Annotated in this window: 76 protein-coding genes and 1 pseudogene; 50 read left to right on the top strand and 27 right to left on the bottom strand. The window is 45.1% G+C overall.

The features are described from left to right. Nucleotides 1–95: 95 nt before the first annotated feature. From hemG to AACR11_RS08040, 3 genes are read right to left on the bottom strand one after another with little or no spacing between them, the layout of a single operon-like run. Nucleotides 96–623: a menaquinone-dependent protoporphyrinogen IX dehydrogenase gene (gene hemG, locus AACR11_RS08050; RefSeq protein ID WP_029790012.1), complete on the bottom strand. Its 528-nt coding sequence runs from the start codon at nt 621–623 to the stop codon at nt 96–98. Between the two features lie 9 nt (nt 624–632). Next, nucleotides 633–2,090, bottom strand: coding sequence for a TrkH family potassium uptake protein (locus AACR11_RS08045; protein WP_005451087.1), 1,458 nt, complete (start codon nt 2,088–2,090; stop codon nt 633–635). 46 nt (nt 2,091–2,136) lie between these two features. Next, nucleotides 2,137–2,760 (bottom strand): YigZ family protein, encoded by a 624-nt coding sequence (locus AACR11_RS08040; RefSeq protein WP_029790011.1) that lies wholly within the window; start codon nt 2,758–2,760, stop codon nt 2,137–2,139. Between the two features lie 268 nt (nt 2,761–3,028). On the opposite strand from AACR11_RS08040, the gene fadB reads away from it, so the two are divergent. The 3 genes from fadB (at nt 3,029) to acuI (ending at nt 7,637) form a co-directional block, all read left to right on the top strand. Continuing rightward, nucleotides 3,029–5,200 (top strand): fatty acid oxidation complex subunit alpha FadB, encoded by a 2,172-nt coding sequence (fadB, locus tag AACR11_RS08035; protein WP_079324654.1) that lies wholly within the window; start codon nt 3,029–3,031, stop codon nt 5,198–5,200. A gap of 14 nt (nt 5,201–5,214) precedes the next feature. After that, entirely contained in the window at nt 5,215–6,390 is a 1,176-nt protein-coding gene (fadA, locus tag AACR11_RS08030) for an acetyl-CoA C-acyltransferase FadA (RefSeq protein WP_005426042.1), read from the top strand. 266 nt (nt 6,391–6,656) lie between these two features. Further along, entirely contained in the window at nt 6,657–7,637 is a 981-nt protein-coding gene (gene acuI, locus AACR11_RS08025) for an acrylyl-CoA reductase (NADPH) (protein WP_005451082.1), read from the top strand. Between the two features lie 73 nt (nt 7,638–7,710). Here the strand turns inward: acuI and AACR11_RS08020 are convergent, their stop codons facing one another. Both AACR11_RS08020 and AACR11_RS08015 read right to left on the bottom strand, forming a co-directional pair. Further along, the gene (locus tag AACR11_RS08020) at nt 7,711–8,652 is read right to left on the bottom strand and encodes a LysR family transcriptional regulator (RefSeq protein WP_009699107.1); all 942 of its coding nucleotides are present in this window, start codon (nt 8,650–8,652) and stop codon (nt 7,711–7,713) included. A gap of 167 nt (nt 8,653–8,819) precedes the next feature. Next, nucleotides 8,820–9,002 carry a hypothetical protein gene (locus AACR11_RS08015; RefSeq protein WP_005426049.1) on the bottom strand — a complete coding sequence of 61 codons (183 nt, stop codon included), beginning with the start codon at nt 9,000–9,002 and terminating at the stop codon, nt 8,820–8,822. 132 nt (nt 9,003–9,134) lie between these two features. Here AACR11_RS08015 and tusA point away from each other — a divergent pair, with 132 nt between their 5' ends. Next, nucleotides 9,135–9,383 carry a sulfurtransferase TusA gene (gene tusA / locus AACR11_RS08010; RefSeq protein ID WP_005426051.1) on the top strand — a complete coding sequence of 83 codons (249 nt, stop codon included), beginning with the start codon at nt 9,135–9,137 and terminating at the stop codon, nt 9,381–9,383. A 44-nt stretch (nt 9,384–9,427) separates the two neighbouring features. On the opposite strand, the gene AACR11_RS08005 is transcribed toward tusA, so the two are convergent. Continuing rightward, entirely contained in the window at nt 9,428–9,688 is a 261-nt protein-coding gene (locus AACR11_RS08005) for a hypothetical protein (protein WP_005451077.1), read from the bottom strand. Between the two features lie 160 nt (nt 9,689–9,848). Further along, nucleotides 9,849–10,403, bottom strand: a complete 555-nt coding sequence (locus tag AACR11_RS08000; protein WP_005451076.1) for a TMEM165/GDT1 family protein — start codon at nt 10,401–10,403, stop codon at nt 9,849–9,851. A 483-nt stretch (nt 10,404–10,886) separates the two neighbouring features. Here AACR11_RS08000 and glyQ point away from each other — a divergent pair, with 483 nt between their 5' ends. The 4 genes from glyQ to AACR11_RS07980 all read left to right on the top strand — a co-directional run bounded on the left by glyQ (nt 10,887) and on the right by AACR11_RS07980 (nt 17,669). Then, complete coding sequence (glyQ, locus tag AACR11_RS07995; protein WP_005451074.1) at nt 10,887–11,804, top strand: glycine--tRNA ligase subunit alpha; 918 nt, start codon at nt 10,887–10,889, stop codon at nt 11,802–11,804. A gap of 13 nt (nt 11,805–11,817) precedes the next feature. After that, the gene (gene glyS, locus AACR11_RS07990) at nt 11,818–13,884 is read left to right on the top strand and encodes a glycine--tRNA ligase subunit beta (RefSeq protein WP_005378875.1); all 2,067 of its coding nucleotides are present in this window, start codon (nt 11,818–11,820) and stop codon (nt 13,882–13,884) included. 217 nt (nt 13,885–14,101) lie between these two features. Continuing rightward, complete coding sequence (locus AACR11_RS07985; RefSeq protein ID WP_029790008.1) at nt 14,102–16,186, top strand: alpha-amylase; 2,085 nt, start codon at nt 14,102–14,104, stop codon at nt 16,184–16,186. A 229-nt stretch (nt 16,187–16,415) separates the two neighbouring features. Further along, a complete protein-coding gene (locus AACR11_RS07980; RefSeq protein ID WP_009699313.1) occupies nt 16,416–17,669 on the top strand; it encodes a valine--pyruvate transaminase in 1,254 nt (417 codons plus the stop codon). Nucleotides 17,670–17,810: 141 nt separating this feature from the next. Here AACR11_RS07980 and AACR11_RS07975 read toward each other — a convergent pair whose 3' ends face one another. From AACR11_RS07975 to dnaA, 5 genes are all read right to left on the bottom strand, one after another. Further along, nucleotides 17,811–18,248, bottom strand: coding sequence for an Hsp20 family protein (locus tag AACR11_RS07975; protein WP_005426066.1), 438 nt, complete (start codon nt 18,246–18,248; stop codon nt 17,811–17,813). A gap of 657 nt (nt 18,249–18,905) precedes the next feature. Beyond that, nucleotides 18,906–21,323 (bottom strand): DNA topoisomerase (ATP-hydrolyzing) subunit B, encoded by a 2,418-nt coding sequence (gene gyrB / locus AACR11_RS07970; RefSeq protein WP_017818155.1) that lies wholly within the window; start codon nt 21,321–21,323, stop codon nt 18,906–18,908. Between the two features lie 19 nt (nt 21,324–21,342). Continuing rightward, on the bottom strand, nt 21,343–22,416 hold the full coding sequence (gene recF, locus AACR11_RS07965) for a DNA replication/repair protein RecF (RefSeq protein WP_005426070.1): 1,074 nt from the start codon (nt 22,414–22,416) through the stop codon (nt 21,343–21,345). A 9-nt stretch (nt 22,417–22,425) separates the two neighbouring features. Next, nucleotides 22,426–23,526: a DNA polymerase III subunit beta gene (gene dnaN / locus AACR11_RS07960; protein ID WP_005451063.1), complete on the bottom strand. Its 1,101-nt coding sequence runs from the start codon at nt 23,524–23,526 to the stop codon at nt 22,426–22,428. A 63-nt stretch (nt 23,527–23,589) separates the two neighbouring features. Continuing rightward, on the bottom strand, nt 23,590–24,996 hold the full coding sequence (gene dnaA, locus AACR11_RS07955; RefSeq protein WP_005451061.1) for a chromosomal replication initiator protein DnaA: 1,407 nt from the start codon (nt 24,994–24,996) through the stop codon (nt 23,590–23,592). A 430-nt stretch (nt 24,997–25,426) separates the two neighbouring features. Here dnaA and AACR11_RS07950 point away from each other — a divergent pair, with 430 nt between their 5' ends. The 9 genes from AACR11_RS07950 (at nt 25,427) to AACR11_RS07910 (ending at nt 33,133) form a co-directional block, all read left to right on the top strand. Continuing rightward, complete coding sequence (locus AACR11_RS07950; RefSeq protein WP_005451059.1) at nt 25,427–26,173, top strand: amino acid ABC transporter substrate-binding protein; 747 nt, start codon at nt 25,427–25,429, stop codon at nt 26,171–26,173. Between the two features lie 105 nt (nt 26,174–26,278). Further along, nucleotides 26,279–26,950 carry an amino acid ABC transporter permease gene (locus tag AACR11_RS07945; RefSeq protein WP_005451049.1) on the top strand — a complete coding sequence of 224 codons (672 nt, stop codon included), beginning with the start codon at nt 26,279–26,281 and terminating at the stop codon, nt 26,948–26,950. Then, entirely contained in the window at nt 26,947–27,684 is a 738-nt protein-coding gene (locus AACR11_RS07940) for an amino acid ABC transporter ATP-binding protein (protein WP_005451048.1), read from the top strand. Before AACR11_RS07945 ends, AACR11_RS07940 begins: the two co-directional genes overlap by 4 nt. 242 nt (nt 27,685–27,926) lie before the next feature. Continuing rightward, a complete protein-coding gene (rpmH, locus tag AACR11_RS07935) occupies nt 27,927–28,061 on the top strand; it encodes a 50S ribosomal protein L34 (RefSeq protein WP_005378825.1) in 135 nt (44 codons plus the stop codon). A gap of 46 nt (nt 28,062–28,107) precedes the next feature. After that, a complete protein-coding gene (gene rnpA / locus AACR11_RS07930) occupies nt 28,108–28,431 on the top strand; it encodes a ribonuclease P protein component (protein ID WP_009699098.1) in 324 nt (107 codons plus the stop codon). Continuing rightward, nucleotides 28,398–28,655, top strand: a complete 258-nt coding sequence (yidD, locus tag AACR11_RS07925) for a membrane protein insertion efficiency factor YidD (RefSeq protein WP_005451046.1) — start codon at nt 28,398–28,400, stop codon at nt 28,653–28,655. Before rnpA ends, yidD begins: the two co-directional genes overlap by 34 nt. Nucleotides 28,656–28,657: 2 nt before the next feature. Beyond that, complete coding sequence (yidC, locus tag AACR11_RS07920; protein WP_005451045.1) at nt 28,658–30,280, top strand: membrane protein insertase YidC; 1,623 nt, start codon at nt 28,658–28,660, stop codon at nt 30,278–30,280. A 135-nt stretch (nt 30,281–30,415) separates the two neighbouring features. After that, a complete protein-coding gene (gene mnmE / locus AACR11_RS07915) occupies nt 30,416–31,777 on the top strand; it encodes a tRNA uridine-5-carboxymethylaminomethyl(34) synthesis GTPase MnmE (protein WP_029790007.1) in 1,362 nt (453 codons plus the stop codon). 171 nt (nt 31,778–31,948) lie between these two features. Further along, complete coding sequence (locus AACR11_RS07910) at nt 31,949–33,133, top strand: site-specific integrase (RefSeq protein WP_079324652.1); 1,185 nt, start codon at nt 31,949–31,951, stop codon at nt 33,131–33,133. A 22-nt stretch (nt 33,134–33,155) separates the two neighbouring features. Here the strand turns inward: AACR11_RS07910 and AACR11_RS07905 are convergent, their stop codons facing one another. Genes AACR11_RS07905 through AACR11_RS07895 form a run of 3 tightly spaced genes read right to left on the bottom strand, consistent with a single transcriptional unit; the run spans nt 33,156 to nt 35,429 of the window. Beyond that, nucleotides 33,156–33,491: a helix-turn-helix domain-containing protein gene (locus AACR11_RS07905; protein WP_069538400.1), complete on the bottom strand. Its 336-nt coding sequence runs from the start codon at nt 33,489–33,491 to the stop codon at nt 33,156–33,158. Between the two features lie 60 nt (nt 33,492–33,551). Beyond that, on the bottom strand, nt 33,552–35,225 hold the full coding sequence (locus AACR11_RS07900) for a DUF927 domain-containing protein (protein WP_079324650.1): 1,674 nt from the start codon (nt 35,223–35,225) through the stop codon (nt 33,552–33,554). Nucleotides 35,226–35,237: 12 nt separating this feature from the next. Beyond that, complete coding sequence (locus AACR11_RS07895) at nt 35,238–35,429, bottom strand: helix-turn-helix transcriptional regulator (RefSeq protein ID WP_023584707.1); 192 nt, start codon at nt 35,427–35,429, stop codon at nt 35,238–35,240. Nucleotides 35,430–35,862: 433 nt separating this feature from the next. On the opposite strand from AACR11_RS07895, the gene AACR11_RS07890 reads away from it, so the two are divergent. The 9 genes from AACR11_RS07890 to AACR11_RS07850 all read left to right on the top strand — a co-directional run bounded on the left by AACR11_RS07890 (nt 35,863) and on the right by AACR11_RS07850 (nt 46,043). Continuing rightward, a complete protein-coding gene (locus tag AACR11_RS07890) occupies nt 35,863–36,075 on the top strand; it encodes a helix-turn-helix domain-containing protein (RefSeq protein ID WP_000588506.1) in 213 nt (70 codons plus the stop codon). Nucleotides 36,076–36,096: 21 nt separating this feature from the next. After that, nucleotides 36,097–39,147, top strand: coding sequence for a type I restriction endonuclease subunit R (locus AACR11_RS07885; RefSeq protein ID WP_079324648.1), 3,051 nt, complete (start codon nt 36,097–36,099; stop codon nt 39,145–39,147). A gap of 28 nt (nt 39,148–39,175) precedes the next feature. Then, entirely contained in the window at nt 39,176–40,807 is a 1,632-nt protein-coding gene (locus tag AACR11_RS07880) for an HsdM family class I SAM-dependent methyltransferase (protein WP_079324646.1), read from the top strand. Continuing rightward, nucleotides 40,800–42,008, top strand: a complete 1,209-nt coding sequence (locus AACR11_RS07875; protein ID WP_069538392.1) for a restriction endonuclease subunit S — start codon at nt 40,800–40,802, stop codon at nt 42,006–42,008. Before AACR11_RS07880 ends, AACR11_RS07875 begins: the two co-directional genes overlap by 8 nt. Further along, the gene (locus tag AACR11_RS07870; RefSeq protein WP_079324644.1) at nt 42,001–43,014 is read left to right on the top strand and encodes a DNA-binding protein; all 1,014 of its coding nucleotides are present in this window, start codon (nt 42,001–42,003) and stop codon (nt 43,012–43,014) included. Before AACR11_RS07875 ends, AACR11_RS07870 begins: the two co-directional genes overlap by 8 nt. A gap of 1 nt (nt 43,015) precedes the next feature. Further along, complete coding sequence (locus AACR11_RS07865; RefSeq protein WP_023584702.1) at nt 43,016–43,486, top strand: type II toxin-antitoxin system death-on-curing family toxin; 471 nt, start codon at nt 43,016–43,018, stop codon at nt 43,484–43,486. 671 nt (nt 43,487–44,157) lie between these two features. Then, the gene (mobI, locus tag AACR11_RS07860) at nt 44,158–44,736 is read left to right on the top strand and encodes a conjugative transfer protein MobI(A/C) (RefSeq protein ID WP_114145634.1); all 579 of its coding nucleotides are present in this window, start codon (nt 44,158–44,160) and stop codon (nt 44,734–44,736) included. A gap of 87 nt (nt 44,737–44,823) precedes the next feature. Beyond that, a complete protein-coding gene (locus AACR11_RS07855) occupies nt 44,824–45,237 on the top strand; it encodes a hypothetical protein (RefSeq protein ID WP_223295729.1) in 414 nt (137 codons plus the stop codon). A 107-nt stretch (nt 45,238–45,344) separates the two neighbouring features. After that, entirely contained in the window at nt 45,345–46,043 is a 699-nt protein-coding gene (locus AACR11_RS07850; protein ID WP_069538384.1) for a hypothetical protein, read from the top strand. Between the two features lie 141 nt (nt 46,044–46,184). Here AACR11_RS07850 and AACR11_RS07845 read toward each other — a convergent pair whose 3' ends face one another. Continuing rightward, nucleotides 46,185–46,505, bottom strand: a complete 321-nt coding sequence (locus tag AACR11_RS07845) for a helix-turn-helix domain-containing protein (RefSeq protein ID WP_079324642.1) — start codon at nt 46,503–46,505, stop codon at nt 46,185–46,187. A 93-nt stretch (nt 46,506–46,598) separates the two neighbouring features. On the opposite strand from AACR11_RS07845, the gene AACR11_RS07840 reads away from it, so the two are divergent. The 17 genes from AACR11_RS07840 to glmU all read left to right on the top strand — a co-directional run bounded on the left by AACR11_RS07840 (nt 46,599) and on the right by glmU (nt 62,078). Next, nucleotides 46,599–46,982 carry a hypothetical protein gene (locus AACR11_RS07840; RefSeq protein WP_079324640.1) on the top strand — a complete coding sequence of 128 codons (384 nt, stop codon included), beginning with the start codon at nt 46,599–46,601 and terminating at the stop codon, nt 46,980–46,982. Between the two features lie 202 nt (nt 46,983–47,184). Then, entirely contained in the window at nt 47,185–48,015 is an 831-nt protein-coding gene (locus AACR11_RS07835) for a hypothetical protein (protein ID WP_079324638.1), read from the top strand. A 276-nt stretch (nt 48,016–48,291) separates the two neighbouring features. Further along, nucleotides 48,292–48,732: an FMN-binding protein MioC gene (gene mioC, locus AACR11_RS07830; RefSeq protein ID WP_005451042.1), complete on the top strand. Its 441-nt coding sequence runs from the start codon at nt 48,292–48,294 to the stop codon at nt 48,730–48,732. A 469-nt stretch (nt 48,733–49,201) separates the two neighbouring features. Continuing rightward, a complete protein-coding gene (mnmG, locus tag AACR11_RS07825) occupies nt 49,202–51,097 on the top strand; it encodes a tRNA uridine-5-carboxymethylaminomethyl(34) synthesis enzyme MnmG (protein WP_005451040.1) in 1,896 nt (631 codons plus the stop codon). Continuing rightward, complete coding sequence (gene rsmG / locus AACR11_RS07820; RefSeq protein ID WP_005451038.1) at nt 51,097–51,732, top strand: 16S rRNA (guanine(527)-N(7))-methyltransferase RsmG; 636 nt, start codon at nt 51,097–51,099, stop codon at nt 51,730–51,732. The genes mnmG and rsmG overlap by 1 nt, the downstream gene beginning before the upstream one ends. 10 nt (nt 51,733–51,742) lie before the next feature. Beyond that, complete coding sequence (locus tag AACR11_RS07815; protein ID WP_005451036.1) at nt 51,743–52,516, top strand: ParA family protein; 774 nt, start codon at nt 51,743–51,745, stop codon at nt 52,514–52,516. 23 nt (nt 52,517–52,539) lie between these two features. After that, nucleotides 52,540–53,421: a ParB/RepB/Spo0J family partition protein gene (locus AACR11_RS07810; RefSeq protein ID WP_029790006.1), complete on the top strand. Its 882-nt coding sequence runs from the start codon at nt 52,540–52,542 to the stop codon at nt 53,419–53,421. Nucleotides 53,422–53,610: 189 nt separating this feature from the next. After that, on the top strand, nt 53,611–54,000 hold the full coding sequence (locus AACR11_RS07805; protein WP_005440813.1) for a F0F1 ATP synthase subunit I: 390 nt from the start codon (nt 53,611–53,613) through the stop codon (nt 53,998–54,000). Between the two features lie 8 nt (nt 54,001–54,008). Further along, nucleotides 54,009–54,821: a F0F1 ATP synthase subunit A gene (gene atpB / locus AACR11_RS07800; RefSeq protein ID WP_005451034.1), complete on the top strand. Its 813-nt coding sequence runs from the start codon at nt 54,009–54,011 to the stop codon at nt 54,819–54,821. Nucleotides 54,822–54,876: 55 nt separating this feature from the next. Further along, nucleotides 54,877–55,131: a F0F1 ATP synthase subunit C gene (gene atpE / locus AACR11_RS07795; protein ID WP_002540812.1), complete on the top strand. Its 255-nt coding sequence runs from the start codon at nt 54,877–54,879 to the stop codon at nt 55,129–55,131. Nucleotides 55,132–55,202: 71 nt separating this feature from the next. Further along, nucleotides 55,203–55,673, top strand: coding sequence for a F0F1 ATP synthase subunit B (gene atpF / locus AACR11_RS07790; protein WP_005451032.1), 471 nt, complete (start codon nt 55,203–55,205; stop codon nt 55,671–55,673). A 14-nt stretch (nt 55,674–55,687) separates the two neighbouring features. Continuing rightward, a complete protein-coding gene (gene atpH, locus AACR11_RS07785) occupies nt 55,688–56,221 on the top strand; it encodes a F0F1 ATP synthase subunit delta (RefSeq protein WP_029790005.1) in 534 nt (177 codons plus the stop codon). Between the two features lie 13 nt (nt 56,222–56,234). Continuing rightward, nucleotides 56,235–57,776, top strand: a complete 1,542-nt coding sequence (gene atpA / locus AACR11_RS07780) for a F0F1 ATP synthase subunit alpha (protein WP_005451027.1) — start codon at nt 56,235–56,237, stop codon at nt 57,774–57,776. A gap of 44 nt (nt 57,777–57,820) precedes the next feature. After that, nucleotides 57,821–58,687, top strand: a complete 867-nt coding sequence (gene atpG, locus AACR11_RS07775; protein WP_005440806.1) for a F0F1 ATP synthase subunit gamma — start codon at nt 57,821–57,823, stop codon at nt 58,685–58,687. Between the two features lie 35 nt (nt 58,688–58,722). Beyond that, nucleotides 58,723–60,126 carry a F0F1 ATP synthase subunit beta gene (gene atpD / locus AACR11_RS07770; protein WP_005451025.1) on the top strand — a complete coding sequence of 468 codons (1,404 nt, stop codon included), beginning with the start codon at nt 58,723–58,725 and terminating at the stop codon, nt 60,124–60,126. An 18-nt stretch (nt 60,127–60,144) separates the two neighbouring features. Next, nucleotides 60,145–60,567 carry a F0F1 ATP synthase subunit epsilon gene (locus AACR11_RS07765; RefSeq protein ID WP_005429758.1) on the top strand — a complete coding sequence of 141 codons (423 nt, stop codon included), beginning with the start codon at nt 60,145–60,147 and terminating at the stop codon, nt 60,565–60,567. 149 nt (nt 60,568–60,716) lie between these two features. Next, complete coding sequence (glmU, locus tag AACR11_RS07760; protein ID WP_017191013.1) at nt 60,717–62,078, top strand: bifunctional UDP-N-acetylglucosamine diphosphorylase/glucosamine-1-phosphate N-acetyltransferase GlmU; 1,362 nt, start codon at nt 60,717–60,719, stop codon at nt 62,076–62,078. A gap of 85 nt (nt 62,079–62,163) precedes the next feature. Here the strand turns inward: glmU and AACR11_RS07755 are convergent, their stop codons facing one another. Continuing rightward, a complete protein-coding gene (locus tag AACR11_RS07755) occupies nt 62,164–62,904 on the bottom strand; it encodes an amino acid ABC transporter permease (protein WP_005451021.1) in 741 nt (246 codons plus the stop codon). 122 nt (nt 62,905–63,026) lie between these two features. Between AACR11_RS07755 and AACR11_RS07750 the strand changes: the two genes are divergently transcribed. Beyond that, nucleotides 63,027–63,803 (top strand): transporter substrate-binding domain-containing protein, encoded by a 777-nt coding sequence (locus tag AACR11_RS07750; protein WP_009699091.1) that lies wholly within the window; start codon nt 63,027–63,029, stop codon nt 63,801–63,803. A 76-nt stretch (nt 63,804–63,879) separates the two neighbouring features. Here AACR11_RS07750 and punC read toward each other — a convergent pair whose 3' ends face one another. Further along, nucleotides 63,880–65,085 carry a purine nucleoside transporter PunC gene (punC, locus tag AACR11_RS07745; RefSeq protein ID WP_005451019.1) on the bottom strand — a complete coding sequence of 402 codons (1,206 nt, stop codon included), beginning with the start codon at nt 65,083–65,085 and terminating at the stop codon, nt 63,880–63,882. A 153-nt stretch (nt 65,086–65,238) separates the two neighbouring features. Here punC and punR point away from each other — a divergent pair, with 153 nt between their 5' ends. After that, nucleotides 65,239–66,141, top strand: a complete 903-nt coding sequence (punR, locus tag AACR11_RS07740) for a DNA-binding transcriptional activator PunR (RefSeq protein ID WP_005451018.1) — start codon at nt 65,239–65,241, stop codon at nt 66,139–66,141. 37 nt (nt 66,142–66,178) lie between these two features. Here punR and ilvA read toward each other — a convergent pair whose 3' ends face one another. The 5 genes from ilvA to ilvG are packed head-to-tail and all read right to left on the bottom strand — an operon-like array spanning nt 66,179 to nt 72,479. Continuing rightward, the gene (gene ilvA, locus AACR11_RS07735; RefSeq protein ID WP_005429804.1) at nt 66,179–67,726 is read right to left on the bottom strand and encodes a threonine ammonia-lyase, biosynthetic; all 1,548 of its coding nucleotides are present in this window, start codon (nt 67,724–67,726) and stop codon (nt 66,179–66,181) included. 4 nt (nt 67,727–67,730) lie between these two features. Continuing rightward, a complete protein-coding gene (gene ilvD / locus AACR11_RS07730) occupies nt 67,731–69,572 on the bottom strand; it encodes a dihydroxy-acid dehydratase (RefSeq protein ID WP_029790004.1) in 1,842 nt (613 codons plus the stop codon). A 13-nt stretch (nt 69,573–69,585) separates the two neighbouring features. Beyond that, a complete protein-coding gene (ilvE, locus tag AACR11_RS07725) occupies nt 69,586–70,524 on the bottom strand; it encodes a branched-chain-amino-acid transaminase (RefSeq protein ID WP_029790003.1) in 939 nt (312 codons plus the stop codon). A gap of 12 nt (nt 70,525–70,536) precedes the next feature. Further along, nucleotides 70,537–70,821, bottom strand: a complete 285-nt coding sequence (gene ilvM / locus AACR11_RS07720; RefSeq protein ID WP_005440786.1) for an acetolactate synthase 2 small subunit — start codon at nt 70,819–70,821, stop codon at nt 70,537–70,539. An 11-nt stretch (nt 70,822–70,832) separates the two neighbouring features. Further along, a complete protein-coding gene (gene ilvG, locus AACR11_RS07715) occupies nt 70,833–72,479 on the bottom strand; it encodes an acetolactate synthase 2 catalytic subunit (protein WP_009699088.1) in 1,647 nt (548 codons plus the stop codon). A gap of 463 nt (nt 72,480–72,942) precedes the next feature. Between ilvG and AACR11_RS07710 the strand changes: the two are divergent. From AACR11_RS07710 to AACR11_RS07690, 5 genes and pseudogenes are all read left to right on the top strand, one after another. Continuing rightward, a pseudogene (locus AACR11_RS07710) lies at nt 72,943–73,854 on the top strand (YifB family Mg chelatase-like AAA ATPase); the annotation flags it as partial. A gap of 150 nt (nt 73,855–74,004) precedes the next feature. Next, nucleotides 74,005–76,344: a hypothetical protein gene (locus tag AACR11_RS07705; RefSeq protein ID WP_079324634.1), complete on the top strand. Its 2,340-nt coding sequence runs from the start codon at nt 74,005–74,007 to the stop codon at nt 76,342–76,344. Next, nucleotides 76,338–78,749, top strand: a complete 2,412-nt coding sequence (locus AACR11_RS07700; RefSeq protein WP_079324632.1) for an integrase — start codon at nt 76,338–76,340, stop codon at nt 78,747–78,749. The genes AACR11_RS07705 and AACR11_RS07700 overlap by 7 nt, the downstream gene beginning before the upstream one ends. Before the next feature lie 10 nt (nt 78,750–78,759). Continuing rightward, the gene (locus AACR11_RS07695) at nt 78,760–79,290 is read left to right on the top strand and encodes a hypothetical protein (protein WP_079324630.1); all 531 of its coding nucleotides are present in this window, start codon (nt 78,760–78,762) and stop codon (nt 79,288–79,290) included. Next, nucleotides 79,290–80,651, top strand: a complete 1,362-nt coding sequence (locus AACR11_RS07690; protein WP_079324628.1) for a tyrosine-type recombinase/integrase — start codon at nt 79,290–79,292, stop codon at nt 80,649–80,651. The genes AACR11_RS07695 and AACR11_RS07690 overlap by 1 nt, the downstream gene beginning before the upstream one ends. 110 nt (nt 80,652–80,761) lie before the next feature. Here the strand turns inward: AACR11_RS07690 and AACR11_RS07685 are convergent, their stop codons facing one another. The 4 genes from AACR11_RS07685 to AACR11_RS07670 form a co-directional block, all read right to left on the bottom strand. After that, a complete protein-coding gene (locus tag AACR11_RS07685; protein ID WP_001279479.1) occupies nt 80,762–80,932 on the bottom strand; it encodes a hypothetical protein in 171 nt (56 codons plus the stop codon). Between the two features lie 10 nt (nt 80,933–80,942). After that, complete coding sequence (locus AACR11_RS07680; protein ID WP_079324626.1) at nt 80,943–81,530, bottom strand: DUF6338 family protein; 588 nt, start codon at nt 81,528–81,530, stop codon at nt 80,943–80,945. A gap of 144 nt (nt 81,531–81,674) precedes the next feature. Beyond that, complete coding sequence (locus tag AACR11_RS07675; RefSeq protein ID WP_079324624.1) at nt 81,675–82,622, bottom strand: caspase family protein; 948 nt, start codon at nt 82,620–82,622, stop codon at nt 81,675–81,677. 9 nt (nt 82,623–82,631) lie between these two features. Next, a complete protein-coding gene (locus AACR11_RS07670) occupies nt 82,632–83,042 on the bottom strand; it encodes a TIR domain-containing protein (RefSeq protein WP_079324622.1) in 411 nt (136 codons plus the stop codon). Nucleotides 83,043–83,745 lie beyond the last annotated feature (703 nt).

The following is an 83,745-nucleotide window of genomic DNA, read 5'->3' as shown; positions in this document are numbered from 1 at the left end:
GCGATCACATTGGCAAGCCCTTTTTCTCGTTTTTTTTGATTTTTTTATCGTTCGGATAAATTTGCATCAAAAGCGTTCAAAAGAGCACGTTATTTCTACAGTTCTTTGAATTTATCTGCGAAAAGAGCCACTTTTTCCCAATTGGTGTATTCCACTTCTTTGGTCGTATCGGTTTCGCCCCCAGTCATCGACATAATGAACTTAATCATAGTTTTGTCGAACCAACCATAACGAGGATAATAAAGAGCACCAGCAAAAACACCAATTAAGATTGGTTTCCAAGGCGACTTGGTCAGGAACTTACGAATGTAAGCGCTACCCTCTGGCGTATCTTTTCCTTGGTCTTCTTTGCGAGCAGTTAGGTTTACGCAGAAAAATGCCACTTTACTTTGTTCAAGTTGATTGAGGTTTCGCTCAATAAACTGGTACAGCTTCTTATTAAGATGACCATAACGAATAGAGGCTCCAATCAATACTCTGTCGTATTGGCTGAAATCAATCGTCTTTACACTATGTAGATCCACCAGCTCGCAATCGAACTCTAATAGCTGCTCATCTATATATTGGAGAATTTTTTTAGTCTGCCCTTCTCGGGAAGAATATAGAAATAATGCTTTTGCCACGATTTCCCCTTAACTGCGCCAAAACGTCGGCGTAAGTAAAATAAGTAAGGTAAAGATTTCCAAACGACCAAACAGCATAGAAACAATCAATACCCATTTTGCTTTGTCATTAACATCACCAAAGTGAAGTGCTACTTCCCCTAAGCCAGGACCGAGGTTGTTCAGAGTCGCAGCTACCGCCGAGAACGCGCTTAGCTCATCCATGCCAGTCGCAATTAACCCCAGCATACAAACCACAAATACGAGCGCGTACGCAGAAAAGAATCCCCAAACCGCATCAACAACACGCTGCGGTAGCGCACTGCCACCCACTTTGATGGTGTACACCGCACGAGGGTGCACCAAACGCTTCAGCTCACGAGCACCTTGTAAGGTCAGTAGCAGAATACGGATCACTTTCATGCCACCACCAGTCGAACCAGCACAACCACCGATGAAAGAAGAGAACAATAACAACACTGGCAAGAACAACGGCCAATCAGCAAAGCCGGTTGTAGTAAAACCTGCAGTAGTAGAGATTGACACAGTTTGGAACAAGGCTTGGTCGAAGGCATCATAAGGAGAGTCATACGAGTGATGATTCAATAATAATAAGAAGCAAACCAAGAACAGAACCACTTGAATAAAGATAAACGCGCGAAACTCTGGGTCTTTCCAATAGTATTTAGGATGCACGCCACCAGACGCAAACGCGGCAAAGTGCAAAGAATAGTTACATGCCGAGATTAACAAGAAGACAACGGTAATCATGTTAATGGCATAACTATCGAAATAGCCCATGCTGGCATCGTGCGTAGAGAAACCACCGATGGCAATAGTGGAGAAGCTATGACTAATGGCATCAAACGGCGTCATGCCTGCTAGCCAAAATGCTACGGCACATGCGATAGTCAAACTCAAGTAGATGTACCACAGTGCTTTTGCTGTCTCAGCAATACGTGGGGTCATCTTAGTATCTTTTACTGGTCCTGGTATTTCAGCTCTATACAGCTGCATACCACCGATACCAAGAACAGGAAGAATGGCTACCGCCAATACGATGATACCCATACCGCCAAACCACTGTAGAAGTTGGCGATAAAAGAGAATCGCTTTTGGCAACTCGTCAAGCCCGACGATCACTGTCGCACCTGTTGTCGTTAAAGCAGAGAAGGACTCAAAAAAAGCGTCAGTCACAGATACATTGGGGTTATCTGAGATTAGAAAAGGAATAGAGCCAGCACTGCCAAGTACAGTCCAGAAAAGAACAACAATAAGGAAGCCATCACGCGCTTTAAGCTCGTGTTTGTGCCTGCGGTTTGGGAACCAACAGATCCCACCGCATACAAGAAGTACGAAGAAAGTCGTGACAAAAGGTACACCCGCACCATCTCGATAGATAAGCGCAACTAGCGCAGGCGCGAGCATTGTGACACTAAAAAGTGCGAGCAATAGCCCGACGATTCGAATAATTGAACGAAATTGCATGGATTGATTGACTAGCGAAGCTGTCCCTGTGGCTTCCTATTTTTCATTATTGTCCGTCTAGTGGGGTGACAATTGCCTTTGCACCACTTTTGTTGATGATAGCTTGGGTAAACGCGCTCACTTCACGTAGCTCAATTTCCACCACTAATACCACCTGATCGCTGTATTCAGCATCCACTTCAACCGCACCAAACTGGGGCATAAGCGACTGTGCGATAGGCATAAACCCATAGTCTAACTCTAGTCGAAGTTTTGTGGTTATTTTTTTCTCAATTGTTTGAAGCAGCTTGAGCGCTTGTTGCACGCCGCCACCATAGGCTTTGACCAAACCACCTGTACCAAGCTTAATGCCGCCAGAATATCGAGTCACTACAGCGGTAATCTCTCCAACTCCAGAGCCAGACAGCTGAGCAAGGATTGGTTTACCTGCTGTCCCTGAAGGTTCTCCATCATCACTAAAGCCCCACTTCATCGAATCTTCTGGTCGACCAGCAACAAATCCCCAGCAGTTGTGTCTTGCATCAGCATTCTTGGTTTTGATCTGCTCAACGAATGCTTTCGCCGCTTCCACGCTTGGCGTATGTGCTAAGTAAGTAATAAAGACACTCTTTTTGATCTCTTCTTCAAATTGAGCAGGCTGAGCAGGAATCAGATAAGGCAGGTCATTCATAGGATTAAGTCACTTTTCTCTTTGTCTAAAGTCTATCACGAGAGGTAATTGTGAGTCGCATAAGATCTGCCTTAGCGCACAATGTTAAACACTTGTTTAAAAAATGTATTGAAATTAACCAGTCCGAAGTCCAAACTAACTTCACTGGTCTAACCAGAACAATAAATAAAACGACTTTCCTCTATATCGATTTGCTGCCCTACAGGCGCTCAGCCCGCATCAAATTGGTATACAGACAATCCAAGATTGTATGTCATGGAGATAGACAATGATTTACCAAGCCGAAACCCTACAGGTAAAGGAAGTACAAGATGGTATTGCAGAACTAAGCTTCTGCTCTCCAAAATCCGTTAACAAGCTCGACCTAGCGACACTAGAGTCACTCGACAAAGCCCTTGATGCACTAAAAGCGCACCAAGGACTGAAGGGCTTGATGCTCACCTCAGATAAAGACGCGTTCATTGTTGGCGCTGATATCACCGAATTCTTAGGTCTTTTCGCTAAGACAGACGCTGAACTCGATCAGTGGCTACAATTTGCTAACAGCATCTTCAATAAGCTGGAAGACTTGCCTGTCCCAACTATCTCGGTACTAAAAGGCCACACGTTAGGCGGCGGCTGTGAGTGTGTGCTTGCAACTGATATGCGAATTGGTGACAAGACCACCAGCATCGGTCTACCAGAAACAAAACTGGGCATCATGCCGGGCTTTGGTGGTTGTGTACGTCTGCCACGTGTTATTGGCGCCGACAGCGCAATGGAAGTGATCACTCAAGGTAAAGCGTGTCGTGCGGATGAAGCGTTAAAGATTGGTCTTCTGGATGCGGTTGTTGATAACGACGCACTTTACGAGTCAGCACTCAAGACACTGACCTCAGCAATCAACGAGAAGTTGGACTGGCAAGCTCGTCGCAAGCAAAAGACATCACCTCTAACGCTAAGTAAGCTTGAATCAATGATGAGCTTTACCATGGCGAAGGGTCTGGTGGCACAAAAAGCGGGTCCTCACTACCCCGCTCCAATGACAGCCGTTATTACTATTGAAGAAGGCGCTCGTTTCGCTCGTAACGAAGCACTCGACATTGAACGTAAGCACTTCGTAAAACTGGCTAAGTCTGAAGAAGCAAAATCACTGGTTGGCTTGTTCCTCAACGACCAATACATCAAAGGGCTTGCTAAAAAATCAGCGAAGTCAGCGAGTAAAGACACGCAACGTGCGGCTGTGCTTGGTGCGGGCATTATGGGCGGCGGCATCGCCTACCAATCTGCATTAAAAGGCGTACCGGTGTTAATGAAAGATATCGCGCAACCTTCACTCGATTTAGGTATGACTGAAGCATCTAAGCTGCTAAATAAACGCTTATCTCGTGGTCGCATTGATGGCTTTAAGATGGCTGGTATTTTAGCGTCTATCACACCAAGCCTACATTACGCAGGCATCGAAGAATCAGACGTGATTGTTGAAGCCGTAGTAGAAAACCCGAAAGTAAAAGCAGCAGTTTTGAGTGAAGTCGAATCGCATGTCGGTGACGATACCGTTATTACCTCAAACACCTCGACAATTCCTATCAACCTGTTGGCAAAATCGCTAAAACGCCCAGAAAACTTCTGTGGCATGCACTTTTTCAACCCAGTGCACCGCATGCCTCTTGTTGAGATCATCCGTGGTGAACATACCTCTGATGAAACCATAAATCGCGTTGTTGCGTACGCAGCGAAAATGGGCAAATCACCAATTGTCGTTAATGACTGCCCTGGGTTCTTTGTAAACCGCGTATTGTTCCCATACTTTGGTGGCTTCAGCATGCTACTTCGCGATGGCGCTGACTTTACGAAAATCGACAAAATCATGGAACGTAAGTTTGGCTGGCCGATGGGACCTGCATACTTGCTCGATGTTGTTGGTATTGATACTGCTCACCACGCACAAGCCGTTATGGCACAAGGATTCCCTGAGCGTATGGGCAAACAAGGTCGTGACGCAATAGATGCGCTGTTCGAAGCAGATAAATACGGCCAGAAGAATGGCAATGGCTTCTACAGCTACACCATTGATAGAAAAGGTAAGCCTAAGAAAACCTTCTCTGAAGAAATCTTGCCGGTACTCGCTGACGTTTGTGCCGATAAACAGGACTTTGACGAACAGACCATCATTCAACGTATGATGATTCCAATGATCAACGAAGTGGTACTGTGTCTACAAGAAGGCATCATTGCCACTCCACAAGAAGCGGATATGGCACTGGTTTACGGTCTTGGCTTCCCTCCATTCCGCGGTGGCGTATTCCGCTACCTAGATAGCGTAGGTATTGCTGAGTTTGTTGCAATGGCAAAACAATACTCAGAGCTCGGTGCAATGTACCAAGTACCACAGATGCTGATTGATATGGCGGCGAAAGGTGAAAGCTTTTACGGTGCACAACAGCAAGGTTCTATCTAAGGAGGGATTCTAAAATGACTAATCAAACAAGAAATGTTGTCGTAGTCGATTGTCTACGTACTCCAATGGGTCGCTCTAAAGGTGGTGCTTTCCGTCATACGCGAGCAGAAGATCTATCTGCGCGCCTAATGAAAGGTATTCTTGCACGTAACCCACAAGTAAACCCAAGCGAGATTGAAGATATCTACTGGGGCTGTGTACAACAAACCTTAGAACAAGGCTTTAACGTGGCACGTAATGCGGCGCTACTTGCTGGTCTACCAATTGAGATTGGCGCCGTGACGGTTAACCGCTTGTGTGGTTCATCAATGCAAGCGCTTCACGATGGTACACGTGCCATCATGACAGGTGACGCTGAAATCTGCCTAATTGGTGGTGTTGAGCATATGGGACATGTACCAATGAACCACGGCGTGGACTTCCACCCAGGTATGTCCAAGACAGTTGCAAAAGCAGCAGGCATGATGGGCTTAACCGCTGAAATGCTTGGTAAGCTGCATGGCATTAGCCGTGAGCAACAAGACGAGTTTGCTGCGCGTTCCCATGCTCGTGCACATGCTGCAACCGTAGAGGGTCGTTTTAAAAACGAAATCCTACCAATTGAAGGTCATGCGGCTGACGGCACGCTGTTCACTCTAGATTACGATGAAGTCATTCGCCCTGAAACATCCGTTGAAGGTCTATCTCAACTTCGTCCTGTTTTCGACCCAGCAAACGGCACAGTAACAGCCGGTACATCATCGGCGCTGTCTGATGGTGCATCAGCGATGTTGATCATGAGTGAAGAGAAAGCTAATGAACTTGGCTTGAAGATTCGAGCACGCATTAAAGGTATGGCCATTGCGGGCTGCGATCCTTCAATCATGGGTTACGGTCCAGTACCTGCGACGCAAAAAGCGCTCAAGCGTGCAGGTCTTTCAATTGAAGATATGGATGTGGTTGAGCTAAACGAAGCATTTGCAGCGCAATCTCTACCATGTGCTAAAGACTTAGGTCTGCTTGATGTTATGGATGAGAAGGTCAACCTTAACGGTGGTGCAATTGCATTGGGTCACCCGCTTGGTTGTTCTGGCTCACGTATCTCAACGACGTTAATCAACCTAATGGAAGCGAAAGATGCGAAATACGGTCTCGCAACCATGTGCATTGGTTTAGGTCAGGGTATTGCGACTGTATTTGAACGACCATAGTCTGTTTAAGAAACGCTAGGTTGTAGTGATCAATTCAACAGTCACGAGCAAATGAACCAATACTGAAATTTTTTAGTATTACACTTAAGGGCGACATCTGATGTCGCCCTTTGTTTTACGCTAAACATTGCTTACATGCACAAAAAGCATACATTAAATGCTCAAGTTTCATTTTATTCATAGACAAAGAAGACATACACTTAGCAGCAGTTGATATCTTGCTGCATGTGACCCAGAGTCACGCTACCGCACAATCGGAGAACCTTATGTTTAATGCACTAGTTCTAAATCAAGAAGACAAACGTACTATCGCTAGCATCGAGCAAATCGATGAAACACAACTGCCTGAAGGCGACGTTCTGATTGACGTTGATTACTCATCGTTGAACTACAAAGACGGTCTTGCAATTACAGGTAAAGGTAAAATCATCCGTAACTTCCCGATGGTGCCGGGTATTGACCTAGCAGGTACGGTAGTAAGCTCAGAAGACGACCGCTACCAAGCAGGCGACAAAGTTGTTCTTACTGGTTGGGGTGTGGGTGAAAACCATTGGGGCGGTATGTCTCAACGTGCTCGTCTAAAAGCGGATTGGCTAGTACCACTACCAAAAGGTCTGGACAGCAAGAAAGCCATGATGGTTGGTACTGCTGGTTTCACTGGCATGTTGTGTGTTCAAGCACTGCTTGATGCAGGCATCAAACCTGAAAATGGTGAAATCCTAGTAACTGGCGCAAGTGGCGGTGTAGGCTCAGTAGCTGTGACGCTTCTAGCACAGCTTGGCTACAAAGTGGCAGCCGTGACAGGTCGTGTTGAACAAAATGGTCCGCTACTAGAAAAGCTAGGAGCTAGCCGCATCATCGACCGTGTTGAGTTTGAAGAACCAGCACGTCCGCTTGAAAAGCAAGTATGGGCAGGTGCGGTTGATACCGTAGGCAGCAAAGTGCTAGCAAAAGTATTGGCGCAAATGGATTACAACAGTGCAGTCGCAGCTTGTGGTCTTGCAGGTGGCTTCGATCTACCGACGACAGTGATGCCATTCATTCTACGTAACGTTCGTCTACAAGGTGTGGATTCTGTTTCATGCCCATTTGAAAAACGTACTGCAGCATGGGAAAAATTGGTAGAACTACTACCAGACAGCTACTTCGAGCAAGCTTGTACTGAAGTAGAGCTAGCAGAAGCACCAAAATACGCTGAAGACATCACAAACGGTCAAGTAACTGGTCGTGTGGTTATCAAGTTATAAGCGTTAACTCTTCGATAGAATAAACAAAGCCGGGTCATTGCCCGGCTTTTTGCTATTTCGATTTTTGGAAAAATCAGTCCAACCCCATATCTTCAATTCGTTTAGCAATAAGACGACTACATTCTTCACGAACTACTGCACGCAACCATTCTTGAGCGGGAGAGTGTTCGCAACGTGCGTGCCAAATCATCGAATATTCAAACGGCGTGAATTGGAATGGTAATGGCTTCACTACTAAGTCATAGCGATCAGCAACCAAGTACGCTAAATCGGCAGGCACGGTAATAATAATTGGCAGAGTATCAACGATCGCCAGCGCCGCTTCCAAGTGATAAGCGCGTAATACCATCTGACGTTGCGGCTTCTCCACGAGCGCTTGTTCAATCAGCGCTTTAACCCCATCACTAATGGCAATCATGGCATGCGGATGACTGAGATAATCATCCAGACTCATCTCTTTCTCAGCTAGCGGATGCTGCTTAGATAGCATACACAACACACCAACTCGCCCTAACACTTCACTGCGTAATGGCTCCACAGGACCTGTTGGACGACAAATCGCTAAGTCCGCGCCTTCATATGTTAATTGATCAGATAAGCGGTCATGTTGCAGCGGCAAGAAGTTAAACGACACATTCGGTGCTTCTTGATAGATACGCGGCAACGCGAAGGGCAGAATGGTTTGCATCGCGTAATCAGTAGTCGCGATATTAAACGTCTGATCGCAACTGCGTGGATCAAACTCACGTGGAGAAAGCAATTGGCGTAGTGACTCCAAAGGCTCACCCAAAGAACGATCAATTTCTAACGCTTTTTGAGTTGGGATCAAGTGCTGACCTTGACGAGTAAACAGTGGGTCACCAAGCAGATCACGTAAACGCCCTAGCACACGACTCATTGCCGATTGGCTTAAATTGAGGCGAGTTGCTGCTTTACTGACACTGCTCTCTTCAATCAGCACACGTAATGCGACCAATAAATTCAGGTCTCGACGATAGATGTCTTCTAATTCCACGATTTGCCACTTAACATGTAGGGGATTTAGGTAAATTGTACTCTTCAGGCAAAAAAAATCCCGCCTTTCAGCGGGGAAGCCCAAGAAAAATGGGGATAGTGTCGGAATGAAGTGTCGTTAAACTTGGTGAGCGGTATATCAGTAGGTTCCGATTACAGCAAGAAGCGCTAATTTTCTTGCTCTGATGCACCTGACCATTTGTGCATCTCAATCCAAATCCCAATAATCGTTGCACTCATGCCTACAAGAGGCATCAATGAGGTTTCACCTGGCGTCCTAAGTACCAATGCACAGAACGAGATAAAACATAAAACCGAATAGATGGTTAGTCTGTCTAACGCTGTTAACATCGTCTCTCCTTGCCAGTTGTTACCAAATTGTTAATTTAAGGTAAATCAAAAAATTCGGTTTGCCAAGTGGTTATTGAATATTTTTTCAACGAAAGTAAAATTCAACGCTCAGTTAGTTACGAGAATCACACTATGAGCTTTAATCCTGAACTGGCGACCAAGACATTAGAGGCGGAAGGATTACGCTGCCCAGAGCCAGTGATGATGGTCAGGAAGACAATTCGAAACATGCAAGATGGTGAGGTATTGCTAGTTAAAGCAGACGACCCATCCACAACTCGAGATATCCCGAGTTTCTGTCGATTTATGGATCACCAGCTGATTGCGGCACAAACGGAACAGCTTCCATACCAGTACCTGATCAAGAAAGGTTTGGAATAATCTCAGCAAGATCAAAAACGGCAGCCCAATTGGCTGCCGTTTGTTTATTCATCGTATTCTAGTGTGCGAACTTCAGATTGTAGCTTGTTCAGTTGCTTTCTCATTGCACGCATCTCTTCATGCATCGGAATAATATGCGCGACCCGAATCCAAGCCTCTACTGTTAGACCAGTAAGGATGAAGGTCCCTGCAACAATCGGCAACCACATATCGGTCAACACCATTGCCAATAAGCACAGCGCTAAACCAAAGGTGAATAAATAACTCTGACTCTTTGGGGTCATCCCCATGTAACGTGTAAGCATAACCTTGCCCTCTCGCTATCATTCACACCATTAAAGTACCATGACAAGTATGACACTAATATGTCATCCGTCACGGTCCTGAATGATTTTGAACCAGAGTTTGAACTCATGCATAATTTCACTAGTTATTGATAATTAACACGATTTATCTTTAAGATGATCAGAAAAATGCTGCACCAATAGCAAGGGCAATAAATAGGAAAGCGGTCACCTTACGAATCAATCCTAAAGGCATCTTATCCGCCGATAGCTTGCCGATTAAAACCACGGGAACATTGGCAAGCAACATGCCGATCGTGGTACCAAGAATCACCCAACTCAATGCATCTGCGTATTGCGCACCCAAGATAGAAGTTGCAATCTGAGTCTTGTCGCCAATCTCCGCAACGAAGAAAGCAATAAAACTCGCAATGAATGGACCACGGTTGGAGATCTGTTCGTCATCATCCAGTTTATCTGGGATCAGCACCCAAGCCGCCATGGCGACAAAACTAACCACCAGCACCCATTTTAAAACCTCAGGCGAAAGGTAATCTGCCACAACCACACCTAACCATGCAGCCAAAGCGTGGTTGGCAATGGTTGCCAAAAAGATTGCGGCAATAATAGGGATTGGCTTGCGGTAACGACTGGCAAGTAATAGAGATAGCAATTGGGTCTTATCGCCAATTTCTGCTAACGCTACAGTAGTAATTGAAATAGCTAAAACGCTCACGACATGCTCATTGGGGCGGGATAATTATTTTTAACCTAAGACAAATCTCACGCCCCACCCCGGTTCATGATGATTTGTCTAAGGTCTTGCTAAACTCATCGGGTTGATGAGTCTCGAACGCCATGGTGATTTTGCACCAATTATGTTGACGAACGAACCAGATGAAATAGGCATTTCATCGAGTAAGCTACTCCCCAAAGACAGGCGCAATTCTAGCCACCTTTGCTCATCACCTCAAGAGTGAAAGCCAGTGAAAACTCCCTTTTAGGAAAAATTCAGCAGATAAAGCGGTAAAAATCCATTAAAGGAGAAAATTGCCCACGAATTAATCAAGATTAGCTCTACTCCCATGCTCAATATCTGGGTATACTTGATTGTTATTTTATTCAACCGTAATTACTTTGAATCGCTATTGTTGAGGCTATAAAACCCAGCAAAAGAGACGAATTCACAAGTAATAAGAGAATCGCGCGAACCTGACTTATGCAAAAATACGATATCAAAACCTTCCAGGGAATGATCCTCGCGCTGCAGGATTATTGGGCTCAAAATGGTTGTACCATTGTTCAACCGCTAGATATGGAAGTGGGTGCGGGTACCTCTCATCCAATGACATGTCTACGAGCACTTGGCCCAGAACCAATGTCTACAGCTTACGTACAACCTTCACGTCGTCCTACCGATGGTCGTTACGGTGAAAACCCTAACCGTCTACAGCACTACTACCAATTCCAAGTAGCGCTAAAACCATCACCAGACAATATCCAAGAGTTGTACCTAGGTTCTCTAGAAGTTCTTGGTATTGACCCACTTGTTCACGATATCCGTTTCGTAGAAGACAACTGGGAAAACCCAACACTAGGCGCATGGGGTCTAGGCTGGGAAGTTTGGCTAAACGGCATGGAAGTGACTCAGTTTACTTACTTCCAACAAGTTGGCGGTCTTGAGTGTAAGCCAGTCACTGGTGAGATCACTTACGGTATCGAACGTCTAGCAATGTACATCCAAGAAGTCGACTCTGTTTACGACCTAGTTTGGAACATCGCACCAGACGGCAGCAAAGTGACTTACGGTGACATCTTCCACCAAAACGAAGTAGAGCAATCGACTTACAACTTCGAGCACGCAGACGTTGATTTCCTATTTGGTTTCTTCGAACAGTGCGAAAAAGAGTGTAAAGAGCTGCTTGAGCTTGAAAAGCCACTGCCACTACCTGCTTATGAGCGTATCCTAAAAGCTGGTCACGCATTCAACCTACTAGACGCACGTAAAGCGATCTCAGTAACTGAACGCCAACGTTACATCCTACGCATCCGCAACCTGACGAAAGCAGTTGCAGAAGCATACTACGCATCGCGTGAAGCTCTTGGCTTCCCAATGTGTAAGAAAGAACAAGCGTAAGGGGTAGAGTAACATGGCAAAAGAATTTCTAATCGAGCTAGGTACAGAAGAGCTACCACCAACGCAACTTCGCACTCTAGCTGAAGCATTCGCAGCAAACTTCGAAGCAGAACTAAAAGGCGCTGAGCTTGCTCATGAAGGCGTGAAATGGTTCGCGGCACCTCGTCGTCTTGCACTTAAAGTCGCAGCACTAGCAGACAGCCAGTCTGACAAAGTTGTTGAAAAACGTGGTCCTGCGGTTTCTGCAGCGTTTGACGCGGAAGGCAACCCAACAAAAGCGGCTCAAGGCTGGGCACGCGGTTGTGGCATCACGGTTGACCAAGCAGAGCGCATGGTAACAGACAAAGGTGAATGGCTACTGTTCAAACAAGAAGTGAAAGGTCAGCCAACGTCTGAGATCGTAGTTGAACTTGCAGCGAAAGCACTAGCAAACCTACCTATCGCAAAACCAATGCGCTGGGGTAACAAAACGACTCAATTTATCCGTCCAGTTAAGACGCTAACCATGCTAATGGGCAGCGACCTAATCGAAGGCGAGATCCTTGGTGTCGCTTCAGACCGCACTATCCGTGGTCACCGCTTCATGGGTGAGCAAGAGTTCACTATCGATTCTGCTGAACAATACCCTGCGATCTTAGAAGAGCGCGGTAAAGTAATGGCGGATTACGAAGCGCGTAAAGCAATCATCCTAGCTGACGCACAAAAAGCAGCAGCAGCGGTTGGCGGTATCGCTGACCTAGAAGATGACCTAGTAGAAGAAGTAACGTCTCTGGTTGAATGGCCAGTAGTACTAACAGCGAAGTTCGAAGAAGAGTTCCTAAAAGTACCTTCTGAAGCGTTGGTTTACACCATGAAAGGTGACCAGAAGTACTTCCCTGTTTATGACGAAAACAAGAAGCTACTACCTAACTTCATCTTCGTATCGAACATCGAATCAAAAGAGCCTCGTTACGTAATCGAAGGTAACGAGAAAGTAGTTCGCCCTCGTCTTGCTGACGCAGAGTTCTTCTTCAACACAGACCGTAAGCGTCCGCTTATCGACCGTCTGCCGGAACTAGAGCAAGCGATCTTCCAAAAGCAACTGGGTACGATCAAAGACAAAACAGACCGCATCACAGAACTTGCTGGCTACATTGCTGAGCAAATCGGTGCTGACGTTGAGAAATCAAAGCGTGCTGGTCTACTAGCAAAATGTGACCTAATGACCTCAATGGTATTCGAATTCACGGATACTCAAGGTGTTATGGGCATGCACTATGCTCGCCACGACGGTGAAGCAGAAGAAGTTGCAGTAGCACTGAACGAGCAATACATGCCTCGTTTCGCAGGTGATGAACTGCCATCAAACGGCGTTTCAACAGCAGTTGCAATGGCAGACAAGCTAGACACTATCGTAGGTATCTTCGGTATTGGTCAAGCACCTAAAGGCAGCGACCCATTCGCACTACGCCGCGCATCTCTAGGTGTACTACGTATCATCGTTGAATACGGCTACAACCTAGATCTTGTTGACCTAGTAGCGAAAGCTAAGTCACTATTTGGCGACCGCCTAACCAACGACAACGTTGAACAAGACGTTATCGAGTTCATGCTTGGTCGTTTCCGCGCTTGGTACCAAGACGAAGGCTTCAGCGTAGACATCATTCAAGCGGTTCTAGCGCGTCGTCCGACGAAACCAGCAGACTTCGACCAACGTGTTAAAGCGGTTTCTCACTTCCGTGAACTAGAAGCAGCAGAGTCTCTAGCAGCAGCGAACAAACGTGTAGGTAACATTCTAGCGAAATTCGACGGCGAACTAGCAGCAGACATCGACCTAGCACTTCTACAAGAAGACGCAGAGAAAGCACTAGCAGAAAGCGTTGAAGTAATGACGGAAGCGCTAGAGCCAGCATTTGCTACTGGTAACTACCAAGAAGCCCTAAGCAAGCTAGCTGACCTACGTGAACCAGTTGATGCGTTCTTCGATAACGTAATGGTAATGGCAGACGACGAAGCACTTAAGAAGAACCGTCTAACACTACTGAACAACCTGCGTAACCTGTTCCTACAGATCGCAGACATTTCTTTGCTTCAAAAGTAATTCATTACTCTTAGAAGTGATTAAGAAATAAGTAAAAGGGAAGCAGATGCTTCCCTTTTTTGTTGCCTTCAAACCGATGAAGGTGACGCTTATTATTCATTTTGTGAACAAGACTAAAATTTGTAGGGTGAGACGCGTTTAACTTGTTGGTGTAGAGCTCGGATTGTAGAGGCACAGTTTTGCTATAACTGGACTGTTTATTCGGGGGAAGGACACAATGAAAAAAACAATTCTCGCACTCTCTATCGGTCTACTGAGCGCCTGCAGCCAGATTCCAGAAAATGCCATCGTATTAAGCGTTGGTGATGACACCGCTGTTTTTGAGGAAAACTCACAGGGCTTACTTGTCGCCGAGCAAAAACTCGAAAAAGGCAGTTATAGCTTTACCATTGCTGACAGCAAGCAAAGCTGTGGCAGTAGCTTTGCCCTAGCAGAAGAAGATCGCATCAAATTCAATCGTCCATTAAAAATGGATAACTGCGCCACTGATGCACAAATGCCGCTGCGCATTTTCAAAGCCAATACCTATCAATTTACGCTCAATCCAACCACCAACGAGCTGACGGTCAAAATCAAACCAAAGCAGAGTCAGGACATCACCTACTCTTGCCCTGTCGCAACTGACACGCCAAAAACCATCAATGTTGCTCAAACCTTTAATGATGGCACTGTCGTTCGCGATGCCTTAACCGGACAAGAAACCACAGTCGCCAATGGCAGCGTCACCATGCAGCCGGGTCCTATGAGCCAAGGTCTATTGCTGCTAGAAGAAGTTGAACAGCAAGCCGACAAACCGTTCAGCTGGGATAACGCAACAGTGTACTTCGTCATGACTGACCGCTTCTACAATGGCAACCCAGACAATGACAACAGCTACGGTCGCAGCAAAGATGGAAAATACGAGATTGGTACCTTCCACGGTGGTGACTTGGCGGGTCTGACGAAAAAACTCGATTACATCGAATCACTTGGTGTGAATGCTATCTGGATAACCTCGCCACTGGAACAAATCCACGGCTGGGTTGGCGGCGGCGATAAAGGCGACTTTAAGCACTACGGCTACCACGGCTACTACCACCAAGATTGGACCAAGCTTGATGCCAACATGGGTACCGAAGATGAACTCAGAACCTTCGTTGATACCGCCCACAAGAAAGGCATCCGCGTGATTTGGGATGTAGTCATGAACCACACAGGCTACGCAACATTAGCAGACATGCAGGAATTCGGCTTTGGTCAGCTTTACCTAGATGACCAAGAAGCTAAAGAAGTCCTTGGTGAAAAATGGACCGACTGGCAGCCAAAATCAGGACAAAGCTGGCACAGCTTCAACGACTACATCAAATACGGTGATAGCGAAGCGTGGGATAAATGGTGGGGCAAAGATTGGATCCGCACCGATATTGGCGACTACGATGCTCCGGGCTACAACGACATCACCATGTCTTTGAACTACCTACCGGATCTCAAAACCGAATCGACTCAGAAAACCGGATTACCAAACTTCTTCCGCAATAAAGACACCAATGCGCAAGATGAGCTGCAAACCCCACGTGAACACCTGATTACCTGGTTATCCGATTGGGTGCGCGACTACGGCATTGACGGCTTCCGTGTCGACACAGCAAAACACGTTGAAATGGAAGCGTGGGCAGAGCTGAAAGCCAGCACCACCCAAGCGCTTGCTCAATGGAAGAAAAACAACCCGGACAAAGCTTTGGATGATCTACCTTTCTGGATGACGGGTGAAGTGTGGGCACACAGCGTGGTGAAGAGCCCGTATTTCGATAACGGCTTCGATTCCATCATCAACTTCGAGTTCCAATCTGACGTAGCGCCAAAAGCGCTGAAGTGTTTCGCTCAACTTGATAATGATTACCGCCGCTATGCAGAGCGTATCAATACCGATCCTGAGTTCAACGTATTGAGCTACCTATCTTCACACGATACACAGCTGTTTTGGTCAGCACGCAGCCGCAGCTTTGATGACCAAGCTCGTGCCGCAAATGCACTGATGCTGGCTCCAGGTGCAGTACAGATCTATTACGGTGATGAGATAGCTCGTGATTTTGGCATTACTGGTTCAGATGCTCACCAAGGCACACGCTCAGATATGCCATGGGATAAGATTCATGGCGAGCGTGAAGATCTACTGCAACATTGGCAAAAGTTGGGTGAATTCCGTAAACGCCACCCAGCGGTTGCTCAAGGTAAGCACATCACTCGCAATCAAGAAGGTTACTACGCGTTCGAACGCCAATACCAAGACGATAAGGTGCTGATTGTTTACACCGGAGAGTAAGTCATACTCTCTCCACCAGCAAGGGAAGCATAAGCTTCCCTTTTTTATTGCTCTTTTTGCCTTTTTATCTCGTACCTCTGGTCTGATGACACACTTTTTTCTTTTTCGGCTTAATTCACACTTTGCGTTAATTACGCATTGAGGTAAGGTCAAGGATTACTCGATAAGCCGATAAAACATCGGCACAAACATACACAAAGCAATCACAATGAATTAGGTATAACGACAAATGCAGTTCTCTAAGTTTGGTGAAAAATTTAATCAGTATTCAGGTATCACGCAGTTAATGGACGATTTGAATGATGGTCTGCGCACACCAGGTGCCATCATGCTCGGTGGAGGTAACCCAGCCGCCATTCCTGCCATGCTCGATTACTTTCGCCAAGCCAGTGAGGAAATGCTCGCCAGTGGAGAGCTCGTCGCCGCCCTCGCCAACTATGATGGTCCGCAAGGCAAAGACGCGTTCGTTAAAGCGTTGGCTCAGTTATTCCGTGAAACTTATGGCTGGGATATTTCTGAGAAAAACATCAGCCTAACTAACGGTAGCCAAAGTGGCTTCTTCTACTTGTTCAACTTGTTGGCAGGTAAACAGCCAGACGGTTCGCACAAGAAGGTGCTACTGCCTATCGCGCCTGAGTACATCGGTTATGGTGATGCAGGCATTGATGAAGATATCTTTGTCTCATACCACCCAGAGATCGAGCTGTTAGATAACGGTCTGTTTAAATACCACGTCGATTTTGAGCAGCTCACCGTCGATGACTCTGTTGCGGCAATCTGCGCGTCTCGCCCAACCAATCCAACGGGTAACGTACTGACAGACGAAGAAGTACGTAAGCTGGACAAGCTGGCACGTGAGAACAACATCCCACTGATTATCGATAACGCCTACGGTCTACCTTTCCCGAACATCATCTTTGAAGATGTCGAGCCGTTCTGGAATGAAAACACCATCCTGTGCATGAGCCTATCTAAACTTGGCTTGCCGGGCGTGCGTTGTGGGATTGTGATTGCGAGTGAAGAAATCACTCAAGCATTAACCAATATGAACGGCATCATCAGCCTAGCTCCAGGCAGTGTTGGTCCTGCGTTGGCAAACCACATTATTGGTAAAGGCGATCTGCTAAAACTGAGCTCAGAGGTGATTAAGCCGTTCTACAAACAGAAGTCGCAACGTGCGGTTGAACTGCTCCAAGAAGCGATTACCGATGAACGCTTCCGTATTCACAAACCAGAAGGCGCTATCTTCTTGTGGCTATGGTTTGATGAACTGCCAATTACGACAATGGAACTGTACCAACGCTTGAAAGCGCGTGGGGTCTTGATTGTTCCGGGTGAATACTTCTTTATTGGTCAGAAAGACGAGTGGGATCATGCACACCAATGCTTGCGTATGAACTACGTTCAAGACGATGAGATGATGCAAAAAGGCATTGCGATTATCGCAGAAGAAGTGGAAAAGGCTTACCGCGAAGGTAAATAGACCGATTAAACTCAGCCGTTCTTCTCTTTGAAATTACTGCTTTGAAATAGCGGATTTGAAAACCCCAAACTAAAAAGAGCGCCCATATGGCGCTCTTTCTCATTCTATAACCGTGTGGTTAACTGAAGTGTCTTTAGCTGATTAGCTGTTTTCAATCAGGTTGTTGCCACCGATAGCAATCTTACGTGGTTGCATCGCTTCTGGAATTTCACGAACTAAATCGATATGAAGTAGACCGTTTTCCATTGATGCACCAACGACTTTTACGTAATCCGCAAGTTGGAATTTACGTTCAAAATCGCGTTCTGCGATGCCTTGGTAAACGTAGTTTTTACCTTCTTCTGCTTTACGCTCGCCCTTCACAATCAACATGTTTTCGTTTTGAGTCAAATCGAGCTGATCTTCAGCAAAACCTGCGACTGCCATAGTAATACGGTAGTTGTGCTCGTCTTTTTGCTCAATGTTGTATGGAGGGTAGCCGCCAGAAGTGTTTTTCGCAGAGCTTGCTTCCATCAGGTTAAACAGACGGTCGAAGCCAATTGCATTACGGTATAGTGGTGAGAAATCTACATTACGCATAATCTATCCTCTTTTAAGCAATAGTCTTAGCCCAGATGAGGGTCATCCACATGGCGCATTTATGCAAGAAAACGCCGAGCTAAGGGATCCGATGATTCATTCCTCTGACCTACTTTTTAGGTGCGGGGACATGATGTCGAATCTAGGGTCAAGTTGTGTGCTAATACTGAGTATCCTCTCTTGAGCGATCTCGTTTAGCGATTCCAGAGGCGCTGTTCTTCTCTTGTTGAGCAAGTTAGCCATCCCTCTTCATAACTAGATATAAGGTCGAAAAATGGGCTTTCAAGGGCTACGGTGAAAATATTTTAGATCCCCGACTCGATCGTTCCTCCCTCTCGAAGATGACGTCCTAACATACTAATAATGAAAAGCGCCACTTACATCCACTCTTTCCTTAAATGTAGAGTTTCAAAGCCAAGCTTCCCCGCCTCCATAGAGTGCAGCCCATTCTTGTGTCTCGTTTCTTTTATCTGGTTTCTCTCCACTCAATAAAAAAGCACCACCCGAAGGCAGTGCTTTTAAAATTCTATCAAAAGAAATTTAGATTCGTTTTTCCGCAGGGGGATATGCTTAGTTCTAGGAGAAGGCGCGCAGCATACAAGTGTATGTGAGCATCTTCGACAACGAAATCAGCATATCCAGCAAAGGAAAAATAGTCTAAACGTCTAGGTTTGCTACTTTCAGCGCGTTCTCTTCAATGAAGTTACGACGCGGCTCAACTTGGTCACCCATTAGCGTTGTGAACAATTGGTCTGCGCCTACCGCATCTTCAATGGTTACTTGCATCATGCGACGTGTCTCTGGGTCCATTGTGGTTTCCCAAAGCTGATCTGGGTTCATCTCACCTAGACCTTTGTAGCGCTGTAGGCTTAGACCACGACGCGACTCTTTGATTAGCCACTCAAGTGCCGCTGCAAAGCTTGATACCGGCTGAGTACGCTCACCACGTTTGATGTAAGCGCCTTCTTCTAGCAGACCGTCTAGCGCTTCAGATAGATCCGCTAGTTTGCCGTACTCTTTCGAGTTCAGTAGGTCGATGCTTAGTGCGTAGTCATGAGTCACACCGTGAGTACGTACGATGATCTTAGGTAGGTTTAGACCTAGCTCTTCGTGTTGCTCAACTTCGAAGCTGTATTGGCTTGCGCCTACTTCTTTCGCGTTTAGCTGCTCAACAAGCTGCTTTGTCCACGCTTCTACTGTTGCAGCATCATGACATTGCTCTGCCGTTAGACGCGGCGTGTAGATTAGCTCATGAACTAGCGCGCTTGGGTAGCGGCGGCTCATGCGATCCGCTAGCTTGATACCAGCGTTGTATTGCTGAACTAGCTTCTCTAGCGCTTCGCCTGCCAATGCTGGTGCTTCTGCGTTTACGTGTAGCGATGCGTTATCAAGTGCCAAAGCAACTTGGTATTGGTTCATCGCATCTTCGTCTTTGATGTACTGCTCTTGTTTGCCTTTCTTCACTTTGTAAAGCGGTGGCTGAGCAATGTACACATAGCCACGCTCGATAAGCTCTGGCATTTGACGGTAGAAGAAGGTCAACAGTAGCGTACGGATGTGCGAACCATCGACGTCAGCATCGGTCATGATGATGATGTTGTGGTAACGCAGTTTATCCGGGTTGTACTCATCACGACCGATACCACAACCTAGTGCAGTGATCAGCGTTGCTACTTCTTGAGAAGAAAGCATCTTGTCGAAACGCGCTTTTTCTACGTTAAGAATCTTACCTTTTAGCGGTAGGATTGCTTGGTTCTTACGGTTACGGCCTTGTTTTGCGGAGCCGCCTGCCGAATCACCCTCCACTATGTATAGTTCAGAGAGTGCTGGATCTTTTTCCTGACAGTCTGCAAGTTTGCCTGGCAGACCTGCTAGGTCTAGTGCGCCTTTACGACGAGTCATTTCACGAGCTTTACGCGCCGCTTCACGAGCACGAGCTGCATCTATGATTTTCGAACAAACCATCTTCGCTTCTGCCGGGTTCTCAATTAGGAACTCAGACAGTTTCTCACCCATTGCTGATTCAACCGCTGACTTCACTTCAGAAGAAACCAGTTTATCTTTAGTTTGGCTTGAGAACTTAGGATCAGGCACTTTAACCGAAACAACCGCAGTTAGACCTTCACGCGCGTCATCACCAGAAGTTGCTGTTTTCGCTTTCTTAGAGAAGCCTTCTTTGTCCATGAAAGAGTTCAGTGTACGCGTTAGCGCTGCACGGAAACCCGCAAGGTGAGTACCACCGTCGCGTTGTGGGATGTTGTTAGTGAAACAGTAGATGTTCTCTTGGAAACCGTCATTCCACTGCATCGCCACTTCTACCGAGATACCATCTTCGCGCTCAAAGTCGAAGTGGAAGATTTTCTCGATGATTGGTGTTTTGTTGGTGTTTAGGTGCTCAACAAACGCTTGGATACCACCTTCAAACATGAAGTGGTCGCTCTTGTCTGCTTCGCGCTCATCAACCAGTTTGATTGAAACACCAGAGTTCAGGAAAGAAAGTTCACGTAGACGCTTCGCTAGGATGTCGTAGTGAAATTCTGTGTTCGAGAATGTTTCTGCACTTGGCCAGAAACGGATTTGTGTACCAGTTTGGTCAGTATCACCAATTACTGCTAGTGGCGCTTGAGGCTCACCATGATGGTAAGTTTGCGTATGGATATGACCGCCGCGGTGGATAGTCAGAACCACTTTCTCAGACAGTGCGTTTACTACTGAAACACCTACGCCGTGTAGACCGCCTGATACTTTGTATGAGTTATCATCGAACTTACCACCAGCATGAAGTACCGTCATGATAACTTCTGCAGCAGATACTTTTTCTTCTGGGTGCATTTCTGTTGGAATGCCACGACCATCATCCGTAACTGAAACCGAGTTGTCCTCATGAATTGTCACAACGATGTCTTTACAGTGACCTGCCAACGCTTCATCAATTGAGTTATCCACCACCTCGAAGACCATGTGGTGAAGACCAGTGCCGTCGTCCGTGTCGCCGATGTACATACCTGGACGCTTACGTACCGCATCCAGACCCTTCAGTACCTTAATACTCGATGAATCGTAATTTTCAGACATGAGTTTCTCTCTTCTAGTTTTACTCTATCCTGCCATGTTCCACATGAAACAATTTGCCCGTATCGTCCAACATATCGGCGATTTGGCTTTCAGTGATAGAGCTTACAAATACTTGTGCGCCCGTCTCTTTCAAGCAGTCCGCTAGACGCTTGCGACGTTGGCTGTCTAATTCCGACGCAAAGTCGTCAATTAGGTAAATACATTGTTTGCCGGTCATTTCGGTAAGGTGTTGCCCCTGCGCCACACGCAAAGCACACACCATGAGTTTTAATTGACCGCGTGACAAAACGTCTTCAACTGGCGTTCCGTTCACTTTAATGCGCAAATCAGCTTTATTTGGACCACTAAAGGTGTAACCCAATGACTGATCACGCTCGAAATTCTTTTCTAGTATCTCATGATAAGGGGTGTCTTTGTCCCAACCACGATAATACTTTAATTGGATCTCAAATTCTGGCAAAAACGTCTGACAGATAGTTTCCGCTACGGTTTTCATCTGTTCGATGTATAGCGCTCGCCATTGACTGATGTTTTCAGCCAAATGTGCCATCTCTTGATCCCAATAACTGAGTTCACGATAACTTCTGGCCGTTTTAAGCAGAGCATTGCGTTGCTTGTTAAGACGCTTGAAACGCCCCCATGCATCATAAAAAGCAGGCTCGGTGTGAAACACACCCCAGTCGATGAATGCACGACGATGTTTTGGACCATCCGTTAGTAGATCAAATCCTTCTGGATGTATCAACTGTAAAGGCAAAACTTGTGCAAGTTGCGCCAGTTTTTGTCCAGATTGACCGCCTATTTTAACCTCTGTTGAGCCATCACGCTGCTTATTAATGCCGATAGGTAGCTCAAATTGATCCGAGTTCAAAAAACGACCATGAACAAACAGCTCATCGCACTCATTTTGGATAACTCGACCGGTCAACGAACTCTTGAAAGAGCGACCATGTCCGAGCAAGTAAATGGCTTCTAAAACACTGGTTTTACCGCTGCCGTTCGGTCCAATAAGAAAGTTAAAGCCTGCTGATAGGTCAATATCACAGGCTTTAATGTTTCGAAACTGCTGAATGATGAGGCGAGAAAGTGGCATTCAGATGACTTACAGACGAATTGGCATCACCACGTACATTGCACTATCGTCGTCTGCGTTTTCAATCAACGCACTGGCGTTGGCATCCGACATCGACACACGCACATTGTCGCAACGCAGTGTATTAAGTACATCAAGCACGTAGCTTACGTTAAAGCCGATCTCGATAGCGTCACCTTCAAAGGTCACGTCTAGCATTTCTTCTGCTTCTTCTTGCTCTGGGTTGTTAGCAGTAATGCGCATTTCACTACCCGCAAGATTCACACGAACGCCACGGAATTTTTCGTTAGAAAGAATCGCAGCACGTGAGAAGGCTTGACGTAACTCATCACAACTTGCTTCTAGCGTTTTGTTGGTGCTTTGCGGCAATACGCGGCGATAATCAGGGAAACGACCATCAACCAGCTTAGAAGTGAAGATAAAGTTGTTCACTTCTGCACGTACATTTGAGCTGCCAATTTGTAGTACGACAGGCTGTTCTGGCGCATCCATCAGTTTAACAAGCTCTTGTACCCCCTTGCGAGGCACGATAATTTGCTTTTGCGCAAAATCTGCACCGAGCTGAGTTTGAGATACTGCCATACGGTGACCATCGGTTGCCACGCTGCGTAGCGTCGTACCGTCGATTTCAAACAACATGCCGTTTAGGTAGTAACGAACGTCTTGGTTCGCCATAGAGAATTGTGTTTTTTCAATCAGCGTACGTAGATCAGACTGAGTCAGTGAAACTTCTACTTCACTCTGCCAATCTTCAATGTTTGGGAAATCGTTCGCTGGAAGTGTTGCCAGTGAGAAACGGCTACGACCAGAACGTACCTGTACGCGATCGCCTTCTAATACGAAGGTAATGATGGAGTCATCAGGTAGACCACGACAGATATCAAGAAACTTACGAGAAGGAACGGTAATGCTGCCCGCTTCAAAATCCCCTTCTAGAGTCACTTTGCTCACCAATTCCACTTCCAAATCGGTCGCGGTCATGGATAACACGTTATCTTCTACTTTAAGCAGTAGGTTACCCAGAATTGGTAGGGTTGGTCGACCACCTAATGCGCCCGAAACCTGTTGTAGCGGTTTGATTAAATGACTACGTTCAATAGTAAATTTCATGCTTGGCTCTTTACGCTGTCAGCTCAATTAATGATTTGCTTGGAATACTGTCATTCTAACCGATTAAGAAGACAGGGTGCGAATCAAGTTAGAGTAATCTTCTTTAATATCGTGGCTCTCTTCACGTAGCTGCTCAATCTTGCGACAAGCATGCAGTACAGTGGTGTGGTCACGACCACCAAACGCATCACCAATTTCCGGCAAGCTATGATTAGTCAGCTCTTTTGCCAGCGCCATCGCCAACTGACGAGGACGAGCAACTGAGCGAGAGCGACGCTTAGACAGCAGATCAGCCACTTTAATCTTGTAGTATTCCGCCACTGTCTTTTGAATATTGTCGATAGTAACGAGCTTCTCTTGCAGAGCAAGTAGGTCGCGCAGCGCTTCACGAACGAAATCAATCGTGATTGGGCGACCGGTGAAGTTCGCGTTAGCAATAACGCGGTTAAGTGCCCCTTCCAACTCACGAACGTTGGAACGCAGACGCTTAGCAATAAAGAATGCCACTTCATCTGCTAGGTGGATTTGGTGGTCTTCCGCTTTCTTCATCAAGATCGCTACACGAGTTTCAAGCTCTGGTGGCTCGATCGCGACGGTTAATCCCCAACCGAAACGTGATTTCAGACGATCTTCTACACCGCTGATCTCTTTTGGGTAGCGATCTGAAGTCAAAATGATCTGTTGGTTACCTTCTAGCAATGCGTTAAAGGTATGGAAGAATTCTTCTTGTGAACGCTCTTTATTGGCAAAGAATTGGATATCATCGATAAGCAACGCATCAACACTTCGGTAGTAGCGTTTGAACTCCTCAATCGCATTGTTTTGCAGTGCTTTCACCATATCTTGCACAAAACGCTCAGAGTGCATGTACACCACTTTCGCATTTGGGTTGTTATCCACAATGGCATTACCCACTGCATGCAACAAGTGCGTTTTACCCAAGCCAGTACCACCGTATAGGAACAGCGGGTTATATGCAGCACCTGGGTTATCCGAAACCTGACGAGCAGCAGCAAGACCCAATTGGTTCGACTTACCTTCAACGAAGTTATTGAACTTATGTTTTGGGTTCACATTAGAGCGGTGGTTGATGTCTGCGATCACTTGCGCGTCATCATCCCACGTTTTATGCACAGGCTTACGGGCTTGCAGCTGAGCGGGCGCTGAAGACTCTGCCGCAACATCCGCCGGCGTTCGTGTCGGTGCCGGTTTTGGTGCTGCAACTCGGCGACTGCCAACTTCAAAGCGTAAACTAGGTACATCATTACCGCAGTATTCTTGCAGTAAGCGATTAATGCTATTCAGGTACTTGTCACGAACCCAATCCAACACAAAGCGGTTAGGTGCGAACAAAGTGAGAGTATTGTCATTGAGCTCCGCTTGTAACGGACGAACCCACATACTGAATTCTGTAGCTGGTAGCTCTTCTTGAAGCTGCTGCAAACATTGCAACCAAAGCGAAGATGACACGGTGCCCCCACTGAGTATTTGAATTATCGGAAAAGACTGGCAATTTTACCTGTTGATAACCAAGATCGCCAGCAATTGATCGATGATCCAGTGAATAAGATCTAAGTTATTCACAATATTTTCGCCCAACATAGTGAGATCAACACATCTTGCCCCAAATTTGCCCACACATTGATCCACATTTAGGCAAAATCAGTCAGATCGAGTCATTGGTGATAACTCTGTGTATGAATTTTCATTCATCGGCTTATTTCGATCGTCACTCATGCTTCTTTCGATCGTTTTTTCATCATTTATCCCTATATCTTGGCTACTATCTATACCAAATAAGATCTTATTACTCTGAGGTCTAGGTTATTGCACTTGGTTATTTCTTTAATTGAGCTAACTGACAGTAGTATTTCCAACCATAAAATTATGGAGATGTATTATGAAAAACTGGATTAAGGTTGCCGTTGCAGCCATCGCTTTATCTGCCGCCACCGTTCAAGCAGCAACTGAAGTCAAAGTTGGTATGTCTGGTCGCTACTTCCCATTCACTTTTGTGAAGCAAGATAAGCTACAAGGTTTTGAAGTGGATATGTGGGATGAGATCGGTAAGCGTAATGATTACAAGATCGAATACGTAACAGCGAACTTTTCTGGTTTGTTTGGCCTACTCGAAACAGGTCGTATTGATACCATCTCGAACCAAATCACGATGACAGATGCGCGTAAAGCAAAATACCTATTTGCTGACCCATACGTAGTAGACGGTGCGCAAATTACCGTACGTAAAGGCAACGATAGCATCCAAGGTGTCGAAGATCTCGCAGGCAAAACCGTTGCTGTTAACCTAGGCTCTAACTTTGAACAGTTGCTACGTGATTACGACAAAGATGGCAAGATCAACATTAAGACTTACGATACAGGTATTGAACACGATGTGGCACTAGGTCGTGCGGATGCTTTCATCATGGATCGTTTGTCTGCCCTAGAACTGATTAAGAAAACGGGTCTACCGCTTCAACTGGCAGGTGAACCATTTGAAACGATTCAAAACGCTTGGCCATTCGTGGATAACGAAAAGGGTCGTAAGCTACAAGCGGAAGTGAATAAAGCACTTGCAGAAATGCGCGCAGACGGAACAGTAGAGAAGATTTCAGTGAAATGGTTTGGTGCCGACATCACGAAGTAAAACTTCTCTTCTTTTAGGACGCAGGGCTTTATCTCGCGTCCTTTTTTAACTCAATGACAAGGTGGAACTTCGTATTCCACCTTTTCTTTTCTCAAGGTAAGTCGTATGGGATTTGATTTTAATTACATGCTGGAGCTGCTACCGATACTGCTCAAGTATCTTGGCACGACCATGGAAATGGCCACATGGGGATTGGTCTTTTCTTTAATTCTATCCGTCATTTTAGCGAACATTCGCGTATTTAAGCTGCCAGTTCTCGACCAATTGAGCCAACTTTATATCAGCTTCTTCCGTGGTACTCCGCTTTTAGTACAACTGTTTCTGCTCTACTACGGCTTACCGCAAATCTTCCCATTTATGGTGGGAATCGATGCCTTTTCTGCTGCGGTAATTGGTTTAACGCTGCACTTTGCCGCTTATATGGCAGAGAGCATTCGTGCAGCCATCATTGGCATTGATCGCAGCCAAATGGAAGCAAGCTTGTCGGTCGGTATGACAACCACACAAGCGATGCGCCGTGTGATTTTACCGCAGGCAACACGTGTCGCACTGCCTTCATTGATGAACTACTTCATCGATATGATTAAGTCGACATCCCTCGCCTTCACACTTGGTGTTGCAGAAATCATGGCCAAAGCGCAGATGGAAGCTTCGTCTAGCTTCCGTTTCTTTGAAGCGTTCCTTGCTGTCGCTCTGATTTACTGGGGCGTGGTGGTTATCCTGACTCGAGTACAGATTTGGGCAGAAGCGAAATTGAATAAGGCGTACGTACGATGATCAAACTAGAAAACATTCACAAACGTTTTGGCGATACTGAAGTTCTAAAAGGCATTGATCTCGACATCAAACAAGGTGAGATCATCGTTATTATCGGCTCAAGCGGTACTGGCAAGTCGACACTTCTACGTACCGTAAACTTCTTAGAGCAAGCAGACGAAGGCCGCATTACCATCGATGACATTTCGGTCGATACACAAAAACACACCAAAGCAGAAGTGCTTGCTCTACGTCGCCGTACTGGGTTTGTCTTTCAAAACTATGCCCTATTTGCTCATATGAATGCGCGTCAGAACATCGCAGAGGGCTTGATTACTGTTCGAGGATGGAAGAAAGATGACGCGTTAAAACGTGCTCAACAGATTCTGGATGACATTGGTCTTGGGGACAAAGGTGAAAGTTATCCAGCGGCGCTCTCGGGTGGACAACAACAACGTGTGGGTATCGGTAGAGCGATGGCACTGCAACCCGAATTGCTGCTTTTTGATGAACCAACATCAGCTCTGGATCCTGAGTGGGTCGGAGAAGTTCTCTCATTAATGAAGAAGTTAGCGAATCAACACCAAACCATGCTGGTGGTAACGCACGAGATGCAATTTGCCAAAGAAGTCGCTGACAGAGTGATCTTTATGGCTGAAGGCAACATTGTTGAACAAGGTTCTCCACAAGATATCTTCGATAATCCACAAGATCCTCGTTTGAAAAAATTCCTTAACCAAGTGGGAATAGAGTAAAGATCAAGCATCAAGATCAATCGATCCTTGAGATTTGACTCACACTACGTATAATCGCCCGGTCGGAATTTCGTACTCATGAGTCATTGACACATTATGTGAGTGTGATTACAATTCCGCCTCTTTGTTGAGAGGCGTCGGTTGTTCTTCTTTAATAAAGAGCTTCTTTATATAAAGAAAGCAAAATGCCCACGCCGGGTTTAACAAGAACCTAAAACTACTGATCAGTAAAGGTAATTATCATGAAACGCACTTTTCAACCTACAGTTCTAAAGCGCAAGCGTACTCACGGCTTCCGTGCTCGCATGGCAACTAAGAACGGTCGTAAAGTTATCAACGCACGTCGTGCAAAAGGCCGTGCGCGCCTATCAAAATAATCGCTAGTTTATTTTGAACACGTACGCGTTTAATCGGGAGTTACGCTTGTTAACTCCCGAGCATTATCAAAACGTCTTCCAGCAAGCTCATCGAGCTGGCTCGCCTCATTTCACCATCATTGCTCGCAATAACAAACTTTCTCACCCACGATTAGGTTTAGCTGTTCCGAAAAAGCAAATCAAAACTGCTGTCGGTCGTAACCGTTTTAAGCGTTTGGCTCGTGAAAGCTTTCGTAACAATCAACATCAGCTTCCAAATAAAGATTTTGTTGTGATCGCGAAGAAAAGCGCGCAAGATTTAAGCAATGAGGAATTATTTAAGTTGTTTGATAAGCTATGGCATCGCCTGTCTCGCCCTTCACGTGGATAGCCATTGGGCTCGTTAATCTTTATCGCTGGTTTATCAGCCCTCTGATTGGTCCTCGCTGCCGGTTCACACCAACTTGTTCCACTTACGCGCTAGAAGCTTTGAGAGCTCACGGTTTTGTAAAAGGATGTTGGTTATCAGGCAAACGTCTATTAAAATGCCACCCTTTGAATGAAGGGGGGTATGACCCCGTTCCACCAGTCCAAAAACAAGACAGAGATAACTAACGATGGATTCTCAACGTAATATCCTGCTCATTGCTCTGGCACTGGTTTCTTTCTTGCTGTTTCAACAGTGGCAAGTAGCAAAGAACCCAGCACCTCAAGCAGTTGAACAGGCTCAATCAAGCAGTACTCTACCTGCACCATCTTTTGCTGATGAGCTAGACCCAGTTCCAGGTCAACAGCAAGCTTCTGCAAAAACTATCACAGTAACGACTGATGTTTTAACTCTGTCGATCGACACCGTTGGTGGCGATGTGGTACATGCCGACCTTAACAAATACTCTGCTGAACTTGATTCATCAGATCCATTCGTTCTGCTAAAAGACACTAAAGGTCACCAGTTCATCGCGCAAAGCGGTCTAGTGGGTCCTCAAGGTATCGACCTAAGCAGCACTAACCGTCCTCACTACAACGTAAGTGCAGACAGCTTCAAACTGGCTGACGGTCAAGACGAACTACGCGTTCCAATGACGTTCACTGCAAACGGTATCGAATACATTAAAACTTACGTACTGAAACGTGGCAGCTACGCGCTGAACGTGGAATACGATGTAGTGAACAACTCTGGTAACAACGCAACATTTGGTATGTACGCTCACTTGCGTCAAAACCTAATGGACGCTGGTGGTAGCATCACAATGCCAACTTACCGTGGCGGTGCTTACTCAACAGAAGACGTTCGTTACAAAAAATACAGCTTTGAAGACATGCAGGATCGCAACTTGTCTCTCAACCTAGCAGATGGTCAAGGTTGGGCAGCAATGATCCAACACTACTTCGCTGCAGCTTGGATCCCACGTAACGAACCAGGTACTAACCTGTACACTCGCGTGATTGGTAATCTAGGTGATATCGGCGTACGTATGCCAAACAAAACTATCGCGACGGGTGATCAAGCGAAGTTTGAAGCAACGCTTTGGGTTGGTCCTAAACTGCAAAAAGAAATGGCTGCAGTAGCACCAAACCTAGACCTAGTAGTGGACTACGGCTGGCTATGGTTCATCGCTAAACCACTTCACTCACTGCTTGCTTTCATCCAAAGCTTCGTGGGTAACTGGGGTGTAGCAATCATCTGTTTGACCTTCATCGTTCGTGGTGCAATGTACCCACTAACGAAAGCGCAATACACGTCTATGGCGAAAATGCGTATGCTACAGCCTAAGCTGCAAGCTATGCGTGAGCGCATCGGTGATGACCGTCAGCGCATGAGCCAAGAGATGATGGAACTGTATAAGAAAGAGAAAGTGAACCCTCTGGGCGGCTGTCTACCTCTTATCCTACAGATGCCTATCTTCATCGCTCTATACTGGGCACTAATGGAATCGGTTGAGCTACGTCACTCACCATTCTTTGGTTGGATTCACGACCTTTCAGCACAGGACCCTTACTACATCCTGCCGCTACTGATGGGTGCGTCAATGTTCCTAATCCAGAAGATGAGCCCAACAACAGTAACGGATCCAATGCAGCAGAAGATCATGACCTTTATGCCGGTTATGTTTACCTTCTTCTTCTTGTTCTTCCCATCAGGTCTAGTTCTATACTGGTTGGTGTCGAACATCGTTACGCTGATCCAGCAGACTTTGATTTACAAAGCGCTGGAGAAAAAAGGCTTACACACTAAGTAAACCTTTATAGAAAAGCATAAGAAAGGCGGCCAAAAGGTCGCCTTTTTGTTTTTGGCTGATTACAATTCAGCTAACTAATTGGTTCTGGCTCCCTAGGTCTGTAAAACCCTATAGCCCAGCTCAAAAGGCAAGATTATGACTACAGATACGATTGTCGCTCAGGCTACCGCACCCGGTCGTGGTGGTGTCGGCATTATTCGTGTTTCAGGCCCCAAGGCCAATCAAGTGGCACTAGAAGTCACAGGTAGAACGCTAAAGCCTCGCTACGCAGAGTATCTGCCATTCCAAGCGGAAGATGGCACCGTGCTAGACCAAGGCATTGCACTGTACTTCCCTAACCCACATTCGTTCACTGGCGAAGACGTTCTAGAACTTCAAGGTCACGGCGGTCCTGTTGTAATGGACATGCTAATTAAACGTATTCTGGGCATTGATGGTGTTCGTGCAGCCCGTCCTGGCGAATTCTCAGAACGTGCATTCTTGAATGATAAGATGGACTTAACGCAAGCTGAAGCGATCGCAGACTTGATCGATGCAAGCTCAGAAGAAGCGGCAAAATCAGCATTGCAATCGCTGCAGGGTCAGTTCTCACAACGTATTCAAACGCTGGTGGAGTCGTTGATTCACCTACGAATTTACGTTGAAGCAGCGATCGATTTCCCTGAAGAAGAAATAGACTTTCTTGCCGATGGAAAAGTATCAGCCGATCTTCAAGCCATCATCGATAACCTAGATGCAGTGCGTAAAGAAGCAAACCAAGGCGCCATCATGCGTGAAGGTATGAAAGTCGTGATTGCAGGTCGTCCTAATGCGGGTAAATCTAGCCTTCTGAATGCTCTGTCAGGCAAAGAGTCTGCAATTGTGACTGATATTGCCGGTACAACACGTGATGTACTGCGTGAACACATTCACATTGATGGTATGCCTCTACACATTATTGATACTGCCGGTCTGCGTGATGCTTCAGATGAGGTTGAGAAAATCGGTATCGAGCGAGCATGGGACGAAATAGCCCAAGCGGACCGTGTGCTCTTCATGGTAGATGGCACCACGACTGACGCCACGGATCCAAAAGACATATGGCCGGATTTCGTTGATCGCCTACCAAACAATATTGGAATGACGGTGATCCGTAACAAAGCGGATCAAACCGGTGAAGAAATGGGGATCTGCCATGTGAATGATCCAACGTTAATTCGTCTTTCGGCAAAAACAGGCGCAGGTGTGGATGCTTTACGCACCCATTTAAAAGAATGTATGGGCTTCTCAGGCAATACGGAAGGCGGCTTTATGGCTCGTCGTCGCCATCTCGATGCATTAGAACGTGCAGCTCAGCACCTACAAATAGGTCAAGAACAGCTTGAAGGCTTCATGGCTGGCGAGATTTTGGCAGAAGAACTGCGTATCACTCAGCAACACTTGAACGAGATTACCGGAGAGTTCAGTTCCGATGACCTCCTTGGACGAATCTTCTCCTCATTCTGTATCGGGAAGTAAAGTGGGCAAATAACGGAAAACAACAGCAAGCAACGGTAGATAACACACTGATTTTATTAGATCGTCATTTGCCGTTTGTTTCCATCCGTTGCCGTTAATTGCCAAATCTAGTCCCCATTTGGGCTCCATGACATGCTACTCGCACTGATTGGGGCCCAAATGGAGTCTAAAATGAAAATTTCTATTCAAAAACGAACACTTAGAGCTGATGGCACACGCTCACTACGTTTGGTTTATGATCATGGTTATGCCACAAACACACTAGGTGGACGCCAAAATAAACGTAAACGCAGCTACGAAACTTTAGACCTGTACGTTCACGACAAACCTAAAACACCCGCCCAGCGCCAACACAACAAAGAACACATGCTTCTCGCCGAAACCATTAGGAGTAAACGACTGGTTGAATGGCAATCCCAAAAGCATGGTTTTGAGGATCGAACTAAGCGCTCAGCTAGCTTCATTGATTACTTTCAACAGCAAATTGATATCAAAGAACAAACTACCTCAACCTCCAACCATTCGATCTGGCTTTCAGCTCGTAAGCACCTGCTGTTCTACTGCGGAAAACATGATCTTAGTTTTGATGAGCTGGATAAAGACTGGTTAGACGGATTTAAGTATTACCTGACCAATGAAGCGAAAACCAAGAGTGATGAGCCTTTGTCTCGCAACACGCAAAGCTCCTACTTCAATAAAGTTCGCGCGGCAATCAACGAAGCACATAGTGAAGGCATTATTCGTGATAATCCACTGTCACAAGTAACCAGTATCAAAGCGAAAACGACAAAGCGGGTTTATTTAACACTGGATGAAGTCAACGCGTTAGCTCACACAGAATGTCGCTACCCAGTCCTTAAACGTGCGTTTTTGTTCTCATGTGCAACGGGGATGCGTTGGTGCGATATCCACAGACTTACCTGGTCAGAAATAGAGACATTTAATAATCACAAACGCATTATCTTCGACCAAGTCAAACTCTCTCACGGCGATGCTAAGAGCCTTCAATACCTAGACCTACCAAAGTTTGCGGAATCACTCTTAGGTCCAGTCAAAGCGGCACACGAGCGTGTATTTAAGGGATTAAAATACTCTTCGTATATGAACGTTGAACTGCTTAGATGGAGCCTAGCTGCTGGAATCAGTAAACACGTTACATTCCACAGTGGCCGCCATACGTTTGCAGTGATCCAACTGAGCAGAGGCGTGGATATTTACTCAGTGTCTCGATTGCTTGGTCATAGCGAACTTAAAACAACCGAGATCTATGCTGACATCATAGAACAGCGCAGGATGGAAGCCATGCTGACATTCCCCGATATTTTTACATCTTCTGGAAAGGATTCAGCGGCCTGATGAGGTCGCTGCGATAACGGTATTACTTACGAGAAGTGGTGGCGACATAGTTTGCTGCCCTTTTTTCTATCTCATGGCGAGATGAAACACGCTGCTCCTCAACCCAACTCATGATGGCTTGGCGCTCAAATCGGAGGTGTTTGCCAAGCTTAAAGTAAGGGATCTCTGCCGAGCTCGTTAGCTTATACAGCTGGTTTGTAGACAAACCGAGTAAGACAGCACATTCATCAACAGTTAGAATATCCTTTCCAAGTAACTCCACCTTTTGTTGCTGCAAACGCTGCTCCAGAACAGCGCGCTCAACACGATCTATTTTGGCGAGAATGGATTGAAGAAGAGCTTGCTCGTTGGTTGTCATCGTATCACCTCCTCACCCATTGGAATGTCTCTGGGAAGAGTGGGAAAGCCGGGAAATGCACTATTCATCAATACCCATCTCCTTCAACTCAGAGAGGATCTTTTCCGGCCAGAAGGCAAAAAAACGATGATCAAACTCAGTACCGTTCTTCTTTTCGATAATCCGAAGTGTTCCCCTACGATCTTCATTGGTTTCAAACCACCCTTTATGAATCAAAGGGCTCAATTGACTCTTGTATTGACGCCGCAGCCGTAGCTGCTTAACAAACTCTTGTTTGTGGATAAGCCACTGGATCTCATCACCATCCTGCCGCACGTAACCAAACTTTGAAGATCTGCTCGTACAGAATTCAGGGAGCTTATTTTCCCAATACCGAATCGCTTGTTTCAAAGCACTTAACACCTCATACGTTTCTTGATTGTGCTGGTGCCCTCGATGGGCTAGCCAGCGACTAAAAACGCTATAGACGGAATAGAGCGACTCTTCTTCAGACCATGGTACTAACTGGTTTCGTGACGCAACAGACAACGCGACACCAACAAGGACAAAGCGCTTCAATACCCGATGAACCTGGCCGGAATAATTGCTTTTAGACCAATGCTGCCTCAGCGTTTCGATTTCACGCTGTAAGACAACATCCAGATCGGGCTTATCTGAAATAAGCGTCATCCAAGCCGTAAACAAAGTGCCAAAATACTTTTGCGTCTGCTTTTCTAAGTGCTCAGCAAATTGAGATGGCGAGGAAAAGCGGTGTAGATCCGCAAAACAACCGAAACGCTCTTCGGCAGGAATTTCGATGACTCGAATCAGCTGACCCGCTTTCACTTGATAACCAGAGGACTCCATCAGCTCTGTCAGGTCAATCTCTCCATTACTCAAGGTCAACGTCCGCCAATTGGCAATATTCGCCAGGCCGCCTGTTTCAGTGGCTCGCAGCTTCCCACATCCGTTGACGATTTGATAAGCCGCTGAACTGGCTTCTTCCGCCGAGCACAACCCAAGCTCATCTAACACAAGCAACATGTCATGATGTTCCGATGCAACCGCTTCAATACCGTTTGCCGTCGTTTTCCACGACTTGATATATGACTTATCAGCATAAACAGACGCTGCAACAAACGATGTGACAGACTTCCCCGACGAAGATGGCCCCATAATATGGAATGCCGCACTTTCCATCCCTACTGGCTTGAGAAGCGGTGCGGCCAACGCAACACCAACAGAAAAAATGAGCAAGGGGTTGCCGACCAACAAAGAACCGACTTCACTTTGCCATTCAGCTAAGTTCCCTTCAGCCAAACAAAGTGAATCAGCCATACCACCAGAAAAATAGTAGGACTCATCTGACCGTCCGAAGCTTTTCTCCGGAGTAACGAACACCTTGTCATGCCAACCTGTTCTTGTGACACAAAAGGCCGTTTGTGCCGCTTTGAGCTCTTCCCGCAAATAGCGCTGGACCATACTCCATGCAGTTTGCTCAGGCTCCAGCCAAAAACCGGTATCGAACAATTCATCTCTTAGCTGATAGTTGGTCCCTCCCATGATCTTTCTGGCAGGTACTATCATTCGGATCGTCTGTCTGTCCATATTGATGATTTCAATACAAGCACTGAACCCTGACTTCCGATCAGGTGAACGCGTTCTAGCAAGAACCTTGACCGAAGAGCTCAACGAACGCCAACCTCGCTCACGGCAGAAATTCTGTAGTTGATCATGGTGATGACGAAACTTCATATGACCTCCCTATCACAGGCTCAAAAGCCACTTCTGCACATCTTCAAGGCGAAATCTCACACTTCGAGCGCCAGGTGATAGTGTGACTGGTGTAGGAAAGGAACCATTTTTTACATAGCGGCGAATCGTCGCTTGAGATAGTTGCGTTAGTTTGCAAACTTCTTGATAGCTTAATAGCTGATTTGATTGTTTTTGTTCGGTCATAACTACTCCTGACAGTTAATGGATAATCAAGGAATAGTTTGCAGGGTGAGCAACGTAAAGGCGCGCGGTGCTCAGGCCCAAAATAGGCAGATGGAGCAGAAAATATGCCTGTAAAATGCTTTATTTAGGGTTACAGAAGCAGATAATGGTGCAGTAATGTGATTAGGAGTTACTTCAGCGTTATTCATCAAGCCACAAAGCGCTATACGTTACGTAACTCGTTAATGCGTTAAGTTGATCACCACAGTTAACGCTTAGTGATTAGATCCACACTTTCACTTGTGAAAGTGTGTTTTCAGTAATCCCTGTAGACAAGCAACACCAGCTATATATCCTCTCGAATAATTTCATTTCAACTCTAATTTTTAACCACTGACTGGCATTTCTGTTATAGTTGCACTTACGTTCAGAATGCCTGCATGAATAGGAACACATGATCAAATGCCACCTCGCCCGTTTGATGGGAGAGCGCAAATTAAGAATAGCGGATGTCATTCGTGAAACGGGTTTAAGCCGCAACACAGTGACACTTCTGTACAAAGAAACAGCACAAAAAGTGGACTTAGAAGCCATTGACAAACTGTGCGTGCTATTTAATTGTCAAGTTGGTGAGCTCTTAGAACAGTCACCAGAGAATGATCAATAAAAACAATAACGAAGGACTGATATGAGCTTCACAGAAGATTCAAGAGTAAAAATACCAACGATCCTACATCTCATGCGTTTGGGTTATGAGTACCTATCCCTGAAAGGAACACACTGGGACAAGGATACAAATATCTTCCCGGAATTATTCTCCTCAGCGGTCAGCCGTATAAATCCTGACATGACATCTGATGACGTTGCCCGTTTGCTCGAAGAAGTGAAACTCTCTCTGGAGAACGAAGACTTAGGCCGAGCTTTTTTCAATAAGTTGAAGGCTCGATCTGGTACTAAGCTGATCGATTTCGAGAACTTTTCCAACAACAGCTTCCATGTTGTTACTGAGCTAACCTACAAGAACGGAGACGATGAATTTCGTCCTGACATTATCTTGTTAATCAACGGCATGCCGCTGGTGTTTATTGAGGTGAAAAAGCCTAACAACCGAGACGGTATCATCGCGGAAAGAGAACGCATCAATAAACGTTTTCAAAACCCGAAATTCAAGCGCTTTGCTAACATCACTCAGTTCATGATTTTTTCCAACAACATGGACTACGTCGATGTTGATCCAGAGCCAGTACAAGGTGCGTTTTACGCGAGCAGTTCATATGACAAGCCAGTATTTAACTACTTTCGTGAAGAAGAGGTGTTAGATCTCACTGCGCTTTTAAAACCACTGACTGATGAGCAAGAACTGGCAGTACTCAAAGACAACAACTTGGAAGTGATCCGCAGCAACCCGGAGTTTTTGAGCAACAAAGAACCCAGCCGCCCAACCAATCGAATCTGTACCTCTTTACTCAGCAAAGAACGTTTGTCCTTTGTTCTACGCTATGCATTGGTCTACGTATCAGAGAGTGATGGCCTGCAAAAACACATCATGCGATACCCACAGATGTTTGCGACCAAAGCTATTGAGAGAAAGCTAAACGAAGGGGTTCGTAAAGGGATTATTTGGCATACCCAAGGAAGTGGTAAAACCGCGTTAACCTATTACAACGTTGGGTTCTTAACGGATTACTTCCAAAAACGAGAAATCATTCCAAAGTTCTATTTTATCGTCGATAGACTAGACTTGCTGCAACAAGCACAGCGAGAGTTCACTGCACGCGGCTTGATTGTTCATACCATAAACTCCCGTGAAGCGTTCACACGTGACATCAAAGCCACACAAGTGATTCACAACCACTCAGGCAAAGCCGAAATAACCGTCGTCAACATTCAGAAGTTTAAAGATGACCCCGACATTATTTCAACGCAAGACTATAACGTCACCATCCAACGCGTTTACTTCCTGGATGAAGTTCATCGCAGTTACAACCCGAAAGGTAGCTTTCTAGCCAATCTGACTCAGTCTGATACCAATGCTATCAAGATAGGCTTAACGGGTACGCCATTACTGGGTGAAGACTATAACTCACGAATTCTTTTTGGCGATTACATTCACAAGTATTACTACAATGCTTCCATTGCTGACGGCTATACCCTGCGCTTAATCCGTGAAGAAATTGCTACGAGTTACAAAATGACTTTGCAACAGGCTCTTGAGGAGGCAGAGCTTCAGGTAGGGGATGTAGATCGAGAAGATGTCTATGCGCATACTAGCTTTGCGACCCCGATGCTCAAGTACATCATCGATGACTTTGAAAAAAGCCGTGGAACACTTAACGATACAACTATAGGCGGTATGGTTATTTGTGATAGCTCCAAACAAGCTAAGCAGATGTACGAGACGTTTAAAAGTGTACACGCCCCTAAAATGGTAAGCGAAGACACTTCGGTTCAACCTGAAAAAGTTAGAAGCGCTGCGCTGATTTTGCATGATGTCGGCACAAAACAAGAACGCAAAGATTGGGTTGAGGATTTCAAAGCAGGAAAAATCGACTTACTGTTTGTTTACAACATGCTACTCACAGGCTTCGATGCTAAACGCTTGAAGAAACTCTACCTTGGCCGCGTGATCCGCAAACATAACTTGCTACAAGCACTGACACGCGTCAACCGCACATACAAAGACTTCCGTTATGGCTATGTAGTTGATTTTGCAGACATCCGCAAAGAGTTTGACGCGACTAACAAAGCTTACTTTGACGAATTACAGTCAGAGCTGGGCGACGAAATCGAAAGCTACTCCAAGCTATTCAAATCACAGGAAGAGATCAAACAAGAGATAGAACACATTAAAGATGTGTTGTTCCGCTTTGATATCGACAACATGGAGACCTTCTGTGATCAAATCAGCCAGATACAAGACAGAGAAACTGTCTTAGCACTGAAAAATGCCTTAGCTGATGCACGAAGCCTGTATAACTTAATTCGCCTGCAAGGTGAGTACGATTTCCTTGATGAACTGGATTTTGCCAAGCTAAACGTGCTTTACCGCGAAACCAGCAATCATTTGGACTTGCTCAACCTCAAGCAAGATCTTGAACAGGGTACAGACACCACACACCTGCTTCACAGAGCCTTAGAAGATGTCATCTTCAAGTTCGTTAAAATCGGTGAAGAAGAGCTGGTTTTGGCCGATCAGTTGAAGAATACACTGCGCCAAACACGCGAAGCTCTGGCAAGTAACTTTGACCAACAAGACCCGAAATTCATCAACCTGAAAGATGAACTAGAGCGATTGTTTAAGAAAAAGAATCTCAGTGAAGTAACACAAGATGAAATGGTCGCCAACATCGATGCACTCAATAAAATTCACCAACGAGTGAAAGAGTTGAACCGACAGAACAACCAATTGCGTCAGAAGTACCTAGGTGACACCAAGTATGCGCGTTTACACAAGCGTTTATACGAACGCCAACAAGAACGACGCGACATTACTGACTCTGAAAGAAAGATTTTTGAGGCCCTGCTCGGAGTCAAAGAAGACGCTGATAGCCAAGTGCTCGATAACACATCCGTTCTCGATAACGAAAGCTATTTTGAGCGGCATCTGCTACCCAAGGTTCATAACCGTTTTATCAAACAACAGAGCATTCCCTTGAATGCGGAAGCGGTGCGTTATGTAAACCACCTTGTCGTCGCAGAATATTTACAAGAATTTAATACCGGTAGCCAATCCTGGTAAGAACACAAATCAAGGCAGTACATAAACAATGGTTGAACTCGAATTTAGAGAAAAAACAAAAGCCCTAATCGATAGCTTGAAAAGCATATGTGCAACTAATGGCTTAGGCAATAGCACCGGGGAGTTTGAGATCATCACTCAGGTATTTCTATATAAATTCCTGAATGACAAGTTCGCCTATGAAGCCAAGAAAATTGACGAAAAAATCGCCAGCGCCGCGAAGTGGGAAGAAGCGCTGATTGAAATGAGTGAAGAAGATCTAGAGATGCTTCAGATTCAGATGGGCGGTGATACTGCTCGTTTGAAACCACATCATTTTATTAGTCACTTATTCAACCAACAAGACAAGCCAGGATTTGCTCAGCTGTTTGATGATACCTTGATGGACATCGCCATCACCAATAATGATGTGTTTGCAGTAATGACGGACACAGGCGAAAAAGTACAACTGTTTACCCGCATTAGTGAAAATGTGACAGTTTCCAAGCGTGACGCTTTCTGTAAAGCGATCATCAACAAACTGATTGAGTTCAGCTTTGAGCGTATCTTTAACCAGAAGTTTGATTTCTACGCGACCATCTTTGAATACCTGATCAAAGACTACAACAGCAACTCAGGCGGCAAATATGCTGAGTACTATACCCCTCATGCTGTCGCACGCATTATGGCCGCAATATTAGTGCCAGAAAACCAGCAAGGCACAGTGCGCAATGTGAGCTGTTATGACCCATCAGCGGGCTCTGGCACCTTGCTTATGAATGTCGCCCATGCCATCGGTGAAACACGTTGTAGCATCTACACGCAGGATATTTCGAAGAAGTCATCAAACCTACTGCGTTTGAACCTGATTTTGAACAACTTGGTACATTCAATCCCTAACGTGATTGAGGGTGACACCTTGCGTCATCCACACCACAAAGAAAATGGCGATTTACGCAAGTTTGATTACATTGTCTCTAACCCACCATTTAAGCTGGATTTCAGTGATTTTCGTGATGAGTTGGACAGCAAAGAAAACAAAGATCGCTTTTTTGCTGGCATTCCCAAAATCAAACCGAAAGCTAAGGACAAAATGGAAATCTACCAATTGTTCTTGCAGCACATAATCTACTCATTAAAACCGGGTGGAAAAGCAGCGGTTGTACTACCAACAGGGTTTATTACCGCCCAGTCAGGCATCGATAAGAAGATCCGTCAGTACTTGGTTGATAACAAGATGCTGGCGGGTGTGGTATCTATGCCATCGAATATCTTTGCGACCACAGGAACCAACGTCTCTATTCTGTTTATTGATGACAGTAACAAAGACAAAGTGGTGCTGGTTGACGCATCCAATCTGGGTCAAAAGATCAAAGAAGGTAAGAATCAGAAGACGGTTCTATCACCAGAAGAAGAACAGCAAATCATTGATGTGTTCAACAACAAATGGACAGAAGAAGATTTCTCCGTCGCTGTCAGTTATGACGACATCACCGAGAAAAATTACAGCCTCAGTGCCAGGCAGTACTTCGAAGTTAAAATTGAATACGTAGATATTACAGCAGAGCAGTTTGTAGAAAAAATGCAAGGCTTTACCAGTAATCTAGATAGCCTATTTAACCAGTCACGTGAATTGGAAACTGAGATTAATAAACAGTTGGCGGGATTGAAGTATGAGTAGGTTGAGTATTTGCCAGTTGGGAGACTTGATTGAGTTCCAAAGAGGGTATGATTTACCTAAATCTAAGTTTGTTGCAGGGCCTTATCCTGTACAATCATCGAATGGAATTCTCGGCTATCACAATGAATATAAAGTTGAAGCTCCAGGTATAACTATTGGTCGAAGTGGCACAGTAGGCCTTCCTCATATGCTTGAGGAAAATTTTTACCCACATAATACAGCGTTGTATATCAAAGACTTTAAAGGAAATGATGTTAGATATATTTATTATCTTCTTAAATATTTAAAGCTTGGTGACAAAAAGAGTGGTTCAGGTGTTCCCACCATGAATCGCAATCATCTTCATCCTCTTACAATAAATGCATTTAGAAATATAACAGATCAAAAGAGCATTTCTAGCGTTCTCCATTTGGTTGATCAAAAAATCGAACTCAACAACCGTATAAATGCTGAACTAGAAGCAATGGCAAAAACGCTTTATGACTACTGGTTCGTTCAGTTTGATTTCCCAGATGCGAATGGAAAACCATATAAAGCTTCTGGTGGAAAAATGGTTTACAACGATACCTTGATGCGTGAAATTCCAGATGGATGGCATGATGGTTGTGCTTCGGAAATAATTTCCTTCAATCCAACTACTTATTTAAGTAAGGGTAGTATGGCTAAGTACATCGATATGGATTCGCTACCAGTTAAAGGTTTTATGACAAAAAGACCTAGAGCGAAAGAGTTTGCAGGTGGTACTAAATTTGTCAAAAATGATGTTGCTGTTGCCCGGATAACACCATGCCTTGAGAATGGTAAAACAGCCTTGTTATCTAGGCTAGAAGAAGGTGAAGTTGGGTTTGGCTCTACGGAGTTTATTATCTTAAGAGGAAAAAATTTCCCGTTGTTTGGGTTTGCCTCATGTTTATCTAGGTCAGAATCTTTCCGCCAATTTGCTATAGCTAACATGACTGGAACCTCTGGACGAAAACGAATTGATGCAAAAGTGCTCGAAACGTATTCGTTAGCGATTCCGCCGAAAGATCTATTGGTGAAATATGAAGAAACTGTCAGTTCATTTTTTAAGAATATGACAGTAAATAGTATCGAAAATGATGAACTATCAGATTTAAGAGATTGGCTTCTACCAATGCTAATGAACGGCCAAGTAACGGTAAAACCAAGCACTGAATCACAGGAGGCTCAGCATGGCTAAAGATCTCACTGAGTCTTTGCATGACAGACAAAACATACTGAATAACCGTTATGCCCTGCAAAAAGCAGAGCAACACTTGGCATTAGGTGGTGTTCAGTTTAATGGTGAGGCGGTGTTCACTAAACAACAAGTCATGGAATTGTTTGAAATCAGTGAACGTACAATTGAGCGCTATTTGTCGAGCCATGCAGATGAGCTGAAAAACAATGGCTATCAAATATTAAGAGGATTAAAACTCAGAGAATTCAAAGCTTTAAGTTATGGTACCGACATCGATGACGGTACCAAAACCAGTGTGCTAGGAGTTTTCTCTTTTCGCGCCATTTTGAACATTGGCATGCTGCTCACTGACAGTGAGCGCGCCAAAGAACTGCGCTCTCGTGTACTCGATATTGTCATTGATGTACTCGCAGAACGCGCAGGGGGTCATACCAAGTTCATCAACCAGCGTGATCAAGATTACTTGATGGCGGCGTTCCAGGAGGAAAACTACCGCAAACAGTTTACCGACGCCTTAGACAAGTACGTAGACGGCAATAAGTGGAAGTATGGCCGCTTTACTAACCTGATCTACCAAAGCATTTTCCATGAGAATGCAGCGGAGTATAAAAAAATACTCAAGCTAGCCGAAAAGGATAAGATCCGTGAAACCATGTACTCAGAAGTGCTCACGCTTATCGCAAGTTTTGAATCAGGCATCGCTCACGAGCTAGAACGCCAGAGTACCGGCCTGGGCCGCCCATTGACGCAAAAAGAAGCTGAGCTGCTGTTTGCCAGTTTTGAGCAGCATCCTCTCTTTAGGCCGCTGATAACCGATGCCAGAACAAAAATGGCCAGTAGAGACTTATGCTTTAGAGATGCTTTGCATGAAAAGCTCGAGGCCTATATTAAATCGGTTCCAGAAGCTGACTTTGAGCGTTTCCTTGGTGAGAAGAGTAAATCCCTAGAGGAGCAGCTCAGCGATCCTGAAACACTTGACGTATTTAAACGCTTGAAGGACCGTTGATATGACCGATGACGCTCAGCCACGGTACTTTTACTTCGATGTGACGTACGCGGTGAGTACCCACGATTGGATCATTGAAAAATCAGGCGGTTTAACGGGTACAAAAGATATCGGTCAACTTGAAAGCCCATTAGAGCATATTCAAAACGACTGGTATTACCCTGAAATCGAAGACAAGCTGACGCACTTAGTGTTTTCCATCAACAAAAACCATGCCTTCAATGATGGCAATAAGCGCTCATCTCTGGCACTCGGAGCCTACTTTTTAGAGCTCAACGGATTTGACTACATCGTGCAGCATTTCGTTCGCGAAATGGAGAACATCGCCGTTTGGGTCGCCGATAACGTTATTGATAAAGAGCTACTGCATAAAATTATTAGCTCTATTCTGTATGAAGATGAGTACTCCATATCGTTGAAACTGGAAATTTATGAGGCCGTTCAAAGAGCTGAGGACAACAAGCAGCAATAAGCCGCGCTCAACTGCTACGAGCTCATACTTGCTCAAGGCCAAGCGGACGAAAATTGAGTTGTTCGGTTATTCCGAACAACTGCCTGATCCAAGTTGGTAAACGAACAGCAACCACTGTCAAGCAGAGAGCTCTAGACCGTTTACCTCCCAGTACAAAGTGAACTATCCGGAAATTCCGGATAGTTCATCACAAGGCATTATTTCGATGGCTTTTGGATTCAAGCTCCAGTGCGAGTATCAAACCCACCAACCGAAAAGCACCCCAAAAGCGCTCTTACTCACAGCCCACCGCGTGCAGCCCCATGGGCTTTCACATGTGAAAGTACATCAGCCCTAATGCACTACAAATAGGCCAAATCCCACAATAATCTAGAAATTTACCGTCACAATCCCATCAAAAGAAATAATCAACACTCATGTCCCACAATGATTGGACTATAAATCCCTACATCCCCGCCAAAACAATAAAGCAACGAAAATAATCCGTAGCAACGTCCCACAAGGATAGGTATCTGGAAAGTACAGGGATAGGTCCCAGGAGAGGAATCGCTGTCATGCTTACCAATCAGTGGTGGGACACAAGGAAAATTACGCACCCCAAAAGGGCAATTACAGATGCGTAAGTAACAGTACGTTTGCGCTACCTTGAGCAAAACAAACAAGGATCCACTATGACTGTATTAAATGAACATTCTGCCGCCTATCAATGGCATCAACGAGCCCAGCAGCGAACCCCTGAAAGTGAACAAGAATGCTTTGAACTCGCTCTATCACAATCGCTCAAAGCCCTTGCTGATATCGAGAACTTTACAATGCAGGAGCCCTACTTGCTTGAGTTTTTAGCCAGTTGCTACGCGAACCAATTTTGGCGAATCCATCGAACACATAAGGACACCTCACCTGGCCGCTACGGTTGCCGTGTTCGGGTTCGGAACCATCGCTTTGAAGCGGCTTGGTACTACAACTGGTATCTCAGTGCTAATCAAATGTCACAGCGAAACAACAAAGAACAACGCGTTCGCTCAAAGCATTTAGCCAAAGGCAAAGGCTTTCGTTACCCACCGGGTCGCTTTTCAAAAGCCAACGATGAATGGGAATCCGATCTTATTGAGTACACAGAAGATGCCTTCGCACTGATCCGCGAAGTACGCCATGAAATCCTCACCATCAAACAAAAAGCGCAAATCTGTACAAAACGACTTCACAAGCTTCGTGAACACTTTCAAAAAATGGAGAAGCACTATGACTAAGAAAACCATACCAAACGCGGTATTACCGACTATTGCGGAGAACTGGATCTATCAGATTTTGATATTGCACTGCCAGAACAATCTCCATTGCCAGAATTAATCAAAGATTTACCTCTGTTTGTCGCCGATGAATCGAAGATACTAACGGTTGCGGCTAAAGACCTTGAAGCGCGATTGGAAAAGCTGTGCAAAGCTCTGACAGCTGAGTACAAAGTGAAATATCCAATACGCTACAAATTCAAAGTCAAAAAATCAAAAGGCTTACCAGAGATCACATGGTATCGCCTAATTCTTCATCGCTATCCAGACGAAGAGCTTGAAGAAAAAGAAGTATCCGAAGGGGTATTGAGACGTTTTTCAAACGCAATGCCCTGGGAGATCCCGCTGTATCTTCATTTGCTAGACCAGATCAAACAACTGGAACAGCGTGTGAAGCCTACAAGAGAGCTGTCTAGCCAGGTGAGAAAAACGATGCGAGCGATAGAAAAACTGCACATTTAGTTCTATCCAATCAGGAGGCTTCATGCCATGAAATGAAGCTTCTACCCACAGTTTGCATTTTCAAAATCGATGATACGCTGGTAGTAAAGTGAGGAGAAAATGCTGTGATGATATTGAAAGTTCAGGTTGAAAAAATCAATGCAGCAAGCGTCGATATCGCTTGGTTCGCGGGGTTGAACAATCACGGTATCGTTACGGTTCAAATTGCTCAAAGTGAGTTCCGGTGCGCTGTAGCAGAGTTAACGGCGGCTAGGTTCTTAATTCTCGACAAACAGGTATTCGGGCGCTTACCAAACAGCGGTAAAGGTCTCGCACTCAGCCTAACCAAAGAAACCATTTTAGCGGCCAAGAATGAAGCTCTCAAAGCAGCCGCACTGTTTCTGTCCAACCGTCTATCCGGTATCAAACTTTATTCTGACGAGATTGTTGATATCACTCATCCAGAAACAAAAGACATTATTTCGCCTTATGCTTCCCCCTATCCTACGTTTGAGGTTGCAAAACTTGGCACCATCGCCATCAGTAACCATGCAATGCAACGCTACCAACAAAGACACAAGCAAGGTGATATTCGTAATCCGTGGCACAGCTTACAGAAGCAACTCTCCCATCCAAATCTAGAAAGACTGGCTTTGTCATCAAGAACACGTTTTCAAAAGCTACTCCGTTACGGAAGCGAGCAACATGAAATTTGGGCCAACCCTACAGGCAATCTTTACTTTCAAATTGCATCCTTAGCGGAGCACAAGTTGGTTGTGACGGTTTTTTCTCAGGTAACGCATGCTTTCGATGAAATTCATGCTTAGGAAAGCTAAGCTAAATAGAGATAGAAGATACTTACAGGAAGTGAATATGGAACTTTGGATTTGGCTGGGAGGTTTATTACTGACAGTAGCCGCAGTCGGTGGGGTATTTTGGTATTCAGGACGACAGCGATAGCTTTATTACTAGTCGATGTTATCGAGTTCCTGCCTGATCTGCTCAACAAGCTCCTGCTTTTTAGTTTCACTGAGCTTTTCAATCAAACATGCCAGTTCCGCTGAGCTGTCGGAATCTGAAAAGAAAAATGCAACAGGCACACCAAGCTCCTGAGCAAGCTTTTGTAGCGTACCGATATCGGGCATATGACGCCCCTTTTCATAATGATTCATACGGCCACTCGCTGAACTTGGATCCATACCCAAACGGATACCAAGCTCCCTCTGGCTGATACCAACGCGGTTTCTTGCCTGTTTAAGGCGCTGTGGAAATGGATTTGTTTTAGACAAGTGAGAATCATCATCAACCTACGATGCTTAGATTTTCTAAGTTTTAATTATACCTGTATACTTAGGAAAACTAAGCACAAAATGGAGACTAAGATGAAAACACTAAAAAAGTTCGCACTATTTTGCGTTTTTTGTCTTGGTGCGTTGGTGACTGTATATCAAAGCTGGGGAGTTATATTGATGGTCTTCCCAAGCGTTATTTGGCTACATAAGCCTTTGAATGTTATCCACAGAAATAAGTACATCGCGTTGTTATTTTGGTTGGTACTCTTTTATGTAAACTGGCTATTCGCTAGTGCCGCCGCCCTCACCTATTTCTTCATTCATGTCTGGCATTTGCACCAACAGAACATTCCACTCAATGACTCGTCTTGCGTTAAGCGAGCGCCTCGACGCATCAACCCAAGCACTGGTTTGTTGATGAAGAACAGACACTTTGACATGACAGGTGAAGCTTATGGCTGGAAGATTGATTGATATGGGTTGGTGATGATCACTTTCGCTCCTAATGGGAAGGATCGTAATAACAAAATGATCCACGATCCATAACAAAGCCCCCGATCAACAACTGGTGAGTTTAAAGATCAAAAGATATCTCCTGCTTATCCACAATGTGTCAATTTGGTGATCACCCGATAAATAACTGCAAAATCAAATTGTTTTGAAAAGGAAATTTCTCATGAAACCGAAGGCTAGGTTTACTCCATTATCGTTACTCATTTTGCTCACTGGATGCGCCTCTACATCAACTCCTATCCAATATGACAACAGCCACAGCCGTGCTCATAACATTGCTCATGCAGGTGGGCTCTACCAAACAGAAGACAAAGTCATTCCAATGAAAGATTTTGAGGCATTTAAGCTCGCGAAAGCTGCCGCAGGAAATACATTGTTGTTCACGTCTTCAGTAGGCGCGGGACTTGAGTTAAGTGAAGGACTAAGCCTTGGTTTGCTAACGTCATTGCTGGAACAGCCTGATACCGCTTCACGAAACAGCATTATTGCTTGGATGCCTATACAAGAAGCGACATCCGCTCGAGACGCACAGCAAAAGTTGCTCTACCACTTCAACGCAGCCATCGAAACCGTGCTTCAAGAACAATCTATTAACTATGAGCGCACGAATGGCAATTCAGAACAAAAGATAGAGTTCTACTTCCATAGTGCTGACTACCAAGCTGGTATGACAAACCAGGACCTATGCTATATCACCGCTGAAGTTTTCGAACCGAGAAGAACGATGTCACCATCTTTCGTCAACGATGGACAGGAAAGTTTTGCATTTGAATCCAACCATCACGTCTACTACCAGAGATTTAGAATTTCGCCAGGTAAGAATAGTGACATCCCTTCTGATGCACTTTACGCAGCTATCAGTAGTAAGTTGCCCGATTGGATCTTCATCTATATAGCAAAAGGGAACATTCACTTTGGTAAACAGACGATCACCACCCCTTACCTGCTAGAGAGTGGAAAACCACTTTTGTTTGTCGCTGCTGAAGAGAAATAACGTGAAAGCTGATCCGGTTTCCCACCATTCCCACTTTTCCCATCCTGATCTATGATGGAAGTCATCTTGGGAAGTCAGTATTTGACCATAAATTGCAATTTGGTCCCCAATCGGTCCCCAAGACGTCGCGCGAGGCCAGCTATTATGGGAAACTTCACTTTCTGTATCGGTAAATAGTAAAACGCGCGGTGTCAGGCATAAGCTTAACACCGCGTTTCTTTTTGTACTGACGAACAACTGCAACTTGTCGTTGGTATGACTTATAAAGGAAGACACATGATCCACATTATTACAGGCAGTACTCTCGGTGGTGCGGAATACGTTGGTGATCACCTAAGTGATCTACTCAATGAGAACGGATTGGAAACAACAATCCACAATCAACCAGAGTTGTCGTCGATCGAGAATCGAGGCACTTGGTTAGTTATCACTTCAACTCACGGTGCAGGTGAATATCCAGACAATATCCAACCTTTCATCAACGCACTGCAAAATACGCCACCAAAAATGGCGGATGTGAAGTTCGCCGTCATCGCAATTGGTGATTCAAGCTACGATACATTCTGTGCAGCAGGTCAGCATGCATATGACCTACTAGAAGATATTGGTGCAACACCTTTAGCAGATTGCTTGAAAATAGACGTGCTTAACCATGATGTACCTGAAGACGCAGCAGAAGCTTGGTTAAACGAGAACCTCGCACGTTTTTCTGCTTAATCCCCCTTTCACAGAGCCGAATTACGGCTCTGTTTTTCCTCTTTGTGAATAACTCCTATCAGCCAACACCGTTCAACCGCTCAAAAAACACCCAAAACATCTGTGGATAAGTAAGGTAAGATCCAGTGACTTTCCTTTAGTTATCCAAATAACAACTTAGATCTTTTTTTAGCCCTGTGCATAACCATCGATTTTGATCTCAGGAAATCCTCGATCAGATCAAATCATGATCACAAGATTTGATCCAAAGAAGATCCATGATCTTGTTGATCATTTTCCAGTTATCCACAGAAACCTGCGATCCTAATAATAGATCCAATAAAAGATCATATATATAGATCTTATATATATAGTCTTAAGGTCTAAAATGTGAAAAGCGAGAAAACGATTCTCTCTCATAGATAAAAAAGGTAAAATACCGCTCTTTTTTATCTGTCCATTAAATCCTTTGAATACCTGAGGTCAGTTCATGCTTTATCACGAAAACTTTGACGTCATTGTTGTTGGTGGCGGACACGCAGGAACGGAAGCCGCGCTCGCATCTGCACGCACAGGACAAAAAACCCTTCTCCTTACCCATAACATCGATACATTAGGCCAGATGTCTTGTAATCCGGCGATTGGTGGTATCGGTAAAGGTCACTTAGTAAAAGAAGTGGATGCTATGGGCGGTCTGATGGCTGAAGCCATTGACCATGCAGGTATTCAATTCCGAACGCTAAATGCTTCCAAGGGTCCAGCGGTTCGAGCTACACGAGCTCAAGCAGACCGTGCTCTATACAAAGCATACGTACGCAACGCATTAGAAAATGCGCCAAATCTAACTCTGTTCCAGCAATCGGTCGACGATCTGATTGTGGAGCAAGATCGTGTGGTTGGCGTTGTGACACAAATGGGGCTGAAATTCCACGCGAAAGCTGTGGTATTAACGGTTGGTACTTTCCTTGGTGGTAAGATCCACATTGGTATGGAAAGTTCATCCGGTGGTCGTGCTGGTGATCCACCATCGATAGCATTGGCGGATCGATTGCGTGAACTACCATTCCGAGTTGATCGATTAAAAACAGGTACGCCACCGCGTATTGATGCTCGAAGCGTTGATTTCTCAGTGCTAGAAGCGCAGCATGGTGACAACCCGACACCTGTATTTTCATTTATGGGGAAACGAGAGCACCATCCACGTCAGATCCCATGTTTTATCACTCACACCAATGAGCAAACTCATGAAGTGATCCGTAATAACCTTGATCGTAGCCCAATGTACGCTGGTGTGATCGAAGGTATCGGTCCACGCTACTGTCCGTCTATCGAAGACAAAGTGATGCGCTTTGCGGATAAAAACAGTCACCAAATCTTTATTGAGCCAGAAGGTTTAACGACGCACGAGTTATACCCTAATGGTATTTCCACCAGTTTGCCGTTTGACGTTCAAGTTCAAATCGTTCGCTCAATGAAAGGGTTTGAAAACGCACACATTGTTCGTCCTGGTTATGCGATTGAATACGATTTCTTCGACCCTCGTGATTTGAAGCAAACGTACGAAACCAAATTCATCAATGGTTTGTTCTTCGCGGGGCAAATCAACGGTACAACAGGTTATGAAGAAGCCGCTGCACAGGGTTTAATGGCTGGTCTTAATGCAAGTTTGCACAGTCAAGGCAAAGAAGGCTGGAGCCCTCGTCGTGACCAAGCTTACATGGGTGTTCTAATTGACGATCTGTCGACCATGGGTACCAAAGAACCGTACCGAATGTTCACGTCTCGAGCGGAATACCGTTTGTTGCTACGTGAAGATAACGCCGATTTGCGTTTGACAGAAAAAGCACGTGAACTTGGTTTGATTGATGATGTTCGTTGGGCACGTTTCAACGAAAAAATCGACAACATGGAAACTGAGCGCCAACGCTTAAAGTCGACCTGGATGAATCCAAATTCAATTGGTATCGATGAATTAAACAAGCTGCTGAAAACGCCAATGGCGCGTGAAGCAAGTGGTGAGGATCTTCTTCGTCGCCCAGAGATCTCATACTCACAATTGACCGAGCTCGAAGCTTTTGCTCCGGCACTGGAAGATCAACAAGCTGCTGAGCAAGTTGAAATTCAGGTTAAGTACGATGGTTACATCAAGCGTCAACAAGAAGAGATCGAAAAATCACTGCGCCATGAGCACACTAAGTTGCCAGCTGATTTGGACTACAAAGACGTGAAAGGTCTTTCCAATGAAGTCGTTGCAAAGCTGACAGAAGCGAAACCAGAAAGCATTGGTATTGCATCTCGCATCTCGGGCATTACCCCTGCGGCGATTTCTATTTTGCTTGTTCACCTGAAGAAGCACGGTTTGCTGAAGAAAGGTGAGGAAGAATAATGAGCGCTTTACGTACCAGATTAGACGAGCTGATCGCACAAACCGATTTAGAAGTGTCTGAAAAGCAACGCGAGCAGTTAGTCGGTTACGTCGAATTGCTCGACAAGTGGAACAAAGCTTACAACTTGACGTCGGTCCGTGATCCGCTTGAGATGTTAGTGAAACATATCCTTGATAGCATCATCGTTAGCACTCACTTACCGGGTGAGCGCTTTATCGATGTTGGCACAGGACCTGGTTTACCTGGGATTCCACTCGCAATCATGAACCCTGAAAAGACGTTCTTCTTGCTCGATAGCCTTGGTAAGCGCATTCGTTTTCTCAAGCAAGTTGTGCACGCACTTGGGTTGAAAAATGTGACACCAATTCAAAGTCGCGTTGAAGAATTCCAGCCAGAAGAAAAATTTGATGGCGTTTTGAGTCGAGCTTTTGCTTCAATGACTGACATGGTGGAATGGTGTCATCATTTGCCTAAACAAGATTCAGGGGTGTTTCTTGCGTTGAAAGGACAACACCCTAAAGATGAAATAGATCAGCTTCCTGAATGGTGTAGTGTGACGGAGATCATATCTTTAGCTGTTCCTGAGTTGGAAGGTGATCGTCATCTAGTAATCTTATCGCGCAAGGAAAATTAGCGAGGTAATCGTGGGTAAAATTGTAGCAATCGCCAACCAGAAAGGTGGGGTCGGCAAAACAACAACGTGCATTAACTTAGCAGCTTCGATGGCGGCAACAAAGCGCAAAGTTTTGGTGATCGATCTCGACCCTCAAGGCAATGCTACTATGGCTAGTGGTGTCGACAAGTACATGGTTGACGCGACGGCGTATGATCTTTTGGTTGAAGATACCCCTTTTGATCAAGTGGTTTGCACACAAACCACTGGGAAATACGATCTGATTGCAGCGAACGGTGACGTGACTGCTGCAGAAATCAAATTGATGGAAGTGTTCGCGCGTGAGGTTCGTCTCAAAAACGCCCTTGCGCCAGTTCGCGATAACTATGATTTCATCTTTATTGATTGTCCTCCTTCTCTAAACCTTCTTACAATCAACGCAATGGCCGCAGCCGACTCTGTGCTGGTGCCGATGCAATGTGAATACTTTGCGTTAGAAGGTTTAACTGCTCTTATGGATACAATCAGCAAGTTAGCGGCCGTGGTCAATGAGAACCTCAAAATTGAAGGTTTACTGCGTACCATGTACGACCCACGTAACCGCCTATCTAATGAAGTATCCGATCAACTTAAAAAACACTTTGGTAGTAAAGTTTACCGTACTGTGATCCCACGTAATGTGCGTTTGGCCGAAGCGCCGAGCCACGGTAAACCAGCTATGTACTATGACAAGTACTCAGCTGGCGCCAAAGCGTATCTTGCTTTAGCGGGCGAAATGCTCCGCCGCGAAGAAATCCCAGTTTAACTCTAACCTAAGGAATTCCTCCTATGTCTAAGCGTGGTCTAGGAAAAGGACTGGATGCGTTGTTGTCGACCAGTTCGTTAGCTCGTGAAAAACAGCACATTGCATCGCAAAGCCAAGCGTTGTCGGCTGATGGCGAGTTGACTGATTTGGCTATTGGTCAATTGCAGCCGGGTGTTTACCAACCGCGTAAAGATATGGCTCCAGAAGCGCTAGAAGAACTAGCCGCTTCGATTCAATCGCAAGGCATTATTCAGCCAATCGTGGTTCGCCAAGTGGCAAACGGTCAGTTTGAAATCATCGCAGGTGAGCGTCGTTGGCGTGCGGCAAAGCAAGCCGGTCTAAAACGTGTACCTTGTTTGGTGAAAAAGGTCGAAGACCGTGCTGCGATAGCGATGGCGTTGATTGAAAACATTCAGCGCGAAGATTTGAACGTGATTGAAGAAGCGCAAGCGCTTGAACGTCTACAAGATGAATTCACGTTGACACATCAGCAAGTGGCCGATGTGATCGGAAAATCAAGAACGACCGTGAGTAACCTATTACGTCTAAATCAGTTGGAAATTGATGTAAAAGGTCTGGTTGCAGATAAAAAATTGGAAATGGGTCATGCTCGAGCTCTGTTAGCGTTAGAAGGCGAACAGCAGGTCGAAGTGGCGCAACAAGTGGCTAAGAAGCAAATGACTGTTCGCCAAACCGAACAGTTAGTAAAAAAGTGCTTAGCCCCACAGAATGAGCAAAAAGCTCAACAAGAAGATACCGAAGCAGAGCAAATGTCGCATAAATTGAGTCAACTGCTTGATGCTAAGGTTTCTTTGGTCCGTTCTGCAAACGGCAAAGCGAAAGTGACGATAAGTCTTGATGAGCCTCACAAATTGGATCAACTGATTGCCAAGCTAGAGGCCTAGATGAGATAATTGATTTAGGTCAATTAATCAAAATAATCGAATTTTGTGTGAAAGTTGTCGGATTGTAAACAAAACTGTAAGTTTTTGATGCAATATAATTGCATTCAATTGTTCTCACCGTATAATTTTCGCCAATTTCCCTGCACAGAGAGTTTAGTGCAAAGTGGATATTACTAGAGGTACGAATACATGGTAGCTGCGTTAGCTAGACCAGGACGAGAGCTCGCAAAGCAATTGTTAATGATCCAGTCTGGCGCGGTTATTTTTGTGGCTGCAGGAATGGCGATAGCCGTGAATCCTGAATGGGGAATTTCAGCGCTGGTTGGTGGGGGCATTTTTGTTGTTGCCAATGCTGTCTTTGCGTTATGTGCTTTTATGTTTAGTGGGGCTCGCGCTGCCAAGCGTATTGCGGCTTCTTTCTATACAGGCGAAGTTCTGAAAATCCTCATCACGGTTGTGTTGTTCTACGTAGCCTACATGTATATGCAGGTGGAACTTGTTCCCCTCAAACTAACCTATTTGCTGGTACTAGGTATTAATATCTGTGCACCAGTGCTATTCATTAACAACAAAAAATAGGATGAGTTATGGCTGCGCCAGGTGAAGCGCTAACATCGTCCGGTTACATTGCCCACCACCTTACTAACCTATCTCTTTACAAGTTAGGTCTAGTAGCGGAGGAGACAAGTTTCTGGAACGTACATATCGATAGCCTGTTTTTTTCTTGGTTTACTGGTTTAATCTTCCTCGGAATTTTTTACAAAGTAGCGAAGAGAACAACAGCGGGTGTACCGGGTAAGCTTCAGTGTGCTGTAGAAATGATCGTTGAATTTGTCGCGGAAAACGTCAAAGACACGTTCCATGGACGCAACCCACTGATCGCGCCTTTAGCACTGACTATCTTTTGTTGGGTATTTTTGATGAACGTGATGGACTTAGTTCCTATCGACTTCTTACCGTACCCAGCAGAGCATTGGCTAGGTATCCCTTATCTTAAGGTTGTACCGTCTGCTGATGTGAATATCACCATGGCTATGGCTCTAGGCGTTTTCGCATTGATGATCTACTACAGCATCAAAGTGAAAGGTCTAGGTGGATTCGCAAAAGAACTTGCACTACATCCATTCAATCACCCACTGATGATTCCGTTTAACCTACTGATTGAAGTGGTATCGCTACTAGCGAAGCCTCTATCACTTGGTATGCGTCTATTCGGTAACATGTTCGCGGGTGAGGTTGTATTCATTCTTTGTGCGGCAATGCTACCATGGTACTTGCAATGGATGGGTTCACTACCGTGGGCAATCTTCCATATCTTGGTTATTACGATTCAAGCCTTCGTATTCATGATGTTGACAATTGTTTACCTGTCAATGGCACACGAAGATTCTGATCATTAATTTTTTAAGCTTTTTATTTGGGCACTAAGCCAACAACTATAAATTGGAGATAGTAATGGAAACTTTACTGAGCTTTTCTGCAATCGCCGTAGGTATTATCGTCGGTCTTGCTTCTCTTGGTACAGCGATTGGTTTCGCACTACTAGGTGGTAAATTCCTAGAAGGTGCAGCACGTCAACCAGAAATGGCTCCTATGCTACAAGTTAAGATGTTCATCATCGCAGGTCTACTTGATGCGGTTCCAATGATCGGTATCGTAATCGCGCTACTATTCACATTCGCAAACCCATTCGTTGGTCAACTAGGTTAATCACCTTTAACTCGGGACGAGCTCAGGCTTGTCACTGATTAACACTAAGTCCAAATAGAGGGGTAGCTGTTGTGAACATAAACGCAACTCTGCTAGGTCAAGCAATCTCGTTCGCACTATTTGTGTGGTTCTGCATGAAGTATGTATGGCCACCATTGATGCAAGCGATCGAAGAGCGTCAGAAGAAAATTGCTGATGGTCTTCAAGCAGCGGAACGTGCTGCAAAAGACTTGGATCTAGCACAAGCCAACGCTTCTGATCAGATGAAAGAAGCGAAGCGCACAGCAACTGAGATCATCGACCAAGCGAACAAGCGTAAGTCTCAAATTATTGATGAAGCTCGCGAGGAAGCTCAGGCAGAACGCCAGAAAATCCTAGCGCAAGCGGAAGCAGAACTTGAAGCTGAACGTAATCGTGCACGCGATGAGCTGCGCAAACAAGTTGCTACTCTGGCTGTAGCTGGTGCTGAGAAAATCCTTGAGCGTACTATCGATAAAGACGCTCAGAAAGATATTCTCGACAACATTACTGCAAAACTTTAAGTCTGGGGGCGCATATGTCTGATTTGACTACAATCGCACGCCCCTATGCTAAAGCAGCCTTCGACTTTGCTGTAGACAAAGATCAGCTAGACCAATGGGGTCAAATGCTATCTTTTGCTGCTGAAGTTGCCAAAAACGAACAAATGAATGAACTTCTAACGGGTTCAGTTTCTGCTGACAAAATGGCCGAAATCTTTGTTGCAGTTTGTGGCGAACAAGTTGATGCGCACGGTCAAAACCTGATTAAGGTAATGGCTGAGAATGGTCGTCTGACGGCCCTTCCTGATGTTTGTGAGCAATTCTTCCTATTGAAGAAAGAGCATGAGAAAGAAATCGATGTTGAAGTAATTTCAGCAAGCGAACTTTCTGATGAACAACTTGCAAACATTGGCAGCAAACTTGAAGTGCGTCTTGAACGCAAAGTGAAGCTGAATTGCAGTGTAGATGAGACCCTACTTGGTGGGGTTATTATTCGAGCCGGAGACCTAGTCATCGATAACTCAGCGCGTGGTCGTTTGAACCGCCTGAGCGATGCATTGCAGTCTTAATGGGGATTGGAGCATGCAACTTAATTCCACGGAAATTAGCGATCTGATCAAACAACGTATCGAATCTTTCGAAGTTGTTAGTGAAGCTCGCAACGAGGGTACTATCGTATCGGTAAGCGATGGTATCATCCGCATCCACGGCCTAGCGGACGTGATGCAAGGTGAAATGATTGAATTACCGGGTGGCCGTTATGCACTAGCACTTAACCTTGAGCGTGACTCGGTTGGTGCGGTAGTAATGGGCCCATATGCTGACCTTAAGGAAGGCATGAAAGTTACAGGTACTGGTCGCATTCTTGAAGTGCCAGTTGGTCCAGAACTTCTAGGTCGCGTAGTGAACACACTAGGTGAGCCTATCGATGGTAAAGGTCCAATCGAAGCTAAATTGACTTCGCCTGTAGAAGTAATCGCACCAGGTGTAATCGACCGTAAATCGGTAGACCAACCTGTGCAAACTGGTTACAAATCAGTTGACTCAATGATCCCAATCGGTCGTGGTCAGCGTGAGCTTGTAATCGGTGACCGTCAGACTGGTAAAACAGCAATGGCGATCGACGCGATTATCAACCAGAAAGACTCTGGTATTTTCTCAATCTACGTAGCAATCGGTCAGAAAGCATCGACTATCGCTAACGTAGTTCGCAAACTAGAAGAGCACGGCGCGCTGGCTAACACTATCGTTGTTGTTGCATCTGCTTCTGAATCTGCAGCGCTACAATATCTAGCGCCATACGCAGGTTGTGCGATGGGTGAATACTTCCGCGATCGCGGTGAAGACGCACTGATTGTTTACGATGATCTATCTAAGCAAGCGGTAGCTTACCGTCAGATCTCTCTACTACTAAAACGTCCACCAGGCCGTGAGGCATTCCCAGGTGATGTATTCTACCTACACTCGCGTCTACTAGAGCGTGCAGCTCGTGTAAACGAAGAGTACGTAGAGCGTTTCACTAACGGTGAAGTGAAAGGTAAGACTGGTTCTCTAACTGCTCTTCCTATCATTGAAACTCAAGCTGGTGACGTTTCAGCATTCGTACCGACTAACGTAATCTCGATTACCGATGGTCAGATCTTCCTACAAACTGAGCTATTCAACGCAGGTGTACGTCCAGCGGTTGACCCAGGTATCTCAGTATCTCGTGTAGGTGGTTCAGCTCAGACGAAAATCATCAAGAAGCTATCAGGCGGTATCCGTACTGCACTAGCTCAGTACCGTGAACTAGCGGCATTCGCGCAGTTCTCGTCTGACCTTGATGAAGCGACGAAGAAACAGCTAGACCACGGTCAAAAAGTTACAGAACTAATGAAGCAAAAGCAGTACGCTCCAATGTCTGTATTTGACCAAGCACTAGTAATCTTCGCGGCAGAGCGCGGCTATTTAGCAGATGTTGAACTAAGCAAACTGCTAGACTTCGAAGCGGCTCTACTATCGTACGCTCGCGGTCAATACGCTGAATTCGCAGCTGAGATCGACAAGACGGGTGCATACAACGATGAAGTTGAAGCTCAGTTGAAGAAACTGACTGACGACTTCGTAGCAACCCAAACTTGGTAATTAGGTCGGTGGCAGTTTCTGCCACCAACTAACGGAGAGTAACGATGGCCGGCGCAAAAGAGATACGTAATAAAATCGGTAGTGTTAAAAGCACTCAGAAAATTACGAAAGCGATGGAAATGGTAGCAGCTTCAAAAATGCGTCGTTCTCAAGACGCAATGGAAGCTTCTCGTCCATACGCTGAAACAATGCGTAAAGTGATCGGTCATGTGGCTAACGCAAACCTAGAGTACCGTCATCCGTACCTAGAAGAGCGTGAAGCTAAACGTGTTGGTTACATCATCGTTTCGACAGACCGTGGTCTGTGTGGTGGTTTGAACATTAACGTGTTCAAGAAAGCCGTTACAGACATGCAATCATGGAAAGAGAAAGGTGCTGAAGTTGAACTGGCTGTAATTGGTTCAAAAGCAACAGCTTTCTTTAAACATGGTGGCGCAAAAGTTGCGGCACAGGTTTCTGGTCTGGGTGATAGCCCAAGCCTAGAAGACCTAATCGGTTCTGTTGGCGTAATGCTTAAGAAATACGATGAAGGTGAACTGGATCGTCTATATGTGGTGTTCAACAAGTTTGTGAACACTATGATTCAGCAACCAACGATCGATCAATTGCTACCTTTGCCTAAATCGGACAGCGAAGAGATGCAGCGTGAGCACTCATGGGACTACATCTATGAGCCTGAGCCAAAACCTCTATTAGACACACTTCTAGTGCGTTACGTAGAGTCTCAGGTATACCAAGGTGTGGTTGAGAACCTTGCTTGTGAGCAAGCGGCTCGAATGATTGCGATGAAGGCTGCAACGGATAACGCAACCAACTTGATTGAAGATTTAGAACTTGTGTACAACAAAGCCCGTCAGGCTGCGATCACACAAGAACTATCGGAAATCGTTGGTGGTGCATCTGCGGTTTAAGCTTAGGTAAAACGAAATAGTTTAGAGGATTAACGATGGCTACAGGTAAGATCGTACAGATCATCGGTGCGGTAGTCGACGTAGAGTTCCCACAGAGCGAAGTACCAAGTGTATATGACGCTCTAAACGTTACAGAATCTAAAGAGCGTCTAGTTCTTGAGGTTCAACAACAGCTAGGCGGTGGCGTAGTTCGTTGTATCGTAATGGGTAGCTCTGATGGTTTACGTCGTGGCGTTGAAGTGGTTAACACTGGCGCTCCAATTTCAGTACCAGTAGGTACTAAAACTCTAGGTCGTATCATGAACGTCCTAGGTGACGCGATTGATGAGCGTGGTGAGATCGGTGCAGAAGAGGTTTACTCTATTCACCGTGAAGCACCAAGCTACGAAGAGCAATCAAACGAAACAGCACTTCTAGAAACTGGTGTTAAAGTAATCGACTTGGTTTGTCCATTCGCTAAGGGTGGTAAAATCGGTCTATTCGGTGGTGCAGGTGTAGGTAAGACCGTTAACATGATGGAGCTTATCAACAACATCGCACTTCAACACTCAGGTCTATCAGTATTTGCTGGTGTTGGTGAACGTACTCGTGAAGGTAACGATTTCTACTTCGAGATGCAGGAAGCGGGCGTTGTAAACGTTGAGAATCCTGAAGAATCTAAAGTAGCGATGGTTTACGGTCAGATGAACGAGCCACCAGGCAACCGTCTACGTGTTGCACTGACTGGTCTAACAATGGCAGAACGTTTCCGTGACGAAGGTCGTGACGTACTTCTGTTCGTTGATAACATCTACCGTTACACGCTTGCAGGTACTGAGGTATCAGCACTTCTAGGTCGTATGCCTTCTGCGGTAGGTTACCAGCCAACTCTTGCAGAAGAGATGGGTGTACTACAGGAGCGTATCACGTCAACTAAGCAAGGTTCTATCACGTCTGTACAGGCGGTATACGTACCTGCGGATGACTTGACTGACCCGTCTCCAGCAACAACGTTCGCGCACTTGGATGCAACGGTTGTACTTAACCGTAACATCGCAGCTATGGGTCTATACCCAGCGATCGACCCACTAGATTCGACTTCTCGTCAGCTAGACCCACTAGTAGTTGGTCAAGAGCACTACGACACAGCTCGTGGCGTTCAGCAGACACTTCAGCGCTACAAAGAGCTGAAAGATATCATCGCGATTCTAGGTATGGACGAGCTATCTGAAGAAGATAAGCAAGTTGTATCTCGTGCACGTAAGATTGAGCGTTTCCTAACTCAGCCTTACCACGTAGCGGAAGTATTTACAGGTGACCCAGGCGTTTACGTACCTCTTAAAGAGACACTACGTGGCTTCAAAGGTCTACTAGCTGGTGAATACGATGACATTCCAGAGCAAGCGTTCATGTACTGCGGTACGATTGACGATGCTATCGAGAATGCGAAGAAGCTATAAGGCTAACTAGGAGGCGATATGGCACCAATAACCTTTCACCTAGACGTAGTAAGCGCTGAGAAACGTATTTTCTCTGGTCGTGTAGAAACGTTTCAGGTGACCGGTAGCGAAGGTGAACTGGGTATTTTCCACGGTCACACTCCGCTGCTGTCCGCTATTAAGCCTGGTATGGTGCGTATTGTGAAACAGCACGGCCACGAAGAGTTCATTTATGTCTCTGGTGGTATGGTCGAAGTTCAGCCTGGTACTGCTACAGTACTGGCTGATACTGCGATTCGTGGTGAAGATCTAGACGCAGCGAAGGCAGAAGAAGCCAAGCGCCGCGCTGAGGAGCAAATCCAGAATCAGCATGGTGACATGGACTTCGCACAAGCGGCCAGTGAACTGGCTAAAGCCATTGCTCAGCTACGAGTTATCGAGCTGACCAAAAAGCGTCGCTAAGCTCAATTAGCAACGTTGCATGAAAAAAGGCGGCCAATTGGTCGCCTTTTTGATTAATTTTAGTTGGAAATTTACATCTCACCATTAACTAATCCTTCCAAGGTGTTTAAAATAACGCCCAATTAAAATAGAACGTCAATAGGTTATTAATGAAATTCAGTGCTGTGATCCTTGCTGCGGGTAAAGGTACCCGTATGTATTCAAACATGCCTAAAGTGCTACACACTTTGGCAGGGAAGCCAATGGCAAAACATGTTATCGATACATGTACAGGTCTTGGTGCACAAAACATCCACCTAGTATATGGTCACGGTGGTGATCAAATGCAGCAAACGCTAGCAGAAGAGCCGGTTAATTGGGTACTGCAAGCGGAGCAACTAGGTACAGGTCACGCGGTTGATCAAGCGTCTCCGAAGTTTGAAGACGATGAAAAAGTACTGGTGCTTTACGGTGATGTTCCACTGATTTCAGCTGAAACGATTGAGAACCTATTAGATGCACAACCAACAGGCGGTATTGCACTACTAACAGTGATGCTAGACAACCCAATGGGTTACGGTCGTATCATTCGCAAAAATGGTCCAGTAGTGGCGATCGTCGAGCAAAAAGACGCAACAGAAGAGCAGAAGCTCATCAAAGAATGTAATACCGGTGTGCTGGTGGCGACAGGTGGTGACCTGAAACGCTGGCTTGCTGGTCTAAATAATGAAAACGCACAAGGCGAATACTACTTAACAGACGTTATCGCGGCAGCACACGATGAAGGTCGCGCGGTTGAGGCTGTGCACCCAGTAAACGCGATTGAAGTAGAAGGCGTTAACGACCGTGCTCAACTGGCTCGTCTTGAGCGTGCATTCCAATCAATGCAAGCACAGAAGCTATTAGAGCAAGGCGTAATGCTGCGTGATCCAGCACGTTTCGACCTACGCGGTGAACTGCAATGCGGTATGGATTGTGAAATCGATGCAAACGTGATCATCGAAGGTAAAGTATCACTGGGTGATAACGTCGTAATCGGTGCTGGTTGCGTACTGAAAGACTGTGAAATCGATGATAACACGGTGGTTCGTCCTTACAGTGTGATTGAAGGTGCAACAGTTGGTGAAGAATGTACAGTTGGTCCATTCACACGCCTACGCCCTGGCGCAGAAATGCGTAACGATTCTCACGTAGGTAACTTCGTAGAAGTGAAAAACGCACGTATCGGCGAAGGCTCTAAAGCGAACCATCTGACTTACCTAGGTGATGCTGAGATCGGTCAACGTACTAACATCGGTGCAGGTACCATCACTTGTAACTACGATGGTGCGAACAAGTTTAAGACCATCATTGGTAACGACGTCTTCGTTGGCTCAGATAGCCAGCTTGTTGCGCCAGTGACGATTGCTGATGGTGCAACGATTGGTGCTGGTACGACATTAACCAAAGACGTTGCAGAAGGTGAGCTTGTGATTACTCGTGCGAAAGAGCGCAAAATTACCGGTTGGCAACGCCCGGTAAAACAAAAGTAAGCCTCAGCTGCTTTCTTTAACCGAAATAAACCAAAGCCGCTCATCTGAGCGGCTTTGTTGTATCTAGTGTTGTGAAAGGGAGAGTTTAGTGACTCGGAATCGCTATGCGTTTTTCTAGCCAGCGAACCGCTTGAGAGACCAAAAGAATCAGCACCAAATACTCTAAGACGAGAAATGTATAGATCTCTAATGGTAAGTACTCATTCACGACCAATTCATTAGCACGCCTTGTTAAGTCGCTTAGACCGATTACGCTGACTAACGAACTCATCTTAAGGATATAAACGAATTGATTCCCCAGCGGCGGTAAGATTTGGCGAAATGCTTGTGGAAGGATCACTAAGCGCATTTTTTGCCAGTAGTTTAACCCTAATGACTCCGCTGCCTCGTGTTGTCCGCGACTGATGGCTTGGATTCCCCCTCTAAATACTTCCGCCATAAAGGCACTTTCTGCGATAGTTAGCGCAATGACACCTGCCCAAAAGTGGTTTAAGGATACATCGAGTAACGTTGGCATTCCGTAATACACCCACAGCAACAATACCAAAACGGGAATAGAGCGGATCACTTCCACATAAACGCGGTTGATCCACTTGAGCACCGGAGAGTCAGAAAGGGCGGGAAGAGCAATGAGCAATCCGATGGTCATTGCAAACAGCATGCTGAGTAGTGACACTTGGATCGTGTCATTAAAACCGGCGACCAAAAACTTGATGTTTGTCAGCCCTTGCTCGGTTGATGGGTCAAGCACATACCAGCCCCACTGATAATCGGAACAACCGGTGAGAAACAGCAGCGAAACTAAGCATAGATGTCGATAGTTCACATTTACTCCCTGAACTGACTAAAAAACTTCCTTTGTTGCTGCTATGTTATCAATGAAGCCGTACTAATGGTTAATAATTAAAGGGAATATCTCCTACCGTCATTCTTTTAAGGGAATAGAAAATGAAAAAAACTTTGCTTGCGCTAGGAATGTGTTTGCTTGCGATAACTCAAGTCGCTCATGCAGAAAGTCGTCTACAAGAGATCTTAGATAAAGGTGTGTTGCGTGTCGGGACGACAGGGGATTGGAATCCGATGACGATGAAAGATCCAGCGACCAATAGCTATCGTGGTTTTGATATCGACGTCACCTCTGAGCTTGCTAAAGATCTTGGTGTTAAGGTGGAATACGTCGCGACCGATTGGAAAACGCTAGTCAATGGCATTACTGCCAACAAATACGATATTACGGGTAGTGCATCATTGAATATGTCACGAGCGAAAGTTGCGGGTTATAGCCAACCGTATTTCTACCTTGCGTTTGTTCCTGTTGTACAAAAGAAAGACTTAGCGAAGTTCTCTGATTGGGCTGACTTTGACAAACCTGATGTAAAAGTGGCGGCTACGCTGGGGACAGTGCAAGAAAAGATGGTCAAAGATTTCTTTCCATCTGCACAACATATTGTGATTGAAGCGCCTGCGCGTGATTTCCAAGAATTATTAGCTCGCCGCGCTGATGTATCGGTAACATCCAATGTAGAAGCGGCAACGTTGGTGACCAAGTTTAAGCAACTGGCGATAGTGCCGGTGAAGGAGCCTCGTAAGCCTACCCCTATTGCGATGCTGCTACCTCAAGATGATCAAGTATGGATTAATTACATCAATCATTGGGTTGAGTTGAAGAAAACCCAAGGCTTCTTTGAGCAAACCGCTGAAAAGTGGGGACTGAAGAGCATGTAAGTTCGTTGCTAACACAGAATAAAAGAGCCGCTCAGCAGCGGCTCTTTGTTTTAATTAAGATGACTTTGAATTGAATCTAAAGCTCGTCTTCACTCACTACGCGAGCATTGTCTGGAGTTGTGAAGTGTTTAGATAATTCACGGTTAGACAAGATGTAACCCATCCATAGACCACCCATACAGATGATGATTGCAACACCCGTTACCATCTGAGCTTGGCTTGCCATCGCTGCTACTAGTGCGCTTGATAGGCTGCTCACGGTAATTTGCAGGCTGTTTTGCAAACCAGCTGCGGTTGCAGGGCTTTGCTTCGCACTTGCCAATGCACGGTTTACTACGATTGGGTACAGTGCACCATTCGCTACCGCAATCAAACAGAAAGGCGCTAGGATTGGCCAGATGGAGGTCAATTCCCACTGCGAAGCTACAAAGATAAGCAACGCGGCAACACTGAATAAACCGATCAACTGACGCAGAATTTTTTCATCACCAAATTTGCGAACACCAACTTTACCTAGGTAACCACCCACCATGAAAGCAATGGTTTGTGGGATAAAGCTCAAACCGATGTCTTTTGCTTCGTAGCCGAGTTGAGACATGATTTCTGGCATACCTGTTAGGTAAGCGAAGAAAGCTGCAGATGCCGTCGCAAACATAAACACGTTGCCTAGGTAAGTTTTAGATCCTAGAAGTGCTTTGATGTCAGACGACATGCTGGTTTGTTTTGTTTCTGCCTTTTCATTTTTTTGCGCCATTGTCGCAACGACAAGCAGTACGCCCATCAGTGTCAACGCTACAAAAATGCTATGCCAGCCAAAACTATCTGCGAGCAGTACACCTAACTGAGGTGCTAATGCTGGAGACAGAGCCACCAGTGGCATGATGGTCGCAAAAATCTGTTGGCTACTGCTAGAGTGACGTTTGATCACCATCGCTTGCCAAATAACAGCTGGGGCACAGACACCAATTGCTTGAACAAAGCGCAGTGCTAATAGTTGCCACACTTGCTCACTGAATGCGAGACCGAAGGAAGCAACAGTAAACAGCACTAAACCAGCTGCCAGCGTATTACGGTGCCCAAATTTGTCTGAAGCCAAGCCCCACATCAATTGACCAAAAGCCATACCAACAAGAAATACGGTCAGTGAAAGTGCGATTTGTTCTGGACCTGTTGCAAAGTCGATTTCCATCGCTTTGAACGCAGGTAGGTACATATCGGTCGCAATAAAGCCAAGCATAGACAAGGCTGCAAGGTAAACGAGTTGTAGTTTTGATATTTTCATGATTCAACCAATCAAATTATTTAATCATTTTTTAGTCAATGTCAGTTGGCACCAACCCTGATTTATTTACCTCGCCATTCTATTTTTCGATTTTAAGAAAATAAAACGCTAAAATTATTGGTTATCAATCAAAAATTTTGAAAGGTCGAAATCATGTTCTCCAAGTCTTCACTGGAAATGCTCGATACCGTTGCTCGATTGGGCAGTTTTACTGCGGCTGCTGAAGTGCTGCATAAAGTCCCTTCTGCGATCAGCTACGGTGTTCGTCAAGTAGAGCAAGATCTCGATGTAGTGTTGTTCCGTCGATTACCGAGAAAAGTGGAACTGACACCAGCTGGAGAGTTGTTCATTGAAGAAGCGCGTTTAATGCTACGACAAATGGCTGAAGTGAAAGCGCAAACTCGCCGCGCGGCACATGGTTGGCAGTCAACATTGAAGCTCACACTGGATAACGTGGTTAAACTCGATAAGCTTAAGCCTTTGGTTGAAGATTTTTATCGTGAGTTTGAATTTGCTGAGCTGCAAATCAACATGGAAGTGTTTAACGGCTCATGGGAAGCGATTGCCCAAGGGCGTGCTGATATTGTCGTCGGTGCAACGTCAGCGATTCCAGTTGGGGGTGATTTTGAAGTAAAAGACATGGGGGTATTGGATTGGGCATTTGTTATGTCACCTGCGCACCCTTGTGTTCGCCAGCAAGTCCTGACAGAAGAGTTTGTGAGTCAATTTCCGGCGATCTGTCTCGATGATACCTCGAACGTGCTGCCAAAACGTCATACTGGTCATTATCCGAAACAGCGTCGTCTGCTGTTACCTAATTGGTATAGCGCGATCGAATGTCTGAAGAATGGAGTAGGAGTCGGTTACATGCCGCGCCATATTGCTATGCCACTGATCCACGATGGTGTGCTGGTGGAAAAAGTCCTGGAGGATGATAAACCGTTGAGCCAATGTTGTTTGGTGTGGCGTAAAGATGACAATCACAAGTTGATTCAATGGATGGTGGATTACTTAGGTACACCAAATAAACTGCATCAGGATTGGCTGCAGTATTAACAAAAAGCCACTTTCAAGGAAAGTGGCTTTGGCGGGTCTAAGACAAGAAAAACTTGTAAGACGGGTTATCTGTTTCGTCTTTGCATTGATAGCCAAGTTCGCGCAAATGCGCAGAAAACTGAGCTAAATCGCTTTCATCTAACTCGAAACCACATAAAACGCGTCCGTAGTCAGCGCCGTGGTTACGGTAGTTGAACAAGCTGATATTCCAATGGGTACCGAGTGTACTCAAGAACTTCAGTAGCGCTCCCGGATATTCTGGAAACTCAAAGCTGTAGAGGCGTTCTTTGAGTGGCTTAGATGGTTTACCACCAATCATATAGCGTACGTGCAGTTTCGCCATTTCATCATCAGAGAGGTCAACCACAGGGTAACCACCATCACGCAAGTCATGGATGATGTTTTCTAGTTCTTCCTGACCGCCTTGCAAACGCACACCGACAAAGATATTCGCCAGTGCGTCATCGTTGTAACGATAGTTAAACTCCGTTACGGCACGACCGCCAATGAGGTTACAGAACTCAAAGAAGGCACCTTGACGCTCAGGAATGGTGACCGCAAGCAGACCTTCACGTTTCTCACCAAGCTCGCAGCGTTCAGAAACATAACGCAAACCATGGAAGTTGGTGTTGGCGCCTGACAGTACGGTGCCTAGATTTTTGCCTTCGAGTTTGTTTTGCTCAGCAAACTTCTTTAAGCCCGCTAGAGCAAGTGCGCCGGAAGGTTCTGCGATAGCACGAGTATCTTCAAAGATGTCTTTCACAGCAGCGCAGATTTCATCACTGGAGACTGCGATATGCCCATCAATGTACTTTTGGCACAGACGAAATGTCTCTTCACCAATGCGCTTTACTGCGACGCCATCGGCAAACATGCTGACTTGGTCTAGTACGACTGGCTCACCAGCATCCAAAGCTGCTTTTAAGCATGAAGAGTCTTCTGGCTCGACCGCAATTACTTTGATTTCTGGCATCAACTGCTTCACAAGCACCGCTACGCCTGCGGCTAAACCGCCACCACCAACAGGTACGAAGATGTAATCCAGGTGGCCATTTTGCTGCAGCATTTCCATGCCGATAGTACCTTGACCAGCAATCACCAGTGGATGATCGAATGGTGGGACAAAGGTATAACCGTTTAACTCGGATAGGCGCTCAGCTTCCGCTTTTGCTTCATCAAAATTACTGCCATGCAGCACCACGTTGCCACCAAACCCGCGTACCGCATCGACTTTGATATCTGGTGTGGTTTTTGGCATCACAATGGTGGTTTTTATGCCTAGCTTTGTACCCGAAAGCGCCATGCCTTGGGCGTGATTACCTGCGGATGCAGCAATGACACCAGCGGCTTTTTGTGCTTCAGACAGGCTTGCCACCATGTTGTAAGCGCCGCGCAGTTTGAACGAGTGTACGGGCTGGCGATCTTCGCGTTTGATTTGCACATTGTTACCAATGCGTGCAGCAAGGCGAGGCATTTCTTGTAATGGGGTGACTGTTGCAACTTCATACACAGGAGCTCGCAAGATCTGGCGCAGATAATCTGCACCAGATTGGTTTTCCTGTTTTAAGGGAAAGGGTTGACTCATAAAGCTAGCCCTCGAGCTTAGATTTGTCTCGTACTGCACCTTTGTCAGCACTGGTCGCCATACTTGCGTAAGCTTTGAGTGCAAATGAAACTTCACGTTGGCGGTCAACAGGTTTCCAGCCTAGTTCGTCTTGTTTTGCACGTCGATCAGCAAGCTCTTGTTCAGATACTTGGAGTGAAATTGAACGGTTTGGAATATCAATTGCGATCATATCGCCTTCTTTTACCAGACCAATCGCACCGCCATTTGCCGCTTCAGGAGAGGCGTGACCAATAGACAGACCTGATGTACCACCAGAGAATCGACCGTCAGTCAGAAGTGCACACTCTTTACCGAGTCCCATCGATTTCAAGTAAGTGGTTGGGTACAGCATTTCTTGCATGCCCGGACCACCTTTAGGGCCTTCGTAGCGGATAATTACCACGTCGCCCGCTTTAACTTTTCCGCCTAAGATGCCTTCAACGGCGTCTTCTTGGCTCTCGAAAACCACGGCAGGACCAGTGAACTTAAGAATGCTTTCATCAACGCCAGCGGTCTTAACGATACAGCCATCAAGTGCGATATTGCCAGATAGAACAGCTAGACCACCTTCTTGGCTGAAAGCATTGTCTTTGGCACGAATACAACCTTCAGCGCGGTCATCATCAAGTCGATCCCAGCGACAATCTTGTGAGAATGCTTGTGTAGTACGAATACCTGCAGGACCTGCGCGGTAGAACTTGAGTACTTCTTCGTCTTCAGTTTGGATGATGTCGTATTTTGCGAGCTGCTCTTTCATGGAAAGACCAAGTACGGTGCGTGCATCATTGTGCAGTAGGCCTGCACGGTCAAGCTCACCAAGGATAGCCATTACACCGCCAGCGCGGTGTACGTCTTCCATGTGATATTTCTGAGTGGACGGTGCGACTTTACACAGGTGCGGTACTTGGCGAGACAGGCGATCGATATCTTCCATATCAAAATCGACTTCGCCTTCTTGCGCTGCTGCCAATAAGTGCAAAATCGTATTAGTTGAGCCACCCATAGCGATGTCCAGTGCCATAGCATTTTCAAAGGCATCAAAGGTTGCGATGTTGCGTGGCAATGCGGATTCGTCATCTTGCTCGTAGTAACGACGAGTCAGTTCAACAATGCGTCGACCCGCGTTGAGGAATAGCTGTTCACGGTCTGCGTGAGTCGCCAACATAGAACCGTTGCCCGGCTGAGAAAGACCGAGTGCTTCAGTTAAACAGTTCATCGAGTTTGCGGTAAACATGCCTGAACAAGATCCACACGTTGGGCATGCACTGCGCTCGATCTGTTCGCTTTGCTCATCAGAAACTTTTGGATCTGCGCCCTGGATCATTGCATCAACAAGGTCTAGCTTGATGATCTGATCGGAAAGCTTGGTTTTACCCGCTTCCATAGGACCACCAGAAACAAAGATAACAGGAATGTTGAGACGCATTGATGCCATCAACATTCCCGGAGTGATTTTGTCACAGTTAGAGATACATACCATAGCATCGGCACAGTGTGCGTTTACCATGTACTCAACGGAGTCTGCGATCAGTTCGCGTGAAGGCAATGAGTACAGCATGCCACCGTGACCCATTGCGATACCATCATCAACGGCGATGGTGTTGAATTCTTTTGCGATACCGCCAGCTTTTTCGATTTCGCGTGCTACAAGCTGACCCATATCTTTCAGGTGTACGTGACCCGGAACAAACTGAGTAAATGAGTTTACTACTGCGATGATTGGTTTACCGAAGTCTTCTTCTTTGACGCCAGTGGCACGCCACAATGCACGTGCTCCCGCCATGTTACGACCATGTGTGGTGGTTGCTGATCTATATTTTGGCATTTCCTAATCCTTCTTACTTCTGTTCTGGGTACACATAGTCTAACCAGCCCCACTTATCTTCCGTGGTGCTGTTAAATAGGCCGAAATAGGCCGCTTGTAGTTCTTTGGTGATAGGACCGCGCTTACCGCTGCCTACTTCAATTTTGTCGATGGTTGCAACAGGCACGACTTCAGCGGCTGTGCCTGTCATGAAGACTTCGTCAGCAAGGTAAAGGGCTTCACGAGCAATGTTTGCTTCACGAACTTCATAGCCTTTATCACGCGCAATGGTCATGATTGAATCGCGAGTGATGCCTGGCAGAATAGCGCTGGTTGCTGGTGGTGTTGTGATGACGCCATCTTTGATAACAAAGATGTTTTCACCTGCGCCTTCCGATAAGTAACCATCTACGCTGAGAGCGATGCCTTCATCATAACCGTGACGACGAGCTTCACCGCCAACGAGCAGTGAAGATAGGTAGTTACCACCTGCTTTCGCTGCGGTAGGGATAGTATTTGGTGCTGCACGGTTCCAGCTTGAAATCATCGCATCAACACCTTTCTCTAACGCTTCTTCACCTAGGTAAGACCCCCAAGGGAAAGCCGCAATGATCAGATCCATTTCAGTGCCAACAGGCGGGCAAACACCCAAGCCAACATTGCCCACAAAGCCCAATGGACGAATGTAAGCACTGTCGAGCTTGTTCTGGCGAAGGGTTTCACGTGTTGCTTCCATAATTTCTTCCACAGAGTATGGAATCGGGAAGCGGTAAATCTTGGCTGAATCTTTTAGACGTTGCGCATGTTCACGGTGACGGAAGACAATTGGTCCTTTTGGCGTGTTGTAACATCGTACGCCTTCAAAAACAGAGGTGCCGTAATGCATTGCGTGAGTAAGAACGTGAACGTTCGCTTCAGCCCACGGGAGCATCTCACCATTAAACCAAATGTAATCTGCAGTTTTCGTTGCCATTTATTGCCTTCCTTATGCACTTACGTGTTGTTGTAAGTTGTGATTTGGGAGTTCATCGTTGCGGATCTTAAGTACTTCTACGGTACGAATATCCCACAACTTCTCAATTTGATTGACCAAGAACGAGATAGGTCGATCGCTGTCGACGATGATCTCTACGCTGGCTACTTTGCTTTCATGGTTTTGGGTAGCTGCGACTTGTTTGATCACAAAGCCTCGGTGACGAATCACACGAAGAACGCGCTCTAACAGTACCGGTTTGTCGTCGGCTTTGATGTCGAGTAAATATCTGTCCATGTGATTGCCTCTTAAGTGTTTTCCAACATGTCACTATTTGATGCACCTGGCGGTACAAGTGGCCACACGTTTTCTTCCTCATCGATTAAAACGTGAAGCATGTAAGAAGTCTTACTTTCTAGCATCTCTTTGAGAGCCGGTTCGACTTCTTCTTTCTTGGTGATGGTCTTGCCCGGGATATCGAAGGCTTTTGCAAGCATCACGAAATCTGGGTTGTCATCAAGAATGGTTTCGCTATGACGACCGTCGAAGAATAGCGACTGCCATTGGCGAACCATGCCAAGACGTTGGTTGTTAAGAAGGACTATCTTCACTGGAATCTGACGACGCTTTAGCGTGCCCAACTCCTGCACGTTCATCATAAATGAACCGTCACCTGTAATAAGGATAGACTGATCATCAGGACGTGCGACCGCGGCACCCATTGCGGCTGGCAGACCAAAACCCATGGTGCCAAGACCGGCCGAAGTGATGAAGTTTTGCGGATCGCGTGGTTGGATATGTTGTGCTGCCCACATCTGGTGCTGACCGACGTCGGTCGACACAATTGAGCTATCCGGCATCATGTCAGACAGTTGTTTGAGTAGTAGCGGTGCGTAGATCAACTCGCCTGGGTGGTCGTAACGCCATTTGAATCCGCTACGCAGACTTTCGCTGTGATGCACCCAAGGGGAGATATCTTGAGTCAGTTCTAGTTGAGGAAGAATCTTGCTGATTTCACCGCGAAGTGGTGCATTAGCATGGCGAAGCTTGTGAATTTCGGCTGCATCGATATCGATATGAATCACTTTGGCATGTGGCGCAAAGGTATCGAGTTTGCCCGTCACACGATCATCAAAACGAGCCCCAACCACAATCAAAAGGTCAGATTCTTGAACTACTAGGTTCGCAGCTTTAGTGCCGTGCATACCCAGCATACCTAAATAGTGAGGGTCATGACGTTCAATGGTGCCCAAGCCTTTCAGCGTGCTGACCGCTGGCATTGGGTTTAACCGTAGAAACTCGCGTACTGCATCTGTCGCTTTGGCAATCTGTACACCGCCGCCGACGTATAAAACTGGGCGAGTTGAAGCGGCAAGTACTTCTTGTGCGCGCTGGATATCGGCGTCACTTGCTAATGGAGGGGCTGGTGGAACAAAAGGAGGCAGAAGTTCTATGGGTGCTTGGGCAAGCTGAACGTCTTTGGCGATATCGACAATCACTGGACCTGGTCGACCTGTTTTTGCAACTTCGAACGCTTCGGCAAGTGTTGGAGCAAGGTCTTCAATGTCGGTCACTAGGTAGCTGTGTTTGGTACAAGCTAGGGACATACCAATCACATCCATTTCTTGGAATGCATCGGTACCGATATGAGAGCTAGCAACCTGACCTGTGATGGCTACTAGAGGAACGGAATCGAGAAAGGCATCGGCAAGACCAGTAACAAGGTTGGTGGCTCCTGGTCCGGAAGTTGCCATACAAACCGCAACGTCTTGTGTTGCGCGGGCCATCCCTATGGCGGCCATGGCAGCCCCTTGTTCATGACGACATAAGATGTGTTCTACACCTCCGTCATACAAGGCATCGTAGATCGGCATGATGGCTCCACCCGGATACCCAAACACCGTTTCGATGCCTTGTTGCCTTAAAGCGGCTACGACTAGTTCTGCACCGGTCATCGTAAACCTCCTTTGCTACGTTGTGGCTCGTAGCTATCGCCATGTGTTTTGCACTTCATGTGCACTCCCATTCTTCCCGTTAAGCTGTCTGAGGGTTAGACAGATGACAACTTGTAGTTGTAAAAAAACCCCCGGACTTTTCAGTGCGGGGGTTTTTCGTAATTTGTGGTTATCTTTCGCCCACAATACCCCGCGCGGTGCCAATAATGACCACGATAATCAGGGCTAGCAGTGAGTTGTTGTGAGCGAATAAGTTCATCTGTCTGTCGTTCTTTTTTTCGTTAAAAAGTAGTGTGTAATGTTCTACGAAAATGTTTGCGTCACTAGTGGTAACACACAAATCTGCTGCATGACAAGCAAAAAGTCATTCTTTTTTCACATTAAGTACCATTCTGGACAGGCTATATAACATATCCATATAGAAAACATCTGGTTATATAACGAACAAAAATTTGAGGAAATTATGGGGCTGGCAATCATTCATAGTCGAGCAAGTGTGGGTGTGCAAGCGCCGTCGGTAAGCGTGGAAGTCCACATCAGCAATGGGATGCCGGGGTTTACGCTGGTGGGTCTACCGGAAACCACAGTAAAAGAATCGAAAGATCGTGTCCGAAGTGCGATCGTTAATTCCAATTTTCAGTTTCCAGCAAAACGAATTACGGTCAATTTGGCTCCTGCTGACTTGCCCAAAGAAGGTGGGCGCTTTGATCTGCCGATTGCATTAGGGATTTTGGCTGCTTCAGAACAAATCGCGACAGATAAGCTCAAAAACTACGAATTTGTTGGTGAATTAGCCCTTTCTGGAGGGCTGAGACCTGTAAAAGGCGTGCTACCTGCTGCGTTGGCTGCGAACAAAAAACAGCGTCGTTTAGTGGTGCCTCATGCGAATGGTGATCAAGCGGCATTAGTGGGTAAAGAGCAGCATAAATCAGCCCAATCGTTACTGGAAGTGTGTGCTGAGCTTTGTGGTCAGCATCAATTGAATTTATATCAAACCCCGAAGAAAAAAGAGACCAAAACGCACGGTCGTGATTTACAAGACATCATTGGTCAACAACAAGGTAAACGCGCTTTAGAAATTGCTGCGGCTGGCAATCACAACCTACTTTTTCTTGGTCCTCCTGGTACAGGTAAAACCATGTTAGCATCACGGCTATGTGATTTATTGCCAGAGATGAGCGATGAAGAAGCCATGGAAACCGCTTCTGTGGCGTCGCTGACTCAAAGTGAAATCAATGAACACAATTGGAAGACGCGACCGTTCCGTGCTCCGCACCATTCCAGCTCAATGGCTGCTTTAGTCGGAGGTGGCTCAGTACCAAGACCGGGCGAGATATCTCTAGCTCATAATGGGTTGTTGTTTTTAGATGAGATGAAAGTTATCCCAATAATTAAAATATATCAATGTTAACCTAACAGCTGTTATATATTGGTATAATACTAAATAGAGTCCCACTTTTTGCGTTGACAGTAGTCACTCTGATAACTAAGGTGATTATTAGTTGTCAATCTGTGGAGTTAGATTGTGAATACACCAATTCTAAAAGAGCTTTCTTTACTAAATACTGCATTGTCAGTTGAATACGTTAACTACCTCAAGTCTGCAGCTGTGTCTTCAGTCAATAAAAAGAAAATACATAAATTACTGAATATTTATGCATCTTACTGCTACTTAGTAGAACAAAGCAACTATACTGCATTGGAAATATTGAATGACTCCAACTCACTCAATGCGCACTTTCAGTCACTCATCGGTTTCATTTATAACCGCGGTAATGTCACTCTCAAATCACGTTATGCTTATTGCAGCCAACTCAAGAGGCTTTTCCGTTACATTGCACAGGATAAGCAACTCGACCTCGATGACATAAAGCTATCAGAAACCATTATTTCAGAAGATGCCCAGAGGTGCCTAGCGCAATTTCTTAAGCTTAAGATAGATAAAACAAAATCTGACTACTTAAATGGCTGGCAGGTAGTATCAAAAGAAGGTAAAAGCCTTGAGGTTCATCTTGATACCCTTTATGTAAATTTTGGCGAAGCGTTTACAAACAAGGTTCATCTTGCTTTAAAAAACTATGCATATACACAAAAATCAACATCTTTAGCTCAAGCATTAAAAATACTCAAACGGTTTTTTTTCGGCATGTCCTTTGTTTATAACGAAAAGGACGGGTTAACAATAGAAGCCCTCCTGAGCCGCAATTATGTGCAGAACTTTTTCCACAAGATATTTAAGGTGTTATTTGTGCACTCCCAAGCAGCCCAGCACTGCCCAAAGAGTTTTCATACTAAATGGCGAGATACAATTAACTATTATACAACGTGCTTTATCAACACTGGTGTTTTCGCTGAACCCCACAAACCATTCATCGTTCCACATTGGAAAGATCCGAAAGGTGCGGCGCCCACATTTTCGATTGGCGGTGATGCAACGCGGGAAGAAAGCCATCGATGGTTTGCCAACATCCCACTCAAAATTAAAGATGAAGAGGCTGTTTCAATTATTCAGCAACGCCTAGAGCGAGATATGGCATACATAAGACATGTATGTCTCGTGAAGTTTGAGGAACTTTTAGAACGAGAAGAAAGAAATAAAGCCTTCCTCAAAACTGGGCTGGTTAAACCGCTGAGTGGCACTTCAGGCTATCTGCAATATAACCACTTTCTTGGTGCAGATAAGCTAGACAATACTGTGGCAACCTTTTATGCACATGGCATAGCTGCGAAAGACCACTATCTATCATTTTTGGGGTTTCACGGTAATGCTAAACAACTTAACACCGAGTTAAACCTACCCACCTGTACAACACTGAATGCTCTTCTAACACTACTAGTGATGGAACACCCCTTAATAACACCATCTTGGCTAGATAAGTGGGAGTTGTTTGATGCTAATGACAATAAGGTGGGCTACAAGCAGGTTGGTAATCAGTATATTGCTGTAAGCTATAAATCACGCAAAGGGTCAACTAATTCGCAGCAAGACGTTGTGCTTAATGAGTTTTCTAAATCGGTTGTTGAGTTCCTAATACAACATACACGCATAGCGCGTGAATACTTAAAAGAGAAGGGGGATATCAATTGGAGAAAGATGATTCTATTTGCCACCACTAACAATGCACGCTGCCCAGTGAGCTTGGTTCATGGTCTTTACTCGGCAAATGATTTTTATGATTGGCTTCAAGATAAATCGCTCTTTGATAACAACAGTGATATCACCCTAGAGGATGCACGAGCTATTTCTGATATACATACGTTGCGCTCGATTAGGCGACATCGAGGTCTCCAAATTTATCTGAAAACACGTTCAATGGATGCGGTTGCCGACGCGCTTGGTCATGAAAAGAAAGATGCCAAGCTACTGACATCTTATCTCCCTAAACCACTGATGGACTTCTTTAATGACCGTTGGGTACGTCAGTTCCAAAATGCTATTTTAGTTGAAGCCATGAAAGATTCAGTGCATTGCCTCGATGCGGTTAATATGAGCGCTGAAGACATTGAAGAATTCTTAAACAATCACGGCATCAGTAATATTTCAGAGCATTTCGATCACGGTTTTGTTGAAAAGACCGCTACTGATAATGAAACCTCTGAGTCCTTAGCGTTCGACCAGTTGACTTACACTATTTCCACCTCTCTATTGCAGCTATTGATGGCGATACGCCTTATTGTTGAGAGCAGTGATGATGAGTCTTCATTTTTAGATATTGTTTTCCACTGGTATCAGTCAGCGGTGTTTATCCTCGATACCCTAAATTCAGGCAAGCATGGTGCTGATACTGATTTGATGGAAATGCTTGATATTGCAACCAATAACAAACTAGATACTGACTCGATCAAGGGAGCGTTGCTATGTTAAGTGTCGCTATCGACAATACCGCCATTGCTAGTCTCATTGAAGACATTGTGCTAGACCACTCGACTCTGAATGGTCTAAGTACAGAAATACTTGAGCAAATTATAAATTTCTCAGTAGTCAATGATGATTATCGAGCATTAGATATCATCACTCATATCCACACTGGCATCTACGGCTACGATGAAAGGCAGCCCGAATGGTTAGAATCCAATTTTTCCGCACGTAAATGGACATTAACATTCGGTAAAAAAACAAAAACGATACATTGGGATAGTGTGTATCTGGATGATGGAAAGAACCTCACGGACACAAAGCATCGCAAGTTATTAAACAGTTTTAAATACTGGATCACGGCGACAGATAATCCGCTTGAAAATGGTGGAAAAATTATCAGCCCAGTAGCGGCTAGCCGAAGGACTAACAAGGTTATCGCCTTGATAAATGCTATCTTGCTGCATTCAAAGGAATTGAAGCTTGCAAAATACCACCTGCAAAATGTGAATGATGATTTTTGGTTGAATATCTTAATGAAGTTCGCTGAGCATGGAAGTTTTCATGGGGTTTACGAGTTCGATAAGCGTACCAAAACATTACTGGATGATGCTTCTCAGAGTATTTCAGATGAAGATGCTCAAACGTTTAGAGAAAAATACCCTTACATTGTACGAGATATTGCCCAAAATGAGATTTTCTTATCTTTAGAAGCGAGAGACAAGGCGTGTACTTGGCTTTTTGAGCAAGATTATTATCAAAATAGAGGGGGCATTGATTATTACGGCAGGACTGCTTTACTCATCAATTTGTTATTTGATGGCAAGATGCTTTATCACGACATAAATATCCCCAATTACGCAGAGCTTCATCTCAAAGAGCAAAATCGAGACTCAGAATATCGTGCTGTTGCTAATAAAGATACCTCAACAGGCACGAATCAAAAAACAATATCAACCTACATTGAAGCCATTCGATTGATTCACACCAACCTTGAGCGTGAAGATGCCGCACGTCCATCCGTCCTGTCAGAACGTGTCAGTGCGGGTAGTATTGGTGAGTTAGTTGACCTAAAAAAGATGGGGCGAACTCGCACCTTACCGCCTAAGTTTGTGTTTAACTTAATTCGTCAATGCTATGAGTTTGCCAAAGAGCATCTGCAGACTGACAAAGGTGCTGTTACCATACTAGACGAAACACTAACTCTGCTTACTAACGCAAGAAGCAAATCTGCGGCGCAAAAGTCTAACCCCCATCGTCCACACCAAAATAACCCAGTTTGGAATGAAGAATTGCATCGAGAGATGTCCGGTTCGGAGCGAGGTTACTGGTTTCAAACGGAAGCCATCAACTGCCTGAGCGATAAATATTTAAGAAAAGGAATAAAACAGGTTCAAGCTTTTACAGAAAGTGTCGAAAATCGCCACGAACGAATTAGAGCCAACGAGAGTTTGTTTGAACTGTTCTCGGTGCTGCAAGGCGCTATACAGGTCTTGGTGGGAGCCATCATGGCACGGCGACAAGATGAGTTAATTGAGTTAAAGCCTCATGGCAACCTATCTCCCAATGTAGACCCTTTTTCGAAAGAAGGAGCAAAGACAGAGTACAGTTTGATATTCAAGGTAAAGAAGACAGGTTCAAAAGGCGTAAATGCGACCATAGAGAGACCTATCCCCTTATCTATCGCCAAGTTCATCTGGCAACTTGAGCAATTTAACATTAAAGCTAATGAGTTAAATTTAGGCAAAGGAAAACTGTCTTTGTTTAACAATTTACACTCAAGGAATTGCCAGTTAAGTCAGGTTCAACCCAAGACCTATAATGCACATATCGATGCGCTGTGTGATTACTTAGAAACGGACCTGGTAGAGTATGATAACGGTGAATACCGACGTAATTACGTTCGCCAGCATCAATTTAGACGCTTTTTTGCAATGGCATTTTTCTGGTCGAAAGGGTTTGATGGGTTGGACTCCCTACGTTGGATGCTCGCACACTCTGACATGCAGCATCTCTATAATTACATCTCTGAATCGGATATAGGGGATGTGCTTAATGGAGCGAAAGCCAGCATAATTGTTCGTGGTGTTGTCGATGCCACCTCTGAACTTGCCAAGCTCGACGGAATAGAAGAGGTTCGCAAAATTATTGCTAAGCGACTGACAGGTGATAACTCAACGCCGATCACTATAGAGTCAGTGAGTGAGGCGGCAGAAGATTACAATGATGAGTCTTACCTAACCGTTCCTCATATTAGCCAAATTCAAAAAGAACAGGACGTTGAAACAGAGGTTATTCATCTTTTAGAAGAGGGGCGGATCACTCTGGAACCAGAGTTTTTTACCATAGCTGATAGCAAAGGCAAAACCACTAAAACCTTTAATCTTATTTTAAAAATCAGAGACCTTGATTAAGGATTAGCTAATGAAAGTTTTAGAGAAAAACCAAACTAAGGTACTTGAAACAGAAAAGCTGTTGAGATCTATAATCACATCTCCCGCTGAGTTTAAAGATGATGAAGAGCTTATTAAGGCTCTTAAATCACAATCTGGCATCGCTAAGTATCAGGATCAGGAGCGTAATATCACATCATGCTCATTAAACACGGTTAAAAGCATTTCAGAAGCACTTTTAGAGAGAGGCTTCGTATCTTTAGATGAATTACGCATTAATGCAAAACTGGCGATAGAGGCTGCACATCACGATGAGAAAGCTTCCAAAGGTAATAAACAAACAGTCGTAGGTTTAAAGCATAAAGTCGCAGAGCTAGAGTCTGAGTTGGATGCAGCGCAGCGCAGCAATTCTTTATTGACCGTAATGGTTTCAGAGTTGCGCTCCAGGCTAAAGCAGTTAGCGCAGCATGAGGGCACAGTAGAAGAGCGACAGGAGCTTTACCGGGAGCATAATCGGCAGATTGAAGCAAAGATGAACTACACATTGAATGGAGAGATTTGATGGCGGTTCGTAAGCTTAAAGGCTTTGAACAATGGAGTCATCTTGGGTTTGATGGCAAACTTATCTTTCGTAAGCCCTTGGACATCCCTTTCGTTACATACAGGAATCATGTTCCTTGCTATGAAGCCAATGCTTACATCCATACTCTGATACTAAGAAATCTATCAAGAGACACTATTCGAGGTTTTGCACACCATATTATTCACTTAGTGCACTTTATTGAAAAACAGCCACTATTGAGCAGGTTTAGCCAACTTACGGACGCAACATTCACCCTTTTCATTCAATCACTACAAGCAGAGAGGACACCACTTGGTGAGCTGAAACGCACCAATAACTCTGTTATTCAAATTGCTGATACTTGTCTTAAATTTTTGCAGTTTGTCCAAGATTTTCACGACTTAAGTAACTTTATTGGCAAGGATAAAGGCAACTCAATTCAGATACTTGAAAAGCATTACAAACGAAAACAGGAAGGCTACAAAGGGTTCATTGAAGGCTCTAAAATTACGCACTCTGCGGTGCCAACAAAAGATGAAATCAAGAAGCGCCACCCTGTTGCGGAAGAAGACGCTTTACGTGTATGGGAGTTTATCAAGACTCAGAAAAGCAAAGATAAACGCAGACGAGATATGGCACTATATACGGCAATGGAGCAGTTGGGTTGTCGAGTGTCAGAGCTTCATTTAATTAAAGTAACCGATTATGAGGAAGCAAGACGCACAGGTATGATAACCCTTACTACCTTAAAGCGTAAGGACGATAACACCACTCGAAAGGTTCCAGTGCCGCACCTTTTGTTGTCGGTGATTGCAGATTACATCAAAGTACGTAAGAAGGCTATAAGGAAGAAAAAAGTCCAACATGACTACTTATTTATCAGCTTAAAGACAGGTCAACCTTTATCTGCTGAGTCATGGACAACATATATGAATCTGTGGAGGAAAGAACTTGGCATCAAGAGTCCGGTGCACCCACACCTGTGGAGACACGCATTTATTACAAACAAGCTTAAAGAGCTTATTCTGACCACTAAAGAAGTGAATGATAAAGATGATTTTCGAAAGCATTTGCTTCATACGCAAACATTTAAAATGCAGCTTCAGCAGTGGACAGGTCATACAAATCTTAGTTCTTTAGATATCTATATTGACTTAGCTTTTGCAGATATACACGGTTACACAGAGGTTTACAACGCTGTTTCTCTGAAGTCGAGTGTTGAACTTGCTAAACGTCAGTTTGAGTTATTAGAAAATCAGATAGCAAGTAAAGAGCTAACGCCTACCGCCGCGCTCTGTGAGATCAAGAGATTGTTAGGAGATTTTCAGTCCGATATCGATAATTGCATTGTATCTTCGTGACTATAAAGCTTTATAGTCACTTTTGGGGACAAAACCTAGTTAGAGTACTGAGTCTAACTAGGTTCGTTCAGATGAGAAAAAGTATCTTACAACCTTAAACGTTTGTATGTTTATTCATCACCAGGGGGAGCACTGACATTTGATGGGCTATTGTTACTGTTTTCAGGTGGTTGATAGCCAAACCTCCCGTTGTCACTAGATGAATCTGATTGCGGTTGATAACCTTTTTCAATTCGTTCAGGTTGATAACCATTATTTTGCTGCTGTTTGCCATCTGACATATTTACTCCTTTATCCTTTTCGTAACTCTACATGTGAGATTTCACTCGCTAGTATGATAATACCAGCTGTTCCATTTTTCGGTCTTTCAAACTTTCCAGTTTCAGATAGAATCCAAGTTTCTTCAAGATAGATTTGTTCTTCATTGGGAGCACTTGAGGCGAATGACTTATCTGAGTATTTTCCGCCTAACATTTCTCCATTTTTCAATGTCACTTTTACCCAAAACGGCTGCTCTTGAGAAAAAACGTAATCCCACGGCTTACCAATAGGATGAATGGAATTACCCTTGATGATTTTCAATTTCCTTACTTTTATCCAGATCCAGGATAATAATATTGGGTTAATCAAAATCATGTACAAACTAGAAACGATAAACCAGTGTTCATGAGACTTAGTGAATTCTTGGTTGGTCGTGGCAATGAGCAATGGAAGGCAGACTGCGTAGTTTATACAGCTATATGCAACCGTATCGATTAACTGCTTACTTGTATCTCTATTAGTATCGGCAATGAAAATAGAGTACACCTTCAGGCTTATAAAGCCTGGTATAACAAATGCGATAAAGATTACTAGCTTATCAATTTCCCAGATACTCATAAATTCCCTTGTTTAAACATTACAAGTGACATGGGTCTCCCCCATAAGGAACTGCTACACTTAACGTTATGCGTAAAGCACCTGAGACACCATGTCACACCACAACTATTTCGTCGAATTCAACTTAGCTAGTTGTTGCGTTTTCTACAGCCTTTTCTCATTTACTAAGCGCCAATATTGATAGCCGAGTGCGGTTAATCGGCAGGAAGTAGAATTAATGGCTGCAAAGTACATAAATTCTGCGTCTACAGGTACTACTAAACCCACACTTTGGTACTTTTGCAGGTCTTTAAATATCTTAACCTTCTCAGGATCTGCGCTTGCATCAGTATCTTCGTAGGAAGGGTCTAACTTATGCTCAGAATCTGGAGTTGGAAAATATTGGTTTATTTTTCGAAGAGTTTCAAATGGTACTTTAGGTGGAATAACACGTAATGGGGTAAAACTAGTGACGTTAGTTTTAAATATTGGTCGCTGATCCCAAGCCCCTAGAGCCTCATCAACGTACGCATACAGTGAACCAGGAGTAATATTACCACGAATGTCCGCAGCTCCCCCTTTTAGAGCATCAATCAATAGTGAGGTGAATATTCCTGCACCGTTTGCTTCTAAAGCAAATTCACTATCTCTACTGGCTGTTAATACGGACATTCCTTCTGCTAATTGTGCAGTACCATTTCCCGATAGGCTTGGTGAACCCATGGCACCAGAATGACAACAGTCGAATATTATAACCTTGTTTCTAGCCTTTGACTGATTGGCCAAAGCTAATATTTCATCCATGGAGACACCTTCATCGTACTTTTTAGCGTCAGTTGTGACCAAGTATCCACCTGTACTCTTAATGTAGCCATGACCAGAGAAATAGAGCAATGCCATATCGCTATCGCCCGTAAAAAGCTGTTCAATCGCCTCACGAAGCACAGACCTTGTAATATCTATGCTTGGGCAGGTTATCGTTTTTACCCCAAAGTTAGGGGAGCCGTCTCCATTAGATTCCAATATCGCAGCAAGAGTATTTGCATCGTTAACACACCCACCCAATGGCGACGATGGATAATCGTTTATCCCTATGATCAATGCCTTTTTCATAAGTCAAACCTACTTGTTCTTTCCTTCACCCATCATTTGCTCAATAGCTGATGCTATTTTATCCCAGTCCCAACTTATAGTTCTGTTACGCTGCAATCCTGAAGGGAGGTTACTAGTTGTATTGGCTCCATCAACATATACACCAAATACAGGGACATTTTGATCTTTAGCCATTTTTATTTCTTTAACCACTCCAGTTGCACTCGCCATAGTTTTACCACTTAAGACGATAAGCATATTACATTTACCAATCTTGCTTTTTATCAGTGCTTCCCATTGTGATTGGGGCAGCGAAGATTTCGACGACCAATCTTCAATTGCGAACGGGGTTTTTGAGTTCTTAGATTGGCCTACAAATAGATTCTTTTGAGTGACATTGTGATCAAAGTCAAAACTAATAAATGCTCTTGGGTTTGCCATCTTTTTTCTTCCTTATCTGTTGGATTAGTTGATTACATATCGATTAACATGGACTCTCTTCCCGAGGACTAATCACACACTTTAGTGGTCAATGCTAAGGATCGAGTCACCGTGTCACACTTCATTGATTACAGCAGGATCGATATAGCCAAGAACCACTTCAATCATGATGTGACTCATGAACAAGGCAAAGTATTACACTTCACAAATCCGTTACCTGCACTAATTAACTGACCACATTAGCAAACCTTCATTCTACGTGTATATGATATAAGTCACATTGCATTTAGTTGATTTTGAAAGGTGATTTGAATAAGTCTTTCTAACTGATAGTAAAGCGATTTATAACAGAAATGGGACGTAAACGTGCCTGACGAAAAGGCTGGCACCAAGTTGGACAAAATTTTGCGTGCATCTTTGCTAATTAACTAAGGTATGGCAAAGTCGCTTAGTTAAATGTCCAGCCAGGCTGGAGCAGATCATCATGATTACAGCGTACTTACTTCGAATAATTTTTCATAGGGCAAACTCGCATTAACAGAATGTGAATGAGCAAAACTACTAACGAGAAAAGGGGCACTTTCGAGCTAGAAAGCGCCACGGGTAAAAGTTCAACCTGAGAAGCTTTTGGACAAAAATGATTTTCAGAAAAGCGAACATTAGCGAACCATGAACAAGAACAGGATAGCAAAATGAAAAAAGC

Origin of the sequence: Vibrio sp. L85 (assembly GCF_963871815.1) — a bacterium.
Lineage (GTDB): Bacteria > Pseudomonadota > Gammaproteobacteria > Enterobacterales > Vibrionaceae > Vibrio > Vibrio harveyi.
Note: the sequence above shows the minus strand (reverse complement) of the source record. Positions and strands in the feature narration are given on the sequence as shown.

What these genes read in the sequence shown, in the direction of transcription:
- AACR11_RS08045 (WP_005451087.1), bottom strand. Translation starts at nt 2,090, where the DNA reads ATGCAATTTCGTTCAATTATTCGAATCGTCGGGCTATTGCTCGCACTT.
- AACR11_RS08040 (WP_029790011.1), bottom strand. Translation starts at nt 2,760, where the DNA reads ATGAATGACCTGCCTTATCTGATTCCTGCTCAGCCTGCTCAATTTGAA.
- fadB (WP_079324654.1), top strand. Translation starts at nt 3,029, where the DNA reads ATGATTTACCAAGCCGAAACCCTACAGGTAAAGGAAGTACAAGATGGT.
- fadA (WP_005426042.1), top strand. Translation starts at nt 5,215, where the DNA reads ATGACTAATCAAACAAGAAATGTTGTCGTAGTCGATTGTCTACGTACT.
- acuI (WP_005451082.1), top strand. Translation starts at nt 6,657, where the DNA reads ATGTTTAATGCACTAGTTCTAAATCAAGAAGACAAACGTACTATCGCT.
- AACR11_RS08015 (WP_005426049.1), bottom strand. Translation starts at nt 9,002, where the DNA reads ATGTTAACAGCGTTAGACAGACTAACCATCTATTCGGTTTTATGTTTT.
- tusA (WP_005426051.1), top strand. Translation starts at nt 9,135, where the DNA reads ATGAGCTTTAATCCTGAACTGGCGACCAAGACATTAGAGGCGGAAGGA.
- AACR11_RS08005 (WP_005451077.1), bottom strand. Translation starts at nt 9,688, where the DNA reads ATGCTTACACGTTACATGGGGATGACCCCAAAGAGTCAGAGTTATTTA.
- glyQ (WP_005451074.1), top strand. Translation starts at nt 10,887, where the DNA reads ATGCAAAAATACGATATCAAAACCTTCCAGGGAATGATCCTCGCGCTG.
- glyS (WP_005378875.1), top strand. Translation starts at nt 11,818, where the DNA reads ATGGCAAAAGAATTTCTAATCGAGCTAGGTACAGAAGAGCTACCACCA.
- AACR11_RS07985 (WP_029790008.1), top strand. Translation starts at nt 14,102, where the DNA reads ATGAAAAAAACAATTCTCGCACTCTCTATCGGTCTACTGAGCGCCTGC.
- AACR11_RS07980 (WP_009699313.1), top strand. Translation starts at nt 16,416, where the DNA reads ATGCAGTTCTCTAAGTTTGGTGAAAAATTTAATCAGTATTCAGGTATC.
- AACR11_RS07975 (WP_005426066.1), bottom strand. Translation starts at nt 18,248, where the DNA reads ATGCGTAATGTAGATTTCTCACCACTATACCGTAATGCAATTGGCTTC.
- gyrB (WP_017818155.1), bottom strand. Translation starts at nt 21,323, where the DNA reads ATGTCTGAAAATTACGATTCATCGAGTATTAAGGTACTGAAGGGTCTG.
- recF (WP_005426070.1), bottom strand. Translation starts at nt 22,416, where the DNA reads ATGCCACTTTCTCGCCTCATCATTCAGCAGTTTCGAAACATTAAAGCC.
- dnaN (WP_005451063.1), bottom strand. Translation starts at nt 23,526, where the DNA reads ATGAAATTTACTATTGAACGTAGTCATTTAATCAAACCGCTACAACAG.
- AACR11_RS07950 (WP_005451059.1), top strand. Translation starts at nt 25,427, where the DNA reads ATGAAAAACTGGATTAAGGTTGCCGTTGCAGCCATCGCTTTATCTGCC.
- AACR11_RS07945 (WP_005451049.1), top strand. Translation starts at nt 26,279, where the DNA reads ATGGGATTTGATTTTAATTACATGCTGGAGCTGCTACCGATACTGCTC.
- AACR11_RS07940 (WP_005451048.1), top strand. Translation starts at nt 26,947, where the DNA reads ATGATCAAACTAGAAAACATTCACAAACGTTTTGGCGATACTGAAGTT.
- rpmH (WP_005378825.1), top strand. Translation starts at nt 27,927, where the DNA reads ATGAAACGCACTTTTCAACCTACAGTTCTAAAGCGCAAGCGTACTCAC.
- yidD (WP_005451046.1), top strand. Translation starts at nt 28,398, where the DNA reads ATGGCATCGCCTGTCTCGCCCTTCACGTGGATAGCCATTGGGCTCGTT.
- yidC (WP_005451045.1), top strand. Translation starts at nt 28,658, where the DNA reads ATGGATTCTCAACGTAATATCCTGCTCATTGCTCTGGCACTGGTTTCT.
- mnmE (WP_029790007.1), top strand. Translation starts at nt 30,416, where the DNA reads ATGACTACAGATACGATTGTCGCTCAGGCTACCGCACCCGGTCGTGGT.
- AACR11_RS07910 (WP_079324652.1), top strand. Translation starts at nt 31,949, where the DNA reads ATGAAAATTTCTATTCAAAAACGAACACTTAGAGCTGATGGCACACGC.
- AACR11_RS07905 (WP_069538400.1), bottom strand. Translation starts at nt 33,491, where the DNA reads ATGACAACCAACGAGCAAGCTCTTCTTCAATCCATTCTCGCCAAAATA.
- AACR11_RS07900 (WP_079324650.1), bottom strand. Translation starts at nt 35,225, where the DNA reads ATGAAGTTTCGTCATCACCATGATCAACTACAGAATTTCTGCCGTGAG.
- AACR11_RS07895 (WP_023584707.1), bottom strand. Translation starts at nt 35,429, where the DNA reads ATGACCGAACAAAAACAATCAAATCAGCTATTAAGCTATCAAGAAGTT.
- AACR11_RS07890 (WP_000588506.1), top strand. Translation starts at nt 35,863, where the DNA reads ATGATCAAATGCCACCTCGCCCGTTTGATGGGAGAGCGCAAATTAAGA.
- AACR11_RS07885 (WP_079324648.1), top strand. Translation starts at nt 36,097, where the DNA reads ATGAGCTTCACAGAAGATTCAAGAGTAAAAATACCAACGATCCTACAT.
- AACR11_RS07880 (WP_079324646.1), top strand. Translation starts at nt 39,176, where the DNA reads ATGGTTGAACTCGAATTTAGAGAAAAAACAAAAGCCCTAATCGATAGC.
- AACR11_RS07875 (WP_069538392.1), top strand. Translation starts at nt 40,800, where the DNA reads ATGAGTAGGTTGAGTATTTGCCAGTTGGGAGACTTGATTGAGTTCCAA.
- AACR11_RS07870 (WP_079324644.1), top strand. Translation starts at nt 42,001, where the DNA reads ATGGCTAAAGATCTCACTGAGTCTTTGCATGACAGACAAAACATACTG.
- AACR11_RS07865 (WP_023584702.1), top strand. Translation starts at nt 43,016, where the DNA reads ATGACCGATGACGCTCAGCCACGGTACTTTTACTTCGATGTGACGTAC.
- mobI (WP_114145634.1), top strand. Translation starts at nt 44,158, where the DNA reads ATGACTGTATTAAATGAACATTCTGCCGCCTATCAATGGCATCAACGA.
- AACR11_RS07850 (WP_069538384.1), top strand. Translation starts at nt 45,345, where the DNA reads ATGATATTGAAAGTTCAGGTTGAAAAAATCAATGCAGCAAGCGTCGAT.
- AACR11_RS07840 (WP_079324640.1), top strand. Translation starts at nt 46,599, where the DNA reads ATGAAAACACTAAAAAAGTTCGCACTATTTTGCGTTTTTTGTCTTGGT.
- AACR11_RS07835 (WP_079324638.1), top strand. Translation starts at nt 47,185, where the DNA reads ATGAAACCGAAGGCTAGGTTTACTCCATTATCGTTACTCATTTTGCTC.
- mioC (WP_005451042.1), top strand. Translation starts at nt 48,292, where the DNA reads ATGATCCACATTATTACAGGCAGTACTCTCGGTGGTGCGGAATACGTT.
- mnmG (WP_005451040.1), top strand. Translation starts at nt 49,202, where the DNA reads ATGCTTTATCACGAAAACTTTGACGTCATTGTTGTTGGTGGCGGACAC.
- rsmG (WP_005451038.1), top strand. Translation starts at nt 51,097, where the DNA reads ATGAGCGCTTTACGTACCAGATTAGACGAGCTGATCGCACAAACCGAT.
- AACR11_RS07810 (WP_029790006.1), top strand. Translation starts at nt 52,540, where the DNA reads ATGTCTAAGCGTGGTCTAGGAAAAGGACTGGATGCGTTGTTGTCGACC.
- AACR11_RS07805 (WP_005440813.1), top strand. Translation starts at nt 53,611, where the DNA reads ATGGTAGCTGCGTTAGCTAGACCAGGACGAGAGCTCGCAAAGCAATTG.
- atpB (WP_005451034.1), top strand. Translation starts at nt 54,009, where the DNA reads ATGGCTGCGCCAGGTGAAGCGCTAACATCGTCCGGTTACATTGCCCAC.
- atpE (WP_002540812.1), top strand. Translation starts at nt 54,877, where the DNA reads ATGGAAACTTTACTGAGCTTTTCTGCAATCGCCGTAGGTATTATCGTC.
- atpH (WP_029790005.1), top strand. Translation starts at nt 55,688, where the DNA reads ATGTCTGATTTGACTACAATCGCACGCCCCTATGCTAAAGCAGCCTTC.
- atpA (WP_005451027.1), top strand. Translation starts at nt 56,235, where the DNA reads ATGCAACTTAATTCCACGGAAATTAGCGATCTGATCAAACAACGTATC.
- atpG (WP_005440806.1), top strand. Translation starts at nt 57,821, where the DNA reads ATGGCCGGCGCAAAAGAGATACGTAATAAAATCGGTAGTGTTAAAAGC.
- atpD (WP_005451025.1), top strand. Translation starts at nt 58,723, where the DNA reads ATGGCTACAGGTAAGATCGTACAGATCATCGGTGCGGTAGTCGACGTA.
- AACR11_RS07765 (WP_005429758.1), top strand. Translation starts at nt 60,145, where the DNA reads ATGGCACCAATAACCTTTCACCTAGACGTAGTAAGCGCTGAGAAACGT.
- glmU (WP_017191013.1), top strand. Translation starts at nt 60,717, where the DNA reads ATGAAATTCAGTGCTGTGATCCTTGCTGCGGGTAAAGGTACCCGTATG.
- AACR11_RS07750 (WP_009699091.1), top strand. Translation starts at nt 63,027, where the DNA reads ATGAAAAAAACTTTGCTTGCGCTAGGAATGTGTTTGCTTGCGATAACT.
- punC (WP_005451019.1), bottom strand. Translation starts at nt 65,085, where the DNA reads ATGAAAATATCAAAACTACAACTCGTTTACCTTGCAGCCTTGTCTATG.
- punR (WP_005451018.1), top strand. Translation starts at nt 65,239, where the DNA reads ATGTTCTCCAAGTCTTCACTGGAAATGCTCGATACCGTTGCTCGATTG.
- ilvA (WP_005429804.1), bottom strand. Translation starts at nt 67,726, where the DNA reads ATGAGTCAACCCTTTCCCTTAAAACAGGAAAACCAATCTGGTGCAGAT.
- ilvD (WP_029790004.1), bottom strand. Translation starts at nt 69,572, where the DNA reads ATGCCAAAATATAGATCAGCAACCACCACACATGGTCGTAACATGGCG.
- ilvE (WP_029790003.1), bottom strand. Translation starts at nt 70,524, where the DNA reads ATGGCAACGAAAACTGCAGATTACATTTGGTTTAATGGTGAGATGCTC.
- ilvM (WP_005440786.1), bottom strand. Translation starts at nt 70,821, where the DNA reads ATGGACAGATATTTACTCGACATCAAAGCCGACGACAAACCGGTACTG.
- ilvG (WP_009699088.1), bottom strand. Translation starts at nt 72,479, where the DNA reads ATGACCGGTGCAGAACTAGTCGTAGCCGCTTTAAGGCAACAAGGCATC.
- AACR11_RS07700 (WP_079324632.1), top strand. Translation starts at nt 76,338, where the DNA reads ATGTTAAGTGTCGCTATCGACAATACCGCCATTGCTAGTCTCATTGAA.
- AACR11_RS07695 (WP_079324630.1), top strand. Translation starts at nt 78,760, where the DNA reads ATGAAAGTTTTAGAGAAAAACCAAACTAAGGTACTTGAAACAGAAAAG.
- AACR11_RS07690 (WP_079324628.1), top strand. Translation starts at nt 79,290, where the DNA reads ATGGCGGTTCGTAAGCTTAAAGGCTTTGAACAATGGAGTCATCTTGGG.
- AACR11_RS07685 (WP_001279479.1), bottom strand. Translation starts at nt 80,932, where the DNA reads ATGTCAGATGGCAAACAGCAGCAAAATAATGGTTATCAACCTGAACGA.
- AACR11_RS07680 (WP_079324626.1), bottom strand. Translation starts at nt 81,530, where the DNA reads ATGAGTATCTGGGAAATTGATAAGCTAGTAATCTTTATCGCATTTGTT.
- AACR11_RS07675 (WP_079324624.1), bottom strand. Translation starts at nt 82,622, where the DNA reads ATGAAAAAGGCATTGATCATAGGGATAAACGATTATCCATCGTCGCCA.
- AACR11_RS07670 (WP_079324622.1), bottom strand. Translation starts at nt 83,042, where the DNA reads ATGGCAAACCCAAGAGCATTTATTAGTTTTGACTTTGATCACAATGTC.